The sequence below is a fragment of the Erwinia sp. PsM31 genome, assembly GCF_030433775.1.
Lineage (GTDB): Bacteria > Pseudomonadota > Gammaproteobacteria > Enterobacterales > Enterobacteriaceae > Erwinia > Erwinia aeris.
Genome location: NZ_JARUWZ010000012.1, coordinates 57,672 through 138,468, shown reverse-complemented (window position 1 = coordinate 138,468; position 80,797 = coordinate 57,672). Strand labels below are relative to the sequence as shown.

The following is an 80,797-nucleotide window of genomic DNA, read 5'->3' as shown; positions in this document are numbered from 1 at the left end:
GTGGCTTTTTGGTGGTTGATACTGATTTTGTCATGTGAGTCACCTCTTGCTTGAGAGTTTACTCACTTAGTCGCGTGTCCACTATTGCTGGGTAAGATCAAATTGCTTGATGCATGGACTCAATAACTTGGGGATTTTGTGACATATTTAAATAGTCATTACTGCACCAGACTACCACTTTTTTCTGGTCATCATCGCCGGTATAGGCTTCCGGATACGAACCCTTAATCCGGTTGATGGTTTGAAACGTGCGATACTGTCCGCTAGCCTTAAGATCAGAAATCCTTGATTCAATAAATTTACTGTATTTCAATGAGTTAATCATTTTCTTGCGGCCTACTTTAACGTTAAATGTAAAGTTATGTTTAAGAGGTCGACAATGATAACTAAGTTAATCTAATGATTAATTGCTTGTTTGTAACTTAATGTTGCGTTTTTGTTATAAGACGATGTGTTAGGCTTGGCAGGACTTATATATAACTAAAGCTTATTTAAAAAGGCTGTTTTGTGAACAATTTTATTAGAAAACTCACGGAGTTGATTAAAAAACATACTTCCCTGTAATAGGCGACTTCTCTTTTTAAGATAAACCTCATGCTTGAGGATAAGTATTAATGATGAACTACTTGAGCTGATACACACAGGACTTCAGGTGGTAGCCATGCCGCTCGGCGATAGCAGGCTGGCCGGTGTTTACAGGCGGTGATTGACGCTGCTGGCTGTTCAGTAAAGGCATTATTAGCTCGCCATTCGGGGATGCAATGGTATCTCCCGGTCTCCGTCTTTTAGACAGCTTATCGCTGAAGCGCAGGCGCTATTAAAGGAAGGCAGAATATCATCGACTCCTCTAACGTCTAATACCTGAGAGGTTATTGGTGCCATTAAGGTACATAATATAAACGAAGCCATAATCTGATGGCTGTCATTCTTTGCTCTGATTATAACCAAGATAGTGTTAAGTGAGTATCCAGTTCAAAACAGCGGAGCTGCATCTGGTCGGAATGTCCGCTTCGGCAAAAGCGGACATTCAGTCCGGTTGAGCCTCCCTACCTGAGGCGATTGAGTCTGGCGAGCAGTGCGCAGCCAGGCCTGAATGCCGCTGAGAGTGACACTGATGTCAAACATCTCAGCGCGCCCGGCGTAGCCGGTTACAGGCATATACAGCGCTGCCGAACTATACCTTCCTCTGAACGGCTTAAACTAACTCCCAGCAAAAAATGAGCTACGGTAAACCCTTTTAACTACGGTGAACGGGCTTTACGGCGCTTGCGACGTTAAGTCCTGGCGTCTGCAGCTTACTGCTAACGCCAGGGGAAATATATCTCCCAGCGACAGCCATAGCACTTAACACGTTAGCCGCTAACTTAAGTAAGCAACCGATACAAAACACATAATAAAAGTTAGTAGGTAAATACTTCTTAAAATCATTGGCTTATTAATAACTAATTGTTAGTTTCATTCAGATACAATGATTGCTATCTCTGCGCCTGCAACGGCAGCTTTTGCATTATCGATCGTTACCGACCTGCCGTAGCGGGCAGCCGCGTGCTGATTGATGTGGCAGGCCGCTGCGAATGGGCGCGTATCGGAAATAATCCACAACGAATCGTCACCGATTGCGGGCAAACGATTGAGGGTAATCAGCTACAGGAAGCGATCATACTGGGGGTAGTAATCCGCGAGGTGGTGCCCACCTACCCATTTAATCGCTCTGACATAAGCTTAATTGGCAACGATTAGGAAAATTCGTAAATCTCTGTTGCTGAATAAAAGAAATGTGGTATTTTTATTCATACAAAGGGATATGAAGAGGATATTCAGAGGGAACATGAACAATTCTTATGTTATCAATAATGCTATAAAGTTTAGCCCGGCTGATAATAAGCTATTTTTTTTAAACGGTACAGCTGATGCCATTACTCTTAACCACCCGGCCAGCCTGTGTTTTCTTGAATTAATAAGAAAACAGGGTGAGATAATCACTCAGCAGGATTTTATGAATGAGATATGGCATAAAAATGGAAAATATGTAACAGCCAATACTTACTATCAAAATATTTGCCTGCTACGTAAATGTTTAAAAAAAACCGGGCTGGACGAGAACACTATTGTCACGGTGCCCCGTAAAGGACTGATGCTGCCACGATCCGTTGAAATCAAAATCCTGCCCGTAGCTTCAGCAGACCCGCTTAATCATATGGAAGGCAGGCTGGCGGCCTGCAGCCAGCCTGAACCTACCGTCGGAACCGCCCCGACTGAAGTCGCTTCGCCGGGCATTAAGCCCGCGGCAGAACAACCTTTCTCCGATTCGCCAGGAGTTAAGCCATGTGCATTGATACAAGGAACGCAGAGAAAAAAAGCAATGCTGAAGTTCCCCCATGCAGGCTGGAAACGATATAAAACATCTTTCTTATTCACGCTTTTATTCTTTTTTGATTTTATTATAACCATCAAAGTTTTCCCTTAAACACCTACCATAAATATTAATTAACAGTTCCGGATGGATTTTATCCATTCGGATCAAAAAGCACAAAACACCATAAGAAGAAGGAAAGCTTCACACTCTTTAATGCGTGGATGGGCGGCCATCTTTTCTGCTGTTGCATATAGCAGATAAGAAGGAAGATCGGCGAACGCCGTTCTGAAAAAAATCTCCTGTGAATAAGATATAATTCAACAGCCCTGCTGTAGACTTCACTATCTTGTTACTATAAGAATAGCGATAGGCCAGACCACTTCAGGCGCCTGCTTCACTTATTTTTATCATTAAATGGCGCGATGGATCTTAAACAGTGGACTGAGCAGCAATGACTTTGACAGGTGCAGGAGGCATCAGTGATAACTATGGGAAAAAATCTTATCGGTAAAAAAAATGGCGTGATCTTCATTATCAATGAAGAGATCACGTTTGATCCTGATAAATGCATTATAAGGAATATCATGCATAACCAGGAAATCAGGCTGAATATGCCTGCCAGCCGTTGTCTTACTCTGCTGTTAATGAATCCGAATTCCGTGATATCCAGGGAGCATTTCCTTGAAGAGGTTTGGCAAAAAAACGGCGTTGTCGTCTCACAAAACACTTATTACCAGAACATATCAATATTGCGCAAAACTTTAAAGCAGGCCGGATTAAGTGGTGAATTTATTGTTACCGTTCCTCATAAGGGGCTAACCTTATGCCAGAACATTACGATAACACACCAAAAAATCAGAGAAACGGATCCGGAGAATGATGTTATTAAAATGTCATACAATAAAATCCATAATATGAAAATAGCACCACAAGCGGAGAAAAAGGAGAGCTCCCGGAAGGCCCTTCCTTTTTTTAATCGAGGGGAAATCCGATTTTTTTTCACGGACGGAGATGAATGCAGGCACATCTTCTCGATGATCCTTATCGCTTTGATAATCTCTGTCATCATAACATTGATTAACAGTTATGCTGTAAATGCCAAAGGGATCACCCCCACCACGAAAGAGCAAAAAAGCGAATTACCTTTTTGTTTTGCAAAACAAAACACCGACTGTTCTGAAATTGTTTTAATGAACAGAAGGTTCTCTCTTTCACAAAATCACGCTGTGATTCACAAGTCCCCCAACCTTAGTCTGTTCAGATGAATCTCATCAACAACATAAATTCACAATGCTTCATATAGACTACTTCCAAATCTTACGATTATATTATCGGCGCTGCATCAGCTTGCAGGCAACAGATAATTCCCGTTGCTTTTAGCATATCGGCTATAGATTACCGGGAATGGCTTATTTAAATTGCATTATCAGGATTATTATTAACAAGGAATAGCACTATGAAAATTTATAACGCGCTGTCAGCGCTGGCTTTATTAACCATTTTCTCTACCACTTCCGCAGCTGCCGCAGACGGGACAATTAACTTTAAAGGCAGCATTATCGATACTGCCTGTACTGTTGACCTCGACGGTGCTGGCGCGACAACCATGGATGTTATCATGGGAAATGTTCATAAAACCGCGTTTAGCGGCGTAGGATCAACGGCGGGCGGCAGTGCCAGCACCACTAAATTTAGTCTTACCCTGAAGGACTGTCCGGCAACCGCAGCAACCGCAAAAATAAAGTTTGATGGTATCGCCTATGCTGGTGATAACACTGTACTGGCTTTGACTGATGAAGCAGGTGTTGCAACAGGCGTAGGTATTCAGCTCTCCGACAGCAATGGCGTTCTGCCTTTATATACCGAGTCAGCTTCCTATCCGCTGACTTCTGGTACCACCTCCAATACTCTGGACTTCTATGCTCGCTATATCCAGAAAGCGGCTACCGTCACTGCTGGCCCGGCTAACTCCGTAGCGACTTTTACCGTTAATTATTAATTTGCTGAACGTTAACACCATCCGTTACGGATGGTGTTTTTCATCGCTCCCAGGAGGATAAAACATGCGACATTTCCATATTTTCCTGTTTTTTATCGGGATGTTAAGTATCTCAGGCGCCAATGCTGGCGTCATTATTGGGGGTAGCCGGCTGATTTACGAAGGAAACAAAAAAGAAAAAGCGATCGGTATAGAAAATCCGGATACCTCTCCTTATTTAATCCAGTCATGGATCGAAGATGAACAGGGGAATACCATTAAAGATACGCCCCCTTTTATTGTCACGCCGCCTTTATTCAGAATGGATGGCGGTCAAAAGAACCTGCTGCGTATTATTCGGGGAGCACGTGCATTGCCTCAGGATAAAGAGTCTCTCTATTGGCTCAATATCAAGTCTATTCCCTCATCATCAGAAGAGAACAGAAACACGCTGCAAATAGCCGTGCGCGCCCGACTCAAACTGATTTACAGGCCAGATGCCCTGTCGGGAGAAACAGCGGAAAAGCATACTGATGAGCTGGTCTGGAAAACAGAAGGAACAACCTTAACCGTTACTAACCCTTCTGATTACTATATGAATTTTATGTTTATAAAAATTAATAATAACAGTATTACCGAAGGTGGACTGGTCGCGCCACGCTCATCCGCAACCTTTAAACTTCCGGCCAGCAATGTTGCTGGCAGCATCAGCTGGAAGTTAATAAATGATTATGGCGGTATCGGCGAGCTACACCATGCTTCACTTTAATTTTAAAGGATGAATCACGAAAGTTTTTTTAACTTTTGCAACTTTCGACCCACCTGTACTTACGCAATGGAATGTGATTATGTATGGAACCTCATCTGCCAGATGTAAGAAAAAAATTAGCCGTTGCCTTTGGCCACTGATGCTGCCAGCCCTGCTGGCTGGTCTGATTGAAAAGCAGGCTAATGCGAGGGAGATGTTCAACCCCATTTTTCTCCAAACCAGCAGCGGAAGTACGGAGATAACCGATCTGTCGGTATTCGAGAATCCGCAGTCTCAGGCGCCGGGCGATTATGTAGTCGATATTTTTATTAACGATAGCTTTGTCGAAACTAAAAAAATCACCTTTTTTAACCACGAGCTGTCAGCAAGCGAGAAGGTTCTACAGCCCTGTTTAAGCCTGCAACTGCTGGCTTCCTACGGCGTGCGCACCACGGCCTTTCCGGATTTAAAAGAGAACGCGGCGGGATGCGTTGCGGTTACCGCGATACCGCAGGCCTCTGTCACCTTCAATTTTAATACTCAGCGACTGATGTTAAGTATTCCGCAAGCAGCACTGCGCACCAGCGTCAGAGGATTTATTTCGCCAGAGCAGTATGATGAAGGGCTGACGGCGCTTTTCCTGAACTACCGATTTTCTGCGGCTAATAATTATGCCCGTGACATTCATGCTCACGACAGCGACAGCCAGTACCTTAATCTGCGCCCCGGATTGAACATGGGAGCATGGCGGCTACGCAATTACACCGCCTGGAGCCGCAGCAGCACCTCAAAAGATAAAGGCAAATGGGATGCCGTCTATACCTATCTGCAACGTAATATTATTCCGCTGAAAGCGCAGCTTACCGTAGGCGAAAGCACCTCGCCTGCCGATATCTTCGAAAGCGTGCCTTTTCTTGGCGCGCAGCTGGTTACAGATGATGAAATGCTACCGGAGAGCCTGCGCGGTTACGCTCCGGTAGTACGAGGAACGGCCCGGACAAATGCTCAGGTTATTATTCGCCAGAACGGCTATATCATTTATCAAAGCTATGTTGCGCCGGGCGCTTTTGAGATCGCCGACCTGTACGCTACCGGCGGCAGCGGTGATTTATACGTTACCATCAAAGAAGCCGATGGCAGTGAGCAGAATCTGGTTGTGCCTTATGCTTCCCTGCCGGTACTGGCGCGTGAAGGCTATCTTAAATACAGCTTCACCACAGGTAACTATCGTCCTTACGACAGCGCCGTTGACGAAAGATATTTCAGCCAGGCGACGGTTATCTACGGCCTGCCCTGGAATATTACGCTGTTTGGCGGCTTACAGGCTGCCGCAAACTACCAGTCGCTCGCCTTCGGCATCGGTAAAAATTTTGGCGGCCTGGGCGCGTTCTCTGCCGACGTGATTAATGCCTGGTCAACGGTAAAAGACCAGGGCAAAACCGACGGCCAGTCCGTACGACTCCGCTACAGTAAAAACTTTTATGAAACGGGGACTAACTTTGCCATTGCCGGTTACCGCTATTCGACCCGTGATTACTATTCTCTGCCCGAGCTGATGGATACCTGGCGTTCAGGCTACAGCTCATTGTACCGGGAACAGGCGCGTAACCGCACGGAGCTGACGCTGAACCAGCATCTGGGCCAGTCCGCAGGCGCCCTGAGCCTCAGCCTGTTACGGGAAGACTACTGGCGTACCAACCGCCGGATGGAGTCGGTTTCTACCAGCTACAACAACAGTTATAACGGCATCAGCTATGGCGTAAGCTACAGCTTTAACCGTAATTCGTCTGACTTCTCCGGCAATCGCACTGACGCCAAAGATCGGATCTTTTCCTTCAACGTTTCCATGCCGCTGAGTCGCTGGCTGCCCAACAGCTGGGCGAACTATACGGTGACCAGCAGCAAACCGGGAAGCGTCAGCCACAGCGCTGGCCTGAGCGGTACGGCGCTGGAAAACAACAACCTTGCCTGGAACCTGCGCCAGGGATATGCCAGCCAGGGGACGGGCAGCAGTGGCAATCTTGACGCCGATTATCGCGGTACTTACGGTGAGGTCACCGCCGGTTATGGCTATGACCAGACGATGAAAAGAGTGAGCTATGGTGCCGAGGGCGGCGTGATTATCCATAGTAAAGGCGTTACTTTGAGCCAGCCCTTTGGCAATACGGCAGCGTTAGTGGAGGCGGAAGGCGCCAGCGGCGTACAGTTAATTAACCAGACCGGCGTTAAAACGGATTTCCGTGGTTATACCGTTGTACCGAACGTTGCTCCTTATCGTCGCTCAGATATTGCGCTTGATACCACCACGCTGCCTGAAGATGTCGATCTGGCGTTAAGCACTCAAAGTGTAGTGCCCACACGAGGTGCGATTGTTCATGCCCGTTTTTCCGCCCGGGTAGGCGGCAGAGGGATCATGACGCTGACGCATAACGGCCAGCCGGTTCCTTTTGGCGCAATGGTGGTGGAGGCTAATGAACAGAATAAGCAGGGATATATTGTCGGAGAAGCCGGTCAGGTTTATCTCAATGGGCTTAAACCTTCAGGGACTTTGCTGGTGCAATGGGGTAAAAGCGAGAGCAAAAAATGTCGGATTAACTACACGCTTCCGGAAAACAAACCAGAAAATGGCATTCGACTGCTGAACGGTATTTGCCGGTAGTTATAACTATTGAAAATTAACCTGTTATCTGGAGTAACGACAAGATGTCTGTGTTTAATCCGCCAGTCATAATAAAATATTTACCGTTAATATTAATGCTGCCTTTTTATAGCCATGCAGCGAGCTGCGTTTTAGGAGGCAAGCCCAAGGCGACAACAGGTGCTCTTACGCTTGCGGTTGATCCTAATGTGACAATAGGGGAGCAACTTGGGATCCGATTCAGTAAAGGCTTTTATGGGCAAACGCTCGTTGTCGGATGTACGGGTACCAGCCCTTATCGCTCAGCGTCACTTCTCACGGCAAGTACTACGGTCGACGGCGCTTATGAAACGGGTATTCCTGGGGTGGGCGTTATGATTGGCGACCTGTATAAACCGGGACAAAACATTCCCTATATGACGTCATTATCTCAAAATTTGCTGACCCCCTGGATAAATAAAAGCGAGGTTAAACTTACCTTTGTCAAAACAGGCCCTATTACTCCCGGGACCACGGGTAGTAAAGTTTACAGTAATTATTATCTTAATTCGGAATCCTTCGCCACGCTGACCGTAAATAGCCTGACCATTATCCAGAAAAGCTGTCTGGCGGATACCAGCTCAAAAAATCAGACGGTCAATCTGGGCAGTCCGACCCGTAGCGAATTTAATGGCGTTGGCAGTACGGCAACCTCTTCAGAGCGAAACTTTTCCGTTATATTGCAATGTGAATCAGATAATATCCCTGTTCAGGTTACTTTTGAACCCGTAGGCAGTTCTGACGGAGAGGGTATGCTAACTATCAATGATGAAAATGATGCGGCGTCAGGCGTTGCAGTTGAGGTAATGGATAAAAACAGAACGCCCCTTAGTTTTACCACGGCCACAACTTACCATAGTGCCGCAGAGCAGAGGATAGAAATCCCCCTGATTGCTCACTATAAACAAACCGGCGAAATTGCCCCTGGCGCGGCAAATGCCGCAATGACGTTCACCATCACTCAGAACTGATTCAGCCTGTGATGAAATGGTTCAGATGTAGGAATTCACAAAATACAGAAGGGATTCAGAAAAATAATTACTCGTTGGGGAATTGAGAAAGCCAGACGATATTAAATTAAGAAAAAAACCCCATTCATTCAGAAAAAATCAAAGTTAATTCAGTTTTGTTTTTAACAGCATGACGATAGGATTAGTGTGCCCGACAATAATCGGGTCATTAAAAAAGGATGCCTTACCTGAATAAGGCTATTTAAAAAAAAAGGAATGCATACAATGAAAGAACTTTCAGTGATTGAAATGAACGAAGTTTCTGGGGCATACGGCTGGGACTTCAGCAACTTTGGTAGTTTCGCCCTGAGCGCTATTTCTAATATCGGTGAACTTGCCGTTTCTTCTGTGGTTGGTGGTGCCGTTGGCGCTTTATCATTTGCTTATGTTGGCGGTCGTCACGGTGCTGAGGGCGGTGGCTTACTGGGCTTCGGGATTATTAGTCAAGGTGTAGGTATGGTGGCTGGTCTCGTTGTTGGTGGTGTTTCTACCGCCATTTACTGCGGCGCTACCGGCTGGGATACAACGCAAAATCTGGCTAAAGACCTTTATGGCTCTTTCGTGAACGGCACTATCGCTTAATTTTTATTCAAGAGCCACTCCGGTGGCTCTTTTTTTCTCTCTGGAAATTCCTATGGATAACAATAAAAATAAAAGCCTGTTCCGCAGCGACGCGTTGGATTATCAGCGCCAGAAGTGGACAGGAAAGGCGCTGCTTATTTCTAAGATACCAGCATCTGTTATTACAGGATTTTGCCTGCTTTTTCTTATCGTAGTTATACTGGCTATGATCTTCTTTGATTACAGCAGACGTATTGATGTTGATGGTGAAGTGATTACCCTTCCTCATGCTATCAATATTAATTCACCACAGCAGGGTTATATCACCACCACCTTTGTTAAGGTTGGCGATCGCGTTAAAAAAGGCGATCCGCTGTATGAACTGGACGTTGCCCGTATTACCTCTTCAGGAAACGTCAGCAGCGCCGCCGTCGAATCCATTAAAATTCAGACGGCTAATCTTCATGCAATGATTGCTAAATTAGAAAGTAATAAAGCGTCTACGCTGGAAAACCTGCAGTCGCAGATAGACAGCTATGCAAAGGCCCATAAAGAAACCGAGAAGATGGTTAACAGCGCCCGCGAAGGCGTAAAGAAAATGAACGAAAGCCTGAATAATTATGAAAAATATTTAAAAAAAGGGTTAATTACTCAGGACCAGCTTAATTATCAGCGCGCGCAGTCGCTTTCCCAGCAGAGCGCTTATCAGGCGCTGAACAGTCAGAGTATTCAGGAAAAAATACAGCTTTCGCAATTACGCAGCGATAAATTTACGCGTGCCGCAGATTTTGACAACCAGATTATTCAAAATAAATCCCAGCTGAGCGATCTGGAGCGACAGCTGGCCGAATATAAAGCAAATAACAGTATCATTATCAGTGCAAAACTGGACGGTATTATCGAATCGCTTAGCGTAACGCCGGGCCAAATGGTAGAGACCGGCGCCAGCCTGGCGCAGATTAAGCCGGTGGATAACGTGCACTATTTTTTATTGCTCTGGCTTCCGGATAACAGCCTGCCCTATGTCAAAGTGCAGGACGGCATTAATATCCGCTACAACGCTTTCCCTGCTGATAAGTTTGGGCAATTCCCAGGAAAAATCATCTCGATTTCCTCTGTCCCTGCCTCGCTGCAGGAGATGAGCACCTATAGCAGCGGTGCCCGCCAGGAGAAAGGCTCTTATTACAAAGTTCTGGTTGCCATTAACGATACAGAATTCAGTGATAAGGGAAAAAAACTGCAAATATCTGGCGGCCTTCAGGCCAGGGTCATCGTCTTCCTTGAGAAAAAGCCGTTATATCAGTGGGCGATTGCGCCTATAAATAAAATAAAAAATAGCGTGAGTGGAGTTGTCAATGACAGGTAAGTCGCTTTTTGAAAAAATTAACAGCAAAATAAATTTTTCACTGCGCCGTAAAGTTCCGAAAATTTTGCAGTCGGAGTCCTCAGAGTGCGGGCTGGCTTGCCTGGCGATGGTCTCTTCTTACTACGGTCTGAACGTCGATTTATTTAACCTTCGTCAGAAGTTCGGCGTATCAACCAAAGGCGCGACCTTAAATCTTGTGGCCGGCATAGCCTCGCAGCTTCAGCTGAAAACCCGCGCGCTTTCGCTGGATATCAATGAGGTCGGTAAGCTGAGAACGCCCTGCATTTTGCACTGGGATATGAACCATTTTGTTGTCCTGGTAAAAGTGCGCCACAACTCATTTGTGATCCACGATCCGGCCTTCGGGCGGCGGGTGGTGGGTATGAAGGATATGTCCAACCACTTTACCGGCGTGGCGCTGGAGCTGTGGCCGGATAAGGAATTCCACAAAGAGACGGTAAAAACCCGGCTGCGCCTGCTGGATCTGATGAAAAACATCAATGGTCTGCCCGGCGCGCTGTTAAAAATATTCGCGCTGTCAGTCGTCATTGAGTCGATTAATCTGCTCCTGCCGGTAGGAACTCAGCTGGTGACTGACCATGTTATTCAGGCGCATGATTACGATCTGCTAACCGTGATCTGTCTCGGCCTGATTATCTTTACCCTGTTTAAAGCCTTTGTCAGCGTAATACGGGCATGGACCTCGATCGCGCTGGGCACGTTGACGGATGTACAGTGGAAGACCACGCTGTTCGATCATCTGATGAAGCTGCCTTTATCCTTTTTCGAAAAGAGACATCTTGGCGATATTCAGTCCCGTTTTTCCTCGCTGGACGCCATCAGAACAACATTTACCAACAGCATCGTTACCGGGATTATCGATACCATTATGACTATCGGGCTTTTTGCGATGATGATGGTTTACGGCGGCTGGCTGGTCTGGGTCGTGATGGGCTTTACCCTTTGTTATGCACTGATGCGTCTGGTTACCTATCGCCTGTATCGCCAGCTGTCAGAAGAACAGATTGTCAAAGGCGCCAAATCCAGCTCCCACTTTATGGAAACGCTTTACGGTATTTCCACCGTAAAATCCCTTGGTATCGATAATATTCGCTCCAGCCACTGGCTTAATCTGAATATCGACGCCACCAATACCGGCATTAAAATTACCCGGTTTAATATGATGTTTGGCGGCATCAATACCCTGGTCAGCACGCTGGATCAGGTGGCCATACTCTGGCTGGGGGCTTCCATGGTGATTGATAATAATATGACCCTGGGGATGTTTATGGCTTTTAACTCCTACCGGGGACAATTTTCCCAGCGCGCTGGCAGCCTGATCGATCTGGCGCTGAGTCTGCGAATGCTCTCGCTTCATAATGAAAGGATTTCCGACCTTATTTTCACCGAGGCAGAAGAAACCGTCGCGCCACGGGCTATTTTCAGGCCCGGAGAAGGTATTGCGCTTAACGTCAAACAAGTCAGCTATCAATATGATGCGTTATCAAAACCGATTTTTACCGATCTGAATATTGCTGTTCAGCCCGGGGAAAGCGTTGCTATCGTCGGCCCTTCCGGCGTCGGGAAAACGACCTTGCTTAAAGTCATGAGCGGTCTCCTTATGCCCACCAGCGGCGAAATTCTGGCTGGAGGCCTGGATATTCATAAAATTGGGTTGAATAACTTTCGGCAAAGCATTGCCTGCGTGCTGCAGGATGACCGGCTTTTTTCAGGATCTATCGCGGACAATATCTGCGGTTTTTCCCCGGATGCTAACCGGGAGCTGATTATGGCGTGTGCGGTTTACAGCAATATTCACCACGAAATAATGAGTATGCCGATGGGCTATGAAACCCTGATTGGCGAGTTAGGCGCAGGCATTTCCGGCGGTCAAAAACAGCGGCTGTTTATTGCCCGGGCGCTTTACCGGCGTCCCAGCATCCTGTTTATGGATGAAGCAACCAGCCATCTTGATATCGAGAATGAAAAGGCCATTAACAACGCCATCTCCTCGCTTAAAATCACCCGCATTATCGTGGCCCACCGCCCTTCCACCATCGCCTCTGCCGATCGCGTAATTGAGCTATAGCGGCCCGATTTAAAGCCCGCTGAAAAGCGGGCTTCAGAGCAGCCGATACGGAATTACTTCGCGTAGGCTTCGGTGGTGATGGTCAGCTTCACGTCGTCACTGACGGCCGGCACATATTTATCCAGCTTAAAGTCGGAGCGTTTAAAGGTGGTGGTGGCATCAAAGCCAACCGCTTCCTTCTTCACCATCGGGTGCATGCCCTGCTTGTTCAGCACCGCATGCAGCACGACAGGTTTGGTGATGCCCTTGATGGTCAGGTCGCCGTGTACATCCAGGGTATTTTTACCGGTGCTGACCACTTTTGTGCTTTTAAAGGTCGCATTCGGGTATTTGGTCACGTCGAAATATTCCGGGCCTTTAAACTCTTCGGTCAGCTTGTCTACGTGCGTATCAATGCTGTTGACCGGAATAGTCACGTCCACTTTAGAATCGCTGACTTTAGCGGCATCAAAATCAATATTGCCGGTAACATCAGACAGATCGGCCGTTGGATGGGAAAAACCGAAGTGGGTCCACGAAACAACAACGGAGGTATGCCCGCTGTCCATTGCGTAATTAACGGGCGCGGCGGCAGAAAATTGTGACCAGAGCGCGGAGCTGATTAATAACGGTAAAGCGACTTTCTTGATTAACGTCATGCCGGTTGTCCTTATTTTCACCAGGAATGTTTAAGGATAGTGCAGCATTAACGGTTTGCCCGATAGTGAAGATATTTGACTGGCTTTGTCAAAAAGATTAGCCAACAGCAAAGGATCCTGGCGATCGAGCGGGACGACCGGGGATCCCTTTTGCAAGATTAGCCGGACGCAGCAATGCTTTAACAGCTATCACCGCGTCCCGTGCGAAAAGCGCGGCTTTAAGCTTTGGCCACAAACGCTTTTACCACATCCTGCCACGGCGTGGTCGCCCGACCGATCAGGCGGCTTAAAGTATGGCTGTCATCATACAGCGCGCCTTTGGCCGCATTGGCATCCGAATCCGCCAGCATCTCTGCCAGCCCGTCAGGCAAACCGGCCGCTTTTAACGCGGCGGCAAAGTCGTCCTGAGGCAAATTTTGATAACGTACGGCTTTACCGCTGGCCTGGGCGATTTCCGCTGCGAACTGCGTAAGCGTATAGGCCTCGTCGCCCGCCAGCTCGTAAACTTTATCAACAGGCACGTCGCTGGTCAGTACAGCAGCCGCCGCTTCAGCATAATCCTGACGGGTAGCAGAAGCGATTTTACCCTCGTCGGCCGCACCAATAAACACGCCGTGCGTCAGCGCTGGCGCAATGCTGGCGGCATAGTTTTCGCTGTACCAGCCGTTGCGAAGAATAACGTAAGGCACGCCGGATGCAATCAGCGCCTGCTCGGTTGCCCGGTGTTCATCGGCCAGCCCCATCGGCGAGCTGTCGGCATGAAGCAGGCTGGTATAGGCCAGCAGCTTAACGCCTGCCGCTTTGGCCGCCTCGATGGCCGCTTTATGCTGCGCCTCACGCTGGCCGACCTCGCTGGAGGAAATCAGCAGCACTTTATCCACGCCGCGAAAAGCGTCGGCCAGCGTCTGCGGTTGGTTATAATCGCCCTGGCGTACCTGAACGCCCAGCGCGGCGAGGTCGGCCGCTTTCGCCGGCGAACGCACCACGGCGACCAGCTCTTCGGCAGACGTTCTTTTCAGTAAAGCATCAATCACCAGGCGGCCAAGCTGGCCGGTTGCTCCGGTTACTGCAATCATAATGTTCTCCTTAGCGGTGATAAAAGCGCATCCGGCTTAGCCCCGGAAGCGTTGTGTTCAATCAGCCTATGCCATACACTAACCAAAAGTAAGTACTTACAGGTTTGTTAGTATGGAAAAAAATAGTTCCTCAATCGTTTCGCTTCGCGACAGGCTGCAACGCGGCGAATTATTGAACCGCGACTGTCCGTCGCGCGAAGTATTAAAACGCCTGACCGGCCGCTGGAGTTTGCTGGTGCTGATTGCGCTGGAGAACGACACGCTGCGCTTTGGCGAACTGCGGCGCAAAATAGGCGGCGTCAGTGAAAGAATGCTGGCGCAAACGCTGCGTTTTATGGAGGAAGACGGCTTTGTGGAGCGTATCGCTTATGAAGTGATCCCGCCGCACGTTGAATACAAACTTACCGTGTTGGGTCATGAAGCGCGCGACCGCATTACGGGCCTGGCCGACTGGATCGAGGATAATCTGCATCAGATTATTGATAACCGCCGCCAGTTTTCAGCAGAGGAATAAATCTGTATTCGGCGGCGGCCAACGCCATGCCGCTGGTTTGTTCCTTTTGCCTTCCCGGCAAAACGGTTGATAAAGTTCACCTTACCCAGTGATGGCATATTATTTTCGCCGACCCTAAATAAAAAAGGCCTTCATAATGAAGGCCTTTAATAATTAAGCGCGCCATTTATCGCTTCGGCGCCGCCTCCGGATACATCGCCAGCAGGCGACGCGTAACGCCGTTTGTCCAGCCGAATCCATCCTGCAACGGATATTCGCCGCCGCCCGCTAATACCGGCGCGCGGCCGGCAACGTTATATTTCTCCACCATCTTATGGTGACGATGATAGGTAGCGCCCGTTACCTGAAGCCAGCGTGCGGCTATTTCTTTCGCCAACAGCTCTTCACCGTAGTTATTAAAACCCTTGATCGCCATCCACTGCATCGGCGCCCAGCCGTTGGGTTTGTCCCACTGCTCACCGGTTTCTTCTACCGTAGTCAGCACGCCACCCGGCGCCAGCAGATGCGAGCGTACCGCCGCAGCGGTGGCAGCCGCCTGCTCCAGGCTGGCCATTCCTACGTAAAGCGGCGTCACGCCAGCCGCCGAGAAAGCGCCTTTTTCGCGCTCCCGCCAGTTGTAGTCGCGGTACAGCTCGGCCTGTGCGTCCCATAACCAGGCATCGACCGCTTCACGGCGGCGCACGGCTTTTTGCTGAAACAGTTCTGCGGTCGCACGATCGTTTTTACGGGCAGACAGGCGAGCGATCGTGGTTTCCAGCTTGTAGAGAAACGCGTTTAAATCGATCGGCACAATGCTGGTGGTCTGGATGCTTTCCAGCCGTCCTGCTTCGCTCAGCCAGCGGGAGGAAAAGTCCCAGCCGGAAGCCGCACCCGCCCGCAGATCGCGATAAACCTCGCTGGAAGGACGCGCCGAGTTTCTGGCGGTTTCCACGTCTTCAATCCAGGATTCGTCGCGCGGCGTATCGCGATCGTCCCAGTAGCGATTCAGTACCGATCCGTCCGGCATCATCACCACATGACGCCATGCTTCGCCGGGCGTCAGCGACTCCGTGCCGTCCATCCAGAAGTCATATTCACGCTTCAGCTGACGAAGATAACGCTGCGCCTGGCTAACGCCATCTTTTTCAAACAGTTCGACCATCAGCGCAAACACTGGCGGCTGCGAGCGGCTCAAATAATAGGTGCGGTTGCCGTTTGGAATATGGCCATATGTGTCGATCATCCACGCAAAGTTATCCGCCATCTGGCGCAGCAGATCGGTCTGTCCGCCAGCCGCGAAGCCCAGCATGCTGAAGTACGAATCCCAATAGTAGGTTTCGCCAAAGCGGCCGCCCGGCACGACATAAGGTTCCGGCAACGGCAGCAGCGAAGAAAATTCAGAATGCTTTTCCGGCTTGCGCGTCAGTACCGGCCACAACGAGTCAATATGCTCGCCCATGCTTTTTGCCGGATCGGCCACGTAGCGGCTGTCGTTAATTTTCGGCAGGTCGAAATTCTCCAGCACAAAGGCCAGCAGGTTAAAATCCTCTCGCTCGCGCTGAATAAAGTAGCGGTAGAGGATCATCTCCGGTTCGATTTTCGGCGCGCAGTCTGCAAAGGTTTTGCTGTCGGCAAAGATCCTTGCGCTCTGCACGGCTTCAAAGAGTTCCTGGTAGCGATCGGAAGGCGTCAGAATATCCGGCGCGGGCAGTCCCTGAATGGGTTCAGGCTGCGGTTCGGCCAGCATATCCAGCGCTTCATAATCGTGATAATAAGCTTCGTAATCTGCCAGGTTATTGTCAATGGTCAGGTCGTTATGATTAAAAGCGATAAAAACCTCCTGATGTCGATGATTGACAATGTGGTGTACGGTTAATTATGTATAAGGTTAAGTATAGTACTCGTGTCTCATAGTGCAAATAAGCGCGAATATGACAGAAGTTAAGATAATATTTCAAAAAATAAACAAACAAAGAATAATCGCTATTTCCCCCCTTGATTAAAGGAATAGCAAGAGGTGAAACCCCTCTTACATTTTCTGGAAAAAATGAAATAAAGCAGCCGCCCTCTCTTTAGTAGGTTCAGGCCCACCTTGCCCCATCTGTCGGGCTTCGGCCTATAGCTTCTTTCTGCTTGCCCGCAGTCGGTACAAAACAGCTTCAATCGAAAATTAAAGCGATGCTTTTTCATTCTTTGAAAAATTATTTAAATTTCTCATTTACATTAAATTTAAACGGCCGAATACTAATGCGGGTCAAATGCTGTTATGTCGATGGCAGCGATAAGTTTATCTGATAGCAAACCAGCCCTTTCAAATACGATTAAGGAAATCTCGTGGCACCGGTAGTAAATAAATCCGCAGCGTTGCACTCGGAAAGTCTTACAGATGAAGACGACAGTTTAGTTTCTCCCGTTAATTCTCCTGATATAAATAAAACCTATATTATTCGCGGCACGCGCAGATTTATGCACGCCACGCTGGCGCTGTTCTGCGCCGGCCTGTCCACCTTCGCCGTACTGTACTGCGTGCAGCCTGTGCTACCTGTTTTTTCGCAAAGCTTTCATCTGACGCCTGCGCAAAGCAGCCTGTCGCTGTCGGTCACCACCGTCATGATGGCGCTGGGGCTGCTGGTGACCGGGCCGCTGTCGGACGCCATCGGCCGTAAATCGGTGATGTCCGTTTCGCTGCTGCTGGCCGCCTGCTTTACGCTGATCTGCGCCACCATGAGCAGCTGGGAAGGCGTGCTGGCGATGCGCGCGTTGACCGGGCTGGCGCTAAGCGGCGTCGCGGCGGTGGCAATGACCTGGCTGAGTGAGGAGCTGCACCCGGTTTTCCTCTCTTTCTCTATGGGGCTTTATATCAGCGGTAATTCGATTGGCGGCCTGGTTGGGCGGCTCTCTACCGGCATGCTGGCCGATCACTTTTCCTGGAACGTTTCGCTGTTCGTGGTCGGCCTGTTCGCGCTGACGGCCGCCGGGCTGTTTTTCCGCCTGTTGCCCCCTTCGCAGCACTTCCGCGCCACTTCGCTGCGGCCGCACCAGCTGCTGGTCAACTTTATGTTCCAGTGGCGGGATATGGGATTACCGATGCTGTTCCTGGTCGGCTTTATTCTGATGGGCAGCTTCGTGACGCTGTTTAACTATGTCAGCTTTCGCTTTCTGGCCGCGCCTTTTTCCCTCAGCCAGACGGTGGTCGGTCTGCTCTCCGTCGTCTATCTGACCGGCACTTACAGCTCGCCGAAGGCGGGCGTGATGACCGCTCGCTACGGGCGCGGCGTGGTGCTGATGGCTTCGCTGCTGTTGATGCTGGCCGGCCTGATCGCTACCCAGTTCACCACGCTGTTGCTGGTGCTGCCAGGCCTGATGCTGTTCGCCGCCGGTTTTTTCGCCGCGCATTCGGTCGCCAGCAGCTGGGTCGGTCACCGCGCCCGTCGCGCCAGAGGCCAGGCTTCTTCGCTCTACCTTTTCTTTTATTACCTGGGATCGAGCGTGGCGGGGACGCTGGGCGGCGTGTTCTGGCACGGCTACGGCTGGGCTGGCGTCTCCGCATTTATCGCCGTGATGCTGCTGGGCGGGCTATGGCTGGCTAACAAACTGCGCCAAATTCCCGTGCTGGTGAAAAAAGTCCGTTAGTTTTACGGGGCGGCTCGCATTCTCCGCCCCGAACCGCTTCTGCTTAATTTACTTCCCCCTGCGCAGCCATTAAGCTACGGCCACCCGAAAGGTTCCTGTCGCTCATTGTTCAAGGAATAGTGTTATGTCGCTCCACCTCTGGCTTGCCTATGCCGGTATTATTGCCGTTCTTATCGCCGTTCCCGGCCCTTCTGCGTTGGTCAGCATGACGCACGGGCTGCGCTACGGCCGACGCCGCGCGCTGGCGACGGTGATCGGCGGCGTGATGGCGGCCATGACGCTGATGACCGCATCGGCGCTGGGGCTGGGCGCGATCCTGGCGGCCTCCACTACCGCCTTTACCGTGCTGAAAGTGGTCGGCGCCGCCTATCTGATCTGGCTGGGCATCAGCGCCTGGCGCAACAGCGCGCCGGCAGAAAGCATCGTTATCAGCGGCCAGCCGCAGGCGATGCCCGGCCTGCTTAAACTGTTTCGTAAAGGCTATATGGTCGGCATCAGCAATCCCAAAGACCTGCTGTTTTTCGCCGCGCTGTTTCCTAACTTTGTGGAAGCCAGCCAGCCGCACGCTGTCCAGTTCGCCACGCTGGCCGTCACCTGGGCCGTCACGGACTGCGGCCTGATGTTCGCTTACGCCTGCGCCGGTCGCCGCCTTTCTGGCGTATTTGCCAACCCGTCGCGCCTGCGCCTGCTTAATCGTGCCGTCGGCAGCCTGTTTGTCTTTGCGGGCAGCGCGCTGGCAATCTCCGCCCGCTAATGAGCGACGTCGAAAACCTGCACGCGATGGTGATTTTTGCCCGCGTGGTAGAAACGCTGAGCTATACCGAAGCGGCAAAACAGCTGGGGATATCCAAGTCGGCGGTCAGCAAAGAGATCGCCGCGCTGGAAATACGCCTGGGCGCAAAGCTGCTGCTGCGCACCACGCGCAAGATCGCCGTAACCGAGGTCGGTATGACCTGGTATCACTACTGCGCGCGCATTCTCAGCGAGGTAAAAAGCGCCGAGCTTTTTATTCGCCGCTTCCACGAGGAGCCGACCGGCAGCCTGCGCGTCGTCGCGCCGGTTACCTTCGGCTGCCAGTGCATCGTGCCGGTGCTGAACCAGTTCGTGGCGGGCAATTTGCACGTCAGCGTAGATCTCGACCTTACCGACAGGCCGGTGAATCTGGTGGACGATAATCTCGATCTGGCTATCGTCATCCGCCGCGACAGGCCGGAACATCCGCACTGCCTGCCGCTGATGGATATCAGCTGGGGGCTTTACGCCGCGCCAGCCTACCTTGAGCGTTTTAGCGCTATCCAACGGCCGGAAGATCTGACGCGCCACGACTTTATCCTGTTTCGTGGCCCGGCCCATACTATCTCGCTGCCCTTTCGCAAAGAGAAGCAGAAGCGGGATATCGAGGTGCGCAGCCGGTTTCGCGCCAATAACAGTACCGCGCTGGTTAATTCAGCGGTGGCGCAAACGGGGATAGCCTATCTGCCGGATTACGTCGCCCTACAGGCGGTGGAGGAAGGAAAACTCTGTCGGGTACTGCCGGAATGGGAAATGGATCTTTATAAATCCTGGATCCTGACCAAAGAGAACGGCCTGATTGCGCCGCGCGTCAGGCTGTTTATCGCCGCGCTGCAGAAAGCGCTGAGGTAAGGCGGAACCGAAGCTCCGCCCTGCATAATCAGTAGTAGTTGCCGTGGCGGTAATCCCAGGTGGTAAAGGTGTCTGACAGCATCGACATGATTTTATCCACGTCCAGTCCTTTACGGATCAGCACCGGACAAGGCGTAATGTTGCGCTCACCCTTCTGCTCCGGCACCAGCTTGCCGTTTTCATCCACCATCGCCACCATCACGCCCTGCTCGTAGCGGGTTTTCTCCGATTCGTTAGGCTGGATAGACTTCACATAGTCGTTGGCTTCGATAATCAGATCCGCCTGGGATTCGATACGCTCGCCGATGCCTTCGACCAGGCCACGGTTGCCTTTGCCTGATGGGTTAGCCGAGCTGGCGAAGGAGAATTTACCGTGGTTTTCCCACAGCTCTTTCGCCAGTTTCTCGCCGGGCACGCCGAATTTAATCACGAAGCAGCTGGTCTGACGGCGATCCATCATCAGATCTTTTGAACCGTCTTCCGGGATACGCGCCACCGCCTCTTCTTTCCACGGCAGGATGCAGCCCAGCAGCACGTCTTTGTCCCAGTGCTGCTGATACAGCGATTCAATTTCCGGGTTCAGCTGCGCCAGCTCTTTCAGCTGCTCCAGCGAGCCACACAGCACCACGCCCGGCTTATTGCGGTTGCGCTGCTTGGCGTCGAACTTGCGCTCCAGGCCTTTCGCATCGGAAGTCATGATGATGTAGCCCACTTTGGTCGGGCAGACGATCATGCCGCCGTCGGCAGACAGGATATTTACCGCTTCCGGCTGCAAGCCGCCGTTCCAGTGAATGGTTTTATTGCTCATGATTGCCCCTGCCAGTATAAGAGTCATGTGGGGGTCAGCGCCTTTTTGGCCTGCCCGGATAACTTCATCCTAACGCAGGCGGCTTTTTTCGCAACAGTCAGGCGCCTCTTTCGGCTATTGTTTCCACCAGGAAACAATTGTTGCAGAATGAGGCCGGATAGCGCCGCCAGACCTGCGGAACAAAGAAAGTTGAACCCTTCGCGGATTTTCGCCACTCACCTTTTTTAGCCTGAGCGAGCACCCTATGCAGATTGCCTTTTTCGCCGAGCAAGATCGGCTTGCCTTAAGCAGTTGGTTTACGTCGCAGGCCGACGTTACGCAGTGGGCCGGGCCGGGCGTCGCCTGGCCGCTGGAAGAGTCGTTTCTCGCCACGCTGCTGGATTCCGCCAGCCAGCAGCCTGCCAGCCTGCTTACTTTTGCCGGAAAACAGGCGGGCGAACTGGCTGCCGTGGCGCAGACAGGCTTTGACTGGAACAACCATCTGGCCTGCCTCTGTCGCGTGGTGGTCAATCCAGCGATGCGGGGACAAAATCTGGCGGAGCACATGCTGCGCCAACTGATTGCGACGGCTTTTCAGCAGGAAGGCATCGAGCGTATTGAGCTACGCGTCTACACCTTTAATCAGGCGGCGATACGTACCTACGAGAAGCTGGGTTTTGTGCGGGAAGGCGTACAGCGGCAGGGCGTGGCGGTAGGAGAAGCGCGCTGGGACTGCGCGCTCTATGGCATGCTGCGTCAGGAATATGTGCAGCCTGAAGCAGCGCGCCGCGCGTAATGGCCGTCACGCGCGGCGCCTGTAGCATCAGGCCGGGATAAGTTTTTCCGCCTTCAGCCTGTCAAACAGCGCGAAAAACGCATCGCGCGTGGGCTGATAACCGGTAAAGCCCGCCTTGCGGCTTTTGCTGACGTCGGTAAAGACCTCCATCGGGCGGCCCAGATCGGCGTCGGTATGCCACCAGGAAACCAGCCGGTTGATATCCGCTTCCTTGAGGTCGAACTGCTGCGCGATGGCTTTCCACTGCTCTGCCGCCGCATCCATCCGCCCTTCCAGCGGCTGCATCTCGTCCGGGTAAGGCGCGGCTTCCACGCCAAAATAGTCGGCGATCTGGCCCCACATCCATTTCCAGCGGAACACGTCGCCGTTGACCACGTTGTAATCTTCATTCTGCGCCGACGGCGTGGTCGCGGCCCATTCCAGCTGCTGCGCCAGCACGCTTGCGCTGGTCATATCGGTCACGCCTTCCCACTGCGCTTTCGAGCCGGGGAAGATAAACGGCTGGCCGGTCTGCTTGCAGAGGCTGGCATAAACGGCCAGCGTCTGGCCCATGTTCATCGCGTTGCCCAGCGCAAAGCCGATAATGGTATGCGGACGGTGCACGCTCCAGGTGAAGCCATACTTCTTCGCGCCCGCAAAGACTTCATCTTCCTGCGCGTAATAGAAGTTATCGACAGGCTGGCGGCCCTGCTCTTCGCGGAACGGCGTCATTGGCACCGCGCCTTTGCCATAGGCGTCAAACGGCCCCAGATAGTGTTTAAGGCCGGTGACCAGCGCCACGTGGCCGCCTTTCAGGCCGTCGCCCAGCGCGTCGATCACGTTACGCACCATCGCGCCGTTTACGCGGATATTCTCTTTTTCATTGGCCTGACGCGACCAGACGCTGAAGAAGACCTTATCAACCTTCAGGTCAGCCAGCGCTTTCTTAACGGATTCAGCATCGGTAAGGTCGGCGGTCAATGCCGTGCAGCCCGCCGGCACCGCCGTGCGGCCGCGTGAAAGGCCATAAACTTCCCAACCGTGGCCGGTCAGCTGCTCTGCCAGTGCGGTACCGATAACGCCGCTGACGCCGACAATAAGTGCGCGTTGTTGCATAAATTTTCCTCCTGATTGCTAATTCATTAAGCTTAATAGAGAATTAAAATCCTATTAGAGGTATAAATTCATATTATTTGAGAATATGAGTCATGAATAATGATCGGTCGGGATCGCCTTAAAGATATCACCCCCTTTGTCGCCAGCGTGGAGCACGGCAGTTTTACCGCCGCCGCCGATTCGTTGCATCTGACCAGTTCAGCCATCAGCAAAAGCGTGGCAAGGCTGGAAGCCCGGCTCGGCTCGCGGCTGTTTGAACGCACCACGCGACGACTGGCGCTGACGGATGCCGGTCAGGCCTTTTATGAAACCTGTACGCGTGTGCTGAGCGAGCTGGCGGAAGCGGAATCCGTACTGGCCGCCCAGCGCGCCATTCCGGTCGGACGGCTGCGGATTGCCGTGCCCAACACCTTTGGCCGGATGCGGGTGATGCCGCTTATCAACGAATTTTGCCAGCAGAACCCGGAGATGCAGATTGCCCTCTCTTTCTCCGATCGCTTTGTCGATCTGTTTGAGGAAGGCGTGGATATTGCGATACGTATTGGCGGCTCGACAGATTTTCCGCCCTCGCTGGGCTGCCGCTTTTTGGGTAATGAAAGGCTGATCTTCTGCGCTTCGCCGGACTATCTGGTGCAGCACGGCGTGCCCGACTCTTTGCAGGCGCTGACCGAAAGGCGAGCCATTGTTTACGATCGGGTAGATGGCAGCACCAGTCCGTGGCATATCCGTTCGCCGGATGGACGAACGATAACCCGAACCCTGCCTTATCGGATGGCGTTAGGGGATGGCGAAGCCCAGGTCGCCGCCGTAGTAGCCGGACTCGGCGTGGCGCAAATGGCGACCTGGCTGCTGGAAAAAGAGTTGGCCAGCGGCGCGCTGGTACCGATCCTGCCAGAGCTGGCGGTAGAAGGTCTGCCGCTGTTTATCGTCTGGCCGCGCAGAAAGCAGCTGCTGCCGAAGGTCGACGCGCTGCTTGCCACGCTGGATCGGCTGAAGATCAGTCAGTAGCGGGTTTATTTACGTTGATGCGCCACGGCACGCCGAACTTATCGATCAGCGTACCGAAACCGGCCGCCCAGAAGGTTTCTTCCCATTCCAGCGTGACCTTACCGCCAGCGGAAAGATTATCGAACCAGCGTTTGCCTTCGGCAGGATCGTTGCTCGACAGGCTGACGGCAAAACCGTTATAGCTTACCGCTTCCGCGCTGTCGCTCATTTGCAGCTCGCCGTCGCCGATATGCAGCAGCGCGTGCATGATTTTATCATCCGCTGGCTGTTCCGCGCTTGGGCTGTTCTGTTTCTGCGGCTGCTGTTTTTTCTCCGCAGGCACGTCACCCCAGGTCATTTTAACCGTCAGTTCGGCTCCCGTGGCCTGCTGATAAAAAGCGATAGCCTCTTCACAGTTTCCCGAAAAGTATAAATAAGGCGAAAGTTGCATAACATCTCCTTCGTTTGAGGTATGTGCTGAAGAACAAGCTCGAAGAAAGTGTAGCAGGCGACTGAGATCTGGCGCTTATTACATGTTACTGAATAAAAACGCATGCCAGGAAAAGCAGAACGTTCTTCTGTCCGGCTCTGGCAGGAAGGCTCGTCGGTTTAAACCAGACGCTTTCGACACGGCAAAAAAACGGCCAGTTTGCTGGCCGCTTCATCTGAAAGGTATAAAAATATGTTGCCCTGCTACCGACGCTATCCGGGCCAACGCTTTCATGCCTTTGCCGTTACTCTTTGCCTCAGGTCGTTCCAGTAGTTGCGACAGGAGCGGTAATAAACAAGCGCTCGCCCGCGCTAATTATCTGCGTCCGTTTCAACATCATTTTTCTGGTAACCTCTTCCTGGCGACTATGGCATGTAGCTGACGATAAGATTCCATCTGGTCTCAAAAGCGACGGATATTGCGTTTCAATTGCGGGTCTCGCAGAAACTTCTGTGTGTAAATGTGCGGCCCAACCGGTATATCAAAATAACGCCTGTGTTGTCATATTGGTTGTTATATACGTATTCAGCTTGCGGAGCGGCATTATCAGCGTCATTTTTTTGACCCTGGTGTAGTGACGTTGCGAGCAAGATTGACCTTTGCAGGGGTAATAAAATAAGTGTTGATTTAGCTGAGTAGCAGCGGTTTTATAACGGGGAACCGGCCTTGTGTAAACCGCCAGTGGCCCGGCTTTGACCATGCCCCGGCAGCAGTGCGCCAGGGAGACAAGCCAAGCGTTCCAAAGTTGAACCAGCTGGCAAGTTCAGTCCCGGAAGCCAGAGCGATTACAGATGTTCTTCAGGCACGATGGCGTGAAATATCCAACCAGCGGTCTGACAGAGATGTTTTCAGTTACGTGATCAACCTTTATTGGAAGTTTATACGAGGCAAAGAAAAGCAGTAATCATTTTATTTATACAAGGAAGAATTATGGCTCAGGATATTTTCATAAAATTTAATGGAATTGAAGGCGAGTCTCAGGATTCTACACATAAAGGTGAAACAGAAATCCTGAGTTGGGAATGGTCTGTCAGACAGGCATCAAATATGCACCTGGGATGGGGTGGCGGCGCCGGGAAGTGTACCGTTGACGACTTGTATTTTGAACATTATATCGATAAGACCAGCACCAACTTACTTCATTATTGTCTTACTGGAAAACGTATACCTGAAGCCGTTTTGACTGTCAGAAAAGCTGGCGGCTCTCCGCTGGAGTATATGCACATTACGCTTCAGGATATTATCATCACCGGCGTAAATCCTGTGTATCTCAATACCATGCGCGTCCCGCGTGAAGCGGTCAGCCTCGCGTTCTCCAGGATAAAGATGGATTACGTTTTGCGAAATGCGGGGAGAAATATAGCGGGTACGGTTTCTATGGGATATGATATTAAAGCTAATACGGATATTTAACTATAAGTAATATAAGGGAATATAACTATGCTATTCGTTAATAAAAATGGGTTAGTGGATGCGGAACGTATTATCGTCAGACGTTTCAGCACGATAGAGCGTGGCAAACTGGACAAAGTAAATGGGATTATCGTACATCAGACCGGAGGATCGACAGCAGAAAGCTCTTTTAACAGTTATAAAAACACAGGCGCAAATGGTGCACATTTTCTGATAGATAAAGACGGTACTATTTACCAGACAGCTTCAGTCTTTAAAATTACTTATCATGTCGGCAATATAAGATCCAGATGCTACATGGAAAAGAAATGCAAACCTTCGGAAATTTCCAAAATAAAGCCATTACTGAATAAATATAAGCAGCTCTCTCGTTTAGAACAGAAAAAGCCATATCCAGAAAGATACCCTGCTAACTTTGATTCTCTGGGCATAGAAATAGTTGGAAAACCTGTTTCAGGTGAAGACCAGGATGCTATTTATGAAAAGATCAATGATGCCCAAAACAGTTCATTGAAATGGCTTGTAGCTGAACTTTCTGACACATTAAAAGTATCGATGACTGAAATTTTCAGACATCCTGAAGTATCATATAAAGTTAAGACAGAAGCGGGTACAGCACAATGGTAAAAAAAATTTTCGTCATGCTGTGTGTGTTTTTTACTATAAATATAGCTTTTGCAGGACATATGGCGACCCGAAAAATCACAGGCATTAAAATTGATGAAACGGGAAAAACCGAAGATGAATCAGGAAATGTCAAAAATGGCTGCCTGGCATTTAAAATAACAGAGCGAGACGTGACGGATTTTTTTTCTGAGGCGTATCCGGTGCCTTTAAGTTTTAATGTACATGATCGTTATTCACCCTGTTATGCTAAAGGGACTATTGAATTTAGCAACAACACCCGTGGTAAATGGAAAATATTCTCCAGTGGAGGAGGAACACTACGATGGGACACTGGTGATGTAGTAACTTTATTTTATAATGATTATAAATGGACAGATCCTTTCGAAGGAACATACACGTCTGATGACGAGCTTGATTAACAATCAAAATCTGCTCCCAACCATTAAGGTACACGCCTGACTGGCGTACCTTATTTACTGGGTGTTTCAACTTTTACAGCGCAATCTGACCGGGCTGGAAAAGGGTGCCGGGTAACAAAATTTTGGCGGTTCCGGCGTAACTCTTGGTAATGAGCGGACATCAATGCCGTTTTCTGCATCTTTGTGGAAGCAATCTGTCCCCGGATCGGGCACGCCGTCTACAATCTGAAGCGGCCATTTACTGGCCGCTTTTTTACCGGTCAAAGTCGCTTATTTCACTTCAGTCAGCTTCTCAATATCCACGCTGCCCTGCTGTTCAGCGTCGTTTTTACGCACTTTCGCCACGTCGCTGGCGCTAACCTGCTCTTTGGCCGTATTGCCCCAGCTGGTGCGGATAAAGTTCACCACGTCGGCGACCTGCTGGTCGTTCAGCCGCCAGCCGAAAGCCGGCATGGTGATGGCAGAAGGGGCACCCTTCACGCCTGGCAGCGTCGCGCCGCTGATAACGATATGGATAAGCGAGGTTGGATCTTCCGCCAGCACCACAGGATTGCCGCTCAGCTGCGGGAAGAAGCGCTTATAGCCGCTGCCGTCCGTTTTATGGCAGGCCGCGCAGCTGTCGACGTACACCGACGCGCCCGGTTTGCTGTCGTCGCCCTTCCACAACGCCTTCGCTACCTTGTCATCCGGCGTAAAGCCGACCTGATTTAAGTCTTTCGCGCCCAGGGATTTCAGATAGCGCGCAATGGCGGTGATATCTTCGTCGCTTAAATGCTGCAAACTGTGCTGCACCACTTCGGTCATGCCGCCAAAGGCCGCGGTACGATCGTTGCGGCCATAGCGCAGGAACTGCGTCAGATCGTCTTCGCTCCAGCGGCCCAGTCCGTCACGGCTGTCGCCGCGCAGGTTGTTGGCGGTAAAGCCGTCAATCGGCGAGCTGCTGCCGGAAAGGTAGTCGCTGCCTTCGCCGTCGTTCAACGCTTTTTCCTGCATGGTCAGGCTACGCGGGGTATGACAGGCGCCGCAGTGGCCCAGGCCTTCCACCAGATACTGACCGCGAGCCAGCACCGCATCCTGCCCTTTAATCGCCTGGAAAGCTTTTACGTCCGGTGCAAACAGCCCGCGCCAGATCGACAGCGGCCAGCGCATCGACAGCGGCCAAGGAATGTCGCTTTTCCTGTTTTCGGCCTCAACCGGCTTCACGCCATGCATAAAGTAGGCGTAAAGCGCGTGCATATCCTCATCGTTAACCACGGCATAGGAAGGATAAGGCATCGCCGGGTAGAGCGTGTCGCCGTTCTTCGCTACGCCGTGGCGTACCGCTTTCTGAAAGTCGTCATAGCTGTAATCGCCAATGCCGGTTTTCTTATCGGGCGTGATGTTGGTGGAGTAAATCTTGCCGATGGGCGTCGCCATCGCCAGCCCGCCAGCAAAAGATTCGCCACCCATTTTGGTATGGCAGGCCACGCAGTCGCCCGCGCGCGCCAGATACTCGCCGCGCTTGATCAGATCGGCGCCGTTATCCTCCGCCGCCGCAACAAAGGTGGTCATACCCAGCATCAGAGCCGGGATCAGCATTTTCATCATGGTCATCCTTACGCCTGCACCAACGGACCTGGACTTGGAAGGTACTGTTCACGAATCGCTTTCGCTGACCAGTAGGTCAACGCCGCCACCATGCCGGTCGGGTTGTAGCCCAGCCCCTGCGGGAAGGCGGACGCGCCCGGAACAAACACGTTCGGCACATCCCAGCTTTGCAGATAGCGGTTAACCGCGCTGGTTTTCGGATCTTCGCCCATGATCGCGCCGCCGTTCATATGCGTGGTCTGATACACGGTGGTGTCGAAATGCGTGCCCGGCATTTTCGGCGCGCCGCTGATCAGTTTCGGGTTCATCGCTTCGGCGATTTTGTGCATCCGGCCATGCATAAACTGCGACATTTTGATGTCGTTTTCCTGCCAGTCGAAGGTCATACGCAGCAGCGGCTGGCCGAAAGCATCCTTGTAGTTCGGATCCAGATCCAGATAGTTGTTGCGATAGGACTGGTGCGCGCCGTGCGCGTCCATCGAGACATGATGCGTATAGTGATCGGCGACCGCCGCTTTCCACTTGCTGCCCCAGCCTGGCGTGCCCGGCGGCGTCGGCAGGCCGGAGATCGGCTTCACGCCCGCCTGGTTAACCCAGAACGGCGAGCCGCCGACAAAGCCATATTTGCCGTGGTCGAAGTTATCCGCGTTGAAGTCGTCCACGCCCACGCCCGCGCCGCCCGCGCCGATAAAGTTGTTGGTAAAGACGTCTTTATCAAAGAAGGCCTTGATGGTGGAAATATTCTGATAGGCAAAGTTACGGCCTACGGTGCCTTCGTTAGTGACCGGATCGTAAGGCTTGCCGATGCCGGACAGCAGCATCAGGTGCACGTTATGGAACTGGAAGGCGGACAGGATCACCAGGTCGGCGGGCTGCTCGATCTGGCGGCCAAGCGCATCGACATAGGTCACGCCGGTAGCGCGCTTTTTGTCGTCGGTCAGGTTGACGCGCAGCACGTTGGCGTTTTCGCGCAGCTCAAACTTCGCTTCCTGACGTAGCGCAGGCAGCACGTTAACGTTCGGCGACGCTTTGGAATACATATAGCAGGCGTAGCCGCTGCAATAGCCGCAGAAGTTGCACGGCCCCATCTGCGCGCCGTAGGTGTTGGTGTACGGGCCGGAAGTATTGGCGGAAGGCAGATCGTAAGGATGATAGCCAACGGATTCAGCGGCCTGCGCGAACAGCTGCGCGGAGAAGGTTCGCTTCTGCGCGGGCAGCGGGAACTTGTCGGAGCGATCCGGCGCGAACGGGTTGCCGCGTCCCTGCTGGCCGACGACTTTGCCCTTAACGCGCCATTCCGAGCCGGAGGTGCCAAACACTTTTTCGGCCTTATCAAAAAACGGCTCCAGCTCGTCATAGGTGACGCCGAAATCCTGAATGGTCATGCCCTCAGGAATAAACTTTTTGCCGTAGCGCTCTTCATAGTGGCTGCGCATCCGCAGCTCGATCGGATCGACGCGGAAATGCACGCCTGACCAGTGCAGGCCCGCGCCGCCGGTGCCGGTGCCGGGTAAAAACGCGGCAAGCTGGCGATAGGGCTGCGCGGTCTGCGCCGAGTTATGGCGGATGGTCACGGTGCTTTTGGAGAGATCCTGGAACAGCTTTTTACGGATGTTATAGGTCAGCTCATCAATAACCTGCGGATACGCGCCGTCAGGATAGGTGTCGCGATGCGGGCCACGCTCCAGCGCAACCACGTTCAGGCCCGCTTCGGTCAGCTCTTTCGCCATGATCGATCCCGCCCAGCCGAAGCCTACGATCACCGCATCTACTTTTTTCATTACGTTTGCCATGCTTATGCTCTTTCCCCACGAATCGACACCGGCGGGAACGGATAGCGCTCGCCCCGTTCAACCCAGTCCATAAAATCAGCGCGCGCGCCCGGAAAGCCGATCAGCTTCCAGCCGACCATATTCTGATTGCCGCCATGCACAGGATCGCTGAAGAAGCCTTCGCGCGTGTTCTGTAACAGGAAAGAGAAGAAAACCTTAGCCGGAACCTGTTTGAACTCGGCTTTGCCGGCTTCAAAGGCCTGTAGCAATGCGTCCTGCTGGTCGTGGCTCAGGTCGGCGAACGCTTTGCCGTGCTGCGCTTTGGCGAAAGCATCCGCGTCCGCCAGGCCCAGGCGGTAAATATCGCGCGGGATCAGCGGGTACTGATAGCCCAGCTCTTTGTCGGCATCGGGATGGAAAGGTCCCTGCATATACCAGTTGGAACCGGTCGCGTAAGGCGTGTTCATCTGACGATCGATATATTCCGGCACGCCCGCTTCCAGCGCGCCGGGGCCGCGTTCGTCGGCAGGGATCAGGCGCGCCACGGCCGCCTTAATAAAAGCGTACTCTTCCGGGGTAAACCAGGTGGGCTGGTAATCGCGGGCCTGCTGCGGCCCTGCAGGCTCGGGCGCGGCTACGGCTGCGGCTGGCGCGGCTACGGCTGCGGCTGGCGCGGTTAACGCGCCCAGGCCCGTGCTGCCAATCGCCACGGCGGGCGCAAGCGTAATGGTTCTCAGCAGAAAGTCCCTGCGGGAGCTTCCGATCGTTTCTTTTGACATGACATTGCCTTTTAAAATGGCCTGGTTGTTCGGCTGTAAGCATTCGTGATGGGAGACCCGCTAGCCTGTTTTTTTATAAAAATCGGGCGCTAGCGTGATCTGAATCAATGTTACCGGTAACAATTTGTGGATTTTAACAGGAATCGGCGCAAAAAATTAGCGTAAATAAACAAAATGGCACAATTTCATTAACAACCAGGCAGGCGGAAAGAGAGAGGCACGTCACCAGAGAGGGCCAGCGCGCAGCAGAGCGTTATAAGGGATGAGCTATTGAAGAACGCGCGGCCGCAGCAGAACCAGCACGCAGCCTGACGTTGTGGTGGTTAAGCCGCAGAAAAGCGCGCGGCAGCAGAACCAGCATGCAGCCTGACGTTGTAAGGGATGAGCTACTGAAGAACGCGCGGCCGCAGAAGGCCAGCGCCTTATGATGGATGAGCCGCAGAAGGCCAGCTTGTCACATTGCGCGCGAATGATTTAGCCAAAGGCGCGCGCAAGGCCAGCGCGCAGCACGACGCCCTGGTGGATAAGCTACGCGGCGATCGTAGCCATAACGCTGTTCAGGATCGGGCCGCTAAGGGTGAACCTGGCCGTCGCGCTTTTCGTCCAGGCCAAACAGCTTCAGCCGCGTCTCCGACGGCTGCGGGCGGCCAAAATAATACCCCTGGAACAGCGTACAGCCTTCGATTTTCAGCTGCTCGAACTGCTCGCTGCTCTCCACCCCTTCCGCCGTGATTTGAATATCCAGGCTGCGGCTCATGCCCGTAATGGCCCGGATAATGGCCAGCGCCTCGCGGCTCTCTTTCATATCGTTGATAAACGACTTGTCGATTTTGATCTTATCGAACGGGAAAGAACGCAGATAGCTGAGCGACGAGTAGCCAGTGCCGAAGTCATCCAGCGCGATGCGCACGCCCAGCTTTTTCAGCTTTTGCAGAATGCGGATATTGACCAGGGTGTTGTCCAGCAGCACCGACTCCGTGATCTCCACTTCCAGCCGGTGCGGGGCCAGCCCGGAATCCTTCAGCGCCGCTTCCACTACCGACACCAGCGAACTGTTTTTAAACTGGAGCGGCGAAAGGTTGACCGCCACGCTCTGATGCGCCGGCCACTTCGCTGCCTCGCGGCAGGCTTCGTACAGCGCGAAGGCGCCCAGCGAGTGGATCAGCCCGGTTTCTTCCGCCACGGGAATAAAGTCCAGCGGCATAATCAGCCCCTGTTTCGGATGGTGCCAGCGCATCAGCGCTTCGTAGCTGATGATCTCCTGGCCCAGACTATCGGTAATCGGCTGGTAATACAGCTTGAGGTGGCGATGGGTCATTGCCTCGCGCAGATCGGTTTCAATCATGCGGCGCTTGCTGGCGGCTTCGCCCATTTCGCTGGAGAAATGCTCAAAGCGGTTGCGGCCGTTGCGTTTGGCTTCGTACAGCGCCATATCGGCACAGCGCAGCAGCTCGGCGGGGGTGGTCAGACCGCCTGCGACAATAGAAATGCCGATGCTCAGCCCTACCGTCAGGCTATGTCCGTCGACGTTGAAGGTCGGACGGATGGCCTCAATCAGCCTTTGCGCCACCGCTTCGGCTTCCTGTAAATGCGTCAGGCCCGGCAGTACGATAGAGAATTCATCGCCGCCGTTGCGCGCCAGCGTATCCTGTTCACGCAGCACGCCGCGCAAACGGCTGGCGACGGCGCGCAGCAGATCGTCGCCGACCTGATGGCCCAGCGCGTCGTTGACGTTCTTGAAGTTATCCAGATCCAGACAGAGCGCCGCCGTCTGTTTACCATTATCGAAATCGCAGCGCAGCGCCTCGTTCAGCCGCTGGCTGAACAGCACGCGGTTCGGCAGGCTGGTCAGGTTATCGTGATGCGCCATATGATGAATGCGCGCATCAGCCGCGCGCTGATCGGTAACGTCGTCAGCAATCAGCAGCACGTAGTTAGTATGGGCGTCGTTGCCGTTAATAATCGAGGCCGAAGCGTTGATGATCCGTTCGCCGCCACGGGTACGTAACAGCTGCTCGTTTTTATGCACGCCTTCATTGCGCTGTGCGGCGGTCGCCAGCTGGGAAAAATAGCCGCTCAGCTCTGAGGGCATGTAATCGTCCAGCCTTTTGCCGGCAAGCTCTTTCATTTTTACGCCCAGCAGCTGCTCCGCTTTGCTGTTCAGCAGCAGCACCTCGCGCGATACCACGTCTTCCACTATCACGCAGCAGGGAATATTGCCGATAATGGTGTCGAGAAACTTCGACAGCGCGGCCATCTTATTGCTGTTCTGCTCTGCCAGATCTTTTGCCCGCAGGATCTGCTGTTCGTACTCGCGCAGTTCAGTGCAGTCGCGGGTAATTTTGGCAAAGCCAAGCAGGCGGCCTTCTTTAGTATGAATCGCTTCGATCACCACGTGCGCCCAGAAGGCGCTGCCGTCTTTGCGATAGCGCCAGCCCTGATCTTCAAAACGCCCAACGCTTTGCGCAATCGCCAGGTTTTTGTCGGGCAGGCAGGCAAAGCGATCCTGCGCGCTATAAAAGCAGGAGAAGTGTTCGCCGACGATTTCCTCCGCCGTATAGCCTTTGGCGCGATGCGCGCCGGCATTCCAGTTCACCACATGGCCCTGGGGATCGAGCATATAGATGGCGTAGTCGGTGACGCCCTCCACCAGCAGACGGAACACCTGTTCTCTTTCGCGCTGTTCTTGCAGCACGCGCTGTTGCTCAGTGCAGTCGCGGGTGATTTTGGCGTAGCCGATTAGCCTGCCGTCGTCGTCGTGCACGGCGTCAATGACCACGTGCGCCCAGAAAGAGGTGCCGTCTTTACGATAGCGCCAGCCCTGCTCTTCGAATCGGCCGGTACGGTAGGCGGTTTTCAGGTTGGTTTCCGGAAGCTTAGCCAGCCGGTCTTGCGTGCTGTAAAAGCAGGAGAAGTGTTTGCCGACGATTTCTTCCGCCGTATAGCCTTTGGAACGCCTTGCGCCTTCGTTCCAGTTCACCACATAGCCGTCGGGATCGAGCATGTAGATGGCGTAATCGACCACGCCTTCGACCAGCAGACGGAATTTCTGCTCCTGGGCGCGCTGTTCGGCAAGCTGAGCCTGCTGTTCGGTGCAGTCGCGGGTAATTTTGGCGAAGCCGATTAGCCCGCCGTCGTCGTCGTGCACGGCGTCAATCACCACATGCGCCCAGAAAGCGCTGCCGTCTTTGCGGTAGCGCCAGCCTTCGGTTTCAAAACGTCCTTTTTCGCGGGCGATGGCCAGGCCGCGCTGCGGCAGTCCTTTTTCTCTGTCTTCCGCACTGTAAAAACAGTCAAAATTTCTGCCGATAATTTCATCCGGCAGATAGCCTTTCGCCCGCTCCGCGCCCGCGTTCCAGTTGGCTACGGTGCCGTCAGGTTTCAGCATATAAATGGCGTAGCCGACCACGCTTTGCACCAGCAGTCGGTACATCACATCATTATTTTCGTTCATTTTCTTTCCGCCTGAGGGACGCTGCCCCGAAGAAGGCCTGGCCTGCAGATAAGCGGCCCTCCGCTGCAGGCCCGCCTTTTCTGAAGCAATCCCGCGCCGCTATTCCCTGTAAAACCTTGCTGTATCAGGCTCCGCTGCCTGAAAGTGCCTTATCGTTATCGGCCTCGTTTAAATAACATTCAGCATTTATTTTGCCGGGCCAGGGCGGGGAGGACTATGCAGGGTTGAACGCGTGGCTGCAACCCGCGATCGCTACAATCCCGGGATAAGATGTTTGCAGAATATTAAAATAATGGCCTGTAATTTATTAACGCTTCGCGACCGCTATTCACGTTAATGACTGGCGTAACGGAAACACCCGCCTGTTGCAAAGGCGGCGGTCAGACATCAGCGGATACAAAACCGGTAAGACCATTAACGAGTAATCGCGTTAGATGGTGGCCTTACCGTTCTGGAGTCGCTATGTTTAAATCCTTTTTCCCCCGCCCCGCGCTGTTCTTCAGCAGCGCCGCCGTCTGGTGCGCGATCGCCATTCTCGTCTGGTTTGCCGGCGGCAGGCAGTTTCTTACCTCATTCGCCCATGCCGGCCCGCTGCCAAATAACGCCTTGCGCTTTATCGCGCCTTCCGCCCTCGCTTTTTATCTTTATTATTTTGCAGCTTTCGCCCTGTTCGCCGGGTTCTGGCGCGTGTTCAGTCCGCATCCCTGGCAAAATTGGTCGGTAAACGGTTCGGCGCTGATTATTTTTGTAACCTGGTTTTCGGTGCAGATGAACGTTGCTATCAACGCCTGGTATGAGCCGTTTTACGATCTGATCCAGCGCGCGCTGACCCATCCCAATTCGGTACCGATCGCCACGCTTTATCAGCAGCTGATCGGCTTTCTCAGCATTGCGCTGATCGCCGTGCTGGTGGATGTGCTGAATATGTTCTTTATCAGCCACTATGTTTTCCGCTGGCGCACGGCGATGAACAACTATTATATGGCGCACTGGTCGCGGCTGCGCGGCATTGAAGGCGCGGCGCAGCGCGTGCAGGAAGACACCATGCGCTTCGCCTCGACGCTGGAGGATATGGGCGTCAGCCTGATTAACGCTGTTATGACGCTTATCGCTTTTTTGCCGGTGTTGATTGGGCTATCGGTGCATGTGAAAAACGTGCCGCTGCTGGGTGACCTGCCCTACGCGCTGGTGATTGCCGTGGTGCTCTGGTCGCTGCTGGGCACCGGGCTGCTGGCCGCCGTCGGCATCAGGCTACCGGGCCTGTCGTTTCGTAATCAGCGGGTGGAGGCGGGCTACCGTAAAGAACTGGTCTATGGCGAAGACGATCCCGCACGCGCCAGTCCGCCCACGGTGCAAAATTTGTTCGGGCTGATCCGTAAAAACTATTTCCGGCTCTACTTTCACTATCTCTATTTTAATATCGCCCGCTCGCTCTATTTGCAGCTGGACGCCGTTTTCGGCCTGGTGGTGCTGTTCCCTTCTATTGTCACCGCCGCCATTACCTTCGGGCTGCTCCAGCAGATCAATAACGTATTTGAACAGGTGCGCGGCGCCTTTCAGTATCTGGTTTATTCGTGGAGCACGCTGGTTGAGCTGTTGTCTATTTATAAACGTCTGCGGCTGTTTGAACAGGTACTGGAAAGGGAAGCGGAGGGAGAGCTTTAACAGGGCGCGGAAGGAACCGCGCCCCGGAAGGGCCGCTTATTGTTGCGCGGCCAGCCTGGCGAAGACCTGCTCTACCGCGTAAGCGCCCGGATCCTTCACGCCGTGCAGGCTTTCCTGGTTAAGGTAAGAGGAGCGACCCGCCTGCGCTTTGCTCATCTGCGCCGTTTTTTCCGCGCCCGCTTTTGCCGCCTGCGCCGCCTCTTCTCTACTTTTACCCGCCGTCAGCGCGGCAAAGGCCGGATCCAGCGCGTCAATCATGGTGCGATCGCCCGGCCGCGCGCCGCCGTAGTGCTGCATCCGTTCCAGCCCGTAGCTCAGCGCCTGCGGCAGCGCCTCGCCTTCTTCCAGCTTCTGTCCGGCGGCGGTAAACATAATCGACATCAGCACGCCGCTGGATCCGCCCATCACCACCGCCAGCTCTTCGCCAATCAGCGTTAGCAGGTTTTCTGGCTCGTTCAGCGGCAGCCTGTTCGCTTCCAGCTCGGCGAGGATTTTTTTCGCCCCGGCGGCAAAGGTCGAGCCGGTGTCGCCATCGCCCACTTTGGCATCCAGCTGGTTAAGCTCGGTCTCCAGCTCTGCCAGCGTGCGGCAAACGGTAGCAACTATGGCGGCCGTTGATGCATTTTCCGAAGGCGCAAAATGCTGCTGCCGCGCAACTTTTTCGCCCTGGCGCGTATTAAGCGGCGCAGGCTTGCTCGCGGGCTGCCAGCCGCTGGCCTCAACCGGCGCCTGCAACGCTTCCGCCAGCGCGTCGGTCAGCAGCAGCGTCGACAGCGAAAAGCCTTTCATATCCAGCGCGCTGACCAGCGTCGCCGGGCCAATCAGCAGATCGACCTGTTTTCCCAGCGGCGAACGCAGCACCTCACGCGTCAGCACCGCCATTTCCAGCGAAGAGAATCCGCCCAGGTTATTGATTAACAGCGCCGTTTTTTTATTGTCCGGATTGTGCTCCGCCAGCTTCGCCGCCATCAGTGCAACGATCTCGCGGCTGTCCTGCGTTTTCAGCGTAGAGGCGCCCGGTTCGCCATGAATGCCCATGCCTAACTCGCTTTGGCCTTCTTTAACCCGCTCGTCCCGCTTTTCGCCGGGCACATGGCAGCTGCTGAAGGCCAGACCAAGGCTGGCGGTGGCGGCAATGGCTTCGTTGGCCGCTGCCATCACCTCCTCCAGCGATTTGCCGCTGGCGGCGGCGTAACCGGCGACTTTATGGATCAGCGCCGTACCGGCAATCCCGCGCGGCTGTGGATTATCCGGCAGCGCGATATCATCGGTCACCATCACCAGCTCGACCTTAAAGCCCAGCTTTTTGGCTTTTTCCGCCGCCAGGCCGAAGTTCAGCCGATCGCCCGTGTAGTTTTTAACGATCAGCAGGCAGCCTTTTTCACCCGTGACGTTGATGATAGCGCTGAGTACCGCCTCCACGCTCGGCGAGGCGAAGATATCGCCACAGACGGCCGCGGTCAGCATTCCTTTTCCGACAAAGCCCACGTGGGCCGGTTCATGCCCGGAGCCGCCGCCGGAAATCAGCGCTACGTCCTTTTTATCCCAGTCGTTACGCACCACCACCCGAATATCGGGGCCGGCGTCAAGCAGGCTAAGGCTGTGCCACGGGTTGCCGATCAGCGCGCCTTCAATGGCTTCACTGACCAAATCGCTTTTTTGATGCATGAAAAACTGACTCATAAATCTGTTTTCTCCTGGCTGAAAAGAGCGGACTGAGTCACTAACTGTAGTTGAATTCCTGCGGCGGCCGCGCAGGAAACAGGCAGGGCAAGGAGAAAGGCAGTAACTTAAAATGGACGTGATTTCCCTTTTTTCAGCAACAAACGTTGGTAAAAGCTAACGGAAAAACAACAGAATATTTTATATTTTTTATCACTTTTTGCCGTGGGAGAGTCGTTGCCCTTCTGGTCGGGCCTCTGCGTACCCGCCACAGGAAAACTCCGAATAACCGAAAACAGCACCATGATTACTAAAGAATTTATTATTGCAAACCCCGGCATTATTCCTAATTGTTTCTCTGCGCTGGTTTTGAGATTGCAGTATATCAGTCAATTATTATACAGTTTTGGTTATCGTTCTGCGGCGTTCGGGAAAGCTTCTTTTATCCGACTAACGCTTTCCCCCCTTAACGCAGACGATCCCCCCTCTGTAGCAGGATAAGCTTCACCACGCCACCACCAGGGCGTTATGCGGAGCAGGTCGCAAGGCCTGCTCTTTTTTATCGCTGTTTTGGCTGTAAAAAGCCCGGAGTGGCAGCCCGCCTTAAAGCGTTATATCCGTGGAGAGAGCGTAAAACAGGCGTTGCCACCGCGTTTTCGGCCAGGCACCTGGGCAGGAGCATAAGGAAAGCGGGCGGGAATTGTGTTGTACCGTTTAAAAGTATACCGTTCAAAAGGCAGGCTCCGTCCGCTGCTCGCCAAAACGCGGCGCGACCGAAGCCTGCATCACCGTTAGCGGAACACGCTGATCGCTTCCACCAGACGGGTGGCCTGATGCGTCATTCGGCCAGCCGCCTGCGCGCCTTCTTCCACCCGCTCGGCGTTCTGATGGGTGATATTGTCCAGGTCTTCTACCGCCAGGCTGACTTCGCTCAGCGCCGTAGCCTGCTCGGCGGTGGCGGAACTGATCTGCGCAATCAGCGAGGTCACGTTCTGCACCTGAGAAACGATATCCTCCATGGTTTTGCCCGCGTCGTTAACGTGGACGCTGCCGGACTCCACCTTCAGCGCGCTGTTCTCCACCAGGCTTTTTATTTCGCTGGCGGCCTTGGCGCTGCGCTGCGCCAGGCTGCGCACTTCTCCGGCCACCACGGCAAAGCCTTTGCCCTGCTCGCCCGCGCGTGCGGCTTCCACCGCAGCGTTTAGCGCCAGGATATTGGTCTGGAACGCGATCCCATCAATGACGCTGGTGATGTTGGCTATCTTCTTCGAACTGTCGGCAATTTCCGCCATCATGCCGACCATATCCTTCATCACCACGCCGCCTTTGGTCGCGGCATCGCGAGTGCTGGCGGAAAGCGTATTGACCTGCTGCGCCGTGTCGGTATTGCTTTTTACCGTGGCGGTCAGTTCATTCATGGTGGCAGCCGTTTGCTGGACGTTGGCCGCCGCCTGCTCCGTACGACGGCTCAGCTCGTTGTTGCCGTGCGCGATAGCATCGCTGGCGCTCATCACGTTGACCGCCTGGCCGCTGACGTCTTCCAACAGCCAGCGGAACATCAACCCCAGCTGCCCGACCGCCCGCAGCGTGGTGCCGATTTCATCCACGCGATCCATCTGGTCGACCTGCTGGCAGGCGCCGGTCGCCACGCTCAGCGCCTGTTTGCACAGCCGCTCGACGGGACGGGAAACCTGCTGCTCAAGCCAGCTCGTGGCCAGCAGCAGCAGCACGGCCATGATGGCGCTGAATATCGCCAGCGGCTGGCCCGGCAGCCCCAGCGCCCAGACGCCCGCCACGGAGAGCGGCCACAGCGCCAGCAGCGCAGAGCGAATGCGCCAGCGCAGCGGCATGGTTTTCAGCAGCGAGGCCCAGCGCAGCGCCCCGGTACGCACCAGCAGCCCTTTATGGAAGCGCCAGCCCTTACGCTTGCCTTCGCGAAATTCTTTATACAATTTTTCAGCCTGCGCGATCTCCTGCGCGGCGGGACGGGTGCGTACGGACATATGGCCCTGTATCTTACCGTTGCGCACGATCGGCACGGCATTGGCGCGTACCCAGTAGTGATCGCCGTTTTTACGACGGTTTTTCACCAGCGCGGACCAGGGTTCGCCCTGTTGCAGCGTCGCCCACATATCGGCAAACGCTTCCGGCGGCATATCAGGATGGCGCACTATATTGTGAGGCTGCCCGTTGATCTCTTCCGGCGTAAAGCCGCTGACTTTGATGAATACGTCGTTCGCGTAGGTGATATGGCTGCTGGCGTCGGTGGTTGACATCAGCGTGGCGTTCTCATCAAACGCAAATTCCTGCTGTGTTACGGGTTGATTGCTGCGCATGGCGTAAATCCTTGAAGCGGTGACCAGGATTGGGCTTTGAGTGGATAAATTATCATTCGTTATATTTTCGGCCCGTTCCGCCTGAACTTTAGTTGCTAAAGCTAAATTCCATGCAAAGGTTAAAAAACCGCAAAGCCTTACGGACAGCCATCTGGCGAGAAAAGAACCGGTTCCAGCCGCCCGCAAAACCCTGTCGACGACAAGTCATTATTATGCAGAGATGTTTTAGTATGGTGAACGGATCACGCCCGCTGAAAGATCAAAAACGCCACCTTACGCCCGCGTTGTAGCCCCAGCCTTTGCCGCCGTTGCCGTCGATTTCTTTCCGATAGTCCGCTTCCGCATAGAGCGACACGTTATTTTTAAAGACGGTGGTGGCGCCGACGCCAGCTTCCCACATCTGACCGAACTTACCGCTGCGGAAGCTCTGCTCAAGGCCGTCCACGCCTTTAGCGCCTATTGTGGTTTTAGCCTGACTGTCCCAGCCTTTGTAATAGTTGGTGCGCAGATAAGGCGTGTACTGGCGGCCGCTGTTATCGCTCCAGCGTCGATCCAGCTTCGCGCCGACGCGCCCAATGGTCTGGTGCGAATCGTCGTAGCTGACCGTCAGGTTATCCCTGTCGCTGAAGTTATCCAGCCCCAGATGCAGGTAAGTCAGCTGGGCTGAAGGCTCCAGCCGCAGCCCGCCGCCCAGCGCAAACGGATAGCCGCTCTCCAGCGAGGCGCTCCAGCCTTTGCCTTTGATCTTTGCCACGTTCTGCCTGCGTGCAATATCCGTTTCGCCACGATGCCAGCTGTAGGAGAGCGTGCCGTCCAGGTAGAAGCCGCTTTCCTGTAGCCAGGTGGCATAAAGCGCCAGCGTATCGCTGTCGAACGTGGTGCTGCTGTAGCCGTCGGCCGCGTCCGGACGGATGCGGCTGTTACCGCGTGTCCAGGCGACGCCGCCGCGCAGGCTGCCGTTGTCCCCATCCAGCTGCACGACGTTGCCGCCTACCTGCAGCGCGCTGTAATCCATATCCAGGTCGTAGCCGAAATTCTGGAAGCTCTGGCTGGTGCTGTAGCGCATGTTGGCGCCGGTATAGCGCAGGAACATTTCCCCGCCGGCCTCGGCCTCGCCCTGGCCCTGACGCAGCTCGCCCAGCCGGTTATGCAGATCGTTAAGCGTGGCTGCGGAATAGTACGCCAGCCCGGTCGGCGCAGAGAGATAAACAGGCACCTGCGGCACTACCGCCGCACGGGAAACGCCGTTATTCCTGACGAGGCCGTTAGCCAGACGATAGTCGCGAAACTGGCTGCCGCTGCCGTCGACCTGCCGCTGGGCGGCATCGCTGCTGCCCGGCGCAAAGCTGTAGAGATCGTAGCGCCACGGCCCGGCTGCCAGATAGCCGCCCTGGAGCGCAAAGCTGTTGGCGCTGGCACTGCCTGCCACCTGTGCCAGCGAGATGCCTTCGTTCGCCTCAATAACGCCATTTTGATTAGCATCGTTCAGCGCGCCGGTGCTGCCTGCCGCTGGCGTGACGTTGATCAACGTGGTGCCGTTAACATCGCCGTTTACGCGCAGGATGTCGCTGCGCTGGTTGGCGGGCGCGCCGCCGCCGTTAAGCGCGCTGGCGAGCTTCAGCGTGCCGTTCAGCGAGTTCAGCGTGCCGTTGATGGTCAGCGTGTTGCCCGGCGATCCGGAGCCGTTGGTCAGATCCAGCGTACCGGCGTTATTCACCACCAGCGAATCGCTGGTGCCGCCTCTCAGTACGGGATCTACAAGGTTTCCGGCATAGAGCGTGGACTCGCGATCGATATTCAGGGTGCTGTGCGCCAGCTGCAGATTGTCGGTCAACGTCCAGTCGGTATGGTAGAAATTGATGGTGCTCCAGCCCGCGCCCAGGTTGACGCCCCGGCCTGCGTCGTCGCTGGCGAAGGAGCCGCCACGGGCCGCGATCTCGCTCAGGCTGAGCGTGCTGCCTTCGCCGCCCGCCGTGGTGATATGACTAACGTTAGCCAGGCTGACGTTCTGCACAAAGGCCTGGTTATCGATGCCGCTGCCCATCGTCAGGCTGCCGTTGAGGGTGCCGCCGGTCAGCGTCAGCGTATCGGTGCCGTTCCCCGTGTTCACATCGCCCTGCACCGCTCCACCGATCAGGGCGATCCGATCGTCCGTCGCGCCGCCCGCCACGATAACCGTATCGGCATATTGCGCGCCAATCGTACCTTCGTTAACAAATACCGTGCTGCCGCCGCGCAGATCGATAACGGGCGCCACCGTACTCCACGAGAAGATGTCGCCCCGGTTTACCACTTCGCTGGCAGTCTGGCTGACAATTGCCGAACCGCCGCTTTCAGTGGTGATATAGATGTTTCCCTCTGAGATGACTTTCCCCGTGGTATTGGCGCGGATCCCTGTTCCGCCGCTGCCGACAAGGATCACCATGCTGCGTGGCACCAGCATGTCGGCCTGCGTGGTCGAGCCATCGGCATTAGCAAAGGTGTAGCCCGTTGCGCCGTCGGAAGGTTCGATACCAACGGAAAGCAGTGAATCGAAAGTGGTGGCGGAACGAATGCCGCTGCCGCTGCCCCTGGCATAGATATAGGTATTGGCCAGGGAAATGTTGGGGGTTTCCGCCAGGTTATTGATGGCGCTGCCGCTGCCGTTTACCGTCAGCGTAGCGCCGTCAATCGACAGCCCGGCGGCGCCTTCTTCCAGCAGAACGGCGTCGGCGCTGCCGTTGCCCGTAATGCTGTTACGGAAGATGCCGTCGCCATACAGCGCAAAATTACCGTTATGGCCCACGCGTACCGCTGCCGTACCGCCTGACTCCAGCTGGGCGCTTTCGGGAAAAAATTGCGCGGTGCCTTCGCTCACATCAAACGCGATACCGGTAGCAGCGACCAGACCGCCCTGCATCAAAAAAGAGCCGCCGTTTTGTATCCGTACGCCGGTGCTGTTGTCGCCGGTTAGTTTAACCAACGAAGCGTCTCCCAGCGTTATCCTCGCGCCGTTGGTTATCTGAAAAGCGGTTGCGTTAGCGCCACCGCCAGAAACGCTGGCGCTATCGTAAACCGACGTCCCTTCGCCGTCAGCGCGAATGCCGACGGCGCCTTCTCCCCCCAGAGTGATTGGGCCAGTGAGGTAGGCATAAGCGTTGCCGCCCGCCTCGCTTCTTAACCACACCGCCGTATTGTGGGTGTCGCCTGACGGCCCGGTGCTGCCGTTAACGTTGACGATCCCGTCCGAGTAAACGCTGGCAAAGCTGCCGCTGCTGGCGATCGCTTTGATCCCGGTGCCGTTATCGCCATTCAGATTGATCGTCCCGGCGTTGCCGACCAGCCCGCCACTGCCGGAGTCGATCGCCAGCAGCGCGATATTCTCCTCCGGGCGAAAATCCGCCTGACCGTTAACGTCAATCACGCCGTTATTTTGCAGGCGGGCGTTCGGGCCATTCACCACCTTCATGGCGGTGCTGTTCTGAGTTTGTGAACCCAGTACGATATGCCCGTCATTTACGGCGCTACCATCACCAATCATATTAATGCCGACGGCGCCGGACAGCCGGGTATCGAAGGCTTCATCCGTCAGAGCATTTTGCGGCGATCGCCCCAGCCAGAGCGTGCCGTCCACAGCATTGGTGAAGCTCGCCTGCGGGCCATTAACGAACACGCCGCTGGCGCCGTCCGCCGCGCCTGTATTAATGTTGCCGTTATTGATCGCGCTGCCGCTAAAAATCCCCAGGCCAGTGCCGCTGCCTGCGATGTTGATGACGCCGTTATTGGTGAAACGGCTGCCGTCCTGTAGCCGTACCGCATTGCGGCTTTGGCCGACCGTGCTGCTGTCCACGCCGCTGCCATCGGCATTATTGAAGAAGCCGGCATTAATAACGCCGTTATTAACGCCGGTACTGCCGCTAAGCAGCTCCAGCGCGTTGCCATCGGTGATGCCGTTACCGGTACTGGCGACCTTACCGTTGATAATCGCCGTGCCGCCGTTTGCAGCCAGCACCGCGCTGCTGGCGTTCGCCACCTCCAGCGTTTTATTAACCGTAACCCTGGCCTGCGCGCCGTCTGCGCTGAGCACCACCAGTTCGCCAATCGGCTGCGCCGCTTCGTCATCCGCATCCTGCGCCACTATGCCGTAAACGATTTGCCCGCTGGTGAGAGTTACGGCTTTATCCAGCTCGTCACGGTAGCTGTCGGGATTGAGCTGGCCCGTTTCCAGCTGCCCGATAAGCCAGTTGTTATAGTTTTTAAAATCATCAAAGTTGGTCACGTTGAATCGCGTGATGACGTTATTTCTGGTGGCGACGCTGAACTCGCCTTTGTAATCAGCCACGCTGTCTACAGGAAGGGTGAGGTAAGGCCCGCCAGAAGGTGGAAGCGCAGCGGTAAAGGTCAGGCGGTTATCGCCATTCCAGTTCATGTTGCCGCTGCCGGTGGCGGCAAAAAGCCGACTCTGTTTGGCCGCCATGCGCCAGCCGTTGGTTTCTGACGTCGTTGCCGCACCGGACTGGCCGATTGCCACGTTAATGGTGCCTTTACTGACCTGCGCCACGCGGGCGTTAATATATTGCCCGCCTTTGACGTCAACATAGTTTGGCAGCGGCGTATCCAGCCCGAGCGGCGGTATTTCGACCATGCTGGCGGAATTAAAAACGTCAAAGGGACGATAGCCGCCGCTCTCCCAGTCCGGGACATAAATGGTGTAACCGCCTGTACCGGGATCCAGGCCCGGCCTTTCTGCCAGCGACAGGTCAGGGTTATTCACACGGCCCTGTAGCTCTCTCAGCGTAAAGCTTTGCTCGCCGCTCAGCCCCGGCGAAAACTGCTGGTTGCCGCTAAGCGTTTGCGTGGAGCCGTTGCAGACGCAAAAAGCGCCGACTTTATTATCATTAACATAGGGTGAAAAGGGTTTCAGCGTCGCCGCCTGGCTGTAAAAAGCAGGCGCTATCGCGCCCTGTGCCGCAATAAGGCTTAACAAAAGGGGATGTAATTTAAACAAGGATATTTCCTCCAGAGCTGAAGAAAAAAGTAAAAAACATCTCGCCGTAAAAATGCGATTGCAGACGGCAGGCGGCGTGACGAATAATTAAAAATTGTTAATAACAATCACATCACTACTGAAAAGAAAGATCCATATAAAGTTATGGCGGCAAACGACATCCCCGAAAAAATAAGAATAGTGCCGTAAATAATCATATTAATTACCGGCCCTTTATTAAACTCTACAGGCCTGATTGCTAAAAGGAATCGCCGCCTTTTCAGGCTTAACGTAAAATATAATTATAGTCTTGACAAATAAATGCAGCTCGCGATAAGAGAAAAAATGAAAAGATAAAATTTAACGGTCAACGCCATAAATATTTACTATTAAAAATCAGTAAGAAACGTTATTCAGCGGCGACTTAAATAATCTCATTTATGATTACGCAACCGCATAACCGCTGCGTTTGTGCCTTGCAAAAAACAAAAAAAATGGCCCGAAGGCCATTTTCATTTTTGCTGTTCTTCCGCGCCGGAGCGATCAGGAAGCGGATGCCAGACGCGCCTCGTAGGCCACTGCCTGTTCGGCATCGAACTGGTTTTCCCACTTGGCGATCACCAGCACCGCCAGCGCGTTGCCGACCACGTTTAGCGCGGTACGCGCCATGTCCATGATACGGTCAACGCCGGCGATAAACGCCAGGCCTTCCAGCGGAATGCCCACGCTGCCCAGCGTAGCCAGCAGCACCACAAAGGAAACGCCAGGCACGCCCGCGATCCCTTTTGAGGTCACCATCAGCGTCAGCACCAGCACGATCTCCTGACCAATAGAGAGGTCAATGCCGTACAGCTGCGCGATAAAGATCGCCGCGATGCTCTGATAGAGCGTGGAGCCGTCCAGGTTAAACGAATAGCCGGTCGGCACCACAAAGCTGGTGATGGACTTAGGCGCGCCGTAAGCCTCCATTTTCTCCATGATCTTCGGCAGCACCGTTTCGGAGCTGGAGGTGGAGTAAGAGAGGATCAGCTCATCCTTCAGGATGCGCATCAGCGTGGTAATGCGCAGCTTACAGATGCGCGCGACCGTTCCCAGCACCACAAAGGCAAAGAACAGAATGGCGACGTACACCAGGATCACCAGCTTAGCCAGCGGCCACAGCGAGGCGAAACCAAAGTTGGCGATAGTCACCGAGATCAGGGCAAACACGCCAATCGGCGCGTAACGCATAATCATATTGGTGACTTTAAACATGGTTTCCGAGGTGGAACGAAACACCTTCACCAACGGCTCGCGATGTTCCGCAGGCAGCGATGACAGCCCCAGACCAAACAGCACCGAGAAGAAGATGATCGGCAGCATCTCGCCTTTCGCGATCGCCGCGAAAATATTCTGCGGGATCAGCGATAGGATAGTGGTCACCAGGCTGTGCGGGCCGCCCTGAACCTGCGCCGTCGTGGCTTCATACTTAGAGATGTCCACCGTTGCCAGCGTCGACATATCAATGCCGTAGCCAGGTTGAAACACATTCGCCAGGGTAATCCCTACCACAATGGCAATGGTGGTTATCACTTCAAAATAGAGGATGGTTTTGACGCCGATCCGCCCCAGTTTTTTCGCATCGCCCACGCCGGCGATACCGACGATCAGCGTGGAAATCACGATGGGAACCACAATCATCTTGATCAGATGGATAAAGATATCCCCGGCAGGACTAAGAATGTTAGCGATTAACCATTCACGATCCTCCGGTTGATTATGCAGTATCGCGCCAACGACGATCCCCAGTACCAACGCCGTCAATATTTGCCAGGCAAGGCTGAATTTTGCAGCTTTCATAATAGTTTTTTCCTTAACAAAACCCGCTCTCCGCGTCTTTAATGCGGAGCGATCACTCTCAAGGGAAGCAGGCCGATGTCGGCGAATGCGCGGATAATGGATGGTTGATACCTGATTTGCAGGCGCGTAATCAGTACCATTTTCACGGGTATAAATGCAACCCTAAGTGATATACGGCTAAACTATCATCGCCGAACAGGATAAAGCTCTGGAATCGACGTGTACGACTAACTCTTTGTTATAATTAGCAATATATCTCCATACTTGCGCATAGCTATGCAGTTGCTCGCCAGACGCCTGGCGAACAGCCAGGTTTAGTTGTGCGCCTTTTGTACAGCCCGTTTGCGTTATGCGGCGAATGAGTGGGCGACGGTTGCAGAAAGTTCCACCGTATTACGGCAACTTTTTGACCATTTTCATCACCTGACGTTATGGCGTGATCCATGGCGCAAAAAGCAAACAAAGCCCGGCGGCTCGCTCCATCCAACCTTTGATTGACATATTATTAACATCTTCAAGGAGAGTAGCCATGAGCCAACAACACCGACATCCCGTTCCCGCGAATATCGCGGAAAATACGCTGATCACTGCCCAGCAGTATCAGTCGATGTACCAGCAGTCCGTACAGGATCCCGAGGCGTTCTGGGGCGAACAGGGTAAAATCCTCGACTGGATAAAACCGTACACCCGCGTGAAGAACACCTCATTTGCGCCGGGCAATATTAATATCCGCTGGTTTGAAGACGGCACGCTCAATCTGGCGGCCAACTGTCTGGATCGCCACCTGCACAGCCGGGGCGACCATCCGGCGATTATCTGGGAAGGCGACGACGCCAGCGAAAGCAAGACGCTGACCTTTCGCGAGCTGCATCGCGAAGTCTGCCGCTTCGCCAACTCGCTGAAAGAGCTGGGCATAGGTAAAGGCGACGTGGTGGCGATCTATATGCCAATGGTGCCGGAAGCCGCCGTCGCCATGCTGGCCTGCGCGCGTATCGGCGCGGTGCACTCGGTGATTTTTGGCGGTTTCTCGCCGGAAGCCGTGGCCGGACGTATCGTCGACTCCGCCGCGAAGCTGGTGGTGACTGCCGATGAGGGCATTCGCGCCGGGCGCGCCATCCCGCTGAAGAAAAACGTCGACGAGGCGCTGGCTAATCCCAGTGTCACCACGGTAAGCAACGTGGTGGTTTTCCGCCGCACCGGCACGGATATCGACTGGCACAGCCGCGATCTGTGGTGGCACGAGCTGGTGAACAAGGCCAGCGCGCACCACCAGCCGGAAGAGATGGGCGCGGAAGATCCGCTGTTTATCCTTTACACCTCTGGTTCCACCGGCAAGCCGAAGGGCGTGCTGCATACTACCGGCGGCTATCTGGTTTACGCGGCGACCACCTTCAAATACGTTTTTGATTATCATGCCGACGATATCTACTGGTGCACCGCCGACGTCGGCTGGATCACCGGCCACAGCTATCTGCTTTACGGCCCGCTGGCGCTGGGCGCGACCACGCTGATGTTTGAAGGCGTGCCGAACTGGCCGAAGCCGAGCCGGATGGCGGAAGTGGTGGATAAACATAAAGTCACGCTGCTCTATACCGCGCCTACGGCAATTCGCGCGCTGATGGCGGAGGGCGACAAGGCCATTAGCGGCACCGATCGCTCCACGCTGCGTATTCTGGGTTCCGTCGGCGAACCGATTAACCCGGAAGCCTGGGAGTGGTATTACCAGAAAATTGGCAATAGCCGCTGCCCGATTGTCGATACCTGGTGGCAGACGGAAACGGGCGGCTTTATGATCGCGCCGCTGCCTGGCGCGACGGAGCTGAAGGCCGGTTCGGCCACCAAACCCTTTTTCGGCGTGCAGCCCGCGCTGGTCGATAACGAAGGCAACGCGCTGGAAGGTGCCTGCGAGGGCAACCTGGTGATCGTTGACGCCTGGCCAGGCCTGGCACGCACGCTGTTCGGCGATCACGAGCGCTTTGAACAGACCTACTTCTCTACCTTTAAAAACATGTACTTCAGCGGCGACGGCGCGCGACGCGACGAGGACGGCTATTACTGGATCACCGGCCGCGTGGACGACGTCCTGAACGTTTCCGGCCATCGGCTGGGCACGGCGGAGATAGAATCCGCGCTGGTGTCCCATCCTAAAATCGCCGAGGCGGCCGTGGTCGGCATTCCTCACGCCATTAAAGGCCAGGCCATCTACGCCTATATCACGCTGAACAGCGGCGAAGAGCCGACGCCCGAGCTTTACAGCGAGGTGCGCAGCTGGGTGCGTAAAGAGATCGGCCCTATCGCCACGCCGGACGTGCTGCACTGGACGGACTCCCTGCCGAAAACCCGCTCCGGGAAAATTATGCGCCGTATTTTGCGCAAAATTGCCGCTGGCGATACCACCAATTTAGGCGATACCTCGACGCTGGCCGATCCGGGCGTGGTGGAAAAACTGCTGGAGGAGAAACAGGGTATTGCCATGCCCTGAAAATAAGCAAAAGGCAGTATAGCTTTATCGGGCAGCGTAATGATTATCACGCTGCCCTTTATTTATCAGCTTCCCGATGATGAGGCATTACCGGCGCGGTCGCTCAGTCAAGCCGGATCTCATAACAGCTCTTGCAATTATCTCTGGAGACTCTGTGATGAACGATAGATATCAGCGGATTGAAAAAAGCGCGCGCTTTAAAGAGCTGGTCAGAAAACGCCAGGCCTTCGCCACGCTGCTCTCGGTAATAATGCTTATTCTCTACGTCGGCTTTATTTTATTAATCGCCTTTGCGCCAGGCTGGCTGGGTACGCCGCTTGACGCTAATACCAATGTTACCCGTGGTATTCCGATTGGCATTGGGCTGATCGTTATTTCTTTTCTTTTAACCGGTATTTATGTCTGGCGAGCCAATGGCGAATTCGACCGCTTAACCAAAGCGCTGCTGGATGAGGTGAAAGGATGAAACTTTTCCTTTATTTCGCCCTGCTGCTGCCTGTTTCCTCCCGCGCCGCCGATGCGATTAGCGGCGCGGTTGAAAAACAGCCCACCAACGTTGAAGCGATCGTGATGTTCCTGATCTTCGTGGCCGCCACGCTGGGTATCACCTGGTGGGCCTCCAAACGCACCCGTTCGCGCAGCGATTATTATACCGCAGGCGGCAATATCACCGGTTTTCAGAACGGCCTGGCGATGGCGGGCGACTTTATGTCCGCCGCCTCATTCCTGGGGATCTCCGCGCTGGTTTATACCTCCGGCTACGACGGCCTGATCTATTCGCTGGGTTTTCTGGTCGGCTGGCCGATTATCCTGTTTCTGATCGCCGAACGGCTGCGCAACCTGGGACGCTATACCTTTGCCGACGTTGCCTCCTATCGTCTGAAACAGCTGCCTATTCGCACGCTTTCCGCCTGCGGCTCACTGGTGGTGGTGGCGCTCTATCTGATTGCGCAGATGGTCGGCGCGGGTAAGCTTATCCAGCTGCTGTTTGGCCTGGACTATCACGTCGCCGTGGTGCTGGTGGGGATCCTGATGGTGCTGTACGTCCTGTTCGGCGGCATGCTGGCGACCACCTGGGTGCAGATTATCAAGGCGGTGCTGCTGCTGTTCGGCGCCAGCTTTATGGCAATCATGGTGATGAAAACCGTGGGCTTCAGCTTTAATAATCTCTTTACCCAGGCGATGGCGGTGCATCCAAAAGGCGTGGCGATCATGCGTCCCGGCGGGCTGGTGCACGACCCGATTTCCGCGCTGTCGCTCGGGCTGGGGCTGATGTTTGGTACGGCCGGCCTGCCGCATATCCTGATGCGCTTCTTTACCGTCAGCGATGCCCGCGAGGCGCGTAAAAGCGTGTTCTACGCCACCGGTTTTATGGGCTACTTCTACTTCCTGACCTTTATTATCGGCTTCGGCGCTATTCTGCTGGTCGGCGCTAATCCGGCATTTAAGGATGCCACCGGCTTGTTGATTGGCGGAAACAATATGGCGGCGGTGCATCTGGCCGATGCCGTTGGCGGCAGCCTGTTCCTGGGCTTTATTTCCGCAGTGGCCTTCGCCACGATTCTGGCGGTGGTTGCCGGGCTGACGCTGGCGGGCGCGTCGGCGGTATCGCACGACCTTTACGCCAGCGTGGTGAAAAAGGGCCAGGCCACCGAGAAGCAGGAGCTGCGCGTCTCGAAAATCACCGTGCTGGTGCTGGGGGTGGTCGCTATCGCGCTGGGTATTTTGTTTGAGAAACAGAATATCGCCTTTATGGTCGGGCTGGCCTTCTCGATTGCGGCAAGCTGTAACTTCCCGATTATTCTGCTGTCGATGTACTGGTCGAAACTGACCACAAGAGGTGCGATGGCAGGCGGCTGGCTGGGGCTACTGACGGCGGTCGTGTTGATGATTTTAGGCCCAACGGTGTGGGTGCAGGTGCTGGGTCACGCGAAGCCGGTCTTCCCCTACGAGTATCCGGCGCTGTTTTCTATGCTGGTCGCCTTTATCGGCACCTGGCTGTTTTCCGTGACCGACCACTCGCAGGAAGGCCAGCAGGAGCGGCAACGTTTCCAGGCGCAGTTTGTGCGTTCGCAAACCGGCGTGGGCATTGAAAGCGGGAAAAGTCACTAAGTAGCGATCTGCAAGGCGGCTGGCCGCCTTGCAGCGCAGCAACGCGCCGCACTCAGTAGTAGTTCAGCACCACCACCACGCTATCCTCTATACGCTGGGCCACTTTCGGCGTTCCGGTTGTTTGCATATACAGCGCCTCGGTTACGCCGCTGGTAAAAACCTTCAGTCCCTCAAGTTTTTTACCGCTTTCATCCAGGATCTGCTGCTCGAGCACGTTCCCCGCCGATGCCTGCTGCGTAATCTCCACCGTAGTCGACGGCACCGTTTTGCATATTAACGTGAGGTCCCCTACCTTGTGGTTACGGTTAATGGGCTCGCCGATGATAACCGTCCCCAGATCGTTGGGGTAACTCACCAGCTCTGCATGGCAGTCATCGATCGGCGTGATCGGTATGCCGCCGCTGCAGCGTGCGTCTTTGCCCAGGCCATCCCATCCTGACCAGCAGGCGCTGTAATCGCCTTCCTGTACCGGTACGCTTACCGTTTGCGTTAAGCGGTATTGCGCGACTTTTATCCGACTTGCTGGTTCGTCGGTGGCGTTCTGGCATTGTTGTACGGTTGGCGCGCCGCCGGGCGCATCGCTCATCCCGATAAACGTGGCGGCCACTTCAGGATCGCGGACGGTAAGGCCATAGATATGGAACACAAGGTCACGATCGTTGCCTCTGCTGGAGCAGAGCCAGACATCGGTGCCGGCCTCCACCGTAATCATATTGTTTCTGACCATCAGGCCGGTCGTGACGCCCGGCACGGAATTGTAGTACCACGCCAGCGCCGACGTTGAAAAACAGATCAGGCTCAGTGCGAACATAATCCTTTTCATTTTATCTCCTTGTTATGAGCCAGCCAGCACCCCGTACGGCGGCGGGCTTCGTCGGTTCAGGGGTATTCGATGATGTAATTCAGGCTGGCGGTGAATTCTCCCGCCGTCGGCGGCGTCGCGCCGTCCGCCCGTAGATAGGCCTGCATCGGGATAACGATATCAGCAGCATTCAAAGACAGCGTCAGGCCCGGCGAGGCGGCATTGACCGCCAGCGGCGCGCCCCGCACATTTTCGATGCCGATAACGATGCCGGTAGCGGTACTGCCTGCATCCGGTTGCAGCATCCCGTTACTGTCCCCATTCCCGCGCAGGAAAACTTCAATTCGGCCTGGCGTTGTTGCATCAAACTCGCAGTTTTCCAGATGAACGGCAAACGGGTAACGCGGGCTTTCCTGCGAGTTCTGCAACATGTTCAGCGTGACGGCCGCCAGCGGGAGCGTAATGTATTCATCGCCGGGCCGTATCGTACAGGGGCTGAGATTTTCAACCAGCGTACCGCTGAATTTGGCCTTCACCGCTACCTCTACAGGCGCGGCATAGCCGAGCGCAACGCACAGCATCATCCCCAGGCCTGACCACAGGCAGCGTAATAATCCCCTTTTCATTCGTAGACCGCCTTAATTGTCGCCGTCGCCTCAAAGTACCCGGGCGTTAACGAGGCCGCCGCATTTTTCACCAGCACGGCCATCAGAACGGGGGGATCCGTGCCATCAATAGCAAACGAGGTGTTTACCGGCTGGAGTTTACCGTCGTTCATTATTTTAATGGCCAGGCCGGGCTGGACATACAGCATCCCCTGGCCAAAATCTGCGCCCGTGCCGTCGATTTGCAGCGTTACCGCATTTTTACCCTGCTGCTTGCAGCTAAAGTTATAAGCAATCTCGCTCTGGTAATTAGTGCCGTTGATTTTTGCAATATCTACCTGATCGCCAAAGGAAACCTCAACGTTTTTGCCTTCATTAAGCTGACAGGAGGCGGACTGCACCACGTTGGCCGTCATGGTGAAGGTAAATACCTCCGGCGCTGCCGTCACCCGGCCTGAAAATAGCGTTAATCCTGTTAGCGTGCAGAGCACCGCTTTTGCAAAGGTGGTTGTCCTGTCCATCTGTTTATTCCTGCCGCCGTTTATCACGACTTATCCAACATAAACCTGCCGCAGCCCGAGCAAAACGCGGTTAAGCAAAGAAGCGTTGCGCGGCTGCTCTGGCGAAGCGGCAAAACTTTATGCGCTTAGCCAGCGGGCCTGACCGCCGTGGCCTTACAATGATCCCCGCTACAGGTAAACTGCAACTGCGGACGGGCGCCGTAATCGTTGATATAGGTGAGCAGCGGGCGGCTCCCCAGCGCTTCAGCGCTGACCTCAAGCACGCCTTTACTTTTCGGCGCGATCATCAGCGGCTTGAAATCATTGATGGCGCTATTCCTGGCGGCGTTGCGGCCATCGATCAGCGTCACGAAATAGGGCGTGGGATTGTTTACCTGATAGCGATCGCCGGCGCGAGTCAGCGTCAGCTGCTCCTGAAAGGGCACCGCGTTTCTTTTGGGCACCAGCGCCTGCGGGCGATAAAATAATTTTACCTTTGTCTGCAAGGCAAGCTGGAGCGTATTGGGGCGTTCGGATCGCGGCGGGATCTCACGCAGATTAAAGTAGAACAAGGTTTCACGATCCTGCGGCAGCGCGCCCACGGAAGGCAACGTCTCTATTTTTACCTGGCTTTTGCTGCCCGGCTCAATGCGCTGTACCGGCGGCAGAGCAGTCAGCGGCTGCTGGATTTTTTTACCCTGGCTATCTTCTATCCAGCCCTGCGCCAGATAGGGTAATTGTTTATTATCGTTACTGACGACCAGGCTGACAGACTTTTGGCCGCCCTCAAAAATCACGCGTGTACGATCGAGCGAAACAGCGCCATAGCTTTGTGCAGCCACCAGGACGGAGAGTAAAACGGCGATGCGTGATAAACCTGCTTTATATGATCTCATTTTTTCCCCTTACACCATGTCAACTATCAGCGGCAGCCCTGCGCGGTTTATAACAGGCGGCACGGCAATAAAAGACGCTGAGAAATATCACCGGACAAGCTCTCCGGCAGTTTAAATTCGCACTGCTCTTTGCCGCTCCAGCTTACCCGCATCGTTATGCCTGGCTGGATACCGCTCAGATAGATGCTGCCGTCGTCATTCACAATGCCCACTTCCTGACGCTGGCTGTTTTTTACCGTAGCGCCAAACGGCGGGGCTTCGCCGTTTTCCAGGCGCAGTACCGCCATGGTTTTGCTCCCGGTCACCACTTTAAAGCCACCGTAGCCAATCGCGCCTTCGGTTAAGGTGCGCTGGATAACCGAAGCGCTCGCTTCAGCATTGTCCGGCAACGCATTGATATCGATACTGATGCGGTTACGGTAATAGCTGCTGATATCCGCGATAACGGCTTTGCCAAAGTGATTACTCAAGGTATCCGCGCCGTAGCTTTTTACCGGAATATCCTTTACCGCGGTGTCGATCAGCATTCGGGTGCCGCCCGGCCTGCTGGTACGATGCAGCGCCGCACCCTGTGCGGTAGCCGTTACGCCGCCCTGCGCCGAAAGGCTTAAAGCTGAATAGCTGTTGCCCTGATAGCTGGCATTAACGTTTATCCGCGCTCTGTCTCCCTGATAGGTGTAATAGCCGCTTGCCAGCGTCTCCTGACCGGCAACCCCGCCGCTGATTTGGTAGTTGTTACGCTCATCCATCGTATTGAAGTAGCTGGCCTGATGACTGTTATTACCCTGATTAAAAGATCCGTTGTAATTCAGCGTGCCGCTGTTGCCCCACGGTAGAGACAGCGACAGGTAAATACCGTCATCATTGCTGCCGTCATATTTATTACGCCAGGCGGTGGCTGACAGACTGACGTTACGCAAGCGCCCGGCGTCAAAATATTTCGTCGCCGTCAGGGTAAAACGGTCATTGTCCGGTTTGTCCCACCAGGTCTGATGAGAGTAATTCAGATAAAAGCTTGCCCGCCAGTCGCGCAGCTGCTGGCTGAAGATGGCGGTATACATCTCTTTACCGTTGCCGTAGGCCCTGCCGTATTTATGCGCGTTAAGGTAATCCTGCATACTCATATAGCCCTGCTCTGAATAGCGGTAGCCTGCAAAGGTCATTTCACTGTCGGTTTCGTCGAACCTTTTTGAGTAGCTGACGCGCCACGAGGCCCCTTTCTGCGTATCCGGCAGCGGATCGGGCAAACGCCGGGCAAACGCCTGAGTAAAATCCAGAGAGAGCGCGCCGAAAGCCATCAGATCGCGCCCTGTGCCCAGCGCCAGCGCCTGGTATTCCTCACTGGCTATCGTCCCGCCGTACAGGGACCAGCCGTTACTGACGCCCCATGAGAACTCGCCGTTTACAAACCCCTCACCTTCCATATGGTGCTGAGTGTTGGAAGGCCTGCCCGCCGCCAGCTTGTAGCGCACCATGCCCGGCCGCGTCAGATAGGGCACGCTGGCCGTATTGATGCTGAAAGTTTGTACTGAGCCATCCTGCTCTTCTACCCGCACATCCAGCTCGCCGCTGATCGTTTCGTTGAGATCCTGAATACGAAACGGCCCGGCGGCGACCCGGGTTTCCTTGATGACCCGCCCTTTCTGGCTGATCACCACTCTGGCGCTGGTTTTCGCTATCCCGCTGATTTCCGGGGAATAACCACGCAGATTAGGCGGCAGCATATTGTCATCAGACCGCAGGCTCAGCCCGGTATAGGTAAAACTGTCGAAGATATCTGAAAAGAGCGCATGTTCGCCCACGCCCAGCCTGGCGTGCCTGTGCGGTAAAGCGCGCCAGGCATAGAAACGCGTCCAGTCCCAGTTAAGGTTGTTACTGGCCTGATTGTCATAGCGCCCCTGCCAGTCGGCACGCAGGCGCCAGGGACCAACGTTGGCCCCAGCCGTCCCGTTGCCCGTAAACGTGTTGTCCGTCTTCTTCTCGTGCTCATGCCGGGTCTGGGCACTGGCGTAATAATCGAACAACAAGCCGGGTATCCCCTCATCCCACTGCGCCGGCGGATCCCAGTTGGGCGCGCGGTATTCCAGATAAATTTGTGGGATAGTTAAATAGAGCGTATTGGTGCCTAAATCAGCGCGCTGGCTCATACCCGGCAAACTGTCGGTATTCAGACACTGGCCCTCATGCCACCACGTTAACTGCGGGCGTAGCTCAGGCTTCAGGCCAATAAAATTGACCAGAGCGGCAGTCAGACAGGGCTTACTTTCTTTTTCATTATCTTCTGTCGTAAACCAGTCTACTGACTGCTCGGGGAGCTCATTATCATTAATCTGAAGTTTCAGAGTGTAGTTACCGGGCATGATATATCCCGCCTGAGAAAAACGGCTGAGATCGATGTTCGCTCTGTCTTTCACATCTAAAAGATCGGTATTAAATTCTATTCCACGTGCCTCGACAGACCGCGCGAAACAGCAAAGAATCAGCAGGAAGATGGCATGCCACAGCCATAAAATATCTTTTTTTAATATAATATTCACTGACATCGGCATCCTTACGAGAAGTTAATCCCTGGGTAAGCCTTTCATAACCGATTTAATAATTTTTTGCCGGAGGAATTAAGCATGGAAATAATTCCGCCATTCTGCCGACAAACATGAACCTGTTTTGCCGTTGTTACCCCAGGCAGAAAACACTCCCGGCAGAAACGCCGGGAGAGGACAAGGTCCGTCAAATCGACTTATTGATATGCAAGTGTGAAATCAGCAATACTCTGGAATTCGCCAGGCGTTACGTCTTGGCCATCACCTTGCACATAGGCAGAAAAACTCAGCGTATTATAGCCAGTCTGCAAAACCTGCTTAGCGCTCGGACTGCCGAGCTTGAGCACTGCGCCAGTACCATCAGTGATGGCGATACTCGCGCCCTTAACTGTCCCGGTCATGCCCAACAGACCGGTAGTGCTTTCCGGTCCACTGAACGTGGCCGTTACCGCTGCGGCGGTCGCAACCGTACAGTTTTCCAGTTTAATCTGGAAAGGACGGGGATCGGAGGTTCCACCATCCTTCAGAGTAACAGTCGAGATTTGCCCAAGAGGCACGTCCTGATAAACAGAGTCAGGATTAATTGAGCAAGGAGACTCAATGACGGAGCCCGAAAAAGTCACTGAACCATGTCCCTGGTCGGCATAAGCTACAGAAGTCATGCCGAAAATGGCGATAGCTGACAGTACGATTTTATTCAGTTGCATAAAGTACATTCCTTTGATTATAAACCTTTCCGTTTATCGGATGATAAATGTTTATTTATAACATCATTTTCTTTGCTGAAAAAAAGCCAACCTGTAAAAACAGATAAGTTAATAATGCATTAACGGCGCTTGAGTTTATTAATGGCCATTTACATTGTCAGGTAAATACAATCCGTAATAAATACCTGTTCAGGGCGGCAAGATTATTCTTACAGAAGACATTTCCAGATGAAAGGTCTTTTTTCTTAAAAAATGACAGAAAAAAATGAAAGTTTAGACAGGAAGGTGTTACTGGCGATAAATGCTAAAAAATCGTCGAACAGAGATGCTCTTCAGAATAAAAAACCAAATAAAACCCATTTTGCACGCCGTCACTCTATAAATGACAAATGTAAAAAAAGAAGAAACAAACGGGGCGGTTTAAATATATAGCATTTATCTTTGCCGGAGTATTAAAAATATCAGGCAAGCTCCTTAATATAAGCTGCTATATTTTAATATATATCACCTGTTTGAACATTAGCGGCAACAACTTTATAAACCTTGTTAAAAGTTCAGCATAATAAGCCTGTTCCCGGCCTGTATCAGGGCATCAGCCGTACCGGGAGCAGGCAGGTCCGGCCAGAAGCCGGACACATTCAGCGGCGGGCCACCCTTTACAGGTTGCCGCCTTTGGCATCAGAAATGCAGGGATGCACCTACGTATGCGCCGTCAGCAATGACGTTGTCTTTACGACCGTCTTTGCCGTTCATCGCCAGGTACTGATAGCCCACGCGCACGTCAACCAGGGAGATTGGCTTAAAGCTCACGCCAGCGGAAGCTTCCTGGTAGTCATCAATGTGGCTGGAGAAAGAATCCGGCGAGTAGTAATACTGGCCAAATACGTTGAACATATTGGTGACTGGAACGCTTGCGCCAATGCCGACCGCAACGGCATAGCCGTCTTTGCTATCGGTTGGGTTAGTGGAAATCGCTTTCACGCCAGGCGTGATAAAGATATCGCCCAGACCCACATTGTAACCCAGACCCAGGCTGCCCATGCTGCCGTCGTGATCGCTGCGCAACCAGTTACCGGTCAGCGCCAGACCAGGCGAGTCAGCGCCCATGCCCGCGTGTACATTAGTATAATCACGACCTACGTCGACACCGCCTTCAATCGCCTGCGCTGATCCGGCCAGCGCCAGCAGCGCCAGAGCGCCTGCGGTAGTTGCCACTGCTTTCATTTTATTCTCCTGATGAATTTACTTACGCCGTTTCCCGACGGCAGCGGAGGATAGATCATCAACAGAGGAAATAAAATGAGAATGCGACGAATCTTAGGGCTTGTTTAGTAAATGTTGCTGTTAGGGGGCGAACATACAGGCTTTAAACCAGCGTCCACATCAGGCGGCCAATCAGCGGCGCGATAACCACTGTCACCACGCCTGACAGCATCATCACCAGGCTGGCGACCACGCCCTCCTCCTGACCAATTTCATAGGCGCGAGCGGTGCCTGCGCCGTGTGAGGCCGCGCCAAACCCAGCGCCTTTCGCCAATCCCTGCTTGACGGCAAGCCGAATAAAAAGCAGATCGCCGACGGCCATGCCGAATACGCCGGTGATCACCACAAACAGCGCCACCAGATCGGGCTGCCCGCCCAGCTGCTTCGCCGCCGCCAGCGCAAAGGGCGTAGTGACAGAGCGCACCGCCAGACTACGCTGGATTGCCTCCGGCAGCGTCAGCAGCCTTGCCAGCCATACCGAGCTGCAAACGGCGACCAGCGTGGCGGTCAGCACGCCCGCGCTAAGCGACAGCCAGTGGCGGCGGATAATCGCCATATTTTCATAAACGGGCACGGCGAAGGCCAGCGTAGCCGGGCCAAGCAGCCACAGCAGCCAGCGGTTTTCGTCGATATAGTTCTGCCAGGAGATATGGGTCAGCAGCAGCAGCGCCACCAGCACCATTGGCGTCATCACCAGCGGCATCAGCAGCAGCCTGTGCCAGCGGCGGTAGAGACGTTTATTGAGAAAATAGACCAGCAGCGTCGCCAGCAGACAGAGCAGGCTGATAAAAAAGTTATTCACCCTGACGCTCCTTTTTTCGTGCCGCCAGCCGCATTTCAAAACGATAGACGCGATCCACCACCAGCGCGGTAGCGGAAAGCACCAGCAGCGTACTGATCATAATCACCAGCATAATCCGCCAGCCGTCCACACGCAGCAGCTGCGAATAGTTAACCACCGCCACCACGGCAGGAATAAAAAACAGCAGCATTTCCGCCAGCAGCCAGCGCGATCCGGCTTTCACCCAGTTCAGCGGCAGCACCCGCAGCATAATCAGCGCCAGCAGCAGCAACATGCCCACGATATTGGCGGGCAACGGCAGCCGCAACCAGTCAACCAGCCGCTGCGCGGCCAGAAAAAAAGCGATATACAGCACCACCTGTAACGGAACCTGAATACGTTGCTGCCACGTGCTTTGCGGGCGTATCGCCAGCTTCATGATGGGTCTCTCTCTGAATAATGCGTAAAGAGAGTATAAAGCCGTACCAAAGGGTGAAAAAAATGACTTAATATTATCTGAACTATGCCTTACAGGAATGTTTATGGACGTCAGAGCCCTGCGTTATTTTGTGGAAGTGGTGCGCCAGCAAAGCTTTACTCGCGCGGCGGAGCAGCTGTACGTCACGCAGCCGACCATCAGTAAAATGCTGCGCCAGCTGGAGGATGAACTGGGCTGTACGCTGCTGATCCGTGAAGGACGCAAGCTGCATCTGACCGATACCGGACAGGCCGTTTATCAGCGCGGACTGACTATCCTTCAGGAATTTAAGCAGCTGGAAGCGGAAATCAGCGATATCAACGACCTGAAAACGGGCGAGCTGCGGTTAGGCATTCCGCCAATGGTGGGGATGCAGATTGCCGGTTCGATCTCCGCTTTCCGCCAGCGTTATCCCGGCGTTGAGCTGAAAATTTCCGAATTCGGCGGCCTGACCGTGCAGCAGGCAGTGCTTTCCGGCACGCTGGATATTGCGATGACCGCGCTGCCGGTAGCGGAAGATCTGCCGCTGAACGCGCTGCCGCTGATGAGCCACCCGCTCTGCGTGCTGGTGCCGAAAACCCGCGAATGGCTGCGCCGTACCCATATTCCGCTGGCCGAGCTGGCCGGGCATCCTATCCTGATTTATAACGAAGAGTTTTCGCTGAACCGCCAGCTGATGCGTGCCTTCCAGGCCAGCGGCTTTACGCCGCAGATCGCGGTACGCAGCGGCCAGTGGGATTTTCTCGCGGCGATGGTGCAGGCCGGCATGGGTGTGGCAATCCTGCCGGAGCCGATCTGCCAGCGGCTGGATAAAAGCCATCTGCTGTGGCTGCCGCTGGAGTCGGAGCTGGTCTGGCAGCTGGGCCTGATCTGGCGGGAAGGCAGCTACCTCTCAAAGAGCGCGCAGGCCTGGATCGCCTGCTGTCGCCAGTTCTGGCCGGGTCAGACGCCAACGCTGTCGGTATAAAAAACGGGGGCGCTGGCAGCGGCCCCGGAGACGCTAAACAGGCGCATTTTTACCTGTCTTTTAACCTTATTCGTTCTGCCTCTTACGGATATTGCTATTCAGCTTGTCTGCTGCCTCTGCGTTCTGGAAAAGAATGCCGAAGAAGATATAGATCGGCACGGATGAAAGCGTATGACTTCATCAGCAATAATTAGCAGAACTGTTACGTCAGAGACTGGCCTGATATTTACCAGACCCAACCCTGAGCCTTAAAGCGCGTTTTCCTGCCGTTTACAAAACAAAAGCAAAAGAAAATAGTATTAGCCTGGCGGAACCTCTCATTTCATCAGAACAGCAGCAAGCAGGATAAACCACCGGTTACCCCCCCTTATCATAATATTTCCTTTTCCTCCAAAATATAATTACCGTTATATGAAGAATTTATCTTTCGCTGTACGGTTGAATAACATCAGATGACAGAGGCGATTTTCTTAACGCAGCATGACGAACATAAATTAAGCTGATAAACTAACAGAAAACCGGGCAATAGCGCTCGTTGACCAGCAAAAGGAATATTGCATGTCACCTTCTCTACAGGCTTTACGCCTGCCCTTCGATGTTTTTCAGACGCAGAAACGCATGGATGATTACGGTGCCGATGATATGCAGTGCGGCGATTTAAGCGAGCTGCAGCTGAAGAACTTCTATCGGCTGGAGAAAGTATCCGGTCAGTACGATCCCTGGCGGGCAGAGAGAACGGATTTCCCCATCAGCAATTACGCCGTGATACGTCATAAGATGCGCCATCATGAAGTGGCAGCCAAACTATTCAACGAATTCCGCCGCGAGTCGCGGCCCTTCTCTTTTTTCGGCCATCGCGGGCTGTTTATGGCACTAATCGACCATTTTCAATATGGCGATGGAAAACCCTTTTCCAGCAGTGAATTAAATGGGGCTTATAAGAGGTTGATAGAAAGCGCGCATTCAGATAACGCAAACTCGTCAAAGGTTATCGATAAATTTATACGGGAAAATATAGACTGGGATAATTATTTTCTTGCCGAAAATAAAAAACAGGCTTTAAGAAAAGTTATCGGAGAGAGTTTTCTTCCGAAATTTAATAGATTACAAGACAAGATGAATGGTCTGGGTATGTCAGTGCACGGTATATACGCGACAAAAATCACGCTAAAGTCTCTGGAAGTTAACGGAGATAAATACAAAGCCACCCTGCATTACAAAGGCCAGGATCACTTTGGCCTTGATGACCGCGATATCATGGATCCTCGTTTTCATCATTTGAATATTTTCCGAATCTGGTTTGTGCTACAGCGCTGGAGAAGGTACGCGTACAAACCCTTCTTTACCAATATGGCAGCGACCATCACGCTGACGGGAAGCAAAAAGTGAAAAAGATGAATAGATTTTTCCCGGCTCTGGTCGTAGTCAGCTGGCTGTACGTCATCGTTATGATGCTACGGCCTGTAGAGGTTATAGCTGTTCACCAGAATCATTCCGTCACAGATATTTTGGTGAAAAACTTTCCTCTGACCAACAAAGGAAAGATTGAATGGTGGAAAGAAAACGCCCGGAAACTGGATAAACAACACCCTTTTCTTTTAAATAGAAAAGGCGAGACTTTTTGGGTAACTATCTGGGACTTTAAAGACGGTTATCAGCAAGAAAAACCCGATGACACTACTTTTTTCCCGAGTCATAGTACCGACCATCTGCTCTGTTTTGAGAATATAAAAGCGGAGGAAAGATGTATTAAAAAAGAAAACTGGTTGATGCAGGTTACCAGAGCGACAACGGGAACCATGAGCTACACCATGGAAGACGCCTCTTATTACCAAAAACCAGGCGGCCCGCTGATCCTGGAAGAACGCTGATACTACTGCTGCTAACAGCAGTAAAAAAGACCGCGAGCCGGGCGGCTCGCGGTCTTCCCGCTACTCTTCTTTCTCGATCAGCAGCGTTTCCAGCAGGTCGAGATCGTGCAGCATCTTCTGCATGGTTTCGTTGCTGATTTTCTGCGTGGCGCGCAGGTGATACAGCTCGCCGCGCTCGGCGCGCAGCGCGGTCAGACGGAAGCGGCGCTCCAGATTTTCCGCATACAGCGCCCGCTCCAGATCGTCCTTACCGTCCACGCGACGGCGCATATTGCCAATCACTCGCGATGCGATTTCTTTGACCAGGTCAGCGTCGATATTCTCTTCGGTATCGGCCGCCAGCCGCTCTTCCATCTTGTGCAGGCTGTCGATAGCCGTTTCCGCCATCGCCGCGCGCGCCATCTGGATCTCATGGCGGTGCGCCGTCTTATCCCTGCCTGCCACGCCGCGCAGCAGCAGCGGCAGCAACACTACGCCGACCAGCAGCGAAAACAGGATCACGCCCATTGCCAGGAAAACCAGCTCGTAGCGCGCCGGGAAAGCGTCACCATTGGTCAGAAACAGCGGAATGGACAGCACGCCGGCCAGGGTGATAGCCCCGCGTACGCCGGCAAAAGAGGCAATCAGCAGCTCACGCAGGCTGTAGCTGCTGAACTCCATCGGCCGCTTTTTCAGCAGGCGCTGGCTGATCAGGCGCATCGTCCATAGCCAGGCGAAGCGGACGATCATCAGCGCGGCATAAATCAGCACCACCGACAGCACCAGCATCCACAGATCGACGTTAGGATCGGCCTCTGCCTGAGTCACGGACAGCTGTAAAATGTCCGGCAGCTGTAAGCCCAGCATCAGGAACACCATGCCGTTAAAGACAAACTCCAGCATCTGCCAGACGCTGTTGGCACGCAGACGCATCGCCAGCGGCGCCTGACGGATAATACCCGAACGGGTAATGGTCATGCCCGCCGCGACGGCGGCCAGGATCCCCGATACGCCGATATGTTCGGCAATCAGGTAAGAAGCAAAAGGCAGCAGCAGCAGCAGCACCGTCTGCGTAGCCGGATCGTCACCGCTCCAGCGGCTGAACAGACGCAGCGACTTGCCGTACAGCCAGCAGATAACAATACCGGCCACCAGACCGCCGACGGCAACCTTTACGAACTCCAGCGACGCGCCGGAAACCGTGAACACCATGGTGCCCATCGCGACCGCAACGGCAAACTTCAGCGACACCAGGCCCGAAGCGTCGTTCATCAGCGCCTCGCCCTGCAGTATCGACATAATTTTTTTCGGGATGCGCCCTTCTCCGACAATCCCGGAGAGCGCCACGGCATCGGTTGGCGACAGCACGGCCGCCAGTGCGAAGGCGGGCAGCAGCGGAATACCCGGCACCAGCCAGTAGATCAGATAGCCGATGCCGACCACGGTGATCAAAACCAGCACCAGCGCCAGGCCGATAATCTCGCGTCCGTGATGCAAAAACTCGCTGGTTGGCGTCTTCCAGCCGTCAGCAAACAGCAGCGGCGGAATAAACAGGACCAGGAACAGCTCGGGATCGAAGTCAACGTGCAGGCCGAAAGTCGGCCACGCCAGCAGCGCGCCCATCACAATTTGCACCAGCGGCAGGGGGATTTGAAAAGGAATAATGCGTGCGGCTACGCCAGAGAGCGAGACCACCAGCGTGAGGATGAGAATAGTAAAAAAGATTTCCATGTTGTCCTTTCATAGCTTCCAGATAGCGACAAAAATATCAGGCTCGGAACAAATAATGCCCTGTGTAATAGTAAAGCAAAAATGGGATGGCTTGAAAAAGCTGATGTGTGCTATTGCGTGGAAAAAAGCAAAAATTCGGAACGGAGGCCGGAAAAACCGGCCTCGTAAAAGGGGATCAGATAGCCCAGCCGCCAGCGTAAAAAGCGACCAGCGCGATAGCGATAACCACGGTGCCGACGTTGAGCTTGCGCCACTCGCCCGCAAAGATGCGGCCAATGACCAGCGAGCCGAAGCCCAGCATAATACCGGTAACGATATTGCAGGTCAGCACGATGAACACGGCGGCCAGCAGACCGGACATGGCGTCAACAAAATCGCTGAAGTCGATTTTAGAAACGTTGCTCAGCATCAGCAGGCCAACATACATCAGCGCGGGCGCGGTAGCATAGCCCGGCACTAAATAAGCCAGCGGCGACAGGAACAGGATCAGCAGAAACAGCACGCCTACCACGATAGCGGTCAGGCCCGTTTTACCGCCCGCCGCCGTGCCCGCTGCGGATTCGATATACACCGCCGCAGGCGAAGCGCCGATAAGGCCGGAAAAGATGCTGCTGACCGAGTCGGTGGTCAGCGCTTTGCCGCCGTTCAGGATCTGATGATCTTTATCCAGCAGGTTCGCCTGGCCTGCTACCGCGCGGATGGTGCCGGTGGCGTCAAACACGGCGGTCATCACCAGCGCCAGCACGCTTGGCAATACCGCAGGCTTCAGCGCGCCCAGAATATCCAGGCTGAACACCAGCGAGTGGCCCTGCGCATCCGACAGTGAAGGCATGGCAAACAGCCCCTGATATTTTACGGCCGGATCGAAAATCAGTCCGAGCACGGAAATGGCGATAATAGTCAGCAGGATCCCGCCCGGCACGCGCAGCTTTTCCAGACCGAAGATTGCCGCAAGGCCTGCCAGCGTCATCAACACGGGGAAGGAAGCGAAATCGCCCAGCGCGACCGGCAGTGCGCCAGGTACAGGGTTTTTTACGACCAGGCCCACGCCGTTAGCGGCAATCAGCAGCAGAAACAGGCCGATGCCGACGCCGGTGCCGTGCGCCACGCCCATTGGCAGGTTGCGTAAAATCCAGGCACGGATGCCGGTTGCAGAGATCAGCGTAAACAGCACTCCCATCAGGAATACGGCTCCCAGCGCTACGGGCACGCTGATATGCTGGCCCAGCACCAGGCTGAAAGCCGTGAAGGCAGTCAGCGAGATCGCGCAGCCGATTGCCATCGGCAGGTTCGCCCACAGCCCCATAATGACCGAGCCGAAGCCCGCCACCAGGCAGGTAGAGACAAAAACGGCAGCGGGAGGAAAGCCCGCCTTACCGAGCATGGACGGCACAACAATCACCGAATAGACCATGGCGAGGAAGGTGGTAAGTCCGGCTAAAATCTCCTGGCGGACGGTACTGCCGCGTGCAGAGATTTTAAACCAGGCGTCTAACGTTCCGCCGGTCTGATGATGAGTCGACATAATGGAAATCCCCTGAACTTTCTTATGAATTATCGATGCCTGATGGCGGGTTGGTACCACGTTTACATCCCTGATAGCGCTATTGCAGATCGCCAAAACTTCGTAAAGAAGCCGCGATCGGAAAAAAGCAAACGTTTAACCCGACAGGCATAATGCCCTTTTTATAAAGGCAAACGATTATCCTGCCTTTAAGGCCGCCTTTTCAACTGCTGATGCCGGGAAGGCGGCAGATTTTCGTCTCTTTTACGTCCGCGCCTGCCTGAGCAGACTTTAGCTGGCTCGCCGACAAGCGCGGTCATAGCACTTTCTTATGGTCGCGGGCGCGATGAAACGTCAGGGGCCGCCGCGCGATGATTCATTCAAGAGTGAGCGCACCGCCTTTTTGCAGCGCCCGCTGCCAGGCCGCACGGCTTTGGACTTTCTTCAGCCAGCCCTGAATGGCAGGGGAGTCGCCTGCGCCGCCGCGCGCGCTGAGCGCCTGAAGCGGAAAGCTCATCTGCACGTCGGCAATGCTGAAGCGCGACCCCGCAAACCATTCGTTGCCCGCAAGGTGTTGCTCGATAAATTCGCGATGGGTGGCGAGCTGCTTATCCAGGAACGCCTTCTGCACACCCTTGCCAAAGGCGCGGCCCACCGGCCGCAGCAGCCACGGCACCGGCGCCTCGCCCATTCGGCTGAAAATCAGCTTCATCACCAACAGCGGCATCAGTGAACCTTCCGCATAGTGCAGCCAGTAACGAGACTCGATACGCTCATCTTCCGTGGTGAGTTTCAGACGATTTTCTGCGTCATAGTGCTCCGCCAGGTATTCCAGGATTGCGCCGGACTCTGCAATCACCCGATTTCCATCGGTGATCACCGGCGATTTGCCGAGAGGATGCACTTTTTTCAGCGAATCGGGCGCCAGCATCGTTTTTTCGCGCTGGTACAGTTTGATTTGATAAGGCGTTTCCAGCTCTTCCAACAGCCAGAGAATACGCTGCGAACGGGAGTTGTTCAGGTGGTGAACGGTGATCATGACCTTTCCTTGTGCGTAAACGAAGTGCTATCAGTATAGACGGCCTTATTTACGTTCAGGCTCCAGCAGGATTGCGCCCGTGCCGCGCTCGCTCAAGCGGTCATCCGGGTTGCGCAGCGGACAGTCCTCCATCGATAAACAGCCGCAGCCGATACAGCCATCCAGATCGTCGCGCAGTCGGGTCAGCGTATCAATGCGGCTGTCCAGCTCCTCGCGCCATTTACGGGTCAGCAGCGCCCACTCTTTAGGCGACAGCCGCTTGCCCGGCGGAAACTGCACCAGGTGCTCGCCGATGGTCGCCAGCGGGATGCCGATCCGCTGGGCGATTTTAATGACTGCCACCCGGCGCAGGACATCGCGATGATAGCGGCGCTGGTTGCCGCCGTTGCGAAAGCTGACGATCAGGCCTTTGCTTTCATAAAAATGCAGCGTCGAGACGGCGACGCCGCAGCGTGCGGCCACGTCGCCGGGCGTCAGTTCGCGCTTGTTTAATACGAGATTTTTTTTCACTTTGCGCTTTACCTCAAGTTAACTTGAGGAATTATACTCCAGCCCTTAAGAAGGCGAACCCCTCTTTTTCGCCATAGCGATCGGCCGCCAGCCCCAGGGAGAAGACCAGTATGCATGATGAGATTATTCACGCGCTTACCGACTGGATTGACAGCAATCTGGACAAAACGCTTTCTATCGATGACGTTGCGGCGCGATCCGGCTATTCGAAATGGCACCTGCAGCGCATGTTCCGCGCCGTGACCAAACAGACGCTGGGCAACTATATTCGTGAGCGTCGCCTGACGCTGGCCGCGAAAGAGCTGCGCCAGACGCAGCGTCCGGTGTTTGATATCGCCATGCAGTATGGCTATGACTCGCAGCAGACTTTCTCGCGCGTTTTTCGCCGCCAGTTTTCCCAGACGCCGACGGCCTGGCGCAACACCATGCGCCGTCAGCAAAAGCGTCCGCTCTATTTTGACTGCTCTGAATTCCCGTCAGCGGTCAGCACCAACGGCTAAACGCTTTCGCACTCCAGCGCCGCCGACGCCTGTCGCCTGCTCCAGAGCGCGGGCGAAAAATACCAGCCGCCGCCCAGCGCTTTGATGTGGTACATCGCCGCATCGGCCTGGGCGATGGTCGCCTCGCCGGTATGATGATTTTTCGCCAGCGCGATGCCGATACTCAGAGACTGGGTAAGGATCGTGCCGTCGTCCAGCCTTATGGGTTCACGCATCGCCTCAATGACGCTTTGCGCAACGCAGCCTGCCTGCTCGCCGCTGTCAATCGCTAACAGCAGTACCGCAAACTCATCCCCGCCTAGCCGCGCCACCAAATCGCCTTTGCGCAAGCGTGCGCGCAGGCGCTGTGCGGTAATGGTCAGAACCCTGTCGCCAGCAGCATGGCCGTAGCGATCGTTTACCTCTTTAAAACGGTCGCCGTCGATAAACAGCACCGCCACCCGCGCGGCGGTCAAAGGATTGTCCAGCTGTTTGTGCAGCTCCTGCTCAAAAGCCGTGCGGTTTGGCAGGCCGGTTAACGCATCGTGCCGCACCTGATGGGCCAGCGTGGCATTCTCGCTTTGCAGATGGCGCTGCCAGTCGGCCAGCTCGTCCAGCAGGCTGTTAAAGTCGCCGCTCAGCTTGTTTAATTCGGCAATAGAAGAAGAAGGCACGCGCAATGAAAAGGCTCGTCGCCTGCGTACTTCATGCGCCACGCAGGCGATGTTTGACAGCGCGCTGACGATGCCTGAATGCATTCGGCGCGACAGATAAAAGGCCAGCAGCGCGGAGAGCAACATGCTGCATCCCAACCATGTCAGCGCCTGATAAAGATAATGCATTACCCGACATCCATCGCCGGTCAGCCAGATGGTGCCAATTTCTTTACCGCCGCGCAGGACGGGGATCTGCACCGGTTTGGGAAATAACCAGCGCGATACCAGCTCGCTGAAGGCGCTCTTGTCGCGATTATCGTTTGCAGCCCAGCTTGCCAGCAAACGGCGATCCGCATCGAGGATCCGAGCCTGACCAAACTGTGTTTTCGCGCCGATAGCCTGGAGGATAGCGCGCGCCGCTGCGCCGTCACCTGTCGCTACCGCCTGCCCGGCGCTGTAGCTGATGGTCGTCGCCAGCAGCTCGGAATTGTTTTCGGCGTAGTTACGCAAAGCCAGCACCGAAAGCAGCGAGAGCGAAATGCCGCTGAACGTTAGCGAGACAAGAATAATAGTTAAATGAATACGCCGTAGCGACTTGCGTAGCGTAGGCAGCGGCTTAGCTGCCGGTTGCGCGGTAATGTTTCCCGCGGGACGGTCATGATCCATGATTCCTCCCACGCCAACCGAACGGATCTCCGCTCATGCAGCGCTTCTGCATTGGGGGCTTGCGTTGGCGACCGCCCGTAGCAGTAACGCTGCCGGGACCAGGCTGCTGCCCCGATCTGAGGTAAAGAGCAAGCTGCACGCGAGGGGAATGTTGTTTGCGGGCAAAAAATGGCTTTTCGACCCTGAACAGCCACAGGCAAACAGGCAGGCTCCGGTTATCTGACGTAAAATTCCTGCTATTGCCATCCTGTGCGCGTTTACCGCTGATAGCTTATGCAGGAAATAAAATGGCAAAAATTAGTTTTCAAAAATCCTACAACTCCTCTTCATCCCATACAACTTTTAACAGGTCAGATTCATCCCAAAGGAGCCGACTATTGCCAGATAATTTGGCATAATTCAGCGAACAGATAAAAATAACGGCGCGGAGAAATAAGTTAAAAGCGCTAAGGCAATTTCGGAACGGTGGGCGAAATGATGTAAATTACTCTCATTCCTTGTCTCAAAAATAACCTGAGTTTGAACGTAATTTAAAAAGATATTAACTTTTTCAGGCGCTATTTAACGCCCGCCGCGCAATATCACCGCTAACTTACGGGAAATAAATGTGATTATTGTGCGCGATCAAAAAACGCCCATAAGCGGTCTTAAAAGTGTTCAAAACTCGCCTGACGCAATGCTATAATGTGACCGTCATCACACTTACTCCCTGTATCCGCCCCGATGAAAAGCAATCCTGGCCTTTTCGTCCGGACAGATGACGCTTTTTCTATTGCCAGGCCTGATTGACGCGGAGTTTCAGAGATATGGGTACCTTAACCGCTAGCCTGGTGCTGATGAGATGGGAACTGGTTAGTGCAGTCATGATGTTTCTCGCCAGCACCTTTAACGTAAAATGTCGTCAGTCCAGCCGCAACGGCATGGCCTTCATTTTTACCGGCGTTGGCATAGGCATGTCGTGTTGGTTCGTCACCGGCCTGTTAGGTATCACGCTGAGCATGGATAACCTGCTTAACTTCTGGCATATCACCAAAGACGTGTTTGTCGATGTCATGAGCCATACGCCAGCCGATTATCCTCTGCCATAAAAGCGTAAAGCCGCATGAAGATCATGCGGCTTTCGTCTTTATACTTTCTTCAGCGTCCCGGCCATCGCCGCCGCTTCGCCGCCAATCGCCTTCAGCGTTTTTGGCTTACGTTCCTGTAGCCACATGTCGCCCATCATCTTATCCAGCCCCTGATCCAGACCGGTTACCATGCCTGCGCCCGGCGTGAAGGTCAGCTCGCCGAAGTAGATTTGCCCTTCGCTGATATACCAGTCAACGCGCACGTAATCGAAGTCGCTGGCCAGCTTTTTGCTCAGCGCCAGCGCTTTTTCCAGCGTTTCCAGGTCGCCGCTGATATCCAGCCCCGTATCACGGATCTTATAGAAGCAAGATTTCAACGTGTTAACGTAGAAGTTCATCGACAGCGGCGCATTGCCGCAGCGATTATAGATAATCTGCAAAACGTACTCGAAAGTACCGTCTTTCTTGTTAAACATGTGAAACTTGTAGTCAACGGCGGCAAATTTACCGTCGCCGACGTATTGCTCAACCAGAATGCGCGGCTTGATATAGCGATAGTGAATCTCACGCGCTTCGTGCGAGAAATCCCGGCTCAGCCACTCTTCGCAGCGCTTGATCAGCAGCTGTTTCTGCAAACAGTCCGGCTCTTCCAGCAAAATCTCCACCATGCCTGACCCGTGATTGGGCTTCACCACGGTGTTCTTCAGCGAGCTAAGCCCCAGCAGCGTGACAGGATCGGCTGTTTCATGCAGCAGTGGGATTAAATATTCATCCCCAATGGTCTGAGAAATATAGTCACGAACCAACAGCTTATCGGACAGCATGCCATAACGCAGGTAGTCGCCGGTGACGAATTTGCGGTACAGAACTTTCTCATTAAACAGTTTCGGCTGGTGTATGTTGGGTAATTTTTTAAATTTATGCAGATAATAAATTCTGTCCTGGTAGGACCAGGGCATTTTTTTGAAAAGGAACAGGAAACCTTTTCTTATTTCTGCTTTGAGTTTTAGCATTTTCGACCTCATTTGCAGGCTTTATAATTGTTTGAGGAAAAATTTCTTCAAAATAGCGTTTTCTCGCCATCCGAAATCGCGACACCCGCGTCTCATTTTTCCCGGCAGACATAAAAAATCCGTCAGCTGCTTTACCCGTTTATGCAGTTTTCCTGCGCACGGTCTCTGCTTCCTGCAAGGCAACACCAGATTCATGCCTCTGGCGTCAGAAGAGAGAAAACTGACTGACGAAAAGCCCGTTAAGGACGCGCTGAGCAGATTCCTGCTTGCGGTAGTGCCCTTCGCGGGACGACAACTCCATTTTTACTGAACAGAGCGGCCTGCGGCCGTCCTGGGTTTTATTACTGTTTCTTCTGCGCCGTCGACGGCGCGCTTTCCTGCCGCTCCGCCTGGGTGGCTGATTGACCATCCTGCAGCCACATCTTGCCCATCATTTCGTCCAGCCCGTGCTTCAGCACCGGCATCAGGCCTGCGCCTGGTGTAAAGGTCAGCTCGCCAAAGTAGACGTCGCCCTGGCTGATATACCAGTCAACCCGTACGTAATCGAAATCGCTGGCCAGCTTTTTGCTCAGCGCCAGCGCCTTCTCCAGCGCGGCCCGGTTGTGGCTGATATCCAGTCCGGCAGTATCAAAGCGGCGGTAGAAGCAGCTATCAAGATTATTGACATAGAACAGCATCGACAGCGGTTGATTATCGCTACGGTTAAACACCACCTGCAGCACATACTCAAAGTGGCCGTCCTGCTTGTTAAACATATGAAACTTGTAATCAATCGCCGTAGACTTACCGTCTCCTACCCGCTGCTCAACCATGATCTGCGGTTTGATATAGCGGTAATGGATTTCACGCGCTTCGTGCGAATAATCTTTTGTCAGCCACTCGCCACAACGTTCAATAAGCTGATGTTTTTCGACAAAATCAGGTTCTTCTACAAAGACTTTAACCATCCCTGAACCGTGGTTTGGCTTAATGACCGTATCTTTTAGCGTTTCCAGCTCAAACAGCGTCTCAGGATTATCCGTGGTGTGTAACAAAGGGATCAGGTATTCCTCACCAATCTTGTGGGAAATATAATCCCGCACCAGGATCTTATCTGATAACGCGGCGTAACAATCGTAATCGCCTTTAATAAACTTGCGAAACAGTACCTTTTCATTAAAAGAATCAGGATGACGAATATGCGGCATCCGTTTAAACCGATGAAAATAATATAATCTGTCCTGGCAAGACCACGGCATAATTCGGATGCAATTCAGGGCGGCCTTTTTAAGTTGTTTTTTTGCGTCTACCATTTTCTTACTCACCTATAGGTTTTGTAGTTGAGTGAGGAAAGCTGCATCTTAAGAATGACCCCATTCTTAAAGAAATAATTCATCAGCGTCAGGGATAACAGTTCCGTGACCAGCACGCTCCACGCGGCACCCGTCAAGCCCCAAAAACGAATGAAAAACCAGTTGGTTACTACGCTGACCGCCACCAGTAAAATAATTTTCACCAGCAGATAATTAAAACCGCCCTCTTTCACCATGTAGCGATAGGCTACGGTACCCATTGCTGAAAAGCAGGTCGCCAGAGAAAGCAACGTGACCAGATCGCCTGATTGCTGATAGTCATGACCGTAAAGCAGGCTGACAATTTTTTCGCCGAACAGCGCAACAATCAGCAGCATAAACAGTGAAACGGCCATAACGTAGCCGTTAAGCCTGGCGGCCAGTCTCAAAGCTACATCCGCCCGCTCGCGGAAAATTTCCGAGAAGCTGGAGGTGATAATCGCCACCGGGATAAATATCCATGAGGCAGAAATCGTATTCGCAGCGGTAAACAGCCCAAGCTCGTGTGCCGATCCCACGCCGACCAGGAAAAACTGCGCCAGCTTCACCTGAACAGAAATAAACACGCTGGAGATCGCCAGCGGCAGTCCCGCATGGAACAGATAGCGCAGATAGCTGCGGTGCTTGCGCCTGGTTGGCGGGCTGATGGTGTTTTTTTGATAAAACATCGTCCGCTTAATCAGGTACGGCACCAGCGTCACCGCAACAATCGAGAAGGACAGCAGTAGCGGATTAAGCTTGAACCACGCAATAGCAAAGCTAATGGCGAAACTGATAATCATTCCCGTTGCGTTTGCAACCGTGTTCATCCGCGATTCCAGTCGCGCATTGTTATAAACGCTAAAAATATCCTGGGTCACGAAAATAGCCGACAGAAACGACGCCACGGCAAAAATCAAAAAATTTTCACGCATCTCCAGCCAGACCCACGCCAGCACCGGCAAAGAAAGTAATAATAACAATGCCATACGCAGCTGTTTTGCCACGGCCATCAGCCGCAGGCCTTTCGCCGCGCTTTTGCTGATGCTTTTAAACAGGATGGTTTCCGTACCAAAAATCGCTACGGTTTGAACAATGGAAAAAATGGATGCAGAAAATGCGATTTGCCCAAAAACAGATGGCCCAAAAGATTTTGCAACATAGGATGTAACAAAAATTACACCAAAAACCGAAACCACCTTCTCTGACATCATCCAGGCAGCGTTCGTGACGACACTGTGTTTCATTGAAGCTTCCTTCGTAGAACTAATAACTTATAACGAAAGTCAGTACATCCTTGTCTATCACAGAGAAAATAAACCTGGCCTGGGCCTGGCAAAATAAGCGTCCGGAATATTATTTTACGGGCGATAGCGCACCGCTCTTATTTAAAAGATTTTATTTTATCAGATCGTTTTTTTAACGAACCGTCTGATTCTTCCTGGACTTGATACTGGTTAGCAACCCACCTCAGCACGAACAACGCTGGAGAATATCCTGGCACAGTTTTTTTCTTCCGCCTGCTGGATCATTCTGAATTACTAACTGGCCTTGCTGCTGGCATGAATCGAATTTATAACAAAAAGCGCTTTATCGAAAGCTAACCAGGTGCATTGCAAATAAAATAGGAGAAATCCCATGATGATATTTATTCATAATCCCTTAACTTAAAGCCTGCAATTCAAATCGCGCACTTAACGTCGCTGTCCTGATTAATGGATAAATTAGATCCATTCTTTAGTGCAGCCATTCTCATCACTTTATAGTTAAGAAAGGTAATAGCATCCATGAGAAAGTCACGATATACAGAAGAGCAAATCACCAGTGCCATTAAAGCATCTGAATGCGGCGTAAAGGTTAAGGAGATTTGTGAAGAACTGGGGATTTCTGAGGCCACATTCTACAGCTGGAAAAAGAAATACGCCGGGCTATTCTCGGAAGAAGGAAGAAAAATCAAGGAGTTAGAAGAGCGCGTACACAGTATGGAACGCGAACTCCAGATGCTCTCTTCAGATAAAGAAATGCTGCAGAGCGTATTGAAAAACTTCTTTACTACCAATGATAAGCGTCAGGCGGTTAATTTTCTTCAGGATACTTTTGATATCGGCACGCGCCGGAGCTGCCGCTTGCTGGATATTAGCCGCAGCGTTTATCATTATCCTTACAACTGTGAGAATCAATAATTGCGACGCAGTGCGCAATTTTTTTACTGTTCAGGACCAAATTAAAATATTCCGATCTTTAATTAAAAAGTACCGTTCCTTTTTATGGCGACCTGATTCGGTGATGAGTTTATTCCTATAAACCCGCCTCACCAGGCTACCACAATTGATCGTCACCAGAAAAATTATTTTACTTTCATACAGTTAAGAGCGCATTTATCTTTTTGGTCAACGATAAATGCGCCAATTCTGACATAAAACCTTCTTACAGATCGACCCGAAAACCCGGCATCTACTTCAGTAATGATAATACTTATCAGTTTACGAATGGTTTACAGTTCTCACTGTTCTCTGCCGTTCGCCATGCGTCCTTTCGCGTGAAAACCCCGCCACTCCGGCCTCCTCCGTTTCGCTACCCTGCTTTCAAGACCAACGATAATGCAACAGACCTTAACATTCCTGACCTTTACGACCGACATTGATGTGCAGAGTTAATCTTTTTCTGTGATTTATTAATGTATCCATCTGCCGGGCATCGTCCTTTCTTCCGTTTCTGTTCATTAAAATTTGAGTTAAAAATGGTTTGTTGCTGCTAAAACAGTCTCAAAAAAGAAGCAATATTGAATGTGTAGTAAGAATTGACTGTGTTTGAAAATAACCAAATCCGATTAGCGATTATTCTTATAGCGGAACAATCGGTCCCTGTGTCATAGCAGTCTTTGATGGAAGCCGCTTTTTTTCCTCACCGCATCGGAAAAAAAACGTGATAAAAATCACACATAGAGCTAAAAACTTCCGGAAATTACAGCCAGCGGCAATAAAAAAAGAGCACGAAAAGCGCTCTTTTTTTTACCTTAATCAAAACAGTTTGCCAAAGGCTGTGCCTTTTTCGGCCAGTCTCTTAAGAAAAGACGGATTTTTTAACCGGTTCAGGTTGGATACGTGTCGCCAGCACTACGCCCGCTATCAGGGCCAGAATGCCGCAGACCGTTACTGCTGAAGGCCAGCCCTGCCTTAATAAAAAGGTGTAGGCCAATGCCGCCAGCGTTTCAAAAACAATCAGCGGGCCAACCAACACGGTGGGTAAACGCTGGCTGGCTTCGTTCCAACACAAAGCGCCCAGCCAGGAGCAGAACAGGCCCAGCGCGATCATTAAGGCGATAAAAAGAGCGGGATGGGGGCCAAAAGGCAGCGAAAAGTCGGGACGGGTAACGTGCAGCTGAATGCTCACCAGCAAATAGCCCACCAGTGCCAGCGGCAGCGTGGCTATGCCTTGCGCCGTCGCCCAGGTCGTCGCGCTTTTCTGCGGATGCGCGCGTAACCAGCGAGCGTTGCGTAGCGGATACCATGTCCAGCAAATCATCGCCATTACCGCCAGCCCTATGCCGCTCAGATAACGTGGCAGATCGCCATGCTGAGCGCTATCCTGCCATTCCGCAACGTTGACGCAGCCTAATCCCAGCGCGATCAGCAGCAGTACCGGCACCAGCTTTCGCCACGGCAGCCGCCCTTCATGGTGCCCATAAAACAGGTTAGCGCTGACGGAAATAACTACCGGCAACGTGCCGATAATCATACTGGAAACAGGTGCGCCGGTACGCTGAATAGCACTGGCTAAAAAGGTGTAATAAAGAAGGTTACCGATCAGCGCCAGTTTGAGTGCTTCTTTCCAGTCGCCGCGCGACAGCTGACGCAACCGGCGTCGATCCTGCCACGCCAGCGGCAGAGCAATCAGGCCGAAAGCCACATAGCGGCCTACCGACTGTAGCGCGCCCGGGTAATCCGGCACCAGCAGAGGCACCACAAAAATAAGTCCCCACATCAGTCCCGCGCTCAGGGCAAAAAAGACACCAGCAAACATAAACAGCGATCCCGTTAATTAAAGCGAAAACGCTATTCTGACGCGCCGTCAGGGGAAAAGATTGTAGCAGATTGCGCTTAGCCTCTTATCTGCTTCTGATAGCGCACCGGGGTAGTGCCGTAGCGGTTAGCGAAGCTGCGGGTCAGATGAGCCTGATCGGTCAGGCCTACCGCCAGCGCGACGTCAGCGGCCGGGCGGCCCGAGGCCAGCAGCTCTTTTGCGCGCCACAGGCGAAACGCCATCAGCATCTGATGCGGCGTAACGTGATACTGCGCCTTGAACTGTCGTTGAAAATGCCAGGGACTGAGCGAGGCCAGCGCGGCCAGCTCGTTCAGGGTGATATTGTCAGCAAGGTTGTCGCGTAAATACTCTTTTATGAGGTCGAAGCGGTGCCTGGGCGCGGCTGCCATCTTATCGCCAATCCGGGCGCAGGGACGCAAAAGGTCGATCGCTGTCAGTAAAATGCCGTCTCTCGCCAGCGGATCCCGCACCTGCCAGAGCATAGCCAACAGCGCGGAAAGCTGGGCCGCTCGAGGCGGATCGAAGCACACCGCCTCGGTAAACCACCAGCCCTGCTCGCCCGTTATGGCGGCCAGCCGCGCCGGATCGAGATAGAGCATACGATACTGCCACCCTTCTTCGCTGGCCGATTCGCCGGTATGCAGCTCGTCCGGATTCATTAACACCAGCGATTGCGCGGGTGCCGTATGCACAGCGCCGCGATAGCGAAAACGCTCCGCGCCTGCGTCTATCGTGCCGATGCCGAACGCCTCATGCGTGTGCGGCTCAAAGGCGTAGCGCGAAATATGCGCCTGATAAAGCTCTACGCCCGTCAGGCCATCAAGCTGGCAAAAGCGGGCGCGATCTTTTTCATCATTAAACTGCGCGGGAACACCCTGCAAGCCAGCCTCCGGAAAATTGAGCGAGGAACCCTCTTCTGCTTAATACAAAAGTATAACGTTAGCAGCGAACGTCATCCTTAATTTGTCTGTTTCCTGCAATTGATTTGGCATAAGTGATTAATAAATTAAACATTCATTCAACCAACAAGCAATGCTCTTAACTTGTAAATCGTCATTTACTCAATGTTGAGGTTGCCGGTGTTCAACTGAGTTTTTTCCACTGGAACGCCGAAGATGTCCGATATCACACTTACGTCAGGTCAGGAGAGCAGCCTGACCCTTTTTCTGTCGCTGGTTACGGGCAGGCTGAAACCGGGCAAGCTGTGGTATGACCGGGAATATCGCCTCAAGTATTTGTTCCGCTCGCTCGCCTGTCCGCGGCAGACCCTGAAACTGACCGATGCGATTATTCATGAGCCGGTGATGCGTGAAATACTGGCCGTCCAGCATACGCTGCCGAGCAAGATCCATCGCCCCTATCTCTATGGCGGCATGCCGGTGGCGGATCGGGCCGGGGCGATTATCGCGCACTACCGATTCGCCAGAGACCTGCCTTACTCTGTCTTTCGTCAGGCGCTGCTCAGCCAACAAGGGGCGGAGCTGCTGCGTTTTGCAGGCAAAGGTGGCGAAAGCTTTTCCATTACCATGGCCTGTACCGGACGCTGTGAAAGAGAAGGCGAGGTCAATCTGTTTTTCAGCCAGGACGGGATCAAGCTGGCGATAGTGACCTTTGCTGTAACCGAGCAGCAAGGTGAAAAGGTAGCGATCGTCGGCGGTATTCAGGGCGCGCATCGCGATACGCCGCACGAGCTGATCCGTTCGGCGACCAAGGCCTGCTATGGTTTATTTCCGAAACGCCTGCTGATGGAAACCCTGGCGCTGTTCTGTAAGGCAACGGGGATTTCGCAGATCCAGGCCGTCAGCGACACCGGCCATATTTTCCGCAGCTGGCGCTATCGCCTGAAAAAGAAGAGTTTGTTTCATGCCAGCTATGACGAATTCTGGCAGACGCTTAACGCTGTGCCGCTGTCGTCAAAACTCTGTCGCTTGCCGACGACGTTTGCACGCAAGCCGCTGGAGGAGATAAGCAGCAAGAAACGGTCGGAGTATCGGAAACGCTACGAGCTGCTGGACGCCCTGGCCGGGCAGTTCACCGCGCATATCCGCTGAGCCGCGTGCCACAGGTGACCGTACCGGCCCGCGTGCGGTTCACCTTAGCGGCTTTCCTTTACCACATCATCAATTTTCCAGCCGTCGCGATCTTTGCGCATCGTGACCAGCAGCAGCTGACGATCCTCTGGATCCTTGCCCAGCGCCACGTCGCCGGAGGCGGTTTCGCCGTTGACGGTAAACCGGCTTACGCTGACGTGATCCACCCAGCTGTCGCTGTAATCCTGATCCTGCAAAAAGAAATCGTCGTCCATGCCGTCAGGGCTTTTGATCAGCACGTTGATCTTTTGCAGCAGCTGCGGCGTGACATACTGATTTAACACCGGATCGTGCTCGTCGATCGGGCTTTCATCCTTGCTCAACGCGTTAAGATACCAGCTGTAAAAATCCTGGCTTACCTTTTGCGGATCCTGTTCCGCCGCGCCGGCCTGCGACGCCAGTAGCGCTATGCCCAGCGCCAGTATCCATTTTTTCATCAACAAATCTCTGCCCGTTACGCTTTTACGTGGCGGCTCCACGCTGCCGGTTAATTTACCTTTTCATCGCCCTGAATGAACCCGTTTCCGCATTATTTTTGGTAAATGTTTATACCGTGTCGCGCCGTAGCCAACGGGTCATGACTTTAGCCAGGGCAGCAGGCGCCGCAGCGGCCTGATAACTGCAACAGCCTGCAAATCCGGACGACAAATGCGAGCCATGCCGAAGTCCTCAATGTTTTTCCGCTGCGCCGTCAGAAAACAGTGTCCGCTTTTTTTATGTGGTTATAAGATTATCGCGCTGCCGCAACTCCTGCTTAATTATCGTAAGCGTCAGCTTTGCCGTTCAGACCGCAATGGAGAGCATACAGATGGAAAGACGAGTCACCAGGCTGGAAACCGATGTCGGGCATATGCAGGAAGCTATTCAGGAAATCAAAAGCGACATCCGCGAGTTTAAAAAAGAGGCGCGCATGGATTTTCGCCTGCTGTTCGGCGCAATTGTGACCACAACTCTGGGGCTGGCTTTGCTGATAGCCAGGGGTTTTGCCTGGCTGTGACGCGGCCTGCCCGCTGGAGCCAGGTTATCCTTTACAAGCCGGGCCGGTTTCTGGCGGCAGCGGGTGCTGCTGATGCTTTATACCGCCCTCTCCTGGTGTTTCACGCTTAGCGCTATGGCGCGTAACGGCGCGGCGCATTTTCCCGCAGCAGACCGCCGGGATCGGGCGCAGGATAGTCGGCATCAATGCGTAACGGCGCGGCATAGCGGCTCTGCCACAGCTGCTCATAAAGCGCATCCAGCCGTGCCGCCATGACGTCATCATTCAGCACCAGCTCCAGGTTGCGTGAATTATCAAAGTAGCCGCCGCTCCAGTTACTGGTGCCTGTCCAGGCCAGTTCGCCGTCGATGGTCATGATCTTACTGTGCACGACGCGGGCGTAGGGAATAAAACCGCTGCTCGCCTCCGGTATCGTCACGATTTTTATCGTTACGCCCGGCACCAGCGCCAGACTTTTCAGCCAGGCGATATCGGGCTGTTTGGTATTCCAGTTGGCGACCATCAGCTCGACCTGTACGCCGCGCGCCGCTGCTGCGCGCAACGCATTGTCGATAACGGCATAAAAGGGGCGAGTGCGATTTTCGCCAAACGACAGCGGCGCATATTCCATTACCTGCACCCGAATACGCTTTCTGGCGGAAGCAAGCAGCTGCGGCAGCACCAGCTGCGAATCAGGAATACCTGCCGGATTCCAGGCGCGCGGGCTGGCGACCAGATAACGGCCGGCGCGAAGATCGGCAGGCAACGCATCCGTACCGGTTTCGG

65 protein-coding genes (1 of these 65 running past the window's edge) are annotated in these 80,797 nt (G+C 53.7%); 30 read left to right on the top strand and 35 right to left on the bottom strand.

Translation table 11 applies throughout. From position 1 onward, the window contains the following. Positions 1-1,828 precede the first annotated feature (1,828 nt). The 9 genes from QCD69_RS11935 (at position 1,829) to QCD69_RS11895 (ending at position 12,785) form a co-directional block, all read left to right on the top strand. Entirely contained in the window at positions 1,829-2,467 is a 639-nt protein-coding gene (locus QCD69_RS11935) for a transcriptional regulator (protein ID WP_301252159.1), read from the top strand. 377 nt (positions 2,468-2,844) lie between these two features. After that, on the top strand, positions 2,845-3,621 hold the full coding sequence (locus QCD69_RS11930; protein ID WP_301252165.1) for a transcriptional regulator: 777 nt from the start codon (positions 2,845-2,847) through the stop codon (positions 3,619-3,621). Between the two features lie 191 nt (positions 3,622-3,812). Continuing rightward, positions 3,813-4,355, top strand: coding sequence for a fimbrial protein (locus QCD69_RS11925; RefSeq protein WP_301252157.1), 543 nt, complete (start codon positions 3,813-3,815; stop codon positions 4,353-4,355). Positions 4,356-4,419: 64 nt separating this feature from the next. Continuing rightward, positions 4,420-5,103, top strand: a complete 684-nt coding sequence (locus QCD69_RS11920) for a fimbrial biogenesis chaperone (protein WP_301252155.1) — start codon at positions 4,420-4,422, stop codon at positions 5,101-5,103. A 193-nt stretch (positions 5,104-5,296) separates the two neighbouring features. Further along, entirely contained in the window at positions 5,297-7,741 is a 2,445-nt protein-coding gene (locus QCD69_RS11915; RefSeq protein WP_301252152.1) for a fimbria/pilus outer membrane usher protein, read from the top strand. A 44-nt stretch (positions 7,742-7,785) separates the two neighbouring features. After that, positions 7,786-8,730: a fimbrial protein gene (locus QCD69_RS11910; protein ID WP_301252151.1), complete on the top strand. Its 945-nt coding sequence runs from the start codon at positions 7,786-7,788 to the stop codon at positions 8,728-8,730. Between the two features lie 264 nt (positions 8,731-8,994). Continuing rightward, complete coding sequence (locus QCD69_RS11905; protein ID WP_301252150.1) at positions 8,995-9,351, top strand: hypothetical protein; 357 nt, start codon at positions 8,995-8,997, stop codon at positions 9,349-9,351. A 52-nt stretch (positions 9,352-9,403) separates the two neighbouring features. Further along, on the top strand, positions 9,404-10,696 hold the full coding sequence (locus tag QCD69_RS11900; RefSeq protein ID WP_301252149.1) for an HlyD family secretion protein: 1,293 nt from the start codon (positions 9,404-9,406) through the stop codon (positions 10,694-10,696). Further along, a complete protein-coding gene (locus QCD69_RS11895) occupies positions 10,686-12,785 on the top strand; it encodes a peptidase domain-containing ABC transporter (protein WP_253456004.1) in 2,100 nt (699 codons plus the stop codon). The genes QCD69_RS11900 and QCD69_RS11895 overlap by 11 nt, the downstream gene beginning before the upstream one ends. A gap of 53 nt (positions 12,786-12,838) precedes the next feature. Here the strand turns inward: QCD69_RS11895 and QCD69_RS11890 are convergent, their stop codons facing one another. Then, positions 12,839-13,423 (bottom strand): YceI family protein, encoded by a 585-nt coding sequence (locus QCD69_RS11890; RefSeq protein WP_253456007.1) that lies wholly within the window; start codon positions 13,421-13,423, stop codon positions 12,839-12,841. A gap of 218 nt (positions 13,424-13,641) precedes the next feature. Next, a complete protein-coding gene (locus QCD69_RS11885; RefSeq protein ID WP_301252148.1) occupies positions 13,642-14,499 on the bottom strand; it encodes an SDR family oxidoreductase in 858 nt (285 codons plus the stop codon). A gap of 112 nt (positions 14,500-14,611) precedes the next feature. Between QCD69_RS11885 and QCD69_RS11880 the strand changes: the two genes are divergently transcribed. Next, positions 14,612-15,013: a winged helix-turn-helix transcriptional regulator gene (locus tag QCD69_RS11880; protein ID WP_301252146.1), complete on the top strand. Its 402-nt coding sequence runs from the start codon at positions 14,612-14,614 to the stop codon at positions 15,011-15,013. A 166-nt stretch (positions 15,014-15,179) separates the two neighbouring features. On the opposite strand, the gene treF is transcribed toward QCD69_RS11880, so the two are convergent. Next, a complete protein-coding gene (treF, locus tag QCD69_RS11875; protein WP_301252163.1) occupies positions 15,180-16,823 on the bottom strand; it encodes an alpha,alpha-trehalase TreF in 1,644 nt (547 codons plus the stop codon). 503 nt (positions 16,824-17,326) lie between these two features. On the opposite strand from treF, the gene QCD69_RS11870 reads away from it, so the two are divergent. From QCD69_RS11870 to QCD69_RS11860, 3 genes are all read left to right on the top strand, one after another. Next, positions 17,327-18,625 (top strand): MFS transporter, encoded by a 1,299-nt coding sequence (locus tag QCD69_RS11870; protein WP_301252145.1) that lies wholly within the window; start codon positions 17,327-17,329, stop codon positions 18,623-18,625. A gap of 124 nt (positions 18,626-18,749) precedes the next feature. Then, entirely contained in the window at positions 18,750-19,379 is a 630-nt protein-coding gene (locus QCD69_RS11865) for a LysE family transporter (protein ID WP_301252144.1), read from the top strand. After that, positions 19,379-20,269, top strand: coding sequence for a LysR family transcriptional regulator (locus QCD69_RS11860; protein ID WP_301252142.1), 891 nt, complete (start codon positions 19,379-19,381; stop codon positions 20,267-20,269). Before QCD69_RS11865 ends, QCD69_RS11860 begins: the two co-directional genes overlap by 1 nt. Positions 20,270-20,297: 28 nt before the next feature. Here QCD69_RS11860 and QCD69_RS11855 read toward each other — a convergent pair whose 3' ends face one another. Then, complete coding sequence (locus QCD69_RS11855) at positions 20,298-21,077, bottom strand: L-threonylcarbamoyladenylate synthase (RefSeq protein WP_125290242.1); 780 nt, start codon at positions 21,075-21,077, stop codon at positions 20,298-20,300. Positions 21,078-21,321: 244 nt separating this feature from the next. On the opposite strand from QCD69_RS11855, the gene QCD69_RS11850 reads away from it, so the two are divergent. Then, complete coding sequence (locus QCD69_RS11850; RefSeq protein ID WP_253456023.1) at positions 21,322-21,852, top strand: GNAT family N-acetyltransferase; 531 nt, start codon at positions 21,322-21,324, stop codon at positions 21,850-21,852. Positions 21,853-21,879: 27 nt separating this feature from the next. Here QCD69_RS11850 and QCD69_RS11845 read toward each other — a convergent pair whose 3' ends face one another. Then, on the bottom strand, positions 21,880-22,947 hold the full coding sequence (locus QCD69_RS11845; protein WP_301252140.1) for an SDR family oxidoreductase: 1,068 nt from the start codon (positions 22,945-22,947) through the stop codon (positions 21,880-21,882). Between the two features lie 99 nt (positions 22,948-23,046). On the opposite strand from QCD69_RS11845, the gene QCD69_RS11840 reads away from it, so the two are divergent. Then, positions 23,047-23,955 (top strand): LysR family transcriptional regulator, encoded by a 909-nt coding sequence (locus QCD69_RS11840; protein WP_441004984.1) that lies wholly within the window; start codon positions 23,047-23,049, stop codon positions 23,953-23,955. Here the strand turns inward: QCD69_RS11840 and yjdN are convergent. After that, positions 23,945-24,385, bottom strand: a complete 441-nt coding sequence (gene yjdN / locus QCD69_RS11835) for a VOC family metalloprotein YjdN (protein WP_125290238.1) — start codon at positions 24,383-24,385, stop codon at positions 23,945-23,947. The genes QCD69_RS11840 and yjdN overlap by 11 nt on opposite strands. 969 nt (positions 24,386-25,354) lie before the next feature. On the opposite strand from yjdN, the gene QCD69_RS11830 reads away from it, so the two are divergent. Genes QCD69_RS11830 through QCD69_RS11820 form a run of 3 tightly spaced genes read left to right on the top strand, consistent with a single transcriptional unit; the run spans position 25,355 to position 26,883 of the window. Next, positions 25,355-25,837: an Hcp family type VI secretion system effector gene (locus QCD69_RS11830; protein WP_253456029.1), complete on the top strand. Its 483-nt coding sequence runs from the start codon at positions 25,355-25,357 to the stop codon at positions 25,835-25,837. Positions 25,838-25,864: 27 nt separating this feature from the next. After that, positions 25,865-26,464 (top strand): peptidoglycan recognition protein family protein, encoded by a 600-nt coding sequence (locus tag QCD69_RS11825; protein WP_253456032.1) that lies wholly within the window; start codon positions 25,865-25,867, stop codon positions 26,462-26,464. Continuing rightward, entirely contained in the window at positions 26,458-26,883 is a 426-nt protein-coding gene (locus QCD69_RS11820; RefSeq protein ID WP_301252139.1) for a hypothetical protein, read from the top strand. Before QCD69_RS11825 ends, QCD69_RS11820 begins: the two co-directional genes overlap by 7 nt. Before the next feature lie 270 nt (positions 26,884-27,153). Here the strand turns inward: QCD69_RS11820 and QCD69_RS11815 are convergent, their stop codons facing one another. From QCD69_RS11815 to QCD69_RS11800, 4 genes are all read right to left on the bottom strand, one after another. After that, positions 27,154-28,467: a c-type cytochrome gene (locus QCD69_RS11815; RefSeq protein ID WP_370734837.1), complete on the bottom strand. Its 1,314-nt coding sequence runs from the start codon at positions 28,465-28,467 to the stop codon at positions 27,154-27,156. A gap of 11 nt (positions 28,468-28,478) precedes the next feature. Next, complete coding sequence (locus QCD69_RS11810; protein WP_253456038.1) at positions 28,479-30,263, bottom strand: GMC family oxidoreductase; 1,785 nt, start codon at positions 30,261-30,263, stop codon at positions 28,479-28,481. Positions 30,264-30,265: 2 nt separating this feature from the next. Next, on the bottom strand, positions 30,266-31,021 hold the full coding sequence (locus QCD69_RS11805; protein WP_301252138.1) for a gluconate 2-dehydrogenase subunit 3 family protein: 756 nt from the start codon (positions 31,019-31,021) through the stop codon (positions 30,266-30,268). Between the two features lie 571 nt (positions 31,022-31,592). Next, positions 31,593-34,475 (bottom strand): EAL domain-containing protein, encoded by a 2,883-nt coding sequence (locus QCD69_RS11800; protein WP_301252137.1) that lies wholly within the window; start codon positions 34,473-34,475, stop codon positions 31,593-31,595. A gap of 462 nt (positions 34,476-34,937) precedes the next feature. Here QCD69_RS11800 and sbmA point away from each other — a divergent pair, with 462 nt between their 5' ends. Then, on the top strand, positions 34,938-36,140 hold the full coding sequence (gene sbmA / locus QCD69_RS11795; protein ID WP_301252135.1) for a peptide antibiotic transporter SbmA: 1,203 nt from the start codon (positions 34,938-34,940) through the stop codon (positions 36,138-36,140). Positions 36,141-36,176: 36 nt separating this feature from the next. Here the strand turns inward: sbmA and QCD69_RS11790 are convergent, their stop codons facing one another. From QCD69_RS11790 to gltP, 4 genes are all read right to left on the bottom strand, one after another. After that, a complete protein-coding gene (locus tag QCD69_RS11790; RefSeq protein WP_253456050.1) occupies positions 36,177-37,823 on the bottom strand; it encodes a dihydroxyacetone kinase subunit DhaK in 1,647 nt (548 codons plus the stop codon). Positions 37,824-38,593: 770 nt separating this feature from the next. Next, positions 38,594-40,138, bottom strand: a complete 1,545-nt coding sequence (locus QCD69_RS11785) for a methyl-accepting chemotaxis protein (protein WP_301252133.1) — start codon at positions 40,136-40,138, stop codon at positions 38,594-38,596. 259 nt (positions 40,139-40,397) lie between these two features. Further along, positions 40,398-45,125 carry an autotransporter outer membrane beta-barrel domain-containing protein gene (locus QCD69_RS11780; protein WP_301252131.1) on the bottom strand — a complete coding sequence of 1,576 codons (4,728 nt, stop codon included), beginning with the start codon at positions 45,123-45,125 and terminating at the stop codon, positions 40,398-40,400. A gap of 522 nt (positions 45,126-45,647) precedes the next feature. Continuing rightward, the gene (gltP, locus tag QCD69_RS11775; RefSeq protein WP_253456061.1) at positions 45,648-46,943 is read right to left on the bottom strand and encodes a glutamate/aspartate:proton symporter GltP; all 1,296 of its coding nucleotides are present in this window, start codon (positions 46,941-46,943) and stop codon (positions 45,648-45,650) included. A gap of 529 nt (positions 46,944-47,472) precedes the next feature. Between gltP and acs the strand changes: the two genes are divergently transcribed. The 3 genes from acs (at position 47,473) to actP (ending at position 51,537) form a co-directional block, all read left to right on the top strand. Further along, entirely contained in the window at positions 47,473-49,425 is a 1,953-nt protein-coding gene (acs, locus tag QCD69_RS11770; protein WP_301252128.1) for an acetate--CoA ligase, read from the top strand. A 157-nt stretch (positions 49,426-49,582) separates the two neighbouring features. Continuing rightward, complete coding sequence (locus QCD69_RS11765; RefSeq protein ID WP_125290228.1) at positions 49,583-49,891, top strand: DUF485 domain-containing protein; 309 nt, start codon at positions 49,583-49,585, stop codon at positions 49,889-49,891. After that, positions 49,888-51,537, top strand: a complete 1,650-nt coding sequence (actP, locus tag QCD69_RS11760; protein WP_125290227.1) for a cation/acetate symporter ActP — start codon at positions 49,888-49,890, stop codon at positions 51,535-51,537. The genes QCD69_RS11765 and actP overlap by 4 nt, the downstream gene beginning before the upstream one ends. A 52-nt stretch (positions 51,538-51,589) precedes the next feature. On the opposite strand, the gene QCD69_RS11755 is transcribed toward actP, so the two are convergent. The 9 genes from QCD69_RS11755 to QCD69_RS11715 all read right to left on the bottom strand — a co-directional run bounded on the left by QCD69_RS11755 (position 51,590) and on the right by QCD69_RS11715 (position 60,070). Then, positions 51,590-52,360, bottom strand: coding sequence for a hypothetical protein (locus QCD69_RS11755; protein WP_301252167.1), 771 nt, complete (start codon positions 52,358-52,360; stop codon positions 51,590-51,592). A 56-nt stretch (positions 52,361-52,416) separates the two neighbouring features. Then, positions 52,417-52,965: a fimbrial protein gene (locus QCD69_RS11750; protein WP_301252126.1), complete on the bottom strand. Its 549-nt coding sequence runs from the start codon at positions 52,963-52,965 to the stop codon at positions 52,417-52,419. Beyond that, a complete protein-coding gene (locus tag QCD69_RS11745) occupies positions 52,962-53,465 on the bottom strand; it encodes a fimbrial protein (protein WP_301252125.1) in 504 nt (167 codons plus the stop codon). Before QCD69_RS11745 ends, QCD69_RS11750 begins: the two co-directional genes overlap by 4 nt. A 125-nt stretch (positions 53,466-53,590) precedes the next feature. Then, positions 53,591-54,340 carry a fimbria/pilus periplasmic chaperone gene (locus tag QCD69_RS11740; RefSeq protein WP_301252124.1) on the bottom strand — a complete coding sequence of 250 codons (750 nt, stop codon included), beginning with the start codon at positions 54,338-54,340 and terminating at the stop codon, positions 53,591-53,593. A 47-nt stretch (positions 54,341-54,387) separates the two neighbouring features. After that, complete coding sequence (locus tag QCD69_RS11735; RefSeq protein WP_301252122.1) at positions 54,388-56,883, bottom strand: outer membrane usher protein; 2,496 nt, start codon at positions 56,881-56,883, stop codon at positions 54,388-54,390. A 194-nt stretch (positions 56,884-57,077) separates the two neighbouring features. After that, positions 57,078-57,587 carry a fimbrial protein gene (locus tag QCD69_RS11730; protein WP_301252120.1) on the bottom strand — a complete coding sequence of 170 codons (510 nt, stop codon included), beginning with the start codon at positions 57,585-57,587 and terminating at the stop codon, positions 57,078-57,080. 678 nt (positions 57,588-58,265) lie between these two features. After that, positions 58,266-58,811, bottom strand: a complete 546-nt coding sequence (locus tag QCD69_RS11725; protein ID WP_253456085.1) for a YfaZ family outer membrane protein — start codon at positions 58,809-58,811, stop codon at positions 58,266-58,268. Between the two features lie 142 nt (positions 58,812-58,953). Further along, the gene (locus QCD69_RS11720; protein WP_253456088.1) at positions 58,954-59,652 is read right to left on the bottom strand and encodes an LrgB family protein; all 699 of its coding nucleotides are present in this window, start codon (positions 59,650-59,652) and stop codon (positions 58,954-58,956) included. After that, positions 59,645-60,070, bottom strand: a complete 426-nt coding sequence (locus QCD69_RS11715) for a CidA/LrgA family protein (protein ID WP_253456091.1) — start codon at positions 60,068-60,070, stop codon at positions 59,645-59,647. Before QCD69_RS11715 ends, QCD69_RS11720 begins: the two co-directional genes overlap by 8 nt. A gap of 103 nt (positions 60,071-60,173) precedes the next feature. Here QCD69_RS11715 and QCD69_RS11710 point away from each other — a divergent pair, with 103 nt between their 5' ends. The 3 genes from QCD69_RS11710 to QCD69_RS11700 all read left to right on the top strand — a co-directional run bounded on the left by QCD69_RS11710 (position 60,174) and on the right by QCD69_RS11700 (position 62,947). Then, complete coding sequence (locus tag QCD69_RS11710; RefSeq protein WP_253456093.1) at positions 60,174-61,076, top strand: LysR family transcriptional regulator; 903 nt, start codon at positions 60,174-60,176, stop codon at positions 61,074-61,076. 558 nt (positions 61,077-61,634) lie between these two features. Next, the gene (locus tag QCD69_RS11705) at positions 61,635-62,465 is read left to right on the top strand and encodes a DUF3289 family protein (protein WP_253456096.1); all 831 of its coding nucleotides are present in this window, start codon (positions 61,635-61,637) and stop codon (positions 62,463-62,465) included. Between the two features lie 5 nt (positions 62,466-62,470). Continuing rightward, on the top strand, positions 62,471-62,947 hold the full coding sequence (locus QCD69_RS11700) for a DUF943 family protein (RefSeq protein ID WP_253461152.1): 477 nt from the start codon (positions 62,471-62,473) through the stop codon (positions 62,945-62,947). A gap of 60 nt (positions 62,948-63,007) precedes the next feature. Here the strand turns inward: QCD69_RS11700 and QCD69_RS11695 are convergent, their stop codons facing one another. The 4 genes from QCD69_RS11695 to soxR all read right to left on the bottom strand — a co-directional run bounded on the left by QCD69_RS11695 (position 63,008) and on the right by soxR (position 67,710). Further along, a complete protein-coding gene (locus QCD69_RS11695; RefSeq protein ID WP_253456099.1) occupies positions 63,008-64,657 on the bottom strand; it encodes a Na+/H+ antiporter in 1,650 nt (549 codons plus the stop codon). A 175-nt stretch (positions 64,658-64,832) separates the two neighbouring features. Then, the gene (locus tag QCD69_RS11690) at positions 64,833-66,182 is read right to left on the bottom strand and encodes an NCS2 family permease (protein ID WP_253456102.1); all 1,350 of its coding nucleotides are present in this window, start codon (positions 66,180-66,182) and stop codon (positions 64,833-64,835) included. Between the two features lie 355 nt (positions 66,183-66,537). Then, the gene (locus tag QCD69_RS11685; RefSeq protein ID WP_301252118.1) at positions 66,538-67,200 is read right to left on the bottom strand and encodes a glutathione S-transferase family protein; all 663 of its coding nucleotides are present in this window, start codon (positions 67,198-67,200) and stop codon (positions 66,538-66,540) included. Positions 67,201-67,245: 45 nt separating this feature from the next. Beyond that, positions 67,246-67,710 (bottom strand): redox-sensitive transcriptional activator SoxR, encoded by a 465-nt coding sequence (soxR, locus tag QCD69_RS11680; protein WP_253456106.1) that lies wholly within the window; start codon positions 67,708-67,710, stop codon positions 67,246-67,248. A gap of 110 nt (positions 67,711-67,820) precedes the next feature. On the opposite strand from soxR, the gene soxS reads away from it, so the two are divergent. Beyond that, positions 67,821-68,210: a superoxide response transcriptional regulator SoxS gene (soxS, locus tag QCD69_RS11675; RefSeq protein WP_125290210.1), complete on the top strand. Its 390-nt coding sequence runs from the start codon at positions 67,821-67,823 to the stop codon at positions 68,208-68,210. On the opposite strand, the gene QCD69_RS11670 is transcribed toward soxS, so the two are convergent. Beyond that, the gene (locus QCD69_RS11670) at positions 68,207-69,511 is read right to left on the bottom strand and encodes a diguanylate cyclase domain-containing protein (RefSeq protein ID WP_253456109.1); all 1,305 of its coding nucleotides are present in this window, start codon (positions 69,509-69,511) and stop codon (positions 68,207-68,209) included. The genes soxS and QCD69_RS11670 overlap by 4 nt on opposite strands. A gap of 806 nt (positions 69,512-70,317) precedes the next feature. Here QCD69_RS11670 and QCD69_RS11665 point away from each other — a divergent pair. Beyond that, complete coding sequence (locus QCD69_RS11665) at positions 70,318-70,599, top strand: YjcB family protein (RefSeq protein ID WP_125290208.1); 282 nt, start codon at positions 70,318-70,320, stop codon at positions 70,597-70,599. Between the two features lie 38 nt (positions 70,600-70,637). Here the strand turns inward: QCD69_RS11665 and QCD69_RS11660 are convergent, their stop codons facing one another. The 3 genes from QCD69_RS11660 to QCD69_RS11650 form a co-directional block, all read right to left on the bottom strand. After that, complete coding sequence (locus tag QCD69_RS11660; RefSeq protein ID WP_253456112.1) at positions 70,638-71,591, bottom strand: ATP-grasp fold amidoligase family protein; 954 nt, start codon at positions 71,589-71,591, stop codon at positions 70,638-70,640. Between the two features lie 341 nt (positions 71,592-71,932). Next, positions 71,933-72,778, bottom strand: coding sequence for an ATP-grasp fold amidoligase family protein (locus QCD69_RS11655; RefSeq protein ID WP_367317863.1), 846 nt, complete (start codon positions 72,776-72,778; stop codon positions 71,933-71,935). A gap of 113 nt (positions 72,779-72,891) precedes the next feature. Continuing rightward, positions 72,892-74,148, bottom strand: coding sequence for a polysaccharide biosynthesis C-terminal domain-containing protein (locus QCD69_RS11650; protein WP_301252115.1), 1,257 nt, complete (start codon positions 74,146-74,148; stop codon positions 72,892-72,894). A gap of 540 nt (positions 74,149-74,688) precedes the next feature. On the opposite strand from QCD69_RS11650, the gene QCD69_RS11645 reads away from it, so the two are divergent. After that, complete coding sequence (locus tag QCD69_RS11645) at positions 74,689-75,084, top strand: transposase (protein WP_125290204.1); 396 nt, start codon at positions 74,689-74,691, stop codon at positions 75,082-75,084. Between the two features lie 880 nt (positions 75,085-75,964). On the opposite strand, the gene QCD69_RS11640 is transcribed toward QCD69_RS11645, so the two are convergent. Continuing rightward, positions 75,965-76,924: a DMT family transporter gene (locus QCD69_RS11640; RefSeq protein WP_301252114.1), complete on the bottom strand. Its 960-nt coding sequence runs from the start codon at positions 76,922-76,924 to the stop codon at positions 75,965-75,967. A gap of 77 nt (positions 76,925-77,001) precedes the next feature. Then, entirely contained in the window at positions 77,002-77,826 is an 825-nt protein-coding gene (locus QCD69_RS11635; RefSeq protein WP_253456124.1) for an AraC family transcriptional regulator, read from the bottom strand. A 234-nt stretch (positions 77,827-78,060) separates the two neighbouring features. Between QCD69_RS11635 and QCD69_RS11630 the strand changes: the two genes are divergently transcribed. Beyond that, positions 78,061-78,996 (top strand): VirK/YbjX family protein, encoded by a 936-nt coding sequence (locus QCD69_RS11630; RefSeq protein ID WP_253456127.1) that lies wholly within the window; start codon positions 78,061-78,063, stop codon positions 78,994-78,996. Between the two features lie 44 nt (positions 78,997-79,040). On the opposite strand, the gene QCD69_RS11625 is transcribed toward QCD69_RS11630, so the two are convergent. Further along, a complete protein-coding gene (locus tag QCD69_RS11625; protein WP_253456131.1) occupies positions 79,041-79,472 on the bottom strand; it encodes a DUF3828 domain-containing protein in 432 nt (143 codons plus the stop codon). Positions 79,473-79,843: 371 nt separating this feature from the next. Between QCD69_RS11625 and QCD69_RS11620 the strand changes: the two genes are divergently transcribed. After that, positions 79,844-80,032 carry a hypothetical protein gene (locus QCD69_RS11620; RefSeq protein WP_253456134.1) on the top strand — a complete coding sequence of 63 codons (189 nt, stop codon included), beginning with the start codon at positions 79,844-79,846 and terminating at the stop codon, positions 80,030-80,032. A gap of 112 nt (positions 80,033-80,144) precedes the next feature. Here the strand turns inward: QCD69_RS11620 and QCD69_RS11615 are convergent, their stop codons facing one another. Next, positions 80,145-80,797: the 3' portion of a phospholipase D-like domain-containing protein gene (locus tag QCD69_RS11615; RefSeq protein WP_301252113.1), read on the bottom strand. Its footprint extends 610 nt past the window's final position; the window shows 653 of its 1,263 coding nt (coding positions 611-1,263); its start codon lies beyond the right edge, outside the window; the stop codon is at positions 80,145-80,147.

Bases quoted from the DNA above. Each gene is read 5' to 3' on its own strand.
- QCD69_RS11715 (WP_253456091.1), bottom strand. From the start codon at position 60,070: ATGAAGCTGGCGATACGCCCGCAAAGCACGTGGCAGCAACGTATTCAG.
- QCD69_RS11925 (WP_301252157.1), top strand. From the start codon at position 3,813: ATGAAAATTTATAACGCGCTGTCAGCGCTGGCTTTATTAACCATTTTC.
- QCD69_RS11745 (WP_301252125.1), bottom strand. From the start codon at position 53,465: ATGGACAGGACAACCACCTTTGCAAAAGCGGTGCTCTGCACGCTAACA.
- QCD69_RS11915 (WP_301252152.1), top strand. From the start codon at position 5,297: ATGTTCAACCCCATTTTTCTCCAAACCAGCAGCGGAAGTACGGAGATA.
- QCD69_RS11810 (WP_253456038.1), bottom strand. From the start codon at position 30,263: ATGGCAAACGTAATGAAAAAAGTAGATGCGGTGATCGTAGGCTTCGGC.
- QCD69_RS11695 (WP_253456099.1), bottom strand. From the start codon at position 64,657: ATGGAAATCTTTTTTACTATTCTCATCCTCACGCTGGTGGTCTCGCTC.
- QCD69_RS11735 (WP_301252122.1), bottom strand. From the start codon at position 56,883: ATGTCAGTGAATATTATATTAAAAAAAGATATTTTATGGCTGTGGCAT.
- QCD69_RS11670 (WP_253456109.1), bottom strand. From the start codon at position 69,511: ATGGATCATGACCGTCCCGCGGGAAACATTACCGCGCAACCGGCAGCT.
- QCD69_RS11740 (WP_301252124.1), bottom strand. From the start codon at position 54,340: ATGAGATCATATAAAGCAGGTTTATCACGCATCGCCGTTTTACTCTCC.
- QCD69_RS11725 (WP_253456085.1), bottom strand. From the start codon at position 58,811: ATGAAAGCAGTGGCAACTACCGCAGGCGCTCTGGCGCTGCTGGCGCTG.
- QCD69_RS11865 (WP_301252144.1), top strand. From the start codon at position 18,750: ATGTCGCTCCACCTCTGGCTTGCCTATGCCGGTATTATTGCCGTTCTT.
- QCD69_RS11935 (WP_301252159.1), top strand. From the start codon at position 1,829: ATGAACAATTCTTATGTTATCAATAATGCTATAAAGTTTAGCCCGGCT.
- soxS (WP_125290210.1), top strand. From the start codon at position 67,821: ATGCATGATGAGATTATTCACGCGCTTACCGACTGGATTGACAGCAAT.
- QCD69_RS11900 (WP_301252149.1), top strand. From the start codon at position 9,404: ATGGATAACAATAAAAATAAAAGCCTGTTCCGCAGCGACGCGTTGGAT.
- QCD69_RS11905 (WP_301252150.1), top strand. From the start codon at position 8,995: ATGAAAGAACTTTCAGTGATTGAAATGAACGAAGTTTCTGGGGCATAC.
- QCD69_RS11685 (WP_301252118.1), bottom strand. From the start codon at position 67,200: ATGATCACCGTTCACCACCTGAACAACTCCCGTTCGCAGCGTATTCTC.
- QCD69_RS11620 (WP_253456134.1), top strand. From the start codon at position 79,844: ATGGAAAGACGAGTCACCAGGCTGGAAACCGATGTCGGGCATATGCAG.
- acs (WP_301252128.1), top strand. From the start codon at position 47,473: ATGAGCCAACAACACCGACATCCCGTTCCCGCGAATATCGCGGAAAAT.
- QCD69_RS11805 (WP_301252138.1), bottom strand. From the start codon at position 31,021: ATGTCAAAAGAAACGATCGGAAGCTCCCGCAGGGACTTTCTGCTGAGA.
- yjdN (WP_125290238.1), bottom strand. From the start codon at position 24,385: ATGCAACTTTCGCCTTATTTATACTTTTCGGGAAACTGTGAAGAGGCT.
- gltP (WP_253456061.1), bottom strand. From the start codon at position 46,943: ATGAAAGCTGCAAAATTCAGCCTTGCCTGGCAAATATTGACGGCGTTG.
- QCD69_RS11790 (WP_253456050.1), bottom strand. From the start codon at position 37,823: ATGAGTCAGTTTTTCATGCATCAAAAAAGCGATTTGGTCAGTGAAGCC.
- QCD69_RS11660 (WP_253456112.1), bottom strand. From the start codon at position 71,591: ATGCTAAAACTCAAAGCAGAAATAAGAAAAGGTTTCCTGTTCCTTTTC.
- QCD69_RS11645 (WP_125290204.1), top strand. From the start codon at position 74,689: ATGAGAAAGTCACGATATACAGAAGAGCAAATCACCAGTGCCATTAAA.
- sbmA (WP_301252135.1), top strand. From the start codon at position 34,938: ATGTTTAAATCCTTTTTCCCCCGCCCCGCGCTGTTCTTCAGCAGCGCC.
- QCD69_RS11830 (WP_253456029.1), top strand. From the start codon at position 25,355: ATGGCTCAGGATATTTTCATAAAATTTAATGGAATTGAAGGCGAGTCT.
- QCD69_RS11840 (WP_441004984.1), top strand. From the start codon at position 23,047: ATGATCGGTCGGGATCGCCTTAAAGATATCACCCCCTTTGTCGCCAGC.
- QCD69_RS11665 (WP_125290208.1), top strand. From the start codon at position 70,318: ATGGGTACCTTAACCGCTAGCCTGGTGCTGATGAGATGGGAACTGGTT.
- QCD69_RS11930 (WP_301252165.1), top strand. From the start codon at position 2,845: ATGGGAAAAAATCTTATCGGTAAAAAAAATGGCGTGATCTTCATTATC.
- actP (WP_125290227.1), top strand. From the start codon at position 49,888: ATGAAACTTTTCCTTTATTTCGCCCTGCTGCTGCCTGTTTCCTCCCGC.
- QCD69_RS11820 (WP_301252139.1), top strand. From the start codon at position 26,458: ATGGTAAAAAAAATTTTCGTCATGCTGTGTGTGTTTTTTACTATAAAT.
- QCD69_RS11890 (WP_253456007.1), bottom strand. From the start codon at position 13,423: ATGACGTTAATCAAGAAAGTCGCTTTACCGTTATTAATCAGCTCCGCG.
- QCD69_RS11880 (WP_301252146.1), top strand. From the start codon at position 14,612: ATGGAAAAAAATAGTTCCTCAATCGTTTCGCTTCGCGACAGGCTGCAA.
- QCD69_RS11815 (WP_370734837.1), bottom strand. From the start codon at position 28,467: ATGAAAATGCTGATCCCGGCTCTGATGCTGGGTATGACCACCTTTGTT.
- QCD69_RS11750 (WP_301252126.1), bottom strand. From the start codon at position 52,965: ATGAAAAGGGGATTATTACGCTGCCTGTGGTCAGGCCTGGGGATGATG.
- QCD69_RS11755 (WP_301252167.1), bottom strand. From the start codon at position 52,360: ATGAAAAGGATTATGTTCGCACTGAGCCTGATCTGTTTTTCAACGTCG.
- QCD69_RS11700 (WP_253461152.1), top strand. From the start codon at position 62,471: ATGAATAGATTTTTCCCGGCTCTGGTCGTAGTCAGCTGGCTGTACGTC.
- QCD69_RS11855 (WP_125290242.1), bottom strand. From the start codon at position 21,077: ATGAGCAATAAAACCATTCACTGGAACGGCGGCTTGCAGCCGGAAGCG.
- QCD69_RS11650 (WP_301252115.1), bottom strand. From the start codon at position 74,148: ATGAAACACAGTGTCGTCACGAACGCTGCCTGGATGATGTCAGAGAAG.
- QCD69_RS11655 (WP_367317863.1), bottom strand. From the start codon at position 72,778: ATGCCGCATATTCGTCATCCTGATTCTTTTAATGAAAAGGTACTGTTT.
- QCD69_RS11920 (WP_301252155.1), top strand. From the start codon at position 4,420: ATGCGACATTTCCATATTTTCCTGTTTTTTATCGGGATGTTAAGTATC.
- QCD69_RS11640 (WP_301252114.1), bottom strand. From the start codon at position 76,924: ATGTTTGCTGGTGTCTTTTTTGCCCTGAGCGCGGGACTGATGTGGGGA.
- QCD69_RS11860 (WP_301252142.1), top strand. From the start codon at position 19,379: ATGAGCGACGTCGAAAACCTGCACGCGATGGTGATTTTTGCCCGCGTG.
- QCD69_RS11825 (WP_253456032.1), top strand. From the start codon at position 25,865: ATGCTATTCGTTAATAAAAATGGGTTAGTGGATGCGGAACGTATTATC.
- QCD69_RS11785 (WP_301252133.1), bottom strand. From the start codon at position 40,138: ATGCGCAGCAATCAACCCGTAACACAGCAGGAATTTGCGTTTGATGAG.
- QCD69_RS11625 (WP_253456131.1), bottom strand. From the start codon at position 79,472: ATGAAAAAATGGATACTGGCGCTGGGCATAGCGCTACTGGCGTCGCAG.
- QCD69_RS11710 (WP_253456093.1), top strand. From the start codon at position 60,174: ATGGACGTCAGAGCCCTGCGTTATTTTGTGGAAGTGGTGCGCCAGCAA.
- QCD69_RS11885 (WP_301252148.1), bottom strand. From the start codon at position 14,499: ATGATTGCAGTAACCGGAGCAACCGGCCAGCTTGGCCGCCTGGTGATT.
- QCD69_RS11850 (WP_253456023.1), top strand. From the start codon at position 21,322: ATGCAGATTGCCTTTTTCGCCGAGCAAGATCGGCTTGCCTTAAGCAGT.
- QCD69_RS11910 (WP_301252151.1), top strand. From the start codon at position 7,786: ATGTCTGTGTTTAATCCGCCAGTCATAATAAAATATTTACCGTTAATA.
- QCD69_RS11765 (WP_125290228.1), top strand. From the start codon at position 49,583: ATGAACGATAGATATCAGCGGATTGAAAAAAGCGCGCGCTTTAAAGAG.
- QCD69_RS11845 (WP_301252140.1), bottom strand. From the start codon at position 22,947: ATGCAACAACGCGCACTTATTGTCGGCGTCAGCGGCGTTATCGGTACC.
- QCD69_RS11690 (WP_253456102.1), bottom strand. From the start codon at position 66,182: ATGTCGACTCATCATCAGACCGGCGGAACGTTAGACGCCTGGTTTAAA.
- QCD69_RS11895 (WP_253456004.1), top strand. From the start codon at position 10,686: ATGACAGGTAAGTCGCTTTTTGAAAAAATTAACAGCAAAATAAATTTT.
- QCD69_RS11730 (WP_301252120.1), bottom strand. From the start codon at position 57,587: ATGCAACTGAATAAAATCGTACTGTCAGCTATCGCCATTTTCGGCATG.
- QCD69_RS11705 (WP_253456096.1), top strand. From the start codon at position 61,635: ATGTCACCTTCTCTACAGGCTTTACGCCTGCCCTTCGATGTTTTTCAG.
- QCD69_RS11630 (WP_253456127.1), top strand. From the start codon at position 78,061: ATGTCCGATATCACACTTACGTCAGGTCAGGAGAGCAGCCTGACCCTT.
- QCD69_RS11800 (WP_301252137.1), bottom strand. From the start codon at position 34,475: ATGAACGAAAATAATGATGTGATGTACCGACTGCTGGTGCAAAGCGTG.